General features: G+C 59.2%; 104 protein-coding genes, 4 tRNA genes and 2 pseudogenes (1 of these 110 only partly in view). 58 read left to right on the top strand and 52 right to left on the bottom strand.

The window, feature by feature from the left end; genetic code table 11:
- The 3 genes in view from katB to radA are tightly spaced (at most 60 nt apart) and all read left to right on the top strand, a layout consistent with a single transcriptional unit that may run on beyond the window.
- On the top strand, window positions 1–1,001 hold the 3' portion of the coding sequence (katB, locus tag KI231_RS25410; RefSeq protein ID WP_213026638.1) for a catalase KatB. 541 nt of this gene lie to the left of the window's left edge; the window shows 1,001 of its 1,542 coding nt (coding positions 542–1,542); the start codon falls outside the window, past its left edge; it ends in the stop codon at window positions 999–1,001.
- 60 nt (window positions 1,002–1,061) lie between these two features.
- On the top strand, window positions 1,062–1,607 hold the full coding sequence (locus KI231_RS25405) for an ankyrin repeat domain-containing protein (RefSeq protein ID WP_213026637.1): 546 nt from the start codon (window positions 1,062–1,064) through the stop codon (window positions 1,605–1,607).
- 45 nt (window positions 1,608–1,652) lie between these two features.
- Complete coding sequence (gene radA, locus KI231_RS25400) at window positions 1,653–3,020, top strand: DNA repair protein RadA (protein WP_003228407.1); 1,368 nt, start codon at window positions 1,653–1,655, stop codon at window positions 3,018–3,020.
- A 127-nt stretch (window positions 3,021–3,147) separates the two neighbouring features.
- Here the strand turns inward: radA and KI231_RS25395 are convergent, their stop codons facing one another.
- Window positions 3,148–3,516, bottom strand: coding sequence for a PilZ domain-containing protein (locus KI231_RS25395; RefSeq protein ID WP_213026636.1), 369 nt, complete (start codon window positions 3,514–3,516; stop codon window positions 3,148–3,150).
- A 159-nt stretch (window positions 3,517–3,675) separates the two neighbouring features.
- Here KI231_RS25395 and KI231_RS25390 point away from each other — a divergent pair, with 159 nt between their 5' ends.
- From KI231_RS25390 to yjiA, 3 genes are all read left to right on the top strand, one after another.
- Entirely contained in the window at window positions 3,676–5,742 is a 2,067-nt protein-coding gene (locus tag KI231_RS25390) for a carbon starvation CstA family protein (RefSeq protein WP_103303619.1), read from the top strand.
- A 15-nt stretch (window positions 5,743–5,757) separates the two neighbouring features.
- The gene (locus KI231_RS25385) at window positions 5,758–5,955 is read left to right on the top strand and encodes a YbdD/YjiX family protein (RefSeq protein ID WP_003228401.1); all 198 of its coding nucleotides are present in this window, start codon (window positions 5,758–5,760) and stop codon (window positions 5,953–5,955) included.
- A gap of 153 nt (window positions 5,956–6,108) precedes the next feature.
- On the top strand, window positions 6,109–7,080 hold the full coding sequence (yjiA, locus tag KI231_RS25380; protein WP_213026635.1) for a GTPase: 972 nt from the start codon (window positions 6,109–6,111) through the stop codon (window positions 7,078–7,080).
- Window positions 7,081–7,184: 104 nt separating this feature from the next.
- Here the strand turns inward: yjiA and KI231_RS25375 are convergent.
- The 5 genes and pseudogenes from KI231_RS25375 to morA form a co-directional block, all read right to left on the bottom strand.
- Window positions 7,185–7,894, bottom strand: a pseudogene (locus KI231_RS25375) (GntR family transcriptional regulator).
- A 24-nt stretch (window positions 7,895–7,918) separates the two neighbouring features.
- Entirely contained in the window at window positions 7,919–8,623 is a 705-nt protein-coding gene (locus KI231_RS25370) for a FadR/GntR family transcriptional regulator (protein ID WP_103303616.1), read from the bottom strand.
- Window positions 8,624–8,707: 84 nt separating this feature from the next.
- Entirely contained in the window at window positions 8,708–10,021 is a 1,314-nt protein-coding gene (locus KI231_RS25365; protein WP_103303615.1) for a C4-dicarboxylate transporter DctA, read from the bottom strand.
- 276 nt (window positions 10,022–10,297) lie between these two features.
- Window positions 10,298–11,551 carry a serine hydroxymethyltransferase gene (glyA, locus tag KI231_RS25360; protein ID WP_103303614.1) on the bottom strand — a complete coding sequence of 418 codons (1,254 nt, stop codon included), beginning with the start codon at window positions 11,549–11,551 and terminating at the stop codon, window positions 10,298–10,300.
- Window positions 11,552–11,790: 239 nt separating this feature from the next.
- Window positions 11,791–15,639, bottom strand: coding sequence for a cyclic di-GMP receptor MorA (gene morA / locus KI231_RS25355; protein WP_103303613.1), 3,849 nt, complete (start codon window positions 15,637–15,639; stop codon window positions 11,791–11,793).
- Between the two features lie 294 nt (window positions 15,640–15,933).
- Here morA and ettA point away from each other — a divergent pair, with 294 nt between their 5' ends.
- Together ettA and gdhA are read left to right on the top strand one after the other, a co-directional pair.
- Complete coding sequence (ettA, locus tag KI231_RS25350) at window positions 15,934–17,598, top strand: energy-dependent translational throttle protein EttA (protein WP_093434780.1); 1,665 nt, start codon at window positions 15,934–15,936, stop codon at window positions 17,596–17,598.
- Between the two features lie 372 nt (window positions 17,599–17,970).
- Window positions 17,971–19,308, top strand: a complete 1,338-nt coding sequence (gdhA, locus tag KI231_RS25345; protein WP_213026634.1) for an NADP-specific glutamate dehydrogenase — start codon at window positions 17,971–17,973, stop codon at window positions 19,306–19,308.
- Here the strand turns inward: gdhA and KI231_RS25340 are convergent.
- From KI231_RS25340 to KI231_RS25325, 4 genes are all read right to left on the bottom strand, one after another.
- Window positions 19,305–19,799 carry a GreA/GreB family elongation factor gene (locus KI231_RS25340; RefSeq protein ID WP_213026633.1) on the bottom strand — a complete coding sequence of 165 codons (495 nt, stop codon included), beginning with the start codon at window positions 19,797–19,799 and terminating at the stop codon, window positions 19,305–19,307. The two genes, gdhA and KI231_RS25340, sit on opposite strands and share 4 nt — an antisense overlap.
- A 70-nt stretch (window positions 19,800–19,869) precedes the next feature.
- Window positions 19,870–20,226 carry a hypothetical protein gene (locus tag KI231_RS25335; protein WP_103303610.1) on the bottom strand — a complete coding sequence of 119 codons (357 nt, stop codon included), beginning with the start codon at window positions 20,224–20,226 and terminating at the stop codon, window positions 19,870–19,872.
- Window positions 20,227–20,440: 214 nt separating this feature from the next.
- Window positions 20,441–22,294 carry an Lnb N-terminal periplasmic domain-containing protein gene (locus KI231_RS25330; protein ID WP_213026632.1) on the bottom strand — a complete coding sequence of 618 codons (1,854 nt, stop codon included), beginning with the start codon at window positions 22,292–22,294 and terminating at the stop codon, window positions 20,441–20,443.
- Between the two features lie 304 nt (window positions 22,295–22,598).
- Entirely contained in the window at window positions 22,599–23,087 is a 489-nt protein-coding gene (locus KI231_RS25325; RefSeq protein ID WP_007909797.1) for a DUF3015 domain-containing protein, read from the bottom strand.
- A 300-nt stretch (window positions 23,088–23,387) separates the two neighbouring features.
- Between KI231_RS25325 and KI231_RS25320 the strand changes: the two genes are divergently transcribed.
- Window positions 23,388–25,826 carry a Lon protease family protein gene (locus KI231_RS25320; protein WP_213026631.1) on the top strand — a complete coding sequence of 813 codons (2,439 nt, stop codon included), beginning with the start codon at window positions 23,388–23,390 and terminating at the stop codon, window positions 25,824–25,826.
- 323 nt (window positions 25,827–26,149) lie between these two features.
- Window positions 26,150–26,467: a PA4575 family protein gene (locus KI231_RS25315; protein WP_103303607.1), complete on the top strand. Its 318-nt coding sequence runs from the start codon at window positions 26,150–26,152 to the stop codon at window positions 26,465–26,467.
- Window positions 26,468–26,506: 39 nt separating this feature from the next.
- On the opposite strand, the gene KI231_RS25310 is transcribed toward KI231_RS25315, so the two are convergent.
- Window positions 26,507–28,336: a hypothetical protein gene (locus tag KI231_RS25310; RefSeq protein ID WP_213026630.1), complete on the bottom strand. Its 1,830-nt coding sequence runs from the start codon at window positions 28,334–28,336 to the stop codon at window positions 26,507–26,509.
- Between the two features lie 162 nt (window positions 28,337–28,498).
- On the opposite strand from KI231_RS25310, the gene KI231_RS25305 reads away from it, so the two are divergent.
- From KI231_RS25305 to bamJ, 3 genes are all read left to right on the top strand, one after another.
- On the top strand, window positions 28,499–28,987 hold the full coding sequence (locus KI231_RS25305; RefSeq protein WP_103303605.1) for a TIGR00645 family protein: 489 nt from the start codon (window positions 28,499–28,501) through the stop codon (window positions 28,985–28,987).
- 136 nt (window positions 28,988–29,123) lie between these two features.
- A complete protein-coding gene (locus KI231_RS25300) occupies window positions 29,124–29,429 on the top strand; it encodes a DUF6482 family protein (RefSeq protein WP_103303604.1) in 306 nt (101 codons plus the stop codon).
- A gap of 122 nt (window positions 29,430–29,551) precedes the next feature.
- Window positions 29,552–30,169 carry a BamJ family beta-barrel-assembly machinery protein gene (gene bamJ, locus KI231_RS25295; RefSeq protein WP_103303603.1) on the top strand — a complete coding sequence of 206 codons (618 nt, stop codon included), beginning with the start codon at window positions 29,552–29,554 and terminating at the stop codon, window positions 30,167–30,169.
- A 132-nt stretch (window positions 30,170–30,301) separates the two neighbouring features.
- Here the strand turns inward: bamJ and KI231_RS25290 are convergent, their stop codons facing one another.
- From KI231_RS25290 to KI231_RS25280, 3 genes are all read right to left on the bottom strand, one after another.
- Complete coding sequence (locus KI231_RS25290; protein ID WP_034153845.1) at window positions 30,302–30,559, bottom strand: PA4570 family protein; 258 nt, start codon at window positions 30,557–30,559, stop codon at window positions 30,302–30,304.
- Between the two features lie 205 nt (window positions 30,560–30,764).
- Window positions 30,765–31,106, bottom strand: a complete 342-nt coding sequence (locus KI231_RS25285) for a zinc ribbon domain-containing protein YjdM (protein ID WP_003228364.1) — start codon at window positions 31,104–31,106, stop codon at window positions 30,765–30,767.
- 124 nt (window positions 31,107–31,230) lie between these two features.
- Window positions 31,231–32,199: a polyprenyl synthetase family protein gene (locus tag KI231_RS25280; protein ID WP_213026629.1), complete on the bottom strand. Its 969-nt coding sequence runs from the start codon at window positions 32,197–32,199 to the stop codon at window positions 31,231–31,233.
- A 240-nt stretch (window positions 32,200–32,439) separates the two neighbouring features.
- On the opposite strand from KI231_RS25280, the gene rplU reads away from it, so the two are divergent.
- The 5 genes from rplU to KI231_RS25255 all read left to right on the top strand — a co-directional run bounded on the left by rplU (window position 32,440) and on the right by KI231_RS25255 (window position 36,184).
- Window positions 32,440–32,754, top strand: a complete 315-nt coding sequence (gene rplU, locus KI231_RS25275) for a 50S ribosomal protein L21 (RefSeq protein WP_007950961.1) — start codon at window positions 32,440–32,442, stop codon at window positions 32,752–32,754.
- Window positions 32,755–32,789: 35 nt separating this feature from the next.
- The gene (gene rpmA / locus KI231_RS25270; RefSeq protein WP_003176049.1) at window positions 32,790–33,047 is read left to right on the top strand and encodes a 50S ribosomal protein L27; all 258 of its coding nucleotides are present in this window, start codon (window positions 32,790–32,792) and stop codon (window positions 33,045–33,047) included.
- Between the two features lie 193 nt (window positions 33,048–33,240).
- Window positions 33,241–34,464, top strand: coding sequence for an Obg family GTPase CgtA (cgtA, locus tag KI231_RS25265; protein ID WP_103303602.1), 1,224 nt, complete (start codon window positions 33,241–33,243; stop codon window positions 34,462–34,464).
- Window positions 34,465–34,587: 123 nt separating this feature from the next.
- Window positions 34,588–35,706, top strand: a complete 1,119-nt coding sequence (gene proB / locus KI231_RS25260) for a glutamate 5-kinase (RefSeq protein ID WP_103303601.1) — start codon at window positions 34,588–34,590, stop codon at window positions 35,704–35,706.
- 10 nt (window positions 35,707–35,716) lie between these two features.
- Window positions 35,717–36,184, top strand: coding sequence for a CreA family protein (locus KI231_RS25255; protein WP_103303600.1), 468 nt, complete (start codon window positions 35,717–35,719; stop codon window positions 36,182–36,184).
- 124 nt (window positions 36,185–36,308) lie between these two features.
- Here KI231_RS25255 and rpsT read toward each other — a convergent pair whose 3' ends face one another.
- Window positions 36,309–36,581 (bottom strand): 30S ribosomal protein S20, encoded by a 273-nt coding sequence (gene rpsT, locus KI231_RS25250; protein WP_003228351.1) that lies wholly within the window; start codon window positions 36,579–36,581, stop codon window positions 36,309–36,311.
- A 252-nt stretch (window positions 36,582–36,833) separates the two neighbouring features.
- Between rpsT and murJ the strand changes: the two genes are divergently transcribed.
- The 6 genes from murJ to ispH all read left to right on the top strand — a co-directional run bounded on the left by murJ (window position 36,834) and on the right by ispH (window position 44,410).
- Entirely contained in the window at window positions 36,834–38,372 is a 1,539-nt protein-coding gene (murJ, locus tag KI231_RS25245) for a murein biosynthesis integral membrane protein MurJ (RefSeq protein ID WP_213026628.1), read from the top strand.
- Between the two features lie 129 nt (window positions 38,373–38,501).
- The gene (ribF, locus tag KI231_RS25240) at window positions 38,502–39,440 is read left to right on the top strand and encodes a bifunctional riboflavin kinase/FAD synthetase (RefSeq protein ID WP_042561145.1); all 939 of its coding nucleotides are present in this window, start codon (window positions 38,502–38,504) and stop codon (window positions 39,438–39,440) included.
- Window positions 39,441–39,453: 13 nt separating this feature from the next.
- Window positions 39,454–42,285 carry an isoleucine--tRNA ligase gene (gene ileS / locus KI231_RS25235; protein ID WP_103303597.1) on the top strand — a complete coding sequence of 944 codons (2,832 nt, stop codon included), beginning with the start codon at window positions 39,454–39,456 and terminating at the stop codon, window positions 42,283–42,285.
- The gene (lspA, locus tag KI231_RS25230) at window positions 42,278–42,790 is read left to right on the top strand and encodes a signal peptidase II (RefSeq protein WP_103303596.1); all 513 of its coding nucleotides are present in this window, start codon (window positions 42,278–42,280) and stop codon (window positions 42,788–42,790) included. Before ileS ends, lspA begins: the two co-directional genes overlap by 8 nt.
- Window positions 42,791–42,797: 7 nt before the next feature.
- Window positions 42,798–43,235, top strand: a complete 438-nt coding sequence (gene fkpB / locus KI231_RS25225) for an FKBP-type peptidyl-prolyl cis-trans isomerase (RefSeq protein WP_177431389.1) — start codon at window positions 42,798–42,800, stop codon at window positions 43,233–43,235.
- A 230-nt stretch (window positions 43,236–43,465) separates the two neighbouring features.
- Window positions 43,466–44,410, top strand: coding sequence for a 4-hydroxy-3-methylbut-2-enyl diphosphate reductase (ispH, locus tag KI231_RS25220; protein ID WP_103303594.1), 945 nt, complete (start codon window positions 43,466–43,468; stop codon window positions 44,408–44,410).
- On the opposite strand, the gene KI231_RS25215 is transcribed toward ispH, so the two are convergent.
- Window positions 44,382–44,936 (bottom strand): GspH/FimT family pseudopilin, encoded by a 555-nt coding sequence (locus KI231_RS25215; protein WP_213026627.1) that lies wholly within the window; start codon window positions 44,934–44,936, stop codon window positions 44,382–44,384. The genes ispH and KI231_RS25215 overlap by 29 nt on opposite strands.
- A gap of 130 nt (window positions 44,937–45,066) precedes the next feature.
- On the opposite strand from KI231_RS25215, the gene KI231_RS25210 reads away from it, so the two are divergent.
- From KI231_RS25210 to thiO, 7 genes are read left to right on the top strand one after another with little or no spacing between them, the layout of a single operon-like run.
- A complete protein-coding gene (locus KI231_RS25210; protein ID WP_103303592.1) occupies window positions 45,067–45,540 on the top strand; it encodes a GspH/FimT family pseudopilin in 474 nt (157 codons plus the stop codon).
- Window positions 45,537–45,986, top strand: a complete 450-nt coding sequence (gene pilV, locus KI231_RS25205) for a type IV pilus modification protein PilV (protein WP_103303591.1) — start codon at window positions 45,537–45,539, stop codon at window positions 45,984–45,986. Before KI231_RS25210 ends, pilV begins: the two co-directional genes overlap by 4 nt.
- Window positions 45,983–46,696 (top strand): PilW family protein, encoded by a 714-nt coding sequence (locus KI231_RS25200; RefSeq protein ID WP_103303590.1) that lies wholly within the window; start codon window positions 45,983–45,985, stop codon window positions 46,694–46,696. Before pilV ends, KI231_RS25200 begins: the two co-directional genes overlap by 4 nt.
- A gap of 11 nt (window positions 46,697–46,707) precedes the next feature.
- Entirely contained in the window at window positions 46,708–47,187 is a 480-nt protein-coding gene (locus tag KI231_RS25195; RefSeq protein WP_103303589.1) for a pilus assembly PilX family protein, read from the top strand.
- A complete protein-coding gene (locus KI231_RS25190; RefSeq protein WP_213026626.1) occupies window positions 47,174–50,257 on the top strand; it encodes a pilus assembly protein in 3,084 nt (1,027 codons plus the stop codon). Before KI231_RS25195 ends, KI231_RS25190 begins: the two co-directional genes overlap by 14 nt.
- A 15-nt stretch (window positions 50,258–50,272) precedes the next feature.
- On the top strand, window positions 50,273–50,674 hold the full coding sequence (locus KI231_RS25185) for a type IV pilin protein (RefSeq protein WP_103303587.1): 402 nt from the start codon (window positions 50,273–50,275) through the stop codon (window positions 50,672–50,674).
- 57 nt (window positions 50,675–50,731) lie between these two features.
- Complete coding sequence (gene thiO, locus KI231_RS25180) at window positions 50,732–51,832, top strand: glycine oxidase ThiO (RefSeq protein ID WP_213026625.1); 1,101 nt, start codon at window positions 50,732–50,734, stop codon at window positions 51,830–51,832.
- Window positions 51,833–51,959: 127 nt separating this feature from the next.
- On the opposite strand, the gene KI231_RS25175 is transcribed toward thiO, so the two are convergent.
- From KI231_RS25175 to KI231_RS25160, 4 genes are all read right to left on the bottom strand, one after another.
- Entirely contained in the window at window positions 51,960–53,303 is a 1,344-nt protein-coding gene (locus KI231_RS25175) for a sigma-54-dependent transcriptional regulator (protein ID WP_213026624.1), read from the bottom strand.
- Entirely contained in the window at window positions 53,300–54,889 is a 1,590-nt protein-coding gene (locus KI231_RS25170) for a sensor histidine kinase (protein ID WP_213026623.1), read from the bottom strand. The genes KI231_RS25175 and KI231_RS25170 overlap by 4 nt, the downstream gene beginning before the upstream one ends.
- Complete coding sequence (locus KI231_RS25165; protein WP_103303583.1) at window positions 54,879–55,112, bottom strand: PP0621 family protein; 234 nt, start codon at window positions 55,110–55,112, stop codon at window positions 54,879–54,881. Before KI231_RS25165 ends, KI231_RS25170 begins: the two co-directional genes overlap by 11 nt.
- Before the next feature lie 126 nt (window positions 55,113–55,238).
- Window positions 55,239–56,255, bottom strand: coding sequence for an outer membrane protein assembly factor BamD (locus tag KI231_RS25160; RefSeq protein ID WP_093434846.1), 1,017 nt, complete (start codon window positions 56,253–56,255; stop codon window positions 55,239–55,241).
- 151 nt (window positions 56,256–56,406) lie between these two features.
- On the opposite strand from KI231_RS25160, the gene rluD reads away from it, so the two are divergent.
- The 7 genes from rluD (at window position 56,407) to KI231_RS25125 (ending at window position 61,497) form a co-directional block, all read left to right on the top strand.
- Window positions 56,407–57,369 carry a 23S rRNA pseudouridine(1911/1915/1917) synthase RluD gene (gene rluD / locus KI231_RS25155; RefSeq protein ID WP_103303582.1) on the top strand — a complete coding sequence of 321 codons (963 nt, stop codon included), beginning with the start codon at window positions 56,407–56,409 and terminating at the stop codon, window positions 57,367–57,369.
- Window positions 57,366–58,088 (top strand): peptidoglycan editing factor PgeF, encoded by a 723-nt coding sequence (gene pgeF / locus KI231_RS25150; RefSeq protein ID WP_213026622.1) that lies wholly within the window; start codon window positions 57,366–57,368, stop codon window positions 58,086–58,088. Before rluD ends, pgeF begins: the two co-directional genes overlap by 4 nt.
- A 131-nt stretch (window positions 58,089–58,219) precedes the next feature.
- Complete coding sequence (gene clpB, locus KI231_RS25145; protein ID WP_213026621.1) at window positions 58,220–60,784, top strand: ATP-dependent chaperone ClpB; 2,565 nt, start codon at window positions 58,220–58,222, stop codon at window positions 60,782–60,784.
- A gap of 296 nt (window positions 60,785–61,080) precedes the next feature.
- Window positions 61,081–61,156: transfer RNA gene (locus tag KI231_RS25140), tRNA-Asn, on the top strand.
- 9 nt (window positions 61,157–61,165) lie between these two features.
- Window positions 61,166–61,242, top strand: a tRNA-Pro gene (locus tag KI231_RS25135).
- A 5-nt stretch (window positions 61,243–61,247) separates the two neighbouring features.
- A tRNA-Lys gene (locus tag KI231_RS25130) sits at window positions 61,248–61,323 on the top strand.
- Window positions 61,324–61,420: 97 nt separating this feature from the next.
- Window positions 61,421–61,497 (top strand) — tRNA-Pro (locus KI231_RS25125).
- Window positions 61,498–61,614: 117 nt separating this feature from the next.
- Here the strand turns inward: KI231_RS25125 and KI231_RS25120 are convergent.
- The 5 genes from KI231_RS25120 to KI231_RS25100 form a co-directional block, all read right to left on the bottom strand.
- Window positions 61,615–62,022, bottom strand: coding sequence for an HvfA family oxazolone/thioamide-modified RiPP metallophore (locus tag KI231_RS25120; RefSeq protein ID WP_103306526.1), 408 nt, complete (start codon window positions 62,020–62,022; stop codon window positions 61,615–61,617).
- Between the two features lie 280 nt (window positions 62,023–62,302).
- Window positions 62,303–63,601 (bottom strand): NAD(P)/FAD-dependent oxidoreductase, encoded by a 1,299-nt coding sequence (locus KI231_RS25115; protein WP_016986237.1) that lies wholly within the window; start codon window positions 63,599–63,601, stop codon window positions 62,303–62,305.
- Window positions 63,602–63,664: 63 nt separating this feature from the next.
- Window positions 63,665–63,838 (bottom strand): DUF3094 family protein, encoded by a 174-nt coding sequence (locus KI231_RS25110; protein WP_003228304.1) that lies wholly within the window; start codon window positions 63,836–63,838, stop codon window positions 63,665–63,667.
- Window positions 63,839–63,889: 51 nt separating this feature from the next.
- Window positions 63,890–64,417 (bottom strand): MOSC domain-containing protein, encoded by a 528-nt coding sequence (locus tag KI231_RS25105; RefSeq protein ID WP_103306528.1) that lies wholly within the window; start codon window positions 64,415–64,417, stop codon window positions 63,890–63,892.
- Window positions 64,414–65,040 carry a DUF1780 domain-containing protein gene (locus tag KI231_RS25100; protein WP_103306529.1) on the bottom strand — a complete coding sequence of 209 codons (627 nt, stop codon included), beginning with the start codon at window positions 65,038–65,040 and terminating at the stop codon, window positions 64,414–64,416. Before KI231_RS25100 ends, KI231_RS25105 begins: the two co-directional genes overlap by 4 nt.
- Window positions 65,041–65,170: 130 nt before the next feature.
- On the opposite strand from KI231_RS25100, the gene KI231_RS25095 reads away from it, so the two are divergent.
- From KI231_RS25095 to KI231_RS25085, 3 genes are all read left to right on the top strand, one after another.
- The gene (locus KI231_RS25095; RefSeq protein ID WP_103306530.1) at window positions 65,171–65,638 is read left to right on the top strand and encodes an FAD/FMN-containing dehydrogenase; all 468 of its coding nucleotides are present in this window, start codon (window positions 65,171–65,173) and stop codon (window positions 65,636–65,638) included.
- Window positions 65,635–66,324 (top strand): energy-coupling factor ABC transporter permease, encoded by a 690-nt coding sequence (locus tag KI231_RS25090; protein WP_213026620.1) that lies wholly within the window; start codon window positions 65,635–65,637, stop codon window positions 66,322–66,324. The genes KI231_RS25095 and KI231_RS25090 overlap by 4 nt, the downstream gene beginning before the upstream one ends.
- A 65-nt stretch (window positions 66,325–66,389) precedes the next feature.
- On the top strand, window positions 66,390–66,605 hold the full coding sequence (locus KI231_RS25085; protein WP_007959584.1) for a hypothetical protein: 216 nt from the start codon (window positions 66,390–66,392) through the stop codon (window positions 66,603–66,605).
- A gap of 6 nt (window positions 66,606–66,611) precedes the next feature.
- Here the strand turns inward: KI231_RS25085 and yacG are convergent, their stop codons facing one another.
- The 5 genes from yacG to pilB are packed head-to-tail and all read right to left on the bottom strand — an operon-like array spanning window position 66,612 to window position 71,223.
- Entirely contained in the window at window positions 66,612–66,812 is a 201-nt protein-coding gene (yacG, locus tag KI231_RS25080) for a DNA gyrase inhibitor YacG (protein ID WP_213026619.1), read from the bottom strand.
- A complete protein-coding gene (gene coaE, locus KI231_RS25075) occupies window positions 66,809–67,432 on the bottom strand; it encodes a dephospho-CoA kinase (protein ID WP_213026618.1) in 624 nt (207 codons plus the stop codon). Before coaE ends, yacG begins: the two co-directional genes overlap by 4 nt.
- Window positions 67,429–68,301 carry a prepilin peptidase gene (locus KI231_RS25070; protein ID WP_213026617.1) on the bottom strand — a complete coding sequence of 291 codons (873 nt, stop codon included), beginning with the start codon at window positions 68,299–68,301 and terminating at the stop codon, window positions 67,429–67,431. The genes coaE and KI231_RS25070 overlap by 4 nt, the downstream gene beginning before the upstream one ends.
- A gap of 1 nt (window position 68,302) precedes the next feature.
- Window positions 68,303–69,520 (bottom strand): type II secretion system F family protein, encoded by a 1,218-nt coding sequence (locus KI231_RS25065; protein ID WP_213026616.1) that lies wholly within the window; start codon window positions 69,518–69,520, stop codon window positions 68,303–68,305.
- Window positions 69,521–69,522: 2 nt separating this feature from the next.
- Window positions 69,523–71,223, bottom strand: coding sequence for a type IV-A pilus assembly ATPase PilB (pilB, locus tag KI231_RS25060; RefSeq protein WP_213026615.1), 1,701 nt, complete (start codon window positions 71,221–71,223; stop codon window positions 69,523–69,525).
- A 226-nt stretch (window positions 71,224–71,449) separates the two neighbouring features.
- Here pilB and KI231_RS25055 point away from each other — a divergent pair, with 226 nt between their 5' ends.
- Window positions 71,450–71,893 (top strand): pilin, encoded by a 444-nt coding sequence (locus KI231_RS25055; RefSeq protein WP_103306537.1) that lies wholly within the window; start codon window positions 71,450–71,452, stop codon window positions 71,891–71,893.
- A 298-nt stretch (window positions 71,894–72,191) separates the two neighbouring features.
- Entirely contained in the window at window positions 72,192–72,548 is a 357-nt protein-coding gene (locus KI231_RS25050; RefSeq protein ID WP_213026614.1) for a BON domain-containing protein, read from the top strand.
- A 266-nt stretch (window positions 72,549–72,814) separates the two neighbouring features.
- Here KI231_RS25050 and KI231_RS25045 read toward each other — a convergent pair whose 3' ends face one another.
- The 16 genes from KI231_RS25045 to dksA all read right to left on the bottom strand — a co-directional run bounded on the left by KI231_RS25045 (window position 72,815) and on the right by dksA (window position 93,842).
- A complete protein-coding gene (locus KI231_RS25045; RefSeq protein WP_213028839.1) occupies window positions 72,815–73,111 on the bottom strand; it encodes a DUF2845 domain-containing protein in 297 nt (98 codons plus the stop codon).
- Window positions 73,111–76,062: a DUF748 domain-containing protein gene (locus KI231_RS25040; RefSeq protein WP_213026613.1), complete on the bottom strand. Its 2,952-nt coding sequence runs from the start codon at window positions 76,060–76,062 to the stop codon at window positions 73,111–73,113. Before KI231_RS25040 ends, KI231_RS25045 begins: the two co-directional genes overlap by 1 nt.
- Before the next feature lie 219 nt (window positions 76,063–76,281).
- Window positions 76,282–77,298 carry a class I SAM-dependent rRNA methyltransferase gene (locus tag KI231_RS25035; RefSeq protein WP_103306541.1) on the bottom strand — a complete coding sequence of 339 codons (1,017 nt, stop codon included), beginning with the start codon at window positions 77,296–77,298 and terminating at the stop codon, window positions 76,282–76,284.
- A gap of 148 nt (window positions 77,299–77,446) precedes the next feature.
- Window positions 77,447–78,319: an oxygenase MpaB family protein gene (locus tag KI231_RS25030; protein WP_213026612.1), complete on the bottom strand. Its 873-nt coding sequence runs from the start codon at window positions 78,317–78,319 to the stop codon at window positions 77,447–77,449.
- Window positions 78,320–78,368: 49 nt separating this feature from the next.
- Complete coding sequence (gene acs, locus KI231_RS25025; RefSeq protein ID WP_213026611.1) at window positions 78,369–80,306, bottom strand: acetate--CoA ligase; 1,938 nt, start codon at window positions 80,304–80,306, stop codon at window positions 78,369–78,371.
- A 266-nt stretch (window positions 80,307–80,572) separates the two neighbouring features.
- Entirely contained in the window at window positions 80,573–82,237 is a 1,665-nt protein-coding gene (gene pgi / locus KI231_RS25020) for a glucose-6-phosphate isomerase (protein WP_103306545.1), read from the bottom strand.
- A 229-nt stretch (window positions 82,238–82,466) separates the two neighbouring features.
- Complete coding sequence (gene panD / locus KI231_RS25015) at window positions 82,467–82,847, bottom strand: aspartate 1-decarboxylase (protein ID WP_003228271.1); 381 nt, start codon at window positions 82,845–82,847, stop codon at window positions 82,467–82,469.
- A 210-nt stretch (window positions 82,848–83,057) separates the two neighbouring features.
- A complete protein-coding gene (panC, locus tag KI231_RS25010) occupies window positions 83,058–83,918 on the bottom strand; it encodes a pantoate--beta-alanine ligase (protein ID WP_213026610.1) in 861 nt (286 codons plus the stop codon).
- A complete protein-coding gene (panB, locus tag KI231_RS25005) occupies window positions 83,915–84,715 on the bottom strand; it encodes a 3-methyl-2-oxobutanoate hydroxymethyltransferase (protein ID WP_103306547.1) in 801 nt (266 codons plus the stop codon). The genes panC and panB overlap by 4 nt, the downstream gene beginning before the upstream one ends.
- A gap of 298 nt (window positions 84,716–85,013) precedes the next feature.
- On the bottom strand, window positions 85,014–85,499 hold the full coding sequence (gene folK / locus KI231_RS25000; RefSeq protein ID WP_213026609.1) for a 2-amino-4-hydroxy-6-hydroxymethyldihydropteridine diphosphokinase: 486 nt from the start codon (window positions 85,497–85,499) through the stop codon (window positions 85,014–85,016).
- 3 nt (window positions 85,500–85,502) lie between these two features.
- On the bottom strand, window positions 85,503–86,903 hold the full coding sequence (locus tag KI231_RS24995; RefSeq protein WP_103306550.1) for a polynucleotide adenylyltransferase PcnB: 1,401 nt from the start codon (window positions 86,901–86,903) through the stop codon (window positions 85,503–85,505).
- Between the two features lie 734 nt (window positions 86,904–87,637).
- The gene (locus KI231_RS24990; protein ID WP_103306552.1) at window positions 87,638–89,074 is read right to left on the bottom strand and encodes a sigma-54-dependent transcriptional regulator; all 1,437 of its coding nucleotides are present in this window, start codon (window positions 89,072–89,074) and stop codon (window positions 87,638–87,640) included.
- A gap of 22 nt (window positions 89,075–89,096) precedes the next feature.
- Entirely contained in the window at window positions 89,097–92,051 is a 2,955-nt protein-coding gene (locus tag KI231_RS24985; RefSeq protein ID WP_177431457.1) for a sensor histidine kinase, read from the bottom strand.
- Window positions 92,035–92,211: a hypothetical protein gene (locus KI231_RS24980; RefSeq protein ID WP_003176118.1), complete on the bottom strand. Its 177-nt coding sequence runs from the start codon at window positions 92,209–92,211 to the stop codon at window positions 92,035–92,037. The genes KI231_RS24985 and KI231_RS24980 overlap by 17 nt, the downstream gene beginning before the upstream one ends.
- Window positions 92,212–92,288: 77 nt before the next feature.
- Complete coding sequence (gene gluQRS, locus KI231_RS24975; protein ID WP_213026608.1) at window positions 92,289–93,185, bottom strand: tRNA glutamyl-Q(34) synthetase GluQRS; 897 nt, start codon at window positions 93,183–93,185, stop codon at window positions 92,289–92,291.
- Between the two features lie 213 nt (window positions 93,186–93,398).
- Window positions 93,399–93,842, bottom strand: a complete 444-nt coding sequence (gene dksA / locus KI231_RS24970; RefSeq protein ID WP_003228250.1) for an RNA polymerase-binding protein DksA — start codon at window positions 93,840–93,842, stop codon at window positions 93,399–93,401.
- Window positions 93,843–94,176: 334 nt separating this feature from the next.
- Here dksA and KI231_RS24965 point away from each other — a divergent pair, with 334 nt between their 5' ends.
- Both KI231_RS24965 and sfsA read left to right on the top strand, forming a co-directional pair.
- A complete protein-coding gene (locus tag KI231_RS24965; protein WP_103306555.1) occupies window positions 94,177–95,349 on the top strand; it encodes a pyridoxal phosphate-dependent aminotransferase in 1,173 nt (390 codons plus the stop codon).
- Window positions 95,349–96,062: a DNA/RNA nuclease SfsA gene (gene sfsA / locus KI231_RS24960; protein ID WP_213026607.1), complete on the top strand. Its 714-nt coding sequence runs from the start codon at window positions 95,349–95,351 to the stop codon at window positions 96,060–96,062. Before KI231_RS24965 ends, sfsA begins: the two co-directional genes overlap by 1 nt.
- On the opposite strand, the gene KI231_RS24955 is transcribed toward sfsA, so the two are convergent.
- On the bottom strand, window positions 96,059–96,376 hold the full coding sequence (locus KI231_RS24955) for a Rieske (2Fe-2S) protein (protein ID WP_103306557.1): 318 nt from the start codon (window positions 96,374–96,376) through the stop codon (window positions 96,059–96,061). The two genes, sfsA and KI231_RS24955, sit on opposite strands and share 4 nt — an antisense overlap.
- Window positions 96,377–96,539: 163 nt before the next feature.
- On the opposite strand from KI231_RS24955, the gene KI231_RS24950 reads away from it, so the two are divergent.
- The 4 genes from KI231_RS24950 to KI231_RS24935 are packed head-to-tail and all read left to right on the top strand — an operon-like array spanning window position 96,540 to window position 100,083.
- The gene (locus KI231_RS24950; RefSeq protein WP_213026606.1) at window positions 96,540–97,412 is read left to right on the top strand and encodes a heme/hemin ABC transporter substrate-binding protein; all 873 of its coding nucleotides are present in this window, start codon (window positions 96,540–96,542) and stop codon (window positions 97,410–97,412) included.
- A complete protein-coding gene (locus KI231_RS24945) occupies window positions 97,409–98,446 on the top strand; it encodes a FecCD family ABC transporter permease (protein ID WP_213026605.1) in 1,038 nt (345 codons plus the stop codon). The genes KI231_RS24950 and KI231_RS24945 overlap by 4 nt, the downstream gene beginning before the upstream one ends.
- A 2-nt stretch (window positions 98,447–98,448) precedes the next feature.
- Window positions 98,449–99,213, top strand: a complete 765-nt coding sequence (locus KI231_RS24940) for a heme ABC transporter ATP-binding protein (RefSeq protein ID WP_502937326.1) — start codon at window positions 98,449–98,451, stop codon at window positions 99,211–99,213.
- Between the two features lie 21 nt (window positions 99,214–99,234).
- Entirely contained in the window at window positions 99,235–100,083 is an 849-nt protein-coding gene (locus KI231_RS24935) for a ChaN family lipoprotein (protein ID WP_213026603.1), read from the top strand.
- Window positions 100,084–100,265: 182 nt separating this feature from the next.
- Here the strand turns inward: KI231_RS24935 and KI231_RS24930 are convergent, their stop codons facing one another.
- The 4 genes from KI231_RS24930 to KI231_RS24915 all read right to left on the bottom strand — a co-directional run bounded on the left by KI231_RS24930 (window position 100,266) and on the right by KI231_RS24915 (window position 103,657).
- Window positions 100,266–101,090, bottom strand: coding sequence for a Crp/Fnr family transcriptional regulator (locus KI231_RS24930; RefSeq protein ID WP_213026602.1), 825 nt, complete (start codon window positions 101,088–101,090; stop codon window positions 100,266–100,268).
- Window positions 101,091–101,106: 16 nt separating this feature from the next.
- Window positions 101,107–101,379, bottom strand: a complete 273-nt coding sequence (locus KI231_RS24925; protein ID WP_003228231.1) for a TfoX/Sxy family protein — start codon at window positions 101,377–101,379, stop codon at window positions 101,107–101,109.
- Window positions 101,380–101,665: 286 nt separating this feature from the next.
- A complete protein-coding gene (locus KI231_RS24920) occupies window positions 101,666–102,010 on the bottom strand; it encodes a pentapeptide repeat-containing protein (protein ID WP_007909940.1) in 345 nt (114 codons plus the stop codon).
- 90 nt (window positions 102,011–102,100) lie between these two features.
- On the bottom strand, window positions 102,101–103,657 hold the full coding sequence (locus KI231_RS24915; protein ID WP_213026601.1) for a bifunctional aminoglycoside phosphotransferase/ATP-binding protein: 1,557 nt from the start codon (window positions 103,655–103,657) through the stop codon (window positions 102,101–102,103).
- Window positions 103,658–103,775: 118 nt separating this feature from the next.
- Between KI231_RS24915 and mrcB the strand changes: the two are divergent.
- The 3 genes and pseudogenes from mrcB to KI231_RS24900 all read left to right on the top strand — a co-directional run bounded on the left by mrcB (window position 103,776) and on the right by KI231_RS24900 (window position 107,200).
- A pseudogene (mrcB, locus tag KI231_RS24910) lies at window positions 103,776–106,099 on the top strand (penicillin-binding protein 1B).
- Window positions 106,100–106,115: 16 nt separating this feature from the next.
- Window positions 106,116–106,865 (top strand): tetratricopeptide repeat protein, encoded by a 750-nt coding sequence (locus KI231_RS24905; protein WP_213026599.1) that lies wholly within the window; start codon window positions 106,116–106,118, stop codon window positions 106,863–106,865.
- On the top strand, window positions 106,865–107,200 hold the full coding sequence (locus tag KI231_RS24900; RefSeq protein WP_103306565.1) for a YqcC family protein: 336 nt from the start codon (window positions 106,865–106,867) through the stop codon (window positions 107,198–107,200). The genes KI231_RS24905 and KI231_RS24900 overlap by 1 nt, the downstream gene beginning before the upstream one ends.
- Before the next feature lie 18 nt (window positions 107,201–107,218).
- On the opposite strand, the gene KI231_RS24895 is transcribed toward KI231_RS24900, so the two are convergent.
- The gene (locus tag KI231_RS24895; protein ID WP_213026598.1) at window positions 107,219–107,635 is read right to left on the bottom strand and encodes a DUF4124 domain-containing protein; all 417 of its coding nucleotides are present in this window, start codon (window positions 107,633–107,635) and stop codon (window positions 107,219–107,221) included.
- 399 nt (window positions 107,636–108,034) lie between these two features.
- Here KI231_RS24895 and KI231_RS24890 point away from each other — a divergent pair, with 399 nt between their 5' ends.
- The 6 genes from KI231_RS24890 to msrQ all read left to right on the top strand — a co-directional run bounded on the left by KI231_RS24890 (window position 108,035) and on the right by msrQ (window position 114,022).
- Window positions 108,035–109,759 carry an acetolactate synthase 3 large subunit gene (locus KI231_RS24890; protein WP_213026597.1) on the top strand — a complete coding sequence of 575 codons (1,725 nt, stop codon included), beginning with the start codon at window positions 108,035–108,037 and terminating at the stop codon, window positions 109,757–109,759.
- 2 nt (window positions 109,760–109,761) lie between these two features.
- Complete coding sequence (gene ilvN / locus KI231_RS24885; RefSeq protein ID WP_003205610.1) at window positions 109,762–110,253, top strand: acetolactate synthase small subunit; 492 nt, start codon at window positions 109,762–109,764, stop codon at window positions 110,251–110,253.
- Between the two features lie 48 nt (window positions 110,254–110,301).
- On the top strand, window positions 110,302–111,318 hold the full coding sequence (ilvC, locus tag KI231_RS24880) for a ketol-acid reductoisomerase (protein ID WP_003228216.1): 1,017 nt from the start codon (window positions 110,302–110,304) through the stop codon (window positions 111,316–111,318).
- Between the two features lie 146 nt (window positions 111,319–111,464).
- Window positions 111,465–112,322: a CDP-diacylglycerol--serine O-phosphatidyltransferase gene (pssA, locus tag KI231_RS24875; RefSeq protein ID WP_103306567.1), complete on the top strand. Its 858-nt coding sequence runs from the start codon at window positions 111,465–111,467 to the stop codon at window positions 112,320–112,322.
- Between the two features lie 63 nt (window positions 112,323–112,385).
- Entirely contained in the window at window positions 112,386–113,399 is a 1,014-nt protein-coding gene (msrP, locus tag KI231_RS24870; RefSeq protein WP_213026596.1) for a protein-methionine-sulfoxide reductase catalytic subunit MsrP, read from the top strand.
- Window positions 113,399–114,022 carry a protein-methionine-sulfoxide reductase heme-binding subunit MsrQ gene (gene msrQ, locus KI231_RS24865; protein ID WP_103306569.1) on the top strand — a complete coding sequence of 208 codons (624 nt, stop codon included), beginning with the start codon at window positions 113,399–113,401 and terminating at the stop codon, window positions 114,020–114,022. The genes msrP and msrQ overlap by 1 nt, the downstream gene beginning before the upstream one ends.
- Window positions 114,023–114,097: the final 75 nt, after the last annotated feature.

Below are 114,097 nucleotides of genomic sequence, written 5' to 3'. Positions count from 1 at the left end.
TGGATGACGACTCGCGCCGCTTCGACTTCTTCTCTCACGTACCGGAAGCCACGCGTACGCTGACCGAGTTGTATTCCAATTCGGGAACTCCAGCCAGTTATCGAGAGATGGATGGCAATGGTGTACATGCTTACAAGTTGGTGAATGCCAAAGGCGAAATTCACTATGTGAAGTTTCACTGGAAGAGTTTGCAGGGAATTAACAACTTAACGCCAAAACAAGTCGTCAAGGTTCAAGGGCAAGATTACAGTCACATGACGACGGATTTGGTCACTAATATCAATAAGGGTAACTTCCCGAAATGGGACTTGTACGTTCAAGTGCTGAAGCCACAAGATTTGTCGAAGTTTGATTTCGATCCACTGGATGCGACAAAGATCTGGCCGGGTATTCCGGAACGAAAAGTTGGACAAATGGTATTGAACCGTAATCCGGCAAACGTCTTTCAGGAGACGGAGCAAGTTGCGATGGCACCTTCCAATGTTGTGCCAGGCATCGAGCCTTCGGAAGACCGTCTGTTGCAAGGTCGGGTGTTCTCTTACGCCGATACGCAAATGTATCGCCTGGGCGCCAACGCCCTGCAATTGCCGATCAATGCGCCGAAAGTTGCGGTGAACAATGGCAATCAGGATGGTGCGATGAACGTGGGCGCGAGCAGCTCCGGGGTGAACTATCAGCCGAGCCGTGTACAACCGCGTGAAGAAACGCAAACCGCTCGTTACAGCCAGTCGGCGCTGTCGGGTAGCACTCAGCAAGCGAAGATCCAGCGTGAACAGAACTTCAAGCAGGCCGGTGATCTGTATCGCTCGTTCAGCAAAAAGGAACGCCGCGATCTGATCGACAGCTTCGGTGGCTCGCTGGCCAGCACCGATGACGAGAGCAAGCACATCATCCTGTCCTTCCTTTATAAGGCCGATCCGGAATATGGCACCGGCGTGACCGAGGTGGCCAAGGGTGACCTCAGCCGAGTCAAGGCACTGGCGGCCAAACTGGTCGACTGATTCGAGGCTCATGCGATGCGGGGCCTGACTCAGGCCCCGTTTCACTCAAGGAGATCGCTGATGCGTATCTGTCTTTTAATGTTGGCCGGTTGTTTGTCATTCAACGCGTGGGCGGCACCTGATGCGCAGAGCCCCGACGCTATCAGACTTCAGTTGCAAAACTACTATTTCGACGCTGCCCGGCGTGGTGATGTGCCGATGCTCGAGAGCTTTATCGAATCGGGTTACTCCCTCGACACTCGCGATGACAAGGGTTACACCGCGCTGATTCTGGCGGCGTATCACGGGCAGGCACCCGCGGTGGAACGATTGCTCGCCGCCGGGGCCGACGCCTGTGCTCAGGATCAGCGCGGTAACACGGCGTTGATGGGCGCGATTTTCAAGGGTGAGTTACAGATTGCCCGACGCTTGATGGCCACCGATTGCAGCCCCGACCAACGTAACGCTGCCGGTCAGACGGCCGCTATGTATGCCGGTCTGTTCAAGCGACTGGAGTTGCTCGACGCCCTCAAGGCCAAAGGTGCCGACCTGGATGCGCAAGATCCGCTGGGCAACAGCGCCGCGCGTCTGGCCAACGGGGAAATCCGTACTGCTGCGCCGCGCTGATTGGCGGCACGTGCGTTATCATCGCGGTTTTTGTCGGGGGTTCTGATGGCCAAGGCCAAGCGCATGTACGGCTGCACCGAGTGCGGCGCAACCTTTCCCAAGTGGGCCGGCCAGTGTGGCGAGTGCGGTGCCTGGAACACCCTCACTGAAACCATGATCGAGAGCGGCGGCGCCACCGCGCCCACCGGCCGCACCGGTTGGGCTGGGCAACAGGCGCAGATCAAGACCCTGGCCGAAGTCAGCATCGAGGAGATTCCACGTTTTTCCACCGCGTCCGGTGAACTCGATCGCGTGCTCGGCGGTGGTCTGGTGGATGGTTCGGTGGTGCTGATCGGCGGTGATCCGGGGATCGGCAAGTCGACGATTCTGTTGCAGACCCTGTGCAATCTCGCCAAGAGCATGCCAGCGCTGTACGTCACCGGCGAGGAATCCCAACAGCAGGTGGCCATGCGCGCCCGTCGCCTCGGCTTGCCGCAGGACCAGTTGCGGGTGATGACCGAGACCTGTATCGAAACCATCATCGCCACCGCCCGTCAGGAAAAGCCCAAGGTGATGGTGATCGACTCGATCCAGACAATCTTCACTGAACAACTGCAATCGGCGCCGGGCGGCGTTTCCCAAGTGCGCGAAAGTGCGGCGTTGCTGGTGCGCTATGCCAAGCAAAGCGGCACAGCGATTTTCCTTGTTGGTCACGTCACCAAGGAAGGCGCGCTGGCGGGCCCGCGCGTGCTGGAACATATGGTCGATACCGTGCTGTATTTCGAAGGTGAATCCGACGGGCGTTTGCGTTTGCTGCGGGCGGTGAAAAACCGTTTCGGTGCGGTCAACGAGCTGGGTGTGTTCGGCATGACGGACAAAGGCCTGAAGGAAGTCTCCAATCCTTCGGCGATTTTCCTTACCCGTGCCCAGGAAGAAGTCCCGGGCAGTGTGGTGATGGCAACGTGGGAGGGCACGCGACCGATGCTGGTGGAGGTGCAGGCACTGGTCGATGACAGCCACTTGGCCAACCCGCGTCGGGTGACGCTGGGGCTTGATCAGAATCGTCTGGCAATGTTGCTCGCGGTTTTACACCGTCATGGTGGCATTCCGACCCACGATCAGGACGTGTTCCTCAATGTGGTCGGCGGGGTGAAGGTGCTGGAAACCGCATCCGACCTGGCGTTGATGGCGGCCGTGATGTCGAGCCTGCGCAATCGGCCATTGCCCCATGATCTGCTGGTGTTTGGCGAAGTCGGCTTGTCCGGCGAGGTGCGCCCGGTGCCGAGCGGTCAGGAGCGTTTGAAAGAAGCAGCCAAGCATGGCTTCAAACGGGCGATCGTACCCAAGGGCAATGCACCAAAAGAAGCACCTGCGGGCTTGCAGATCATCGCTGTCACCCGCCTCGAACAAGCCCTCGACGCGCTCTTCGAATAACTTGAACCCAACCCATAACCTGTGGGAGCTGGCTTGCCAGCGATTGCGTTCTGACTGTCGACATGTTCGTCGAGTCTGAAACCGCTATCGCTGGCAAGCCAGCTCCCACAGGGTTCAATGGTGGATTCTAGATTTCGATCAGGGCGCCAAGTTCGCGTTCCAGCTCGGCTTCGTCAGCCAGATTGAGTTCAATCAACCGCCGCAAGCGTTGAATCGAATCAAGAGAAATGTGCTGGCAGACGAAGCCGAGCTGTCCGTGATCATCGTGTTTAAGCAGCGCATCCATTTCGATATGGACGTCTTCGCTCAGATGGATGTCGACATGGAAAGTATTCTCGGCAATGCCCAGCCATGGCCCTGGCTTCTCGATCAATAGTCCCTTGAGTGACAGATCGATCAGCTTCACCTGCCAGATATATTCACCCTGGCGTAATTCGGTTCTGGCATCGAACGCAATTCGTTTGAAGCGGCGACGATTTGCAGGGTGCTCGCTCATGGCGCAATCCTCCTGAAGGTTTGCTGACTATAGACCCCGCAAGCGGGGGCGAGCCAACCAGTAAAGCGTCTAGACCAATGTCGGGGTATGGCCTTTGGCGCCGTAAGCGCTAAACTCGGGGTGGCTGTCTTTCTTGTCCACCCTGGCTGGAATAATAAAATGAAAAATAATAATAGCCTGCTACGCCACTTACCCTGGCTAGTGCTGGCAATCGTAGGAGCGTGCGCCCTGGGCGTAGTGGCATTGCGCCGAGGCGAGGCGATCAACGCCTTGTGGATTGTGGTCGCTGCCGTGGCCATCTATCTGGTTGCGTACCGTTACTACAGCCTGTTCATCGCAAACAATGTGATGCAACTCGATCCGCGTCGGGCCACCCCCGCCGTTCTCAACAACGACGGTCTGGACTACGTTCCGACCAACAAACACATTCTCTTCGGTCACCACTTCGCAGCGATTGCTGGCGCAGGACCTCTGGTCGGCCCGGTACTGGCGGCGCAGATGGGTTACTTGCCCGGCACGCTGTGGCTGATTGCCGGCGTGGTGCTGGCGGGCGCGGTGCAGGACTTCATGGTTCTGTTCATGTCTACCCGTCGCAACGGCCGTTCCCTGGGCGATATGGTGCGTGAAGAAATGGGCCGGGTCCCCGGCACCATTGCCCTGTTCGGCTGCTTCCTGATCATGATCATCATCCTCGCGGTGCTGGCGCTGATCGTGGTCAAGGCACTGGCCGAGAGCCCGTGGGGCATCTTCACCGTGATGGCGACCATCCCGATCGCGATGTTCATGGGCATATACATGCGCTACATCCGTCCGGGCCGCATTGGCGAGATCTCCGTGGTCGGCGTGTTGCTGCTGCTCGGTTCGATCTGGCTGGGTGGGCAGATTGCCGCTGATCCGGTGTGGGCCAAGGCCTTCACTTTCACCGGTGTGCAAATTACCTGGATGCTGGTCGGCTACGGTTTCGTGGCTGCGTCGCTACCGGTCTGGCTGATTCTGGCGCCGCGTGACTACCTCTCCACCTTCCTGAAAATCGGCACCATCATCGCTCTGGCAATCGGCATTCTGGTGACCATGCCCGAACTGAAAATGCCTGCGCTGACCCAGTTCGTCGACGGCACCGGTCCGGTGTGGAAGGGCGGCCTGTTCCCGTTCCTGTTCATCACCATCGCTTGCGGTGCGGTGTCCGGGTTCCACGCGCTGATTTCTTCGGGCACCACGCCGAAGCTGCTGGATAACGAAACCAACGCCCGTTACATCGGTTACGGCGGCATGCTGATGGAGTCGTTCGTCGCCATCATGGCCATGGTCGCTGCCTCGGTGATCGAGCCTGGCGTGTACTTCGCCATGAACAGCCCGGCCGCCGTCGTCGGCAGTGATGTGGTGTCTGTTGCGCAAGTGGTCTCCAGTTGGGGCTTTGCGATTACGCCGGAAGCGCTGCAAGCCGTGGCGCATGACATCGGTGAAACCACCATCCTGGCCCGTGCCGGTGGTGCGCCGACCCTGGCGGTCGGTATCGCGCAGATCCTGCACAGTGTCCTGCCGGGTGAAAACACCATGGCGTTCTGGTACCACTTCGCGATCCTGTTCGAAGCGCTGTTTATCCTGACTGCGGTAGACGCCGGCACCCGTGCCGGGCGTTTCATGCTGCAGGATCTGCTCGGCTCTTTCGTTCCGGCGCTGAAACGTACCGAATCGTGGACCGCCAACCTGATCGCCACCGCCGGTTGTGTGGCGATGTGGGGCTGGTTGCTGTACCAAGGCGTGATCGACCCACTGGGCGGTATCAACACCTTGTGGCCGCTGTTCGGTATCTCCAACCAGATGCTCGCCGGTATCGCGCTGATGCTCGGCACCGTTGTGCTGATCAAAATGAAGCGTCAGCGCTACATTTGGGTCACCTTGCTGCCAGCCACCTGGCTGCTGATCTGCACCACGACTGCAGGCTTCATCAAACTGTTCGACGCCAACCCGGCGATCGGCTTCCTGTCGCTGGCCAAGAAATACAGCGATGCGCTGGCCAATGGTCAGGTGCTGGCACCGGCAAAAAGCGTTGAACAGATGCAGCACGTGATCTTCAACGCTTACACCAACGCAACGCTGACCGCGCTGTTCCTGTTTGTGGTGTTCAGCATCCTGTTCTATGCACTCAAGGTCGGCATCGCCGCCTGGGGCAAAAAAGAGCGTACGGACAAAGAATCGCCATTCCAGGCTCTGCCGGATGCGTAACCAGAGGATTGCAGCATGTTCAATGACCTGAGTCGCCTCGGTAAATACCTCGGTCAGGCCGCGCGCCTGATGGTCGGCATGCCTGACTACGACACTTACGTCGAGCATATGCAAACCAAGCACCCGGACAAACCGGTAATGAGCTATGAGATGTTCTTTCGCGAACGTCAGGAAGCCCGTTATGGTGGCAAGGGTGGGCCGAAGTGCTGTTGAGCTGACAGCCTTCGGTTGATGCAATCCCCCTGTGGGAGCGGGCTTGCTCGCGAAAGCGGTGTGTCATCGAGCAATGATGTCGACTGACACGACCCCTTCGCGAGCAGGCTCGCTCCCACATTTGTTTTTGTGTTTCTTTCAGGAGATCGTGTTTTGTCTTCTCCCATACCTGTAACGGTACTCAGCGGTTTCCTCGGCGCCGGCAAGACCACCTTGCTGCGCCACCTGTTGAAAGCCGAGCACGGCCTGAAAATCGCCGTGATCGAAAACGAATTCAGCGACGCCGGTATCGACACCCAGTTGTTGGGCGACGAGCCGGTGCAAGTCATGACGTTGGCCAATGGCTGCGTCTGCTGCACCATCCACACTGATCTGACCAAAGCCCTGTACTTGCTGCTCGAAAGGCTGGACAGCGGCGAAATCGCCTTTGATCGCCTGGTGATCGAATGCACCGGGCTGGCCGATCCGGCGCCAGTGGCGCAGACCTTCTTTATCGACGAAGAACTGCGCGAGCGTTATCTGCTCGACGGCATCATCACGCTGGTCGATGCCGCGCACGCCGAGCATCATCTGACCCAGACCATTGCCCAGGCGCAGATCGGTTTCGCCGACCGCTTGCTGGTGAGCAAGACCGATCTGGTCGACGAAGCCGCATTCACGGCGTTGAGCGAGCGTCTGACCCGGATCAACCGCCGCGCGCCGATCCGCGTGGTCGAGCACGGCAACATCGATCTGGCCGAACTGCTCGACGTACGTGGCTTCAATCTCAATGCCGACCTTGGCGGCGGGTTGAGCCTGCGGCCGGTGAGCAAAGCACCGTCCATCGATCGCATCTCCAGTCTGGTGCTGCGCACCGATCAGCCGCTGGATATCGATCAGCTCAGCGAGTTCATGAATGAATTGCTGGAAGAGCACGGCAAGCAATTGCTGCGTTACAAGGGCGTGCTGAACATTGCCGGGGAAGATCGGCGGTTGGTATTCCAGGGCGTTCTGAAGTTGTACGGCTTCGACTGGGATACCGAGTGGGCCGAGGGTGAGGCGCGGGAAAGTGTGATTGTGTTTATTGCTGATGATCTGCCGGAGACGAAAATTCGGGCGGGGTTTGCGCGGGTAGCGGCGGGCTGAGGGCTGCTCGGTGCCCGTGATGACGCCATCGCGGGCAAGCCCGCTCCCACAGTTCTAGCGGTGGACTCGAACCCTGTGGGAGCTGGCTTGCCAGCGATAGCGATTTACCCGGCAACACAATGCCCAAGGGGTGAACTCAGCAGGGCTTGCTCCAGATGATCCAGATGCTGATTCATCAGCAACCCGGCCTTGGCAGCATCGCCACATTCCACCGCCTCGACAATCGCCTCATGTTCCTGCCACGCGCAACAGCTGTGCGTGTTCCGCGAACTCCTTGCAATTGCCAGCGACGTCAGCGGCACCAGACTTCGCAGAAAATGCGCCAACGGTGCATTTCCTGCCATCTGCGCCAATTGCAGATGAAACTCCCCGACAAGCGAATGGCCGCGCCACGCCGATCCTGCTCGACGGCCTGACGCTCACGTTCGATCAAGGCGCGCAGGCGCTTGAGCCCTTCAACCGACGGCCGCTGACAAGCCAGCCGCACCAGCGTGCTTTCGGCAAGTCGCCGGGCATGCAACGTCTGCCTTGTGTGCTCGGCATCCAGCTCGGCCACGCGTGGCCGATGATTGGCGCGCAGCACGATGATGTGCTCATGTGCCAACTGCGTCAGCGTCCGCCGCACATCTGCGCGGCTGACGCCGAACATCTGCTTGAGGCTCTCTTCGGTGAAGCGGCTGGCGGGTGCGATACGTTGTTCCAGAATTGCATCGAACAGCCGTGGATACAGATCCTCCACCGGCGCTCGCAGGCGGGAGAAGGGCAGGGCAGTCGACATCTGGCGGTTGTGCGACGGCGTGGCAAGACTGTTCATGGCCGGTCTCCAGTGTGAAGAAATTCAGTTGCTCAAGTTGTCTTCCGGAATGTTCAGCTCGATGCCCATGCGCTGACCTTCGCGCAGAATGTGCCGGCGCATTTCGGCGCTGGCCTGGGCGCTGTTCTTGCTGCGGATTGCACGCACTACGGCTTCGTTTTCTTCGAGGCGTTCGGCGAGGTGTTCCGGGGAGTTGCGCAGCACTTCGGCGCTCTGCTTGAGGGCATTGCTGGTCTGCTGCACCACGCTCTGGAAAATCGGGTTCGAGGTCAGGGTGAACAGTTCCTCATGGAACGCGATGTAGGCGCTGACCCCGGCTTCGCTGTCGCCCGCGTCGAGGGCTTCGCGCATGTCCATCAAGGTCAGGCGCAACTGGCCGACTTCCTTGCTGCTGATCGACTGTGCAACCAGGCCGACGATGAACGGTTCAAGGGTGTAACGCAGTTGCAGCACGTCTTCGAGGCTGGCGCCGGCCACTGCGCTGTCGTGGCTTTGGCTGTCGCTCAGTTGCGCGTCGAGCACCACCACGCCTTTGCCCGGCATCGAGCGGACGAGGCCGAGGGTTTCCAGGACGATCACCGCTTCGCGCAGGCTTGGGCGGCTGATGCCCAGTTGTTCGGCCAATTCGCGCTGACCCGGCAGCATGTCGCCGGAGCGCCACTGACCACGGGCCAATGCCGCGCGGAGTTTTTCTACGACTGAGTTGACGACGGTTGATGTGGTTATCACTGGTCTAGCTCCATGTGCCTGCGAGAGACGCCGCAAGCCAGATCAAAAGATCACAGCCAGCGGCCATCCCGGCAGGGTTGAAAATCAGAACTCTTGCTGGTGCGCCGGAGTTGCTGTTTTACGCGGCTGAAAGGTGTAGCCCTGCTGGCCGCTCAGTACTTTGTTGGCTCGTTGTACGTCGATGTCTTTTTCCCAACGGGCGATGGCCACGGTGGCGACGCAGTTGCCGATCAGGTTAGTCAGTGCCCGGCCGATGCCCATGAACCAGTCCACCGCCAGCACCAGCACCAGACCGACCACCGGAATCGCCGGGATCGCCGTCAGCGTCGCCGCGAGAATCACCAGCGCCGAACCGGGAATCCCGTGGGCGCCTTTGGAAGTGATCAGTGACACCAGCAGAATCGTCAGCAGGTCGGTCATGGCCAGCGGCGTGCCGGTGGCGTTGGCGATGAACACGATGGCCAGGGTGAGGTAGATCGAGAAACCGTCGAGGTTGAACGAGTAGCCCGTGGGGATCACCAGGCCGACGGTCGAGCTGCCGATACCCAAGTGTTCAAGTTTGCGCATGATCTGCGGCAGCACGGCATCGGAGGACGCGGTGCCCATGACGATCAGCAATTCTTCGCGCAGATATTTCAGCAGCGGCCACATGCGCAGGCCGGAGGCGCGCATCACCAGACCGAGAATCACGCTGACGAACGCGATGCAGGTCAGATAAAACAGGCCGACCAGACTGCCCAGATGTTGCAGCGAGTCGAGGCCATATTTGCTGGTGGTGAAGGCGATGGCGCCGAATACGCCGATTGGCGCCAGACGCACGATCATGCCCATGATCCGGAAGATCACGTGGCTCAGTTCGTTGATCAGTCGCGAGATGCCCGACGCCGCTTCACCGACCAGATTCAACGCGCTGCCGAACAGCACCGAAAACAGCAGCACTTGCAGAATGTTGTTGTCGGCAAATGCGCCGATCACCGAAGTCGGGATCAGATCCATCAGGAACTGTGTGGTGGTGTGCATGTGTTGACCGCGCTCGGCGATGTCGCCCATGTCGGCGGCGGACAGCTGCTCCAGATGGATATTCGCGCCGCTGCCGATGCCGGTACTGAAGGCGAATACCAGGCCGATCACCAGCGCGATGGTGGTCAACACTTCAAAATAGATCACCGATTTGAGACCGATCCGGCCAACCTTCTTCAGATCGCCCGCGCCACTGATGCCGCTGACCACCACGCAGAACACGATCAGGCCGATGAGCATCTTGATCAGTTTGATGAAACCGTCCCCGAGCGGTTTGAGCTGGGCCGAGTATTCAGGAAGGGTCAGCCCGCAGACGATGCCGAGCATCAGTCCGAGAACCACTTGGAGGAAGATTGAACGCGAGCACCATCTGAGCATGGGAGGAATCCTGGTCGGTGTCCTGGCTGCCGTGCGCTTGGCGCATCAGATTCAGGACTTAATTATTGTGGTCTTACCGGTATGTCCAGTGCGGGTGCAGTCTAGGCGCTGTTTTTTCGAGATCGCAAGTGAAAAATGACGAATTGGCATGACCGGTCTGACCAGTTGTGCGGTAAGTCCCATTCTTGAGCGGTTCAAGCGTTTGAAAAAATTCAGGCGAAAAAAAACCGGCCAATCACTTGGCCGGTTTTTCATGCTGCAGATTTAACGTCGCAATTACGCGCCGTATACCGGCAGTTTCTTGCAGATGGCTTTGACTTTCTCACGAACGGCGTCGATCACCGCTTCGTTGTTCAGGTCAGCCAGGATGTCGCAGATCCAGCCGGCCAGCTCTTTGCACTCGGCTTGCTTGAAGCCGCGAGTGGTCACAGCCGGGGTACCGAAACGCAGGCCGGAAGTAACGAACGGCGAGCGTGGATCGTTTGGCACGGAGTTTTTGTTCACGGTGATGAACGCTTTGCCCAGAGCGGCGTCGGCGTCTTTACCGGAGATGTCCTGCTTGATCAGCGACAGCAGGAACAGGTGGTTTTTGGTACCGCCCGAAACCACGTCGAAACCGCGCTCGATGAACACTTCGGCCATGGCCTGGGCGTTCAGCACCACTTGTTCCTGGTAGGCCTTGAACTCAGGCTGCAGCGCTTCCTTGAAGCAGATCGCTTTAGCGGCGATCACGTGCTCCAGCGGACCACCCTGGGCGCCCGGGAATACTGCGGAGTTCAGCTTTTTCTCGATCTCGGCGTTAGCGCGCGCCAGGATCAGGCCGCCACGTGGACCGCGCAGGGTCTTGTGCGTGGTGGTGGTCACGACGTCAGCGAAAGGCACCGGGTTCGGGTAGACGCCAGCGGCGACCAGACCGGCTACGTGAGCCATGTCGACGAACAGGTAGGCACCGACTTTGTCAGCTATGGCGCGGAAACGCGGGAAGTCCAGGATCTGCGAGTAGGCAGAGAAACCGGCCACGATCATTTTCGGCTTGTGCTCAACCGCCAGACGCTCGACTTCGTCGTAGTCGATCAGGCCGTTGGCGTCGATGCCGTACTGCACGGCGTTGTACAGCTTGCCGGAGGAGGAAACGCTGGCGCCGTGGGTCAGGTGACCACCGTGGGCCAGGCTCATGCCCAGGATGGTGTCGCCACCTTGCAGCAGGGCCAGGTAAACAGCGGCGTTGGCTTGCGAACCGGCGTGCGGCTGAACGTTGGCGTAATCGGCGCCGAACAGCTCTTTGGCGCGGTCGATGGCCAGTTGCTCAACAACGTCGACGAACTCGCAACCACCGTAGTAACGCTTGCCCGGGTAGCCTTCGGCGTACTTGTTGGTCAGAACCGAGCCTTGAGCCTCCATCACCGCTGGGCTGGTGTAGTTTTCCGAAGCGATCAGCTCGATGTGTTCTTCCTGGCGCTGAGCTTCTTGCTCCATGGCGGCAAAAAGATCGGCGTCGTACTTGGCAATAGTCAAATCACGGCTGAACATGGCGGTCCTCAAGGATCGGGGGCAGAAAAGGGGGGCATTCTAACCCAATGGGTTTTGGATGGCATATGAAACGACATCATGTCGCAGACAAGTGGCGTTCATGACAGATGTGCGGTGCTTTTGCTGGCCCCATCGCTGGCAAGCCAGCTCCCACAGTAATCGAGGCAGGCCTGCGATTTTGTGATCGACATCAATTCCTGTGGGAGCGAGCCTGCTCGCGAAGGCCGCACCGCAGATGTTCAGTCGAACATGAAGAGCGCGTCATTGCTGAACTGCGCCTCGAACCGGCTCGCCGGCATCGGCCGTCCGAACAGATACCCCTGAACCTCATCGCAACCATGCTCACGCAGGAAGTCCAGTTGCTCATGGGTTTCCACGCCTTCAGCGATTACCGCCAGATTCAGGCTGTGGGCCATGGCGATGATTGCCCGGGCGATCTGCGCGTCCTGCTCACCGGACGGCAGGCCGTCGACGAAGGTGCGGTCGATCTTCAGCACGTCGATCGGGAACTGCTTGAGGTAGTTCAGCGATGAGTAACCGGTGCCAAAGTCGTCGACCGCAATGCTCAGGCCAAGGTTTTTCAGGCCGGCGAGAATCTGCATCGCTTCGCTGACTTCACGCATCAAAATACTTTCAGTCAGTTCCAGCTCCAGGCACGCCGGCGGCAGGCCGGTTTCGCGCAGGATCGTGGCGATTCGCGTGCCGAGCTGGCCGTCGGAGAACTGCCTGGCGGAAATGTTTACCGACACCTTCGGCACGCGCACTCGGTTCTGGTGCCAGGTCTTGAGCTGACGGCAAGCCTCGCTGATCACCCAGTCGCCGACGTCCACCACCAGCCCGAGCTCTTCCAGCACCGGAATGAAATCCCCCGGCGGCACCAGCCCTCGACGCGGATGGCGCCAGCGCAGCAAGGCTTCGGCGCCGGTCAGGCGTTTGCCGTCGCCGCTGAACTGTGGCTGGTAATACAGGACGAATTCGTTCTGCTCCAGGGCGTGGCGCAGGTCGCTTTCGAGTTCCAGGCGTTCGAGCGCACTGGCGTTCATGTCGGCCTGATAGAACTGGAAGTTGTTCTTGCCGCGCTCCTTGGCGTGGTACATCGCGGTGTCGGCGTTCTTCATCAACTGGCTGAGTTCGTTGCCATCTTGCGGGCTCAGAGCGATGCCGATGCTCGCGGTGACGAAGAACTCGCGACTTTCCAGTACGAATGGACGCACGAGGCTGGCGAGAATCTGCTCGGCGACATGAATCGCCCGGTTCAGCGCCATCTCGCGGCTGGAGCGGTGTTGCAGGAGCAAGGTGAACTCATCGCCGCCCATGCGCGCCACGGTGTCGTCATCATCGACGCAGGCCAGCAGGCGCGTGGCCATGTCTTTCAACATGCGGTCGCCGGCGGCATGGCCGAGGGAATCGTTGATCGGTTTGAAGCGGTCGAGGTCAAGGAACATCAGCACCACCCACGACTTCTGCCGTTCGGCCGATTGCAGCGCGGTGTGCAGGCGATCCTGGAACAGCGTGCGGTTGGGCAGGTGGGTCAGGGCGTCGTAGTAGGCGAGGCGATGGATGCGCTGCTCGCTGGCCTTGCGCTCGCTGATGTCGCTGAAGAAACACACGTAACTGGCCAGGTCGCCTTCGTCGTCGAGCACGGCGGTGATGCCGACCCACGCCGGATAATGCTCGCCGTTACGGCGCTTGAGCCAGACTTCACCTTCCCAGGTGTTGTGCAAGTGCAATTGCTTGAGCACGTAGCGCAGGTGCGCGTCCTGCTGTTCGTCGACGGTGAGCATGTTCGGCAACTGGTCGAGCACCTCGCTCACCGCGTAACCGCTGACCCTGCTGAACGCTTCGTTGGCCTGGACGATATAACCGGCCGGGTCGGTGATCAGAATCGCCGAGGTCGAGTGCTCGAACACCGTGGCGGCCATGCGCAGGTCTTTCTCGGCGCGGCGTTGCTGGCTGATGTCGCGACCGACACCGAGCACGCCTTCAAACGCACCGTGTTCATCCCAAACCAACACCAGACGCAGTTCGATCGGGATCTTGCGGCCGTCGGCGCGCAGGCAGTCGAACAGGAACAGTTGCGTCTGCACTTGATTGCGCAACAGCGCCAGTTGCTCGGGTTTGTCCAGCGCCTTGCTGACCCGATCCATCAAGCTGTAGATGCCACTCAGTTGCTGCGGATTGGCGATGGTCGATTGCCAGCCGTTCTGGAAAATCCACTCGGCGTCGTAGCCCAGCACCGCCTGCACCGAGGGGCTGACGTAGTTCAGCGAGAGTTTGCTGTCGGTGGAGAAAATCACGTCACTGATGCTTTCGGCGAGCATGCGGTAGCGCTGCTCGCTGTCGCGCAGCGATTCGCTGGCCTCGATCTGTTCGGTGATGTCCTTGGCCACGCCGATGATGCGCGTGACCTGATCGTGCTTGTCGCGCGCCAGTGCCTGTTCACGGATGTCGAAGCGCCGCCACTCGCCATCGCGATGACGGAAACGTAACTGACATTGCAGCAACTGACTGTAACCGGCGTGGCGCTGCATCTGCCGCGAGCGATGGTAGTAATCGGCGTCTTCCGGGTGCAGGAGAATTTCCCAGAAGTATTCGCCCATCTGATGCAATTCGGAGCGGTTGTAACCGAGGGTCTGGCCGAGGTGGTGGTTGCTGAAAATCATCCGCTGGCTGATCACGTCTTGCACGTACAGGTGATCCGGCACGGTACGCACCACGTCCGACCAGAAGCCTTCGCGCTCCAGCAGCGACAACTCGACCAGCTTGCGGCTGGTGATGTCGTTGATGCTGAGGATTACCGCTTTGTAGTCATGCTGTTCGGTCGGCAGGCGCAGGACCATCCACAGGTGCTGGTCGCGACCGTTGATGTCCGGCAGTTTGATTTCCAGTTCCAGCTGCTTTTGCTGCTGTAGCACGGCGTCGAGCACCTGGTTGCCAATCGCGCAGTGACGGTGCGGATGACCGTCGATCAACAGTTGCCAGGCGTGCTCGCAGGAATTGACGTTGAGCAGTTGCAGCGCCACCTGATTGACCTCGGTGACGCGCAGCTCCTGAAGTAATTGCTGGCGCTGCTGCGGTTGGTCGAGCCAGGCCTTGAGCTGATCGCTGGTCTGGATCTGCGCACGTTCGAAAACCTGTTTCAGCCCGGACAAATCAAGTACGCAAAGGGCAACACCGGTGCCCTCGAAAATGTCCTGATAACGTCGACGCCCTTCATGCACTTGGCGCTGACGGCGGCGCATGTTCAGCAAGGCGATCACCGGCAGCATCGAGAAGGCCAGGCCCAGCAGGCATTTGCCGATGAACGCCGGCAGCAGTTCTTCGAGCACACGCTGGCGGTCGAACAGCCCGCGCAATTGCCAATCGCTGCTGCTCAGCGGCACGGTGAGCACGGTGTTGGCCAGATCGTCCGGGCTGAGGACGCCGGGTTTGGCCGACGGCAGGGCTTCGTCGCGACTGATGATCTGGTGGTTGATGCGGTTTTCCACCAGCCACAACGGGCGCAGTCCGGTTTCACTCTGTTTGGTCAGTGAATCAAAGAACGTCGGGGTCAGGCGCAAGGCCCAATAACCACGGGTGCTGCCACTGGCCTGGTGGAGTAACAGATGCACCGTCGAACCGTCGTCGGCGTTACTGAAGTAATGCGCCTGGGCATGGCTGCGCCGCACCAGTTCGGTGAGGTAGACGGCGTCGGAGCTGTCGGCGGCGCTGTCGCTGATGATTTTGCCGGAGGGGCTGAGTAACGCCAGACTGCGCAAGTCCGGTAACGATTGCTGGAGCTTGCGTAGCAATTGCTGCTGTTCGTCGGCCGATTGCGGTTGTTCGACGATCGGTAGCAGATTGAGGGCGATTTGCGCGTTCAGCGCCATGTTGAGGCTGACCTGCGAGGCGAGGTCGGCGGTGTAGTCGATGGTGTACTGGCGCTGGTTTTTCTGGGTTTCGCGCAGTTGGTCAAGCAGTTGCCAGAACAGCAACGCCAATAGCAAAAGCACGAGCGTCGCCAGCGCACCCTTTAATGTGCCGCGCAGGGGCGATCCGGTCCCCGGATTGGACGCGCTCACAGAAGCTGGCGGGGTAACGTTGGACAAGCTGTAATCCTGCGGTTTGGCTGGACTGGCGCGACGTGCACTATAAGCCGGACGCCCGAAGGGCGGCTAGCATGCCTTGAGTTGTGGCGAAGTGCCAGCCCCTCGCGGCTGGACTGCCTTCCGTCATTAAGGTAGCTTTGCCGGTTACGCGGGAGCGTTCCAGCTCCTAGACTCAGGTTTTTTTAGCGCGCACGCCTTGATGGCCAACAAGTGATCAAGTGAACGACGCGCATCGGCCTGGCCGGGCATCGCCTGCGCTCCAATCATTCATCTGTCACTGACCCAAGGTTCTCCATGGCTCAATACGTCTTCACCATGCATCGGCTGGGCAAAGTTGTTCCGCCGAAGCGGGAAATCCTCAAAAACATTTCGCTGTCCTTCTTCCCCGGCGCCAAGATCGGCGTACTCGGCCTCAACGGTTCGGGTAAGTCCACGCTGCTGAAAATCATGGCCGGCGTCGACACCGAGTTCGAGGGCGAAGCCCGTCCGATGCCGGACCTGAACATCGGTTATCTGCCGCAAGAGCCACAACTTGATCCGACCAAGACCGTGCGTGAAGTGGTCGAGGAAGCGGTCAGCGTGATCAAGGATGCGCAAGCGCGTCTGGACGAGGTCTACGCGGCTTACGCCGATCCGGATGCCGACTTCGACAAACTCGCCGCCGAGCAGGCCAAACTCGAAGCGATCCTGCAGGCCAGCGACGGTCACAACCTTGAGCGCCAACTGGAAGTCGCCGCCGATGCGCTGCGTCTGCCGGCCTGGGACGCCAAAGTAGAACACCTGTCGGGTGGTGAGAAGCGTCGTGTGGCCCTGTGCCGCCTGCTGCTGTCCGCCCCGGACATGCTGCTGCTCGACGAACCGACCAACCACTTGGACGCCGATTCCGTTGCGTGGCTGGAGCACTTCCTGCACGACTTCCCGGGCACCGTGGTAGCGATCACGCACGACCGTTACTTCCTCGACAACGTTGCTGGCTGGATTCTCGAACTCGACCGCGGCGCGGGCATTCCATACGAAGGCAACTACTCGGGTTGGCTTGAAGCCAAGTCCGATCGTCTGGCCGCTGAATCCAAGCAGCAGTCGGCGCACGAAAAAGCCATGAAGGAAGAACTGGAGTGGGTGCGCAAAGGCGCCAAAGCCCGCCAGTCGAAATCCAAGGCACGTCTGCAACGCTTCGAAGAAATGCAATCGCAGGAATTCCAGAAGCGTTCGGAAACCAACGAGATCTACATCCCGGCCGGTCCACGCCTGGGCGACAAGGTCATCGAATTCAAGAACGTCACCAAGGGCTACGGCGATCGCGTGTTGATCGACAACCTGTCGTTCTCCATGCCTAAAGGCGCCATCGTCGGCGTGATCGGCGGTAACGGTGCCGGTAAGTCGACCCTGTTCCGCATGCTGATGGGCAAGGAACAACCGGATTCGGGCAGCATCGAAGTCGGCGAAACCGTGCAACTGGCCTGCGTCGATCAGAGCCGCGATGACCTGGATGGCAGCAAGACTGTGTTCCAGCAGATCTCCGACGGTTCCGACCAGATTCGCATCGGCAACTACGAGATCCCGTCGCGTACCTATGTCGGTCGCTTCAACTTCAAGGGCGGCGACCAGCAGAAGTTCGTCAAGGACCTGTCCGGTGGTGAGCGCGGTCGTCTGCACCTGGCGCTGACCCTGAAGGAGGGCGGCAACGTCCTGCTGCTCGACGAACCGTCCAACGACCTCGACGTTGAAACCCTGCGTTCCCTGGAAGAAGCCCTGCTGGACTTCCCGGGCGCCGCCATTGTGATCTCTCACGATCGGTGGTTCCTTGACCGCGTGGCGACACACATCCTGGCGTACGAAGACGACTCGCAAGCGATCTTCTTCGAAGGTAACTACACCGAGTACGAAGCCGATCGCAAAAAGCGTCTCGGCGAAGCAGCTGCTCAGCCACACCGGGTACGTCACAAGAAACTGGCCTGATTCGGGTTGGTTGCATGAAAAGCGGAGCCTTCGGGCTCCGTTTTTTTTGCCTGGGTTTTCAGGTTGACCGAGTGGGATTCATCGCTGGCAAGCCAGCTCCCACAGGATTTTTGTCATGCCCTGATTTTTGTGAACGCCGCTGGACACGGTGGGAGCTGGCTTGCCAGCGATGGCGGTGTAACTGTTGGTGCATGACTTGAATTTGGTCTCCCTATTCAGGTGCGAAATCAGGGCAAAAAACGAACCGATTTATATCCTGTGCACCATTTAATTTCATAACTGCGACATTTTGCTCTGTTCCTGTGCGCAATTCGTTTGTTACAGTCCGGCTCAATCTCTTCCAACGACAATAAATTTGCCGAGACTTTTCCCATGATCGAATCCGTCGAATCCTTCCTCGCCCGGCTGAAAAAACGTGACCCGGATCAGCCTGAATTCCACCAGGCCGTCGAAGAAGTCCTGCGCAGTCTGTGGCCGTTTCTCGAAGCCAATCCGCATTACCTGACCTCGGGGATTCTGGAACGCATTTGCGAGCCGGAGCGAGCGGTGGTGTTTCGCGTGTCGTGGGTCGACGATCAAGGCAAGGTTCAGGTCAATCGCGGTTTCCGCATTCAGATGAACAGCGCCATCGGCCCGTACAAGGGCGGCTTGCGTTTCCACCCATCAGTGAACATGGGCGTGTTGAAGTTTCTCGCCTTTGAACAGACCTTCAAGAATTCCCTGACTTCGCTGCCCATGGGCGGCGGCAAGGGTGGTTCGGACTTCGATCCGAAGGGCAAGAGCGATGCCGAAGTCATGCGTTTCTGTCAGGCGTTCATGAGTGAGCTGTACCGTCACATCGGTTCGGACGTCGATGTGCCGGCCGGTGACATCGGCGTCGGCGCGCGGGAGATTGGTTTCCTGTTCGGCCAGTACAAGCGCCTGAGCAACCAGTTCACCAGCGTGCTGACCGGCAAAGGCATGACGTATGGCGGCAGCCTGATTCGCCCGGAAGCCACCGGTTTCGGTTGCGTGTATTTCGCGGAAGAGATGCTTAAGCGTCGTGAGCAAACCGTCGAAGGCAAACGCGTGGCGATCTCCGGTTCCGGCAACGTTGCGCAGTACGCGGCGCGCAAGGTCATGGATCTGGGCGGCAAGGTGATTTCGCTGTCCGACTCCGAAGGCACGCTGTACTGCGAGGCAGGCCTGAGCGAAGAGCAATGGCTGGCGCTGCTGGAACTGAAAAACGTCAAGCGCGGCCGCATCAGCGAATTGGCCACGGCATTCGGTCTGGAGTTCCGCGCCGGTCAGCACCCGTGGTCGCTGCAATGCGACATCGCGCTGCCATGCGCCACTCAGAATGAACTCGACGCCGAAGCCGCTCGCACCTTGCTGCGCAACGGTTGCGTGTGCGTGGCCGAAGGCGCGAACATGCCGACCACGCTGGAGGCTGTGGATATCTTTATCGAGGCCGGGATTCTGTTCGCGCCTGGCAAGGCATCGAATGCCGGCGGCGTGGCGGTGAGCGGTCTGGAGATGTCGCAGAACGCCATGCGCCTGTTGTGGACGGCCGGAGAGGTCGACAGCAAACTCCACGCGATCATGCAGTCGATCCATCACGCCTGCGTGCATTACGGCGAAGAGAACGGGCGGATCAACTACGTCAAAGGCGCAAACATCGCCGGCTTCGTCAAAGTCGCCGATGCGATGCTGGCCCAAGGCGTGGTTTAAGCCGGTTCGATGCGGATCACTTCAATCACTTGATCGCCAGCGGGGCGCTGCCACAGCACCTCATCGTTGAGCCGGGCGCCAAGCAATGCCCGGCCCAACGGAGAGCCCCAATTGATCAGGCCTTTGCTGGCGTCGGCCTGATCTTCACCGACCAGTTGCACCCGGCGTTCGGTGTCGTGTTCGTCGGCGTAGGTCACCCAACTGCCAATCTGCACCTTGTCGGTGGAGGTGGCGGCGACAGCCACCTGCGCGCTGCTCAGGCGTTGATTGAAATAGCGCAGATCCCGTTCCAGATCGGCCTGGCGTTGTTTGTCGGCCTGGTCTCCCTTGGCCGATTGTTCGGCGTGCAGCGCTTGCAGCTCGGCGACTTTGGCCTGCAACTGCGCCAGACCTTGTGGGGTGACGTAATTGGGCTGTTCGCTGACGTGGCGTTCGACCGGTTGATCGGCTTGCGCGGCGGCGTTGTCTTCGTTGACGAAAGCGCGGCTCATGGTGTCCTCCTCTTTATAGAGTCTGGCCATGGTCGCAGGCATTTGGTTTCACTGGATGTCTGCAAGCGACCTATTGCGAACGATAGGCCCGCCCGGCGTCCTGATCTTTCTGCTGCTGCCAGGCGCGCTCGCGTTGGTCCCAGTGTTCGTTGCGGTAGTCTTCGCGATCCTTGTTTTCCAGCATTGCCTGACACTGGCGGAAGCCATCGGTCCAGCCGTCGGCGTACTGCTTATCCTTCAGATAGCGCGGCACGTTCTTGCGAAACTCGCCGCTGATCGAACCGGCAGCCTGCCGGCCACTGACACAACCGTCATCGAAACCGTCGGCGAAGGCCGGTGGATAACCTTTGGCGATCAGATCTTCATGGGTGGATTGGCAACCACCCAGCAACAGCAAAACTCCCAGCAAACCCGCACACCGCCACATCGCACTCTCCCGCGCCGTCACACGGCTGATGGGGAAAGTCTAGAAGCGGATTCGTCGGACGTTGGTGAAAGACATGTAAGTTTTTCGTTGAACACCGGAGAACCCTGTGGGAGCGGGCTTGCCCGCGATGAGGCCATCAGACTCAACATCTTTGTCGGCTGACAGTCCGCTATCGCGGGCAAGCCCGCTCACACAGGTTCTGCGATGTGCCTGATCAGTAGTGATACCACTTCACTTCGAGCATGACTTCCGTCTCTGGCGTCGCGACGTGGCTGAACTCACGCTGCGCACTCAGGCGCAAACCAAGGTTGCGCGACAATTCCCACTGCTGATTAAGGCTCAGGCTGCGGCGCACTTCGCCGTTGGTGAAGTAATCACCCTTGGCCTCCACACTCAGATTGCCCAGCGGGTTTTTCCACAACACGCCACTGTTGAAGCCGGCCGCCGGGGCGATGAAACCGGCGAAGTCATTGTTGTGTTCAACCCGCACCGTACCGAGGGCGAAACCCAGCACGTCTTCGCCCAATTGCCAGGTGCCACCCCCGCCACCATTGACGTGGCTGACCAGCGTTTCGTCGTCATGCTTGCCCGGCACACGCTCCAGCCCGCCAGTGACTTGCCACGACAGGGGCTGAAGCAGCTCGTTACGCGGCGTCAGTGAACGAATGGTCGCGAGATCGAGTTGCTGGAATTGCCAGTGATTGCCTTCGTACTGGCGCAGTTTCATCTGCAGGATTTCGATCTGCGCACCCAGCGGGAAACTTTCGGCGTTGTCGTTCAGGTCGTGGTAAGCCATGCGCAAGCCATACTCGCCGAACGCACGATCACCACGTGTGCCGACACCGGCCTGCCAGGTGCGTGATTCGTGGCCGTCTTCGGGCAGACCGGGTTGTGGGATCTCCAGATCCGGTGCCGGGTTTTTATTGATCGCCCGCAGCAGTTCGAAACTGCGTTGCGCCCGCTGCGGATCGCGTTCCTGACCGTTGGCGCGATAGCGTTCCAAGCGGTAAGCCGCGTCGATGATCAAGGCTTGGCGGGCGCGGGGCAGGGCTTTGAAGGCCGGGTCTTGCAGCTGCTGTTGATCGGCGCTGACCTTCAATACCCATTGCTGTTCTTCGCCACTCAGCGGCTCGGCACGGCTGAGCAATTCACGCTCGCGGGAAGGACGGTATTCGATGCTTTCCACCAGCCCGGCCTCTTTCACCGCTTTGACCGTGTCGGTGGGGATCGCGGTCAGCGGGAATTGCTCGGTCAGGCGCAGGCTCGGGCGCGCCACTTGCAGCAGTTCAAGCAGACGATACGAGCAGTTTTCGTCGAAGAAGAAATAGTCGAACTGGATCTGCTTCAACTCCCACACATGCTCGACCATGCGTGCGGTTTCTTCTTGCGTCAGGTTCAGCCGGTATTCCCACAGGTCGCGGTTTTCCAGGCTGCGGTATTCGGAGAGTTTTTCCTGGTACGGCACCAGCGCGAACAGGCCGGGATAGCCGCCCATCAAGCCTTTCCAAGCGTAGAGAATGCTGTTGTCGGAACCTTCGATATAGGCGCCGAAGTTGATCGCGTAACTGAGCAGCGAGGTCTTGTCGCTTTGCACGTCAGCCTGATCGATGCGCAGCAGGGTGTGGCCGAACATCGATGACGGGCTGTTGAGATACGCAGCCGGGAAGATCATCACCGCGCTGTGCGGGGAGACATCCTTGAACCACTTTTTGTACTCGGCGCACGCGGGCGTCGGCAGATCGGTGAGGTTTAGTTGCGCCTTCAGCCAACGGGTACGGGCGGGATAAACGCATTGTGCATGTTGCTCGCCGAGGCTGGCCGGGGCGTACAGCGCCTGCACCGTAGCGGCCAGTTCGTGATCGGGGTGCTCATTGCCATCAGGGGCGAGAAAGAATTTCCTGTCGCTGACATAGCTGCGCCAGCCGCCGAGTTTGGCGGTTTCGTAGTGACCGAGGGAAATCCAGAAACGGTCGTTGGCCAGTTGCTGCAAACGTTGAGGGTCGATGTTTGGCGCGGCGGACAGCGGGGCGCAGACACAGAGCGCCAGCCAGGCAAGGCGTTTGAGCATAGTTGGCAACTTAAACAAGAAAGAAACAAAAGCCCGAATGGCGGGAATACCGAGCAGTCAGCGGGGAAACTCATACCCCGTGGCGGGGGATTTATCCCCGATGGGCTACGCAGTAGCTCCCATCCCTGCAACTCCATTGCATCAGATACACCGCATGCAAAGGTTTCACGACTGCTTCGCAGCCGATCGGGGATAAATCCCCTCGCCACAGGTCACCGTCAAGCATGACTTTTCTGGTATTGCCCGGGAAGGGCACGTTCAAAAAACAAAACCCGCTTCCCGAAGGAAGCGGGTGAGGCCGAGCTTAAGCCTGAGTCGCGTACTTGGCCAGACGTGGGTCTGATTTCAGAACGGCCAGGGTGTTGGTATGCACGTCTTCAGCGGTCACGTCAGCCTTGCTGAAGATCTGCTGGAAGTGCTCGTGAGTGACGGCAGCAAAGTGCGCACGGTCTTCCGGCGCCACGCCCAGTACCACGGCGTAGGTCGTCAGCGCTTCGCCGTTGCCCTTGGCCATGTCTTCGGACAGCTCGTTCATCATGCCATTCATGGCAAACCAGGATTTGCCGCCGTAGGTCAGCGATGCGTTGGTCGAGCAGCCGTTGGTGCCGGAAGTCATGCCGAAGGTGGCGTTACCGGAAGTGCCGTTGGTGGTGGAAGCGAGGAAGTGCGCCGGGGTGCCACGCTGACCTTCGAACAGCATGTTGCCCCAACCGCAATCCGGGCCGCCCGGGGCTTGCGCCATTGCGTTGATGGATACAGCGGTGAAGAGAGTACCGAGAAGAATCCGTTTCATAGCTTTGTTCTCTTTGTGTGCATACCAATGGACAGGGTTCTGGCCCCCAAGCTCTGTACGAAACAGACCCAAACGAAGCCAGTGGGCCGGTATTAGTTCCAGCCGCGCAGTTTGGAGTTTAGGCACGTTCCCGCAGTTCCGTGATTTTTTACAAAAGATTTGGTCATAAGCCCGTTTTCCGGGGGCCTGCTGCGCAGAGGGCGAGTTGTCTATGCTTTGTCACATGGCGCGCCTTGCCAGTGGGGCACGGGCAGCGCCAGAATGCCGCTATCTGCCCCGCCTGATTGTTAAGGAAGCCCGATGCCTGATCCTGTTGCTGCCAGCTTGCGTCTAGCGCCCGAAGCGCTGACCCGTCCGTTTTCCGCTGAACAGTTCAGCTTCACTACCACCAATGATCTGGAGCCCTTTCGCGGTGTGCTCGGCCAGGAACGCGCGGTCGAAGCCTTGCAGTTCGGTGTGGCCATGCCACGCCCCGGTTACAACGTCTTTGTCATGGGCGAGCCCGGTACCGGTCGCTTCTCGTTCGTCAAACGCTACCTGAAGGCCGAAGGCAAGCGCCTGCAGACCCCGGCCGACTGGGTCTACGTCAACAACTTCGATGAACCGCGCGAGCCCCGCGCCCTGGAACTGCCATCGGGCACGGCCGGCGCATTCATCGGTGACATCAACGGTTTGATCGACAACCTGCTGGCGACTTTTCCGGCGGTGTTCGAGCACCCGTCCTACCAGCAAAAGAAAAGCGCCATCGACCGCGCTTTCAACCAGCGCTACGACAAGGCCCTCGACATCATCGAGCGTCTGGCCCTGGAAAAAGACGTCGCCCTGTACCGCGACAGCAGCAACATCGCGTTCACGCCGATGCTTGATGGCAAGGCGCTGGATGAAGCCGAGTTTTCGCAATTGCCGGAGGCTGATCGCGAGCGTTTCCACGATGACATCTCCGGCCTCGAAGAGCGCCTGAACGAAGAACTCGCCAGCCTGCCGCAGTGGAAGCGCGAGTCGAACAACCAACTGCGTTCGCTCAACGAAGAAACCATCACGCTGGCCTTGCAGCCGTTGCTGTCGCCACTGTCGGAGAAGTACGCAGAAAATGCTGCTGTCTGCGGTTATCTGCAAGCGATGCAGGTGTATCTGCTGAAAACCGTTGTCGAGCAACTGGTCGACGACAGCAAGACCGACGCCGTCGCGCGCAAGCTGCTGGAAGAGCAATACGCACCAAGCCTGGTGGTCGGTCATCCGGCCAGCGGCGGTGCGCCGGTGGTGTTCGAGCCGCATCCGACCTATGAAAATCTGTTCGGCCGCATCGAATACACCACTGATCAGGGCGCGCTCTACACCACCTATCGTCAGTTGCGTCCGGGGGCCTTGCACCGCGCCAATGGGGGTTTCCTGATCCTTGAAGCGGAAAAAATGCTCAGCGAGCCGTTCGTGTGGGACGCGCTCAAGCGCGCCCTGCAATCGCGCAAGCTGAAAATGGAATCGCCACTGGGCGAGATGGGCCGCTTCGCCACCGTGACGCTCAACCCGCAGCACATTCCGTTGCAGGTCAAAGTCATCATCATCGGTGCGCGGTCGCTGTATTACACGTTGCAAGACCTTGATCCGGACTTCCAGGAGATGTTCCGCGTTCTGGTCGATTTCGACGAAGACATCCCGATGGTCGACGAGAGCCTGGAGCAGTTCGCCCAGCTGTTGAAAACCCGGACTTCGGAAGAAGGCATGGCGCCGTTGACTGCTGATGCAGTGGCGCGCCTGGCCACTTACAGCGCGCGTCTGGCCGAACATCAGGGGCGTTTGTCGGCGCGTATCGGCGATCTGTTCCAGCTGGTCAGCGAAGCGGATTTCATTCGTCATCTGGCTGGCGATGAAATGACTGATGCCGGGCACATCGAGCGAGCCCTGAAAGCCAAGGCCACCCGCACCGGGCGTGTCTCGGCGCGGATTCTCGACGACATGCTCGCCGGGATCATTCTGATCGACACCGATGGCGCGGCGGTCGGCAAGTGCAACGGTCTGACGGTGCTTGAGGTCGGCGACTCGGCGTTCGGTGTGCCGGCGCGGATTTCCGCCACGGTGTACCCGGGCGGCAGCGGCATCGTCGACATCGAGCGCGAGGTCAATCTCGGTCAACCGATCCACTCCAAAGGCGTGATGATCCTCACCGGTTATCTGGGTAGCCGTTACGCCCAGGAATTCCCATTGGCGATTTCCGCGAGCATCGCGCTGGAGCAATCCTACGGTTACGTCGATGGCGACAGTGCGTCGCTGGGCGAGGCGTGCACGCTGATTTCGGCGCTGTCGAAAACCCCGCTCAAGCAGTGTTTCGCGATCACCGGTTCGATCAACCAGTTCGGTGAGGTGCAGGCGGTCGGCGGGGTCAACGAGAAGATCGAAGGCTTCTTCCGTCTCTGCGAAGCACGCGGTCTGACGGGCGAGCAGGGCGCGATCATTCCGCAGGCCAACGTGGCGACACTGATGTTGGATGAGAAAGTGCTGGCGGCGGTGCGCGCCGGGCAATTCCACGTTTACGCGGTGCGTCAGGCTGATGAGGCGTTGAGTCTGCTGGCCGGCGAGCCGGCGGGTACGCCGAACGAGGAGGGCGAATTCCCTGAAGGCAGCATCAACGCGCGGGTGGTCGAGCGCTTGCGCGACATCGCCGAAATGATCAGCGAAGAAGACCTCAAGGAAGCCGAGAAGGAATTGGCGCAGGAAGCATTGGCCGAAGCCAAACCCGCTTAAGCCTGGCGCGGTCAAACTGCAGGAGTGAGCCTGCTCGCAATGGCGGTGTGTCAGTCGGCAAAAATGTTGCCTGACACGTTGCCATCGAGAGCAGGCTCACTCCTGCATTTGTTTTCCAAATTGGTTTTTGCAGTGATCTTCGGGAAATGTGCCATCACTCTGGCGCCAATATTCACACAATGACCATTCGGCGCCTTTTGGTTCTATCCGGCTTGCGCGGCGGACTTTTCTTCTATTCTCAGCTCAAGGATATCGACAGTATCACTGGATCGAGCCAGTCCTCCCGTGAGGGCTGAATACCGGCTTCACCGAGGGTCGCCGCCATGTCGCGCAACCTCTGCCTCACCCGTCAATGCCTGGGTCTTGTGACCCGCATCGAATGCGCCATCAAACCGTTGGCCGGCGATAACGGCATGTGGACGCTGCTCTTCGCTGCCGGCATGGCCGGCGAACAACCTTCCGCCATCAAAGCTCAGGGCCCGTTTCACGGACCGATCGCCGCCGAGTCAATCCTCGACACCATCGTTGAAAGTCTGACGATGCACGGCTATCAGTTGGCCGACGATCCACAGATCTGGAGCCTGCACCTGCAAGCCCAGCTGCGGCAGATCAACGGTGGCCGAGGCCGCAGCCTCAATTGACGCAGATCTGCGCAGGGACTGCTGCAGGTTGCGATCTTTTCAGGGTGCCGAATCAGGCATCTGCGCCTTGTCGAGTTTGACCTCAAAACCGTATTGCACGGTGGCGAGGTCGGTTCGCTGATAGGTCTCCACGTGAGTTGGACGGCCATAAAAATAATGCACGCCAAACAGCGCCGGGCCTTCTGCGCTCGCGTCGTGGCTGACCGAAAGAATCTGCTTCAGGTAATTGCCACTGTCGTCCTTGACGAAGAAGCGCCACTCGTTGGCGGGGAACAGTTTCAGGTCCACCACCAGCGTGTTGTTCTTGATCTCCAGGCCTTTGGGCAGAGACTTGCCGTCGTAGGATTTCTTGTCGACCGTTGCCAGAAACAGCGGCATCGAGCCAACGGCGATCGCCGGGGTTTCCGGGAACAGATTCAAATCGTAGGTGATCGTCGCTCGCAGCGGATCAACCTGATAAGCCTCGGGCGGCAGTTCGATGGGTTCATCGAGTTTGCCGCTGCGTTTTTCGGTGAAGAATGTCACCGGGCTTTCACCGGGGTTGAAGTCATCGCCGAGCAGTTCATCGTTGAAGGTGCGGCGATGGGAAAACTCGATGCGCGCGGCGCTTGGGTCTTCAACCGATTGATGGACACGGATGCCAGCCTTCAACTGCTCTTCAGTGAGGCTTGCGCCTTTGAGCCAGTTCACGGCCAGATCGTCATACACCACCACCGGCAGATCCAGCGGCTGGATGGCTTTTTCCGTGGTGTGCTGATGGAACGCGCGAATGGGCAGATCCAGCGTTTTGCGGGTCACGGTGACTGCCGAGAAGTCGAGCACACTGACTTCCAGGGTTTCGATCGGGCCGTTGAAGTAGACCTTGTTGTAACGGCGCGGGTGCTGTTGATCGAAGGCTTGCTGTTCGTCGCCGAGCTGTTTTTCCAGCGTGTCGCTCCAGGTCTTCTGCTGTTGCAGGTGTGCCAGTTGTTTTTCGTAGAAGGACACCTGCTCCGGGCTTTCGTTGATCGAGCCGGCACGCACCAGATATTGCCCGGTGGCGTCGCGGGCCTGAACGATCAGCGGATTGAGCTGGGCGTCGGCGACTTCCGGAGCCAATGGCAGGTTGTTGCTGAATTCGACCTCGGCGTAGTTCTTTTCCAGTTTCAGCACTTTGACGCTGAGGTTGTCATCGGTACGCGCCTGACCGACATCCTTTTTACTCAGATCGAAACTGAACAGACGTCGCGGCGCGATCACTTCCACTTTGCCTTGCAGGCTCACCGGTTGTGGCTGGGTTTTCTTGTCCACGTCGAGACCGTCGATGAACGGGTAGGTCACGGTCAGGTCATCGGGATTGGTGACGTTGGAGCTTGAGGGGCTTAACTGAATGCCCGGATCGGTTTCCGACCACTCCGGCTGGTAAGCAATGACGCGCTTGTTGCTCAGGGTGACCGATTGCCATTCCACGCCATGGGGAAACAGGAAGCCGCCGGGAATGTTGAGGTTGAACGGGAAGACTGGTTGCAGATCCGTGAGGTAATCGGAACTGGCGTCCTTGTGCAGCACGAACAAACCATTGATGAAGGTATCGACCAGCGCCTGCGGGGCAGGGTAGTGCTTGAGGATGCCGAGGGCGTCTTCACCGTATTCGGTTTTTGCCACCATGCTGTCGAGTTTGAGCTGGGCGCGTTCAAGCAACAGCAGCGAGCCGCCGAGTTCGGTGACGGCGTCCTTGAGCTTCGGATCGCTGATGGCATCGAGTGACTGTTCGAATTTTGCGGTTTTTTCTTCCAGGCTGAGCGCATGCTTCTCGTCACCGGGCGAGCAACCGCCGAGGAGCAGGGTCAAGCAAATTCCGGCAGTCGTTATCGGCAATCGCACATCCATTTCCACTCGTCCTGTCCGCTGTCGCTGAGCTGTCATTGGCTTGGACACTAGCAGAAAAAAATGCCACACACGCGCAGGTGACGGATTTTCGGGCAGTTTCTGGGTGTCACAGGTGGCTGGTATACTCGCCGCCGATTACCACCACCCCATGTGTGAGATTCAATGGAACGCTTTATCGAAAACGCAATGTACACCTCGCGCTGGCTGTTGGCGCCGATCTACTTCGGGCTCTCCCTCGGGTTGCTGGCGCTGGCGCTGAAGTTCTTCCAGGAAGTTTTCCACGTCATTCCCAATGTGTTCTCGATGGCTGAATCGGATCTGATTCTGGTGTTGCTGTCGCTGATCGATATGGCTCTGGTGGGCGGCTTGCTGGTCATGGTGATGATTTCCGGCTACGAGAACTTCGTCTCGCAACTGGACATCGATGAAGGCAAGGAAAAGCTCAACTGGCTGGGCACCATGGATTCTTCGTCGTTGAAGATGAAAGTGGCGGCCTCGATCGTGGCGATCTCCTCGATCCACCTGTTGCGGATCTTCATGGATGCCAAGAACGTCGATCCCGAGCACCTGAAGTGGTACGTGATCATTCACATGACCTTCGTGCTCTCGGCTTGCGCGATGGGTTATCTGGACAAGGTCACCAAGCACTGATCACGCTTTGATCGCTGCAAAAAACACCGCCCGTCTGTTGCGAAACAGACGGGCGGTGTCGTTTGTGGCTTGTGCTTTGTTGCGCGCGGGCATATCCCTGTAGACGTCTTGGCTCGCCACTGCGTGAGGTGTGTTCATGAACCTGCAAGAGTTGAATGCGTTTGCCATCGCCAAAAAGGTTGATGAGCTGAACCTGATCTCCATGGAAGGCGGGATTTACCTGCTCGAAGCGCGGATGCATGGCGCGGCGTACCCGTTGAGTGATCTCAAGGGCAACATGCTGACGCTGCGTTCGGTCGAGCACGCACGGGATCTTTTGCACAGTTTCCCGGTGTTGCCGTTCAACCTCGTACACACCTCGGTACACGATGAAATGTGTGGCCTCGGCGCCAGTGGCGAGGAAAGCCTGAAAGTACCGCTTGCCTGGCGCTCGGCCCTGTAGGCCCTGCGCGCCACAGGTCTGGCATCTGTGCTAGTCTGCTCGCCCTTTTGGTTCCGGGCGCGCCGGGACGCGCTGTGCACGCACGGCAAGTCTTGTGGCCGTCCGCACAGCGGAGCAGTGTCATGTCCGAAGTAAATCTGTCCACCGACGAAACCCGCGTCAGCTACGGCATCGGCCGTCAGTTGGGTGACCAGCTGCGCGACAACCCGCCACCGGGTGTCAGCCTGGACGCGATCCTGGCCGGTCTGACCGACGCTTTCGCCGGTAAGGAAAGCCGTGTGGGTCAGGAAGAAATGTCCGCCAGCTTCAAGGTTATCCGCGAGATCATGCAAGCCGAAGCCGCTGCCAAGGCTGAAGCCGCTGCTGGCGAAGGCCTGGCCTTCCTGGCTGAAAACGCCAAGCGTGACGGCATCACCACTCTGGCTTCCGGCCTGCAATTCGAAGTGCTGACTCAAGGTGAAGGCGCCAAGCCGACCCGTGAAGACCAGGTGCGTACTCACTACCACGGCACGCTGATCGACGGCACCGTGTTCGACAGCTCCTACGAGCGCGGCCAGCCTGCAGAATTCCCGGTTGGCGGCGTGATCCCTGGCTGGACCGAAGCCCTGCAACTGATGAATGCCGGCAGCAAATGGCGTCTGTACGTGCCGAGCGAGCTGGCTTACGGCGCGCAAGGCGTTGGCAGCATCCCGCCGCACAGCGTTCTGGTGTTTGACGTCGAGCTGCTCGACGTTCTGTAAGACCTGGCCTGCCTTGATGGCGGGCTGATGTAGGAGTGAGCCTGCTCGCTATGGCGTGTTTTCAGTCGACTGATGTGTTGTCTGACACACCGCTTTCGCGAGCAGGCTCACTCCTACAGTTTTTACCGCGTTTCATAGTTCTATCTTGTGATGCAGTTCGCTGGTCGGGCGCAACGCCCGGGCGTAGCAGAACAGGAACAGATTGCGCACCAACTCCTTGAGCACCAGCGGCTCACTGGAATTCAGGCTGCTGACGTCCAGATCCCCCTGATCCTGCAGTTCATGCAAGGCTTCTTCTTCAAGCACCGCACAGACTTCACCGGTCTCCCGATGGAGGATTCTGAGGTAAGGGTGTGGGCGATCCAGCCACGCGTCGATCAAATAAGTCATGGTTCTAATCTCCTTGAAAGGTTTCAATGAGAATAATTCTTATTCATCAAATAGCAAGTGCCTATTGGCAGATTGTGAATTTTTCCGGGTAAAGATTGCGTAAGGTCAAAACGGCTGGCGTTTGGCTATTGCGTGAATTGGCTAGGGGAAAGCGGGGAGGGTGAAGCTCCATCCCACGTCTGGCGCGGGATGGATCACAACAGGTTCAGACTTTTCTGACGAACTCGGATTTGAGTTTCATTGGGCCGATACCGTCGATCTTGCAGTCGATGTCATGGTCGCCATCGCACAGGCGGATGTTCTTGACCTTGGTGCCGACCTTGACCACCAGCGAGGTGCCCTTGACCTTCAAGTCCTTGATCACGGTGATGGTGTCGCCGTCTTGCAGGACATTGCCGACCGAGTCTTTCTTCACTGCATCGTCAGAGGCCACTTCGGCTTCGCCATTGGCCGACCACTCGTGGGCGCACTCCGGGCAGATCAGTTGCGCGCCGTCTTCATAGGTGTATTCGGAATTGCATTTCGGGCAGGGTGGCAACGTGCTCACTAAGGCTCCTTGGGATGTGGATCGCTAAAAGTCGCACATTGTATAAGGTTTTAGCGGCAAGCGGGCAGGCAACAAAAAGCCGCAGGCTTCGGAGAAGGCTGCGGCCCTTGATTGCTCGGGATGATCAGTGTGTGCGGGCGACCGCAAACTCACTCAGCTCAACCAGTGCATCGCGATACTCGCTGGCCGGCAGCGCGTCGAGGCACTTGATCGCACGGGCCACGTAATCACGGGCCAGTTGCGCGGTGTATTCCAAAGAACCGGAAGCTTCCACGGCGATGCGGATGCTTTCCAGATCTTCGATCCCGCCTTTCTGGATCGCCTGACGCACCAGGGCTGCCTGTTCAGGCGTGCCTTCGCGCATGGTGTAGATCAGCGGCAGGGTCGGTTTGCCTTCGGCCAGATCGTCACCGACGTTCTTGCCCAGGGTTTCGGCGTCGCCTTTGTAGTCGAGCAGGTCGTCGACCAGTTGGAACGCCACGCCCAGGTGATCACCGAAGTTACGCAGGGCTTCGCTCTGCTCGGCGGTGGCGCCGGCCAGCGCGGCGGCGCTGTGGGTCGAGGCTTCGAAAAGCATCGCGGTCTTGCCGCGGATGACTTCCATGTAGGTTTCTTCGGTGGTGCTGGCGTCACGAACCTTGGACAGCTGCAACACTTCGCCTTCAGCGATAATGCGCGTGGCCTGGGACAGGATCTTCATGACCGGCATCGAGCCCAGTTCGACCATCATCTCGAACGAGCGTGAGTACAGGAAATCGCCGACCAGCACGCTCGGGGCATTGCCCCACATGGCGTTGGCGGTCGAGCGGCCACGGCGCATGCCGGACATGTCGACGACGTCGTCATGCAGCAGGGTCGCGGTGTGCAGGAATTCGATGGTGGCGGCGAGCAGGCGCATGTCGTCGCCTTCGCGACCCAGGGCCTTGCCACACAGCAGCACTAATAAAGGACGCAGACGTTTGCCGCCGGCCGAGGTGATGTAATCGCCGATTTTCGATACCAGCGGCACTCGGGAAGTCAGCTGCTTCTTGATGATGCCGTCGACGGCGCTAAAATCGTCCGCCACCGCGCGGTAGAAAGCTTGGGGTTGCATCAGCGAGAGTCGCTCCAGAAGGGTTGCGCGGCATGCTAGGACCCCCATCCAGACCTGTCAAGGCGCGATGGACGGCTACTTGCAAGCCTGCGGCGCCTTGCGTACAATCGCGCACCCTGAACTTCCTGGGCAGCACCTGCCTTACGCAATTGCAAGCGGGCCTTCCAGCCCCATGCAGCCATGCCAGCCAATACCTCTTCTTATAAAGAGCTGGGTGAGCAGGATTATCGGAGAAATACCATGTCTTATGCAGTAATCGTTACTGGCGGCAAGCAGTACAAAGTCGCCCCAGGTGAATACCTGAAGATCGAAAAACTGGAAGTCGCTACCGGCGAATCCGTTACCTTTGATCGCGTTCTGTTGGTTGCCAATGGCGACGACGTGAACATCGGCGCTCCAGTTGTTGCTGGCGCTACTGTTGTGGCTGAAGTGATCTCCCAAGGTCGTCACGATAAAGTCCGCATCATCAAGTTCCGTCGTCGTAAGCACCACATGAAGCGTATGGGCCACCGCCAGTGGTACACCGAGATCAAAATCACCGGTATTCAGGCTTAATTTCAGCCTAATTCCTCACTAGGAGAATTGAACTCATGGCACACAAAAAAGCTGGTGGTAGTACCCGTAACGGTCGCGACTCAGAAGCCAAACGCCTTGGCGTCAAGATGTATGGCGGCCAGAAAATCATTCCGGGCAACATCATCGTGCGTCAGCGCGGTACCCAATTCCACGCCGGTTACGGTGTAGGCATGGGTAAGGATCACACCCTCTTCGCTAAAATCGAAGGCGTGATCAAGTTTGAAGTAAAAGGCGCGTTCAACCGCCGTTACGTGAGCGTTGTCGCGGCTTAATCGCGAGATCGCTGGAAGAGCCCTGTCTTGCGACGGGGCTTTTTCGTTTGTGGGGTGAGTCTCTTGCAAAACTGTTTGTATGGGCTGTCGGCGTGCGATGCAGGTCGTGTTTTGGGGTCGCTGCGCTCATTTTTGCAAGAGTCTTATGTCTTGATTGTTTTTCGGCTCGTCCGTATGGCGAGAGGCGTTGGTTATGAAGTTTGTTGATGAAGTATCGATTCGCGTAAAGGCTGGTGATGGCGGCAATGGCGCCATGAGTTTCCGTCGGGAAAAGTTCATCGAAAACGGTGGTCCGAACGGTGGTGATGGTGGTGATGGCGGCTCTATCTACATGATGGCTGACGAAAACCTCAACACCCTGGTCGACTACCGTTACACCCGGCACTTCGATGCCGAGCGTGGTTCCAACGGCGGCAGCACCGATTGCACCGGCAAGAAAGGTGAGGACCTGATCCTGCGCGTTCCGGTCGGCACAACCGTGATCGACTCGGCGACTCAGGAAGTCATCGGCGACCTGACCAAGGCCGGTCAGAAGTTGATGGTCGTACAGGGCGGTTGGCACGGTCTGGGTAACACTCGTTTCAAATCCAGTACCAACCGTGCGCCACGCCAGACCACGCCGGGTAAGCCGGGTGAGCAGCGTGACCTGAAACTGGAAATGAAAGTACTGGCTGACGTGGGGCTGCTGGGCTTGCCGAACGCCGGTAAAAGTACCTTCATTCGCTCGGTCTCTGCCGCCAAGCCGAAAGTTGCCGACTACCCGTTCACCACGTTGGTGCCAAACCTCGGTGTGGTCAGCGTCGATCGCTGGAAGAGCTTCGTCGTGGCCGACATTCCGGGTCTGATCGAAGGTGCTTCCGACGGTGCTGGCCTGGGTATCCGCTTCCTCAAGCACTTGGCGCGTACGCGTCTGTTGCTGCACCTCGTCGACATGGCGCCGCTGGATGACACCAGTGCACCGGATGCCGCGGAAGTGATCGTCAACGAACTGATCAAGTTCAGTCCGTCTCTGGCTGAGCGTGATCGCTGGCTGGTGCTGAACAAGTGCGACCAGATCCTTGAAGAAGAGCACGAAGAGCGCGTCAAGGAAATCGTTGATCGCCTGGAATGGACTGGTCCGGTTTACGTGATCTCGGCGATCGCCAAGATCGGTACCGAGCGTCTGTGTCATGACATCATGCGTTACATGGAAGATCGTGCTGATCGTCTGGCCAATGACCCGGCTTACAAAGAAGAGCTGGCCGATCTCGATCAGCGCATCGAAGACGAAGCTCGCGCGCAATTGCAGGCGCTGGATGACAAGCGTGCCCTGCGTCGTAGCGGCGTGAAGTCGGTCCATGACATCGGTGACGATGATTGGGACGAAGAAGATGTGGATGACGAAGACGGTCCGGAAATCATTTACGTGCGCGACTGATTCGTTGCAGTAAACTTAAGCGCCGCTCAATCGAGCGGCGTTTTAGTATCTGGAAATCGCAAGTCACAAATAACGTCATGGGTGGCGCTGGGTCGCGCTGCCCTCAAGCTAAGGTTGAAGATGATGCGGAGCAAGGTGACAGGTGCGCAGCGTTGGGTCGTGAAGATCGGCAGCGCTTTGCTGACAGCTGATGGCAAAGGGCTGGATCGTGCGGCAATGAGTGTTTGGGTCGAGCAGATGGTGGCCTTGCATGAGGCCGGCGTCGAGTTGGTGCTGGTGTCCTCCGGGGCAGTGGCGGCCGGCATGAGCCGTTTGGGCTGGACCGCACGACCCAGTGCGATGCACGAGCTCCAGGCGGCCGCGGCAATTGGCCAGATGGGGCTGGTGCAGGCTTGGGAGTCGAGCTTCGCCGAGCATGGTCGGCACACTGCGCAGATTCTCCTGACTCACGACGACCTCTCCGATCGCAAGCGCTACCTGAACGCCCGCAGCACCTTGCGTGCGCTGGTCGAGCTGAAAGTCATTCCGGTGATCAATGAAAACGACACCGTGGTCACCGATGAAATCCGTTTTGGTGACAACGACACGCTGGCAGCGCTGGTGGCCAACCTGGTTGAAGCCGATTTGCTGGTGATTCTCACGGATCGCGATGGCATGTTCGACGCTGATCCGCGTAACAATCCCGAGGCTCAGCTGATTTATGAGGCTCGCGCCGATGATCCGGCTCTGGATGCGGTTGCGGGTGGAACTGGCGGTGCGCTGGGGCGGGGCGGCATGCAGACCAAGTTGCGTGCGGCGCGTCTGGCTGCGCGTTCCGGTGCGCATACCATCATTGTCGGTGGGCGTCTTGAGCGTGTACTTGATCGCCTGAAGGCGGGTGAGCGTATCGGCACCTTGCTGTCGCCTGAGCGTGGCATGCTCGCGGCGCGCAAGCAGTGGCTGGCTGGGCATCTGCAGACTCGCGGCACGCTGGTGTTGGATGATGGGGCGGTGTCGGCGTTATCCCAAGGCAACAAGAGCTTGCTGCCAGTGGGTGTGAAGTTGGTGCAGGGCAGTTTCCGTCGCGGTGAGATGGTGGTCTGTGTGGCGCCGGATGGTCGTGAAATCGCCCGTGGTCTCGCCAATTACAGTGCGCTGGAAGCGCAAAAAATTATCGGTCAGTCGTCAGAGGCGATTGTCGGTTTGCTGGGTTACATGGCTGAGCCGGAATTGGTTCATCGTGACAACCTGATTCTGGTTTAAGGAAAACTTGATGCGTATAGCAAAAGGATTGTTGGGTCTGTTGATGGCGTTGCCGTTGCTGGCCTCGGCCGAAGAGATCGGTCAGGTATCGACAGTGTTCAAGCTTGTCGGTCCAAATGATCGGATCGTGGTCGAGGCGTTTGATGATCCGAAGGTCGAGGGTGTGACCTGCTATCTATCGCGCGCCAAGACTGGGGGCGTGAAAGGTGGCTTGGGTCTGGCTGAGGATCGCGCCGAAGCCTCGATCGCCTGCCGTCAGGTGGGTCCGATCAAGTTCAAAGGCGAGCTGAAGGATGGTGACGAGGTGTTCAAGGAGCGCACGTCGCTGGTGTTCAAGACCATGCAGGTGGTGCGCTTCCTCGACAAGAAGCGCAACACGCTGGTGTATCTGGTCTACAGCGATCGCGTGATCGAGGGTAGTCCGCAGAATGCGGTGACCGCCATCCCTATTCTGCCGTGGGTGCCGGTTCAGCAATAACGCGCAAATCAGATGTGCAATGTGGGAGGGGATGAGTCCCCTCCCATTTTTTATGAGCGGGATTTACCAAATCGCAGGCAATAAAAAACCGACCCTGAGGTCGGTTTTTTAATGACTACGTCGATTAAGCAGCTTCTTTCAGCGCTTTAACGTGGCCATTCAGGCGGCTCTTATGGCGAGCAGCCTTGTTCTTGTGGATGATGCCTTTATCGGCCATACGGTCGATAACTGGCACAGCCAGAACGTATGCAGCTTGAGCTTTTTCAGCGTCTTTTGCGTCGATGGCTTTAACTACATTCTTGATGTAGGTGCGAACCATGGAACGCAGGCTGGCGTTGTGGCTGCGACGCTTCTCAGCCTGTTTTGCACGTTTTTTGGCGGAAGGTGAGTTGGCCACCGTCGAGCTCCTCGAAAGACTTTTTAGGAAATAGCAAACAAAATAGGCCGCGAATCATGCCGATGAGTTGAAGTCTTGTCAAGGGCACTTGAAACGTTCCGCTAAGTGGTAGGTATAAAGAGGCGGGATATTTATTTCCGGCGCTTGACCTGTAAACTCGCGAGCTTTGGCTCTGTGCTGCTGCGGCGCGGAGTATCGCACAAGTAGGCGCTTTGTTCGCCTGCTGTTTATCGACAGGCACAAATTCCCTCAATGAATCTGCTCAAATCGTTGGCCGCCGTCAGCTCTATCACGATGCTTTCCCGTGTTTTGGGGTTTGTTCGTGACACGCTGATTGCTCGCACATTCGGCGCCGGGATGGCGACGGATGCCTTCTTTATTGCCTTCAAATTGCCCAATCTGCTGCGGCGGATCTTCGCCGAGGGCGCTTTCTCGCAGGCATTTGTGCCGATTCTGGCCGAATACAAAAGCCAACAGGGCGAGGAGGCGACACGCACATTCATTGCCTACGTTTCGGGGTTGCTGACCTTGGTGTTGGCCGTGGTCACTGCGCTGGGCATGATCGCGGCGCCCTGGGTGATCTGGGCCACGGCGCCCGGTTTCACCGACACACCGGAAAAATTCCAGCTCACCTCCGATCTGTTGCGGGTGACGTTCCCTTATATATTGCTGATCTCGCTGTCGTCGCTGGCCGGTGCGATTCTCAATACCTGGAACCGCTTTTCGGTGCCGGCGTTTGTGCCGACCCTGCTTAACGTCAGCATGATCGTGTTTTCGCTGTTCCTGACGCCGTACTTCGATCCGCCGGTCATGGCCTTGGGCTGGGCCGTGCTGGTGGGCGGTCTGGCGCAACTGCTTTATCAACTGCCGCACCTGAAAAAGATCGGCATGCTGGTGTTGCCGCGCCTGAACCTGCGCGATAGCGGTGTCTGGCGGGTAATGAAGCAGATGTTGCCGGCGATCCTCGGCGTGTCGGTCAGTCAGATTTCGCTGATTATCAACACCATCTTCGCCTCGTTTCTGGTCGCGGGCTCGGTGTCGTGGATGTATTACGCCGACCGCTTGATGGAATTGCCATCCGGCGTGCTCGGCGTGGCGCTGGGCACCATTCTGCTGCCGACGCTGGCGAAAACCTACGCCAGCAAGGATCGCCATGAGTATTCGCGAATCCTCGATTGGGGTCTGCGTCTGTGCTTTGTGCTGGTGCTGCCGTGTGCACTGGCGCTGGGGATTCTCGCTGAACCGTTGACCGTATCGCTGTTCCAGTACGGTCAGTTCAGTGGCTTCGATGCCGAAATGACCCAGCGGGCGCTGATTGCCTATTCTGTCGGTCTGCTCGGGATTATCGTGATCAAAGTGCTGGCGCCGGGCTTTTATGCGCAACAGAACATTCGTACCCCGGTGAAAATCGCGATCTTCACCCTGGTGGTCACTCAATTATTCAACCTGGTATTGATTGGTCCGTTGGCGCACGCCGGCCTGGCGCTCGCGATCAGTGCCGGCGCGTGCCTGAATGCCGGGCTGCTGTTCTATCAATTGCGCAAACAAAAGATGTATCAACCGCAACCGGGTTGGTACATGTTCGGCTTCAAACTGGTAGTGGCTGTGGTGGTAATGTCCGCAGTATTGCTGATCGGCATGCATTTCATGCCCGCGTGGGATCAAGGCCACATGCTTGAGCGCTTCCTGCGTCTTGGCGCTTTGGTGGTTGCCGGTGTGGTCGCTTATTTCGGTATGTTGCTGCTGCTCGGTTTCCGTCTGCGTGACTTCAATCGCAAGGCCTTGAGCTGAGGTTTCACCCTTTATGAACGGGCGCGGGCCGGCAGTTTTGTCGGCTCGATCACTTTGCGTTACGGTGTTGCCTGTCGTCGACCGTCGGGTGTGGTTATAATCGACCACTTTATGAGCAAGAAGCGCGTTATGCAGCTGGTTCGAGGCCTCCACAACTTGCGCCCCCAGCATCGGGGCTGCGTCGCCACTATTGGCAACTTTGACGGTGTTCACCGTGGTCACCAGGCTATCCTGGCCCGACTGCGTGAGCGTGCGCTCGAGTTGGGCGTACCCAGCTGCGTGGTGATTTTCGAGCCGCAGCCACGGGAATTCTTTGCGCCAGAGACCGCGCCGGCGCGTCTGGCACGGTTGCGCGACAAGCTGCAACTGCTGGCGGCCGAAGGCGTTGACCGGGTTCTGTGCCTGGCATTCAACCAGCGCTTGAGCAAGCTCAGCGCCAGTGAGTTCGTCGATACCATTCTGGTGGACGGCCTCGGCGTACAACATCTGGAAGTGGGTGACGACTTCCGCTTCGGCTGCGATCGCCTCGGCGATTTCGATTTTTTGTTGCAGGCCGGGCAAGTTCACGGCTTCACCGTTGAAGCTGCGCAAACCGTCGAGCTGGACGGCATTCGCGTCAGCAGCACCCAGGTGCGCAACGCGTTGGCCGCCGCAGATTTCGCGCTGGCCGAACGTTTGCTCGGCCGTCCGTACCGCATCGCCGGTCGCGTGCTGCATGGCCAGAAACTGGCCCGGCAACTGGGTACGCCCACGGCCAACATTCAACTCAAGCGTCGTCGCGTGCCGTTCACCGGGGTGTATCTGGTGGATGTCGATATTGACGGCAAAACCTGGCCCGGCGTCGCCAATATCGGCGTGCGGCCCACGGTGCAAGGTGATGGCAAGGCCCACCTTGAGGTTCATCTTTTAGATTTTGCCGGCGATCTGTATGACCGGCGTTTGACGGTGGTTTTCCACCAAAAGCTGCGTGAAGAGCAGCGATTCGCCTCCCTGGAGGCATTGAAAACGGCGATCAATGCGGATGTCGCCACCGCCCGTGCACTAGCCGCACCTAGCGCCCATCGCTAATGAAGAGCCTTAAATGACCGACTATAAAGCCACGCTTAACCTTCCGGACACCGCCTTCCCAATGAAGGCCGGCCTGCCACAGCGCGAACCGCAGATCCTGCAGCGCTGGGACAGTATTGGCCTGTACGGAAAGTTGCGCGAGATTGGCAAGGATCGTCCGAAGTTCGTCCTGCACGACGGCCCTCCGTATGCCAACGGCACGATCCACATCGGTCACGCACTGAACAAGATTCTCAAGGACATGATCATCCGCTCGAAAACCCTTTCGGGTTTCGACGCGCCGTATGTTCCGGGTTGGGACTGCCACGGCCTGCCGATCGAGCACAAGGTTGAAGTGACCCACGGCAAGAACCTGGGCGCGGACAAGACCCGCGAACTGTGCCGTGCCTACGCCACCGAGCAGATCGAAGGTCAGAAGACCGAGTTCATCCGCCTCGGCGTGCTGGGCGACTTCGCCAATCCGTACAAGACCATGGACTTCAAGAACGAGGCCGGTGAAATCCGTGCCCTCGCCGAAATCGTCAAGGGCGGCTTCGTGTTCAAGGGCCTCAAGCCAGTGAACTGGTGCTTCGACTGCGGTTCGGCCCTGGCCGAAGCCGAAGTCGAGTACGAGAACAAGAAGTCCTCGACCATCGACGTGGCGTTCCCGATCGCTGACGAGGCCAAACTGGCCGCCGCGTTCGGTCTGCCGTCGCTGAGCAAGCCTGCCTCGATCGTGATCTGGACCACCACCCCGTGGACCATCCCGGCCAACCAGGCACTGAACGTTCACCCGGAATTCAACTACGCGCTGGTTGATATCGGCGACAAGCTGCTGGTGCTGGCAGAAGAGCTGGTTGAGGCCTGCCTGGCGCGCTATGGCGTCGAAGGCTCGGTCATCGCGACCACCACCGGTAAAGAACTGGAACTGATCAACTTCCGTCACCCGTTCTACGACCGTCTGTCGCCAGTGTATCTGGCTGACTACGTCGAACTGGGCGCCGGCACCGGCGTGGTTCATTCCGCTCCGGCCTACGGTGTGGACGACTTCGTGACCTGCAAGAAGTACGGCATGGTCAACGACGACATCCTCAATCCGGTGCAGAGCAACGGCGTTTACGTGCCGTCGCTGGAATTCTTCGGTGGTCAGTTCATCTGGAAGGCCAACCCGGCCATCGTCGACAAGCTGACCGAAGTCGGTGCGCTGATGCACACCACCGTCATCGAGCACAGCTACATGCACTGCTGGCGCCACAAGACCCCGCTGATCTACCGCGCCACCGCGCAGTGGTTCATCGGCATGGACAAAGAGCCGGTCAGCGGCGACACCCTGCGTGTGCGCTCGCTCAAAGCCATCGAAGACACCAAGTTCGTTCCGGCCTGGGGCCAGGCGCGTCTGCACTCGATGATCGCCAACCGTCCGGACTGGTGCATCTCCCGTCAGCGCAACTGGGGCGTGCCGATCCCGTTCTTCCTCAACAAGGAAAGCGGCGAACTGCACCCGCGCACTGTCGAGCTGATGGAAGAAGTCGCCAAGCGCGTTGAAGTCGAAGGCATCGAAGCCTGGTTCAAGCTCGACGCCGCCGAACTGCTGGGTGATGAAGCACCGCAGTACGACAAGATCAGCGACACCCTCGACGTCTGGTTCGATTCGGGTACCACGCACTGGCACGTCCTGCGCGGTTCGCATCCGATGGGTCACGAGACCGGCCCGCGTGCCGACCTGTACCTGGAAGGTTCCGACCAGCACCGTGGCTGGTTCCACTCGTCGCTGCTGACCGGTTGCGCCATCGACAACCACGCGCCGTACCGCGAGCTGCTGACCCACGGTTTCACCGTCGACGAGTCTGGTCGCAAGATGTCCAAGTCGCTGGGCAACGTGATCGCGCCGCAGAAAGTCAACGACACTCTGGGCGCCGACATCATGCGTCTGTGGGTGGCTTCGACCGACTACTCCGGTGAAATGGCGGTTTCCGAACAGATCCTGCAACGCAGCGCGGACGCCTATCGTCGTATCCGTAACACCGCGCGCTTCCTGCTCTCGAACCTGACCGGCTTCAACCCGGCCACTGACATCCTGCCGGCTGAAGAAATGCTCGCGCTGGATCGTTGGGCGGTAGACCGCACCCTGCTGCTGCAACGCGAGTTGCAAGAGCATTACGGCGAATATCGTTTCTGGAACGTCTACTCGAAGATCCACAACTTCTGCGTGCAGGAGCTGGGTGGTTTCTACCTCGACATCATCAAGGACCGTCAGTACACCACTGGCGCCGACAGCAAGGCTCGTCGTTCGTGCCAGACCGCGCTGTTCCATATCTCCGAAGCGCTGGTGCGCTGGATCGCACCGATCCTGGCGTTCACCGCCGATGAGCTGTGGCAGTACCTGCCGGGCGAGCGCAATGAATCCGTCATGCTCAACACCTGGTATGAGGGTCTGACCGAGCTGCCGGAAGGCTTCGAGCTGGGTCGCGCCTACTGGGATCGCATCATGGAAGTGAAGGTTGCGGTCAACAAAGAGATGGAAATCCAGCGCGCGGCCAAGGCCGTCGGTGGCAACCTGCAGGCCGAAGTGACGCTGTTCGCCGAAGAGGCGCTGAGCGCCGATCTGGCCAAGCTGAGCAACGAACTGCGCTTCGTTCTGATCACTTCGACCGCCAGCGTCGCGCCGTTTGTACAGGCTCCGGCTGACGCGGTGGTCACCGAAGTCAGCGGCCTGAAGCTGCAGATCGTCAAATCGGCCTTCCCGAAATGCGCCCGTTGCTGGCACTGCCGTGAAGACGTCGGCGTGAACCCGGAGCATCCGGAGATCTGCGGTCGTTGCGTCGACAACATCAGCGGCGCAGGCGAGGTTCGTCACTATGCCTGATTCCCTTGGCCGTTTCGGACGGTTGAGCTGGCTCTGGTTGAGTTTGCTGGTTCTGGTCATCGACCAGGCCAGCAAGTTCTACTTCGAAGGCAAGCTCGAAATGTTCCAGCAGATCGTGATCATTCCCGATTACTTCAGCTGGACCCTGGCCTACAACACCGGCGCTGCGTTCAGCTTCCTGGCTGACAGCTCCGGCTGGCAGCGCTGGTTGTTCGCCCTGATCGCGATTGTGGTCAGTGCGGTGCTGGTGGTCTGGCTCAAACGTCTTGGCCGTAACGAAACCTGGCTGGCCATCGCTTTGGCGCTGGTGCTGGGCGGGGCGCTGGGCAATCTGTATGACCGCATTGCCCTGGGCCATGTGATCGATTTCATTCTGGTGCACTGGCAGAATCGCTGGTACTTCCCGGCGTTCAACTTCGCCGACAGCGCCATCACCGTGGGTGCGGTGATGCTGGCACTGGATATGTTCAAAAGTAAAAAGACCGGAGAAGCCGTTCATGACTGAACAGGTATTGGCTGAGCAACGCATCGGCCAGAACACGGAAGTCACTTTGCACTTTGCATTGCGCCTGGAGAACGGCGACACCGTCGACAGTACGTTCGACAAGGCCCCGGCGACCTTCAAGGTCGGCGACGGCAACCTGCTGCCGGGTTTCGAAGCGGCGCTGTTCGGTTTCAAGGCCGGTGACAAGCGTACGCTGACCGTCGAGCCGGAAAACGCCTTCGGCCAGCCGAACCCGCAGAACGTGCAGGTTATTCCGCGTTCGCAGTTTGCCGACATGGAACTGTCGCCGGGTTTGCTGGTGATCTTCAACGATGCGGCCAATACTGAGCTGCCGGGCGTGGTGAAAGAATTCGATGACGCGCAAGTGACCGTCGACTTCAACCATCCGCTGGCGGGGAAGACGCTGACCTTTGACGTCGAGATCATCAACGTCAAAGCGCTGTAAGCAACAACGCATAACCACTGTGGAAGTGGACTTGTTGTGATGAGGGGATTCATCCTCGATGGGGGGCGAAGCTTCCCAAAATCAGGCACCGAGATCTTTAACGGGAAAGCGCTGTCGGGTTTTACGATTGCTTCGTAATCGATCGGGGATAAATCCCCTCGCCACAACAAGCCCGCTCCCACAGGGACTGCAATGATCTATTTTCTTGCGCGCAAGACACGAGGCACAGCATGCAAATCAAACTCGCCAACCCCCGTGGCTTCTGCGCCGGCGTGGACCGGGCGATCGAAATCGTCAACCGCGCCCTGGAAGTTTTCGGGCCGCCGATCTACGTGCGTCATGAAGTGGTGCACAACAAGTTCGTCGTCGAAGACCTGCGCAGTCGTGGCGCGGTTTTCGTCGAAGAACTGGATCAGGTGCCGGACGATGTCATCGTGATTTTCAGTGCTCACGGCGTATCGCAAGCCGTGCGCACCGAAGCCGCCGGCCGTGGCCTGAAGGTGTTTGACGCCACTTGCCCACTGGTGACCAAGGTGCACATCGAAGTGGCGAAATACAGCCGCGACGGTCGTGAATGCATCCTGATCGGCCACGCCGGTCATCCGGAAGTCGAAGGCACCATGGGTCAGTACGACGCCAGCAACGGTGGCGCGATCTATCTCGTCGAAGACGAAAAAGACGTCGCCGAACTGCAAGTGCATAACCCGGAAAAACTGGCCTTTGTCACCCAGACCACCCTGTCGATGGATGACACCAGCCGGGTCATCGATGCCTTGCGCACGCGCTTCCCGGCTATCGGCGGCCCACGCAAGGACGACATTTGCTACGCCACGCAAAACCGTCAGGACGCGGTCAAGCAACTGGCCGATGAATGCGACGTGGTGCTGGTGGTCGGCAGCCCGAACAGTTCCAACTCCAACCGCTTGCGTGAGCTCGCTGAACGCATGGCCACACCGGCCTACCTGATCGACGGCGCCGAAGACCTGCAAAAGAGCTGGTTCGATGGCGTCGAGCGCATCGGCATCACCGCCGGTGCCTCTGCTCCGGAAGTCCTGGTGCGTGGTGTGATTCAGCAGTTGCAGGCCTGGGGCGCTACCGGTGCCGATGAGCTGGCCGGTCGCGAAGAGAACATCACGTTCTCGATGCCTAAAGAGCTGCGCGTCCGTTCGATCTGACGTTTTTGGTTTTCTGACACAGCGCCTGTTCAGTCTTGTCACTGCCCAGGCGCACCCGACCGGTCGCCGCCAGTACGATCTGATGCTGGCTGACCGGCTCGCGAATCGAACAGACATGTAAAGTCCCTGCCTGAAAGGCCCGCCCGGGCATCAGCGGTTGGCCCAGATTGCTGAACCGCACATAACGACTCACCGACCAGTTGCCGACAATGGGCACCTTCGCGTCAATCGCACGCTCTACCAGCAGCGGATTGCTGCTGTCTCCCGGCCCCTTGCCGCTGATATCCAGAACGATCCGCCAGCCCTGACCCCAGTCGCCGTTGATGGCATGAATCACCACACTCTGATTGTGGGTGAGCGCCAGCGTTCGGGCATGGCGAATACCGTAGAGCAGGGATTGCGCGGCCTCATCCCGATGGTTCGACTCCGTGAGTGTGGCAAACGCCGGACTGACCAGCAGCAGAACAATTGCGCCAATCGCCAGTCCCATAAGCAGTTCGATCAGGCTGGATCCCTGTTGCGACATGAAAACTCCCTCCATGGAGTGCGGTGGTTGACGCGATCCGTGCGCCGGGCAGGGCAAATCAACCGACACAGGTCGGTTGAATGTTCTAGCGTGTAGAAGCAGGTATAGCCGACGGCAACGGAGGGCACCGATGGATCATCGTACAAAAGGTTTCACGCTGATCGAGTTGCTGGTCGCGATTGCCATCTTCGTGATCATGATCACTCTGGCGGTGCCGGCATTTACCCGCTCGATACAAGGCAGCAAAGCCGATACGGAAATGGGCGACCTGCAGCGGGCAATCAATTTCGCAAGACTTGAGGCCATTGATCGAGGCGTGACCACCCGCCTGCGTCCAACCGCCGGGGGCAGCGTCTGGACCGGCGAATTGTCGGTCTACGACAGTACTGGCACTCCGGCCAATGTGTTGCGGGTTGTTCCGGCAATGAGCAGTGGTGCGACTCTGACGCTAACCTCTGGAGTGACCGCGCTGGATTTCAACAATCTGGGAGGTCTGGCGGCGCCGTCCACGGCGGTGGCCATCAGTTACACGTTGGGCACGCAAAGCAGGACGCTGAACGTGTGTTTGAACGGACGAATTCAACTGGGTGGAAGTTGCGGATGAGGGCAGGGAGCAAGGGCGTACAGCAAGGCATGACGCTGATTGAAGTGTTGGTCGCGTTGCTGATTCTGACGGTCGGACTGCTGGGGGCGGCGGCGGTGCAATTGAATGCACTGAAGTACACCGACAGTTCACGCATGACCAGTCAGGCCAGTTTCATCGCCTACGACATGATGGACCGCATCCGCGCCAACTCCGGCGCCGATTACACGGTCACGCCACCGACCTCCGGTAACCTCGGCGTGACACGTGATCAGGATCTCTACGACTTCACCACCAACATCGTCAATTTCGGCGGGCCGACGGCCACCGGCAGCATCACTCTTAACCAACGGGTCTACACGATCACCATCACCTGGAGTGACGCCCGGGCAGCGAATACCGCCAGTGCCCAGCGCAGTTTTGTGCTGAGCAGCCGCGCTGCGGTGGATCCGGTGGCCACACCATGAAGCGCCAAAACCAGGGTTTCGGTCTGATTGAATTGCTGATCGCTCTGGCACTGGGGCTGATCGTGGTATTAGGCGTGGTGCAGACGTTCATCGCGGCAAAAAACACCTATGTCAGTCAGAACAGCGCCGCCGCCATGCAGGAGGACGCACGTTTTGTGTTGAGCAAGATGATTCAGGAAATACGCATGGTGGGCATGTTCGGATGCCTAGGCACTATCACCGACTCGAGCACGGCCGGTGATTTCAATGCGGCGCAGATCACACCGATCAGTTGGGACAATGCCAATCTCAAACTGACCCTGGTGACCTCGGATGTCGGCAGTGGCGGTGGCACGCCTACCTGGACGGTGCTGTCCGATTGCCGTAACAGCGCGACGGCCTATACCGGCTTGCGTAGTCCGGCGACCGGGCAGATCGCTTTCCCGATCCGGCGTCTGATCTACAACTTCAGTAACAACCAGATCCTGATGGGGACCGGCAGCGGCACGCCAACCCAGCAGGTGCTGGTCAACAACGTCAGTGCGTTCAACGTGACGTTTGGTCTGGCCAGTTCTGCGACGGATGTCGCGGCATCGACTTACAGCGCCAATCCCAGCGATCCGGCACGTATTCGCAGTGTGCGTCTGAGCCTGACCCTCACCGATCCGAATAACCGGGTGAGCAATCAAACCTTCAACGTGGTTGCCGCCTTGCGCAACCGCTTGCAATGAGGGCCTGAGCGATGATGATTTCTTTGCATCAGCGACAGGCACAGCGCGGCATGGTGCTTCTGGTCAGTCTGGTGTTTCTGCTGCTGCTGACGCTGATCGGGCTGTCGTCGATGCAGAGTGCCAACCTGCAGGAAAAAATGGCCGGTAGCGTGAGCCTGCGCAATCAGTCGTTCCAGACCGCCGAAGCAGCGTTGCGCGTGGGCGAGAGCGCAGTGCAACTGGACAGTTATTCGTTGGCGGTGTGCAGCGGCACGACGCAATGTGCGCCTCCGGCAGAGTCATCAGTGGTCAGTGCGGCGGGGCTCAATTCGACCTCGGGGGTGACCTGGATCGCAGCGGGCAATGGCTTTTATGGTGTGCAGAACATCGGGACGACACTCACCGCCGTCAATGTACCGAGCAACACTTCGGCAACGCTGTATCGGGTGACCGCTGTCGGCATTGCCGGCACTTCGCGTAGCGTGGTGGAGAGTGTCTATGCGAAGTATTGAACGCTGCGGATCGCTGCTGATTGGCATACTGATGAGTTTGTATCTGGCCGCACCGGCCTGGGCGTTCACGCCGTCCGACTCGCCGCTGCTGAGTGCGGCGGCGGTGCCACCCAACGTCATGCTGCTGATCGACGACTCGGGGAGTATGAACAGCATCATTTACGCGGCGGGGTTCGATCCGACTGTCGATCGCACACCGGCCCGGCAATGTAACGCCTTGCTCGGCTTGTGCCTGAGTTCGACGGCGATCACCGGTGATCCGATATTTCTATCGAGCTTGCCGACTTCGGGATGTTCCGGCGGGGCATACGCGTTCTACAACAACAGCCTGGCGCCGCTATGCCTGAAACTGCCGGATCCTGTGGGCAGCGGCAACACCCGCTATTCAGGGGATTACATTTCTTACGTGGTCGGGCTGGCCATCAATAACGGCACCCGGGATTTCACCAACGGGGCAATCCCCAACGACTACCGCATCAACGTTGCGCGCAACGTTTCCACGGCGCTGGTTACCAGTAACCGGACCCTGCGCATGGGCCTGTCGACTTTCAATCCGGCCACCAGCAACAACTCCGGCAATGGCGGCTACATTGCCCGCTCCATCGCCGATCTGTCGCCAGTCTCCGGTAGCGTCACCCAGGCCCAGGCGGACACCAACTACAACGCGCTCATTTCAGCGATCAATAACTTGAGTGCCGTGGCCAACACGCCATTGGCCGAAACCTATTACGAAATCACCCGCTACATGCGCGGCATGGCGCCGTATTACAACTCCACGCCAGCCACCTATACCAGCCCGATTCAGTACCGCTGCCAGAGAAACTACGGCGTGGTGATTACTGACGGCTTGCCGACCTATGACCGAACCTTTCCAACTAACGATCCGCTCGGCGGTACCCGATTGCCGAACTGGGACGGCGTCAACAATGACGGCAATAACCTCAATGGCGATAACGAAGGCGACACGCTGTATCTGGATGACATCGCCAAATTCGCCTTCGATATCGACATGCGCTCGACCGGCACCGACGCGGCAGGCAAGAGCTGGAACGCGGTGGATTTTCCCAAGCAGAACATGAACACCTACACCGTGGGTTTCACCGCTGATAACGACATGCTCTCGGATGCGGCGAGTTACGGGCAGGGCCGCTACTATCAGGCGACCGACAGCACCGGTCTCAATGCCGCATTGTCGTCGGCACTCAGCGACATCACCTCCAAGGCGGGTTCCGGCGGTAGCGGTGTTACCAGCGGCACCACACTGGCCAGCGGCACCAGTTATTTCCAGACCAGTTACGACCCCAAGGACTGGCGTGGCACGATCAAGTCCTTCGGCTTTAACTCGGCGGGCGCGGTCAATACATCTGCGACCCTCTGGACCACCGACACCACCATCGTTCCGAGCGCTACCGCGCCGGCTTACCAGTCGTGGAATACCACCAGTAACGCGGCGGTGACGCTGGCTTACGGCAATTTTTCCGCGACACAACAGACCACGCTGGGCCAAGGTCTGCCCACCGGCATCACCGGCAATGATCTGGTGGAATGGAGCAAAGGCACCAACAAGACCGGGCTCAAGGTGCGCAGTGTGTTGCTGGGCGACATCATCAACTCGCCACTGGTGCTGGCTTCACCTACGGATAAAACCGCCTCCGACCTGTCTGGCGATACCACTTACACCAGTTACCTGACCACTAAGGCGGCGAACATGAGTGCCAGTCTGGTGGTGAACGCCAACGACGGTTTCGTCAACGTGATCAACTCGGCCAACGGCACCCGGCGTTACGCCTACATGCCGTCCAGCGTGTTGCCGTCTCTGCGCCTGATTGCCGATCCGACCTACATCAACGGCGTCAGCCACAAGTTTCTGGTGGACGGTCAGGTTGGCGTGTTTGACGCGCAACTCAACAGTGCCTGGAAAACCCTCGCCATCGGCGGCACCGGTGCTGGCGGCAAGACATTCTATGCATTGCAACTGTTCGACGCTTCGGCAGGCAACGTCCTTCGCGCACTTTGGGAAGTCAGTGCACCGGCCACCGCCAGCACCGCCAACGCTTTTAATGATCTGGGTTACGCCTATGCGCGGCCGGAAGTGGCACGCTTGGCCGACGGGCGTTGGGCAGCCTTTATCGCCAACGGTTACGGCAGCAACTCGGGCGTGGCGGCGCTGTACGTGCTGGATGTGCGGGATGGGTCACTGATCAAGAAAATCGTCATCGACAGTACGGAAACCACCAACGGCCTGTCCTCGGTGAAGCTCAAGGTCAATTCGCAAAATGTCGTGCAGGCTGCCTATGGCGGTGACTTGAAAGGGCGACTGTGGAAGTTCGACCTGAGCGCGACATCGACCGACAGTTGGGGCGTGGCGTTTTCCGGCAAGCCGTTATTCACAACGGCGGGTGGGGCGACTCAGCCAATTACTGCGCAACCGTTGCTGGCTGACAATTCTCTGGGCGGCAAACAGATTTTCGTCGGCACCGGCAAGTTCAACGAAACCGCCGACAAGACCAACAAGGATTTGCAGGCGTTCTACTCGGTGTGGGATGCCGATGGTGGCTCGGGGCAGCTCACCGTCAGCAGTTTGCAGGCACAGGCAGTGACGGGCGTGTTCTCTGGCAGTACCGGGCAATTCATCACCACGACCCAGAACGACACGACGTACCCGGGCGAGAAGGGTTGGTACCTGCCGTTGGTGTATAACAACGCGCTGACTGGCGAGCGGGTAATCAATCAGGCCAGTCTGGTGCTTGGGCGGATCATCTTCACCACGGCGAGCGTTGATACCACCGATCCATGTTCCAGTTTTGGCACCGGCAAACTGGTCGAACTCGATGCGTTCAGCGGTAAGATGCTCAACTACGCGGTGCTCGATACCAACAACGATGGTGTGGTCGACAGCAATGACACGATTTCCAGTGGCGTGATATTCACCGGCGGCATTCCGACCCTGAACGCCATCGTCAACGGCGCAACGCGCAAGATTGTGAACGACTCCAGTGGCGGCATTACTACCCTGGTGGAAAAATCCGGCGGCGGCAGCCGTCGTATCATGTGGCGACAAATACAGTAAGCGAGAGTTTGAGGCATGCGCAGATCCAACCGAGGCTTTACCCTGATCGAAATCATGATTGTGATTGCGATCATCGGGATCATGCTCACCATCGGCATTCCAAGCTACACCGAATACGTGAAGAAGGGCCGTCGCGCCGAAGTGGTATCGCTGCTGTCGGAACAGGCGCAGAGCCTCGAACGTTTCTACACCAAGAACAATATCTACACCGGCATCACCGGTCTGAGTGCAGGCAACGATTTTTATACGATCACGCCGACCATCACCGACCAGACCTTCCTGCTGACCGCTACCCGCAAGACGGGCACGGCCATGGCGACTGACAAGTGCGGGGATTTCACCCTGACCAACACGGGTGTCAGAAGCATGAACAACGCGACTACCGGGCTGACCACCAAGGATTGCTGGGGCCGCTGAGGCGCTTTCTTTCGGGCGCCTTTTGCGCCCACTGTCTTTTTTACGGTTGGATCAAACATGACCAGGCAACAGCAAGTGGTGATTGTCGGTGGCGGGGTGATTGGCCTGCTGACCGCCTACAATCTTGCTTCCGAAGTGCGCAGCGTGGTGCTGCTGGATCGTTCGAGCGTCGGCCAGGAATCGTCCTGGGCCGGTGGCGGCATCGTTTCTCCGCTGTATCCGTGGCGCTACAGCCCGGCAGTCACCGCGCTGGCGCATTGGTCGCAGGATTTTTATCCACAGCTCGGCGAGCGCCTGTTGGCTGATACCGGGGTTGATCCTGAGGTTCACACCACCGGCCTGTATTGGCTGGATCTGGATGACGAAGCTGAAGCCCTGGCTTGGGCCGAGCGCGAGAATCGCCCGTTGCGGGCTGTGGATATCTCGGCGGCGCACCAAGCGGTGCCGGTGCTTGGCAGTGGATTTTCGCGGGCGATCTACATGGCTGATGTGGCCAATGTCAGAAATCCGCGATTGGTCAAATCACTGAAAGCCGCGCTGTTGGCGCTGCCGAACGTGACCATCCACGAGCAGTGCGAAGTCAGCGGGTTTGTTCGCGAGGATGAGCGGGTGGTTGGCGTACAGACGTCCACGGGCGTGATCTCTGGCGATCAGGTGGTGCTGACCGCGGGTGCGTGGAGCGGTGATCTGCTCAAGACGTTGAACCTGTCGTTGCCGGTCGAGCCGGTCAAGGGCCAGATGATCCTTTACAAATGTGCGGCGGATTTCCTGCCGAGCATGGTGCTGGCCAAGGGGCGTTATGCGATTCCGCGTCGTGATGGGCACATCCTGATCGGCAGTACGCTGGAGCACGAAGGCTACGACAAGACGCCGACCGATGTGGCGCTGCAAAGCCTCAAGGCTTCGGCCGAGGAGCTGATACCTGCTTTGGCGGATGCCGAAGTGGTCGGGCATTGGGCTGGATTGCGGCCAGGATCACCGGAAGGGATTCCGTACATTGGCCGTGTGCCGGGGCATGAGGGCTTGTGGCTGAACTGCGGTCATTATCGCAACGGCTTGGTGCTGGCGCCGGCGTCGTGTCAGTTGTTTGCCGATGTGATGCTGGGGCGCACGCCGATTATTGATCCGGCGCCGTATGCGCCGACCGGGCGCATCTAGTCTGATGTTTATGGGTTTCTGTAAGGCCGCCATCGCGGGCAAGCCCGCTCCCACAGGCTTTTCAGCTTACGCAATTTAGCGGAAGCCTCGGACCACTGTGGGAGCGGGCTTGCCCGCGATGAGGTCTTCAGTCCAGACCGAGTTTTTTCAGGCGATAACGCATCGACCTGAACGACAGGCTCAACCGCTGCGCCGCCGCCGTCCGGTTCCAGCGGGTTTCCTCCAGTGCCTGCAAGATCAGTTTGCGTTCGACGTTCTCCAGATAATCTTCCAGATTGTCGATCTGCGTCAGATCGGCAATCGCGCCATCCGCCGCGCAGTTACCCTCGCTCAATCGTAGATCTTCAGTCTCGATCACGCGGTTCTCGCACAAGGTATGTGCCCGCTCGAGGACGTTTTCCAGTTCCCGCACATTGCCTGGAAAGCGGTAACTCTTCAGTGCCTCCAGGGCCTGCGGATGCAGGCGTGCCGCCGGTTGGCCGGTATCCTTGGCCAAGCGCTTGAGCATGTGCGCCGCCAGCACTTCAATGTCATCGCGGCGTTCGCGCAGGGACGGCACACGCAGTTCGATCACGTTGAGACGGTAATAGAGGTCCTGGCGAAAGCGCTCGGCGGTGACCTCCGCATCGAGGTCCTTGTGGGTTGCGCAGAGAATTCGCACATCAACCACGGTTTCCTGCTGACCGCCCACACTGCGCACGGCTTTCTCCTGAATTGCTCGCAGCAGTTTCACCTGCATCGACAGTGGCAAGTCCGCCACCTCATCAAGAAACAGTGTGCCGCCCTGCGCGGCCTGAAACAGCCCCGGTTTGTCCTCGACAGCCCCGGTGAAGCTGCCTTTGCGATGGCCGAAAAACTCGCTTTCCATCAGCTCCGACGGAATCGCCCCGCAGTTCACCGGCACGAATGGCTGACCGGCACGCGGGCCTTGTTCGTGGATCAGTCGCGCCACCAACTCTTTGCCACTGCCGGATTCGCCGCTGATGTACACCGGTGCCTGGCTGCGAGCGAGCTTGTCGATTTGCTTGCGCAGATTACGCATTGGCAATGAATCACCCAGCAGCCGTCGATCAATCGTGGTCGAAACCCCTCCCGCCGCCATGCGCAGGGCCGTTGCGACCAGTTCGCGCAGCCGGGTCAGGTCCACCGGTTTGGTGAGGAAGTCGAACGCCCCGGCCTTTAACGCGTTGATTGCCGTTTCGAGGCTGCCATAGGCGGTGATCATCGCCACCGGCAATTGTGGATAACGTTGCTGGATGTGCTGTACCAACTCCAGACCCGTGCCGTCGGGCAGGCGCATGTCGGTCAGGCACAGGTCGAACGTTTCGCGGTGCAACAGCGCCTGGGCTTCCGTCAGATTGCGTGCGCTGAAGGTGTCGAGTTTCATCCGTCCCAGGGTGATTTCCAGGAGTTCGCGGATATCCGGTTCGTCGTCGACGATGAGGATTTTTTGCCGTGGGCTCGTGTTCAACTTTGTTTCCGTCCGTGAGCAAAGGTGATGCGAAAGCAGCCGCCGCCTTGGCGTGGTTTGAAGTCTAGGCGCGCCTGGTTGCTTTCGCACAGCTCACGGGACAGATAAAGCCCAAGGCCGGTGCCCTGGCTGCTGGTGGTGAAGAACGGTTCGAATAGATGGGCCTGTTCATCAAGCGCCACGCCAGGGCCGTTGTCCTGCACTTCGAGCACCGCCAACTGGCTGTCGGGGTCAATGAACAGGGCCAGCCAGACTTCGGCTTGCTCGTGCAGAAGTCCGCTGTGACGCCAGCCATTACGTAACAGATTGTCGAGAATTTGTGTGAGCTGATTCGGGTCCATCAGGGTGGTGAAGTCGCCCGAGTGGATCCGCAAATGAATCTGCTGGCGCTCGGTGGCCTGTTCGCGGCTTTCGGCGACGAAGTTTTCCAGCCATGGTTTGAGATCCAGGCGTTGCGGGGCGCTCTGCTGGCGACGAGACAGTTGCAGGACGTTTTCGATGACTCGATTCATGCGTTTGGAGTGATCTTGAATAATCTGCGTCAGACGCCGATCTGCGCCATCGAGTTCCTCGGATTCGCCCAGCAACTGCGCGGCGTGACTGATGGCGCCCAGTGGATTGCGAATTTCGTGAGAAATACCGGCGGTCAAACGCCCCAGCGCAGCGAGTTTCAGTTGCTGAGCCTGTTGGGCGATTTGCGCGAGGTCTTCGAGAAACACCAGGGTTTGCTGGTTGGGGCTCTGTTCGAGGGCGATAAAGCTCGGCTGCAGTTCCAGGCCGTTACCGGGGATTTTCAGGCTTTGCGGACGCAGGGTCGGGTTGTTCATCCACAGTTGCAGGCGATCAACCAGCGCGGTGGAGTAATCGTCGATCAAATGGCCTTGAAGATGCGACTGCGCGAGCAAGGTCTGCGCGCTCTGGTTGGCCAGTTGCACCCGACGTTGCGCGTCGAGTACCAGAATCCCGGTGCGCATGCGTTGCAGGATCAGCGCGTTGAGGGCTTCCAGTCCGACCACTTCACTGGCTTTCTGCTCGGCCAGGGTTTCGCTGACTTCCAGTCGCCGGATCAGCCCCTGCACCAGCAACGACGCGGCAAAACACAATGCGCCAAGGGTGCCGGCCTGCAAATATTCATTGGCGCTCAGGGGATGGCTGAAACTCAGCAGAAAGCTCAAGGCGACAATGCCGAGGGCGCCAATGGCCGCGATCAGCAGGCCGATGCGTCGGCGCAGCAGGGTGTTGCTGATCGCCACCGAGACCACCAGCAAATTGCCGAGGGCACTCGCCACGCCACCCGCCGCATAGAACAGGCCACACAACAGCAGCACATCCACCAGCGCCAGACTGAATAGCTGGGCCGGGCGCCGGGTGTTCTCAAGGAACACCACCAGCAGGATGTTCAGCACCAGATACAGCCAACTGCCGCCGCGCAGCAGATCGTCGTTGGCCGACGTCAGCAGGCGATTGTCCATATTGCTGGAGATCAGCAGCACCAGCGTGATGCCGACACTCAAGCGGTAAAGATGATAAAGGCGCAGCAGACGCTGAGCCTGTTTCTGATCGGCGTTGGCGGCCTCAGCGATCACTGGCACCCGGGCCTTGCTCGAGGTGAGCCTGGCTGCAATACCACTGTTGTTGAAGGCTCAGCGCACGGTCGCGGGGCAGGTGTACGCCACAATGGGCGCAGCGCACCATCGGCGAAGCGTCTTGCTGGCGAGGGGAGGGCGCGGACGATGCAGGGGCCTTGAATTTGCGCCACAGCCATACCGCAGCAAAAATCAGGGCGATCCAGAATAATAAACGAAGCATGATGAGCAGCTTTTCGATTGATGATCCGGCAGTTTAGCCAAGGACCTGATCAGCGCACAGCGGATTAAAGCGCGGAAATGAAAAAGGGAGATCCGCAGATCTCCCTTTTCCGTACATCCGGTGTGATCAGTCGAACACGCCGAAAGTCATGTAGCTGAACCACGAGCGGTCGGTGTTGCTCGATTCCGGCTCCGGCTCTTCGATCACGTCGCCGTTCTCGTCTTTAGGCTTGAGCTCGTTCGGGATCGCATCTTTCGCGTCCTGGAACTGCTTCTGCACGTCCTGGTTGGCGCGGGTTTCACCCGGCGGCAGCGGTGGACGCGACTCGATCAGACCCAAAGTCGCCTTGCTCAGGAACGAACGGTTGTCGGCCTCGGCAACCCGTGGCACGAACTGGCCGTCTTGCAGGCTCGGGTGGTTCGGGTAGTTGAGCTTCAGGGTTTCCAGGCTGGTGGCCGCCAGATCGTCCAGGTGCAGACGCTGGTAGGCTTCAGTCATGACCGCCAGGCCGTCGCCGACCGATGGGGTTTCCTGGAAGTTTTCCACTACGTAACGGCCACGGTTGGCGGCGGCGACGTAAGCCTGACGGGTCAGGTAGTAGTCGGCCACGTGGATCTCGTAGGCCGCCAGCAGGTTGCGCAGGTAAATCATGCGCTGCTTGGCGTCCGGCGCGTAGCGGCTGTTCGGGTAACGACTGGTCAGCTGGGCGAACTCGTTGTAGGAGTCGCGGGCGGCGCCCGGGTCACGCTTGGTCATGTCCAGCGGCAGGAAGCGCGCCAGCAGGCCGACGTCCTGGTCGAAAGAAGTCAGACCTTTGAGGTAGTACGCGTAATCCACGTTCGGGTGCTGCGGATGCAAACGAATGAAACGCTCGGCGGCGGACTTTGCAGCTTCCGGCTCGGCGTTCTTGTAGTTGGCGTAGATCAGTTCCAGCTGCGCCTGATCGGCGTAGCGACCGAACGGATAACGCGACTCCAGAGCCTTCAGCTTGGCTGTGGCGCTGGTGTAGCTGTTGTTGTCCAGGTCAGTCTGAGCCTGCTGATACAGCTCGGCTTCGCTGAGGTTTTCGTCTACGACTTCCTTCGATGAGCAAGCAGCGGTCAATGCGAGGATGGCGATCAGCAGCAGGTGTTTCACTTGCATGGCGGCTTGCGTCCCTATGACGGCCGCTGTCTTGGGCGGGGCCGTCCTGTTATGATGAGCGCCCCGTTGAAAAGCCTCGGGGCAAAAGACGCCGTATTTAACCACAAGCGCGCAGCCGAAACCAAAAGCTGTGCCGACGCACAGTCAGAGCATGTCCGATAAAATTGAACTTCGCGCAGAGGTGCCGTCCGAATTGGGCGGCCAACGCCTCGATCAAGTCGCTGCCCAACTCTTCGCTGAGCACTCTCGCTCGCGCCTTTCCGCCTGGATCAAAGAAGGTCGCCTGACTGTGGACGGGGCGGTCATCCGCCCTCGCGACATTGTGCATGGCGGTGCCATCCTTGAGCTGACTGCCGAGCAGGAAGCCCAGGGCGAGTGGATCGCCCAGGACATCGAGCTCGACATCGTCTATGAAGATGACGACATCCTGGTAATCAACAAGCCTGCGGGCCTGGTGGTGCACCCGGCTGCCGGTCACGCCGATGGCACCTTGCTCAACGCCTTGCTGCACCATGTGCCGGACATCATCAATGTCCCGCGCGCCGGTATCGTGCATCGTCTGGACAAGGACACCACCGGTCTGATGGTGGTGGCCAAGACCATTCAGGCGCAGACAAAACTGGTTGCGCAGTTGCAGAGCCGCAGTGTCAGCCGGATCTACGAATGCATCGTGATTGGCGTGGTGACTGCCGGCGGCAAGATCAACGCGCCGATCGGTCGTCACGGCCAGCAGCGCCAGCGCATGGCGGTGATGGAGGGCGGCAAGCCTGCCGTCAGCCACTATCGCGTGCTGGAGCGTTTCCGTTCCCACACCCACGTACGGGTGAAACTGGAAACCGGCCGAACTCACCAGATCCGCGTACACATGGCGCACATCAACTTCCCGTTGGTGGGCGACCCGGCGTACGGCGGTCGTTTCCGCATTCCGCCGGCGGCGAACCTGAACATGGTCGAAACCCTCAAGAACTTCCCGCGGCAGGCTCTGCACGCGCGATTCCTTGAACTCGATCACCCGACGAGCGGTCAGCGCATGAGCTGGGAATCGCCGTTGCCGGAAGACTTCGTCTGGCTGTTGACCCTGCTCAAGCAGGATCGCGAGGCTTTCGTCGGATGAACTGGCTGACGCCGGACTGGCCCGCGCCGGCCAGCGTCAGGGCCTGTGTCACCACCCGCGAGGGGGGTGTCAGCGAGGCGCCGTTCGACAGTCTCAATCTGGGCGATCATGTTGATGACCGCCCGCAGGACGTTGCCGAGAACCGTCGGCGTCTGACTGAGCACTTCTCTATAAAGCCTGCCTGGTTGCAGCAAGTGCACGGAATCACCGTGGCCCATGCTGATCCAGGCGTGGTGGCGACCGCCGACGCCAGTTGGACGGCCACCCCCGGAATTGCCTGTGCGGCGATGACGGCTGATTGCCTGCCGGCGTTGTTCTGCGACCGCGCGGGTACTCGCGTAGCCGCTGCGCACGCCGGTTGGCGTGGTCTGGCGGCGGGCGTGCTGGAAGCGACGCTCGACACGTTGGATGTACCGGCAGAAGACGTGCTGGTCTGGCTCGGTCCAGCCATCGGTCCGCAAGCATTTGAAGTTGGCCCGGAAGTTCGGGAAGTCTTCATCAATCAATTATCTGAAGCAGCCGATGCCTTTGTCCCGAGCAGCAATGCCGGCAAGTTCATGGCTGACATCTATCTGCTGGCGCGCCTGCGTCTGGCTGAGCGAGGTGTCACTGCGGTTTATGGCGGCGGTTTCTGCACCGTGAACGATCCGCGCTTCTTTTCTTACCGCCGTGCGTCGCGCACCGGTCGCTTTGCCTCCCTCGTTTGGCTCACCCGCTAGACTTGCCTGACCTGAATCAACTCTCTGATGCTTGAATCTCCCAGAATCGACCGCATCTACAGTGGTATCTGGCAGGTTTCTTTATTCAGGATGGTTTCTTAGGTCCGGCCTGCTCAAAAGGAAGGTGACCCATGCGTATAGACCGTTTAACCAGCAAATTACAGTTGGCGTTATCCGACGCCCAATCCCTGGCCGTTGGCCACGATCATCCGGCCATCGAGCCGGCGCACTTGATGCAAGCCATGCTTGAACAGCAGGGTGGTTCGATCAAACCTCTGCTGATGCAGGTGGGCTTCGACGTCAACAGCTTGCGCAAAGAGCTGACCAAAGAGCTCGACCAATTACCGAAAATCCAGAATCCGACCGGCGACGTCAACATGTCGCAGGATCTGGCGCGCCTGCTCAATCAGGCCGATCGCCTGGCCCAGCAGAAGGGCGACCAGTTCATTTCCAGCGAACTGGTGCTGCTCGCCGCGATGGACGAGAACAGCAAGCTCGGCAAGTTGCTGCTCGGCCAGGGCGTGAGCAAGAAAGCCCTGGAAAACGCGATCAACAACCTGCGCGGCGGTGAAGCTGTCAATGACGCCAACCACGAAGAGTCGCGTCAGGCGTTGGACAAGTACACCGTTGACCTGACCAAGCGTGCCGAAGACGGCAAGCTTGACCCGGTGATCGGCCGTGACGACGAAATTCGTCGCACCATTCAGGTTCTGCAACGCCGCACCAAAAACAACCCGGTGCTGATCGGTGAGCCTGGTGTGGGTAAAACCGCCATCGCCGAAGGTCTGGCCCAGCGCATCATCAACGGCGAAGTGCCGGATGGCCTCAAAGGCAAGCGTCTGCTGTCGCTGGACATGGGCGCGCTGATTGCCGGTGCGAAGTATCGCGGTGAGTTCGAAGAACGCCTGAAATCGCTGCTCAACGAGCTATCGAAGCAGGAAGGGCAGATCATTCTGTTCATCGACGAACTGCACACCATGGTCGGCGCCGGTAAGGGCGAAGGTTCGATGGACGCCGGCAACATGCTCAAGCCTGCACTGGCTCGCGGCGAGTTGCATTGCGTCGGCGCGACCACGCTCAACGAGTATCGCCAATATATAGAGAAGGACGCAGCGCTCGAGCGACGCTTCCAGAAAGTTCTGGTGGATGAGCCAAGCGAAGAAGACACCATCGCCATCCTGCGGGGCCTCAAGGAGCGTTACGAGGTTCACCACAAGGTGGCGATCACCGACGGCGCGATCATCGCGGCAGCGAAGCTCAGCCATCGTTACATCACTGATCGGCAACTGCCGGACAAGGCCATCGACCTGATCGACGAGGCCGCCAGCCGCATCCGCATGGAAATCGACTCCAAGCCGGAAGTGCTCGATCGTCTGGAACGTCGCCTGATTCAGTTGAAGGTGGAATCCCAGGCGCTGAAGAAAGAAAGCGACGACGCGGCGAAGAAACGCCTGGAAAAACTTCAGGAAGAAATCGAGCGTCACGAGCGTGAGTACTCGGATCTGGAAGAAATCTGGAACTCGGAAAAGGCCGAGGTGCAGGGTTCTGCGCAGATTCAGCAGAAGATCGAACAGTCGCGTCAGGAACTGGAAGCTGCACGCCGCAAAGGCGACCTGAACCGCATGGCCGAGTTGCAGTACGGGGTGATCCCGGATCTGGAGCGCAGTCTGCAAATGGTCGATCAGCACGGCAAGAGCGAAAACCAGCTGCTGCGCAGCAAGGTGACTGAGGAAGAAATCGCTGAAGTCGTCTCGAAGTGGACCGGCATCCCCGTGTCGAAAATGCTCGAAGGCGAGCGCGACAAGCTGATGAAGATGGAAAGCCTGTTGCACCAACGTGTGATCGGTCAGGACGAAGCCGTGGTGGCGGTGGCCAACGCAGTGCGGCGTTCGCGTGCCGGGTTGTCCGACCCGAATCGCCCGAGCGGCTCGTTCATGTTCCTCGGCCCGACCGGTGTCGGTAAAACCGAGCTGTGCAAGGCGCTGGCCGAATTCCTCTTTGATACCGAAGAGGCGATGGTGCGGATCGACATGTCCGAGTTCATGGAGAAACATTCCGTGGCTCGCTTGATCGGTGCGCCACCGGGATACGTCGGTTACGAAGAGGGTGGTTATCTGACCGAAGCGGTACGCCGCAAGCCTTACTCGGTGATCCTGCTGGACGAAGTCGAGAAGGCGCACCCGGATGTGTTCAACATTCTCCTGCAGGTGCTTGAGGATGGTCGCCTGACTGACAGCCATGGCCGCACGGTGGACTTCCGCAATACCGTGATCGTCATGACCTCTAACCTCGGTTCGGTGCAGATCCAGGAACTGGTCGGTGATCGTGAGGCGCAACGTGCTGCAGTAATGGATGCGCTGACGTCGCACTTCCGTCCGGAGTTCATCAACCGGGTCGACGAGGTGGTGATCTTCGAGCCACTGGCGCGGGATCAGATCGCGGGCATTACCGAGATCCAGTTGGGTCGTCTGCGTACGCGTCTGGCCGAGCGTGAATTGAGGCTGGAGCTGAGTCCGGAAGCAATGGACAAGCTGATTGCTGTCGGTTACGACCCGGTCTATGGCGCGCGTCCTTTGAAACGGGCGATTCAACGCTGGATCGAAAACCCGCTGGCGCAGTTGATCCTTTCGGGTCACTTCATGCCAGGCGACACGGCGACCGGCACTGTCGAGAACGACGAAATCGTTTTCAACTGAGCCCAAGCGTCAATGAAAATTGGAAGGCCCCACATCGTGGGGCCTTTTTTTTCGTTAGGCTGTTGAACTCAAAGGAAAAGGCTTGTAAAGTGCGCCCCGCAGTCAGTCACCCACAGGGTTTCAGCTCACTGAGCAGAAATCTGAAATAAGTTGCAAATCATTAACTTGAAAGCAATTTAGGGGGTTGACAGAGGTGATCTAGGTTGTAGAATAGCGCGCCTCAGACACACGAACGCAGCGATGCGAACGAAGTCTAAGAGCTGTAAGTTTCACCGTTGTAAATTGAAATATGTAGTTCCGTGATAGCTCAGTCGGTAGAGCAAATGACTGTTAATCATTGGGTCCCAGGTTCGAGTCCTGGTCACGGAGCCAATTTCAAGCCGGGGTATAGCGCAGTCCGGTAGCGCGCCTGCTTTGGGAGCAGGATGTCAGGAGTTCGAATCCCCTTACCCCGACCATTTTTGGGTCGTTAGCTCAGTTGGTAGAGCAGTTGGCTTTTAACCAATTGGTCGTAGGTTCGAATCCCACACGACCCACCATTTTTGAAACCAGTTTGCGCTGGGATCGAATCTTAAGATCAGAGGCCAAAAGCGCTGATCGAAGAAGGCGATCTTTGAAAGGTCGCCTTTTTTTTACCGGGGTATAGCGCAGTCCGGTAGCGCGCCTGCTTTGGGAGCAGGATGTCAGGAGTTCGAATCCCCTTACCCCGACCATATTAAAAATCCTCGTATCGAAAGATACGGGGATTTTTTTTGCCTGAAATTCATGAACAGGCAGACACAAAAAAGCCGCGCTTCCCGAAAGAGAGCGCGGCTTGGTTTTTCCGGCAATCAGGCGCCGTCTTGGTCTTTGAGGTGTTCGAACAGACCTTTGGGCATTTTCTTGCCATTGGCTTCAAAGTTGGCCTTCACGTTGTTGTAGGCCTCTTGCTCGTCGATGAAGCCATCGTGGTTGGTATCGATTTTGTCGAAGTCGGACTTTGGCGCAACTTTCAGAAATTCGGCACGGGAGACCTTGCCGTCGCCATCACTGTCGGTCTTGGCCATCGAAGCGTCGCCGCATTTGCCTTCGCCACATTTGCCTTCAGGTGCTTTCACCGAGGTTTCTGCCGAAGCGACCATGTAGCCCTGAGCCAGCGGCTGTGCAGCGAATACCGAGCCGGACAGCATCAGACCGCCAGCCAATGCAGCGCCGAGCAGGCCAATGGATTTTTTGCCGAGAGTCGAAGTGCGGGACATTTACATTCTCCTGGGCTGCACAGCGCAACCACACGTTATGGACGTTCGCCTGAGCAGGTGTTGCTCGGGTGTGGCCATTAAGCGGTGGCGGTGTATCGCGTCTGTGTCGCGGAGCGGGGGAGTTTGTAAGCGAAGTCGGGATATAGAGGGCGCAGATACACTACGAGACAGAATTGCGAAGCAAATGTAGGAGTGAGCCTGCTCGCGATAGCGGTGTGTCAGAGGACATATTTGTCATTTGACACACCGCTATCGCGAGCAGGCTCACTCCTACAGGTTTTTAGTGCAGCTTCAGGCGCGGCTCGGTGCCACGACCAATCTTGCTGCCCAGCATCAGCATCGCCGTGCGGAACGGCCCGTACAACGCCATCTGGTGCATGCGATACAGCGACACGTAAAACATCCGCGCCAGCCAGCCCTCAAGCATCACGCTGCCAGTCAGGTTGCCCATCAAGTTACCCACAGCCGAAAAACGCGACAGCGAAATCAGCGAGCCGTAGTCGGTGTACTTGTACTCCGGCAGGGTCTTGCCTTCGATGCGCAGCTTCAGCGATTTGGCCAGCAACGAAGCCTGCTGGTGCGCCGCTTGCGCCCGTGGCGGTACGTTGCGGTCGGTTCCCGGTTGCGGGCAGGCTGCGCAGTCACCGAAAGCGAAGATGTTCTCGTCGCGGGTGGTTTGCAGTGTCGGTAGCACTTGCAGCTGGTTGATGCGATTGGTTTCCAGGCCGTCGATGTCCTTGAGGAAACCCGGTGCGCGAATACCGGCTGCCCAGACCTTCAGGCTGGCCTTGATCTCGTTGCCGTCGGCGGTGATCAGGCTGTCGGCCGTCACTTCGCTGACCGAGGCATTGGTCATCACATTGACCCCGAGTTTCTCCAGGGTCTTGTGTACCGGTCCGCTGATGCGCTCCGGCAGGGCAGGCAGCACACGTGGCCCGGCTTCGATCAGGGTGATGTGCATGTTTTCCGGTTTGATCCGGTCCAGGCCATAAGCCGCCAGTTCATGGGCGGCGTTGTGCAGTTCTGCCGCCAGTTCGACACCGGTGGCGCCGGCGCCGACGATGGCCACGCTGATCTGCTCGACCACATCGGTCTGCCCGGCGTGCGCCCGCAGATAGTGGTTGAGCAGTTGCTGGTGGAAACGCTCGGCCTGTTTGCGCGTGTCGAGGAACAGACAGTGCTGCGCCGCGCCCTGAGTACCGAAATCGTTGGTGGTGCTGCCGACGCTGATCACCAGTGAGTCGTACTGCACTTCACGTGCTGGGACGAGCTCAACGCCATTTTCGTCGTAGGTCGCGGCCAGCTGGATTTTCTTCTGTGCGCGATCGAGCCCGCTCATGCGCCCCAGTTGGAACTCGAAGTGGTTCCATTTGGCCTGGGCAACATAGTTGAGTTCGTCTTCGGAAGAGTTCAGCGATCCGGCGGCCACTTCATGCAGCAGCGGTTTCCAGATATGCGTCAGGTTCGCGTCGACCAGCATCACACTGGCCGTGCCACGCTTGCCCAGAGTCTTACCCAGACGGGTAGCCAACTCCAGACCGCCGGCGCCGCCGCCGACAATAACAATACGATGGGACATGGGGATAACTCGCAAGGTTTTTAAAGGAAATCGGTGCAGTCAACCGAGCGAGCGCGAGGCAGCTCATAGCGTCAGGTAACTGATAAGCCGGCTCAACAGGCCCAGACCAATGGTCACTGCCAGCACCAGCACCAGGAGCATCCACGGCCGGAAAGGCCGGCGCTCGACACGGTGTTGGGACAGTTGCAGGTACTCTTCGACATGCTTTTGGTCTTCGGGGTTCAGGCGGCTGGTCATATTGGCCTCGTCAGGTAGACGTTGCTGAATGTGCAGAAGCTACAGCGGTTTTCAACCGGGGTTGAACGCAGCATAGCCGCTGTCCGGAACAGGCTCGACGGACACGCCATCATCAAGGCGAATGATCCCGCTTTGTAACACTCGCGCAGTAATTCCGCCATGCCCGCGCACTGCTTGAAAAGTGCCGGGGCCGAGGTTGTTTTGCAGGCGTGCGCAGGGCTGACACCAGCCGGTGGTTTCGAATATTGCCTGACCGATGCGAAAGCGCCGACCCTTGAGACTAAACAGATTGATACCGCTGATAACGAGATTGCGCCGCAGATCTTCAGGCTTCACCGGTTGATCGGCCGGGCGCCCCATCAATGCGCTGATCACCGCCAGATGTTCCCACTGAATCAGCGTCACCTGCCGCGCGTTGCGCACACCGGGGCGCGCATGATCACCGGTCAGCCCAGCCTCCAGCCGGGCTTCTACGGCATCGAGTTCGATCATCGGCCCCCGGGATTCAGGACGCACACCAATCCAGCGCACCGTGCCGGTTTGCGGAACATCGGCGATCAACTGCTGAAGTGGCGTCACAGGCTGATCCCGACATCAAAAACAATGCTGCGGCCCAGGTTGCTGCGCAGGAAATCCGGTGCATCCGGGTGGGCGAAGAGCACGCGGGCGAAAGTCGGGCCGACGAGTGACAGCGAACGCCAGCCCTGACGCAAATATTCGGTGGGCGGCGGGAAATGACTGTTCAGGTCGAGCACCTCACGCTTGAGGCTGGCGAAGGCAATGATGTCCAGTTCGCCCAGATCCATCCCGCGCTCCTTGTAGTTGTGCGCTTTTTTGCGCAGGGTCGGCGCCAGCCTCATCAGAAATTCGTTGGCCGGGATCCGTCGCGGCTTGGCTTCACGGCGCACCAGTTGACTGAGGGAGAAGGCACTACGGCGACGCTGCAATTCATCGCGCCATTCGTCGTTGAGGCGTCGGCCTTCATCAAGGACGAAGAACACCTCGAAATTGGCATCACGAAACAGCACATCCGGCGGCTCGCCGGCGGGCGCGAATTCGTCGGCGCGGTAGGGAATGTTCAGGCCTTGCAACAGGCGCTGACAGACCCAACGCTCACGCTCCCATTTGCGGGCATTGGACAGGAACGCGTTGGCCTGCTCGGCCGCGATGGTCAGCAGGCGTAAATAATCTGAGTCATCCATAGGCCCAAGCTTAGCGTTCAAATGCGACAAGCAGAAAGCCTTGCGTGGCAAAGTGCGTCAGTGGGCAATCCGAAGAGGCGGTATAGACTGGTGGAAAGCGTCCATTGATACCAAATCGAGGAGATTGAACGTGAATTCACGCTGGCTACTGTTGTTTGCTTTAGTTCCGCTGTTTGCCCATGCACTCGATACCGGCGAACGACTCGCACCCTGGACATTGCTGGATCAGTACGATAAGGCCTACACACTCGATAACGGCGCCACAACGCTGTTGGTGGCGCGGGACATGGATGCCGCCAAACTGATCAAGGAAGCCTTGAAAGATCAGCCCAAGGGCTATCTGGAGGCGCGCCACGCGGTATTCGTTGCAGATATCCAGCGCATGCCGGCGCTGATCGCCAAGATGTTTGCCGTGCCCGCCATGCGTGACTACAACTATCGGGTCATGCTCGACCGAGAGGGCCGGGTCGCATCGCGCTATCCCGGCGTAGAAGGCCAGGTGTTGTGGCTGCAACTGAAGGACGGCCGACTGCTCGAACAACATCAGTACGCCAACGCGATCCAACTGCGCGAGGCTTTGGAGAAGGCGCGGCCATGATCGGTGCCGAGGTGCTGTCGACTGCAAGCCTGGTGCTGGGCTGGCTGATTTATGTGCCAGTGCTGCTCTGGGCGATCTTTCGCGCACCGTGGGTCGAGTTGTTCAGTGACAGCCGCCGTCAGCATTTACTGTTCGGCACGGTGTTCGCGTTGTTTCTGTTGTGGCTGGTGCGCAGGGATTTCGACACCGGTGTGTCGTATCACTTCATCGGCATGACTGCCGTGACGCTGCTGCTCGACTGGCCGCTGGCGATTGTCGGCGGAGTGGTGGCGCAAGTTGGTTTGTTGCTGCTTGGGCGTCAGGATCTCGCGGCGCTCGGGGTCAATGGCGCGTTGTTTATCCTGCTGCCGGCGCTGATCACCGAGTGCGTGGCGATTCTCGTCGAGCGCGCTCAGCCCCGTAATCCGTTCGTGTACATTTTCTGTTCAGGATTCTTCGCTGCGGCGCTTTCAGCCCTGTTGTGCTTGATCCTGAGCCTGACACTGTTGTGGTACGACGGTCTTTTTGCCATGCCGGAGTGGCTGGAAGATTTCATCGGGTATCTGTGGTTGCTGCTGTTTCCCGAAGCGTTCATCAACGGCATGGTGATCAGCGCACTGGTGGTGTTCTGCCCGGAATGGCTGGAGACCTTCAACCGCACGCGCTACCTTTCGGCGCCGTGGAAGGACGACGATCCGAAGTCTTGATCCACATCAAACCCGCCACGCGCCGGAAATTTCATGCTCGCGCAAATCCCTTCAGGAGCAGCGGCATGAGTGTTTACGAGTGGGCGAGGCAGGAAACCCGGCAGAGTCTGGAGATGGCGCAGGAGGTGGGGTTCGATCCGGGCTTGAGCTTGCGCGCCTTGCTCAGTGCGGTGGTGCAACAGAGCAAGGCGGTGCGTAATGCCGAGGACTTGGCCGACGAGTTGCGCTTTCTCGCGGAAAACCTCGACGATGATCAGGACTACGGCTTCATGCGCCCCTGATCGGAATCAGTGACGCGGATCGAAATCGCCGGAAAACATTTCATCTTCGGCATCCGGTGCGACCGGGATCTTGTGCTCTTCCGACGCCCAGGCGCCGAGGTCGATCAGTTTGCAGCGATCGGAGCAGAACGGGCGGAATTTGTTCTCGGGGGTGAACTCCACGGGAGCGCCGCAGGTCGGGCATTCAACGGTTGGGATCGGGCTCATGATTGGCCTCCATTTAAAGTCAGGTAAAAATCGTGCAGACGTTCGACCTCGCTGTGCAGCCAGGCGAGGTCGCGGTCGTTGACCACCACGTCGTCGGCACGGCTCACACGGTCTTCACGGCTCGACTGGGCCGCGAGGATCGCCTGAACCTGCTGTTCGCTGGTCTGGTCACGCTGCAAGGTGCGTTCGATCTGCAGTTGTTGCGGGGCGTCGATCACCAGGATGCGCTGGGTCATTGCGTATTGCCCGGACTCGATCAATAGCGGCGAAACCAGAATCGCGTAGGGCGATTTTGCCTGTGCCAGATGATCAGCGATTTCCTCGGCGATCAGCGGATGCAGCAGGGCTTCGAGCCAGCGGCGTTCCTCCGGGACCTCAAAGATCAGCTTGCGCAGGGCGGCGCGATCCAGCGTGCCGTCAGCCTGCAATACGCAAGCACCAAAGTGCTCGGCAATCTTCGCCAAGGCTGGGCGCCCCGGCTCGACCACCCAGCGCGCCGCGTGATCGGCGTCGACCACATGGATGCCAAGGTCGATGAAGTGCTGGGCCGCAGCGCTTTTGCCGCTGCCGATGCCGCCGGTCAGGCCGAGAATCCAGGGTTTTTCCACAGGGGTATTCATTGCAAACCGACAAACTGCCAATAGAAGTCGGTTATTTGACCACCCCAGAGCAAGGCAATCCAGCCGGCAATTGCCAGAAATGGGCCAAAGGGGATTGGCACCGAGGTTTTCTGCTCACGCACACGCAGCAGAATCACCCCGATGATCGCCCCCACCAACGATGAGAGCAGGATCGTCAGTGGCAGAATCTGCCAGCCTCCCCAGGCGCCGAGCAGCGCCAGCAGCTTGAAATCACCGTGACCGATGCCGTCCTTGCCGGTCAGCAGCTTGAACAGCCAGAACACCGACCACAGCGCCAGATACCCGGCCACCGCACCCCACAATGCCTCGTGTAACGACACGAACATGCCGAAACTGTTGACGATCAGCCCCAGCCACAACAAGGGCAGCACCAGCACATCGGGCAGCAGTTGATGCTCGGTGTCGATCAGGCTCATCGCCAACAAGCCCCAGGTGAGAAAAATCAACAGACAGGCCGGCCAGCCAAATCCGACATGCCAGGCGATGAATGCCGAGAGCAGTCCACAGGCCAGTTCGGTCAGTGGATAGCGTTTGCTGATGGGCGTGGCGCAGGCCGAGCAGCGTCCACGCAGCCACAGATAACTGAGCAGCGGAATGTTCTCCCAGGCACGGATTCGATGTGCGCAATGCGGGCACTCGGAGTGGGGCAGCATCAGATTGTAGGTGGGCAACGGTGTTTCGCTGGGCAGACCGAGCACGTCCTGGGCCTGCTGGCGCCAATCGCGCTCGAGCATTTTCGGCAGGCGCCAGATCAGTACATTGAGAAAACTGCCGACCACCAGGCCGAGCAGTAACGCCGTGCAGACAAAAGCCAACGGATAGAGGGCAAACAGTTCGTCGATAGGCATGTCAGATCGCTGAGCCGAGTTGGAAAATCGGCAGGTACATGGCGACTACCAGACCGCCGACGATCACCCCCAGGACCACCATGATGAACGGCTCCATGAGGCTGGTGAGGTTGTCGACCATGTTATCCACTTCGTCCTCGTAAAACCCGGCGACCTTGTCGAGCATCTCGTCCAGTGCGCCAGACTCTTCGCCGATCGCCGTCATTTGCACGGCCATATTGGGAAAGACGCCGGTGGTGCGCATCGAAAAATTCAACTGCATACCGGTGGAAACATCCTGGCGGATACGCAACACCGCGCGCTTGAACACCACGTTGCCGGTTGCCCCGGCCACCGAGTCGAGGGCTTCCACCAGCGGCACGCCAGCAGCAAAAGTCGTCGACAGCGTGCGAGCAAATCGGGCGACGGCCGACTTGTACATCAGTGTGCCCACCAACGGCAAATTCAGCAGCCAGGTGTCTTTGCGGTCGCGCAAGGCCTGAGACTTTTTCAGGGCGTGGCGGGTGCCGAAAATCGCCGCCGCCAATACACCGAGAATCGCCCACCACCATTGCTGCATGAATTCGGAGAGGCTGATCACCATCAGGGTGAACGCCGGCAGCTCGGCACCGAATCCGGAAAACACCGACTGGAACTGTGGCACCACTTTCACCAGCAAAATTCCGGTCACCACCGCCGCGACCAGCACGACGGCGGTAGGGTAGGTCATGGCTTTCTTGATCTTGGCCTTGAGCGCTTCGCTTTTTTCCTTATAGGTCGCGACACGCTCCAGCAACGTATCGAGGGCACCGGACTGTTCGCCGGCATCCACCAGGTTGCAGTACAACTCGTCGAAATACTGCGGTTTCTTGCGCAGGGCGTTGGCGAAACTGTTACCCGCAGCGACTTCCTGTTTCACCTCGTCGACCAGTTTGCGCATCGCCGGGTTTTCGAAACCTTCGCCGATGATGTCGAATGACTGCAACAACGGTACGCCAGCCTTCATCATGGTCGCCATCTGCCGCGTGAACAGGGCGATGTCCTGAGCCTTGATGCGTTTACCGAAGCTCAGTATCGAGGCGGATTTCTTGCGCACCTTGCCAGGGTTGATCCCCTGTTTGCGCAACTGCGCCTTGATCAGCGCCGGGTTCAGCCCGCTCAGCTCACCGGTCATTTTGCTGCCTTTCTTGTCCGTGCCTTCCCAGGCATAAACACTGATTTTCGCTGCCTTGACCGCCATGTTCAGTCCTTGGTGACCCGGTTGATTTCTTCCAGGCTGGTGATGCCTTGCATGGCTTTATGCAGGCCGGAAGTGCGCAGGTCATCGAAACCGTCGCGGCGCATCTGGATGTCGATTTCCAGCGAGTTGCCCTCGGCCATGATCAGTCGCTGCAGGTCTGCTGTGTTTTTCACCACTTCATAAATCCCCACGCGCCCCTTGTAGCCGCCGTTGCAGTGATCGCAACCGACCGGTTCGTAGATCGTGAAACTGCCGATGCGTTCCTCGGGGAAACCTTCCTTGATCAGGGTTTCGCGGGGGATCTCGATGGCTTTCTTGCAATGGCTGCACAGCTTGCGCGCCAGTCGCTGGGCAATGATCAGGCTGACCGAGGTGGCGATATTGAAGCCGGGGATGCCCATGTTGTGCAGGCGGGTCAGGGTTTCGGCTGCGCTGTTGGTATGCAGGGTAGAGAGTACGAGGTGGCCGGTTTGCGCGGCCTTGATGGCGATCTCGGCGGTTTCGAGGTCACGGATCTCACCGACCATGATCACGTCCGGGTCCTGCCGCAGAAACGAACGCAGGGCCTGGGCGAAATCCAGGCCCTGTTTGGGATTGACGTTGACCTGGTTGATGCCTTCCATGTTGATCTCCACAGGGTCTTCGGCGGTGGAGATGTTGATGTCGACGGTATTGAGAATGTTAAGCCCGGTGTACAGCGACACGGTCTTGCCTGAGCCGGTGGGGCCGGTGACCAGAATCATGCCTTGTGGCTGCTTGAGCGCGGCCATGTACAGGTCTTTCTGCGCCGGCTCGTAGCCGAGCGCATCGATGCCGATCTGTGCACTGGACGGGTCGAGGATCCGGATCACCACTTTTTCGCCCCACAGGGTCGGCAGGGTGTTGACCCGGAAGTCGATCGACTTGCTCTTCGACAGGCGCATCTTGATCCGCCCGTCCTGGGGTTTGCGCCGTTCCGAGATGTCGAGGCTGGCCATGACTTTCAACCGTGCGGCGATTCTCCCGGCCAGTTGAATCGGCGGCTTGGCCACTTCGCGCAGAATGCCGTCGGTGCGTACGCGCACCCGGTAGTTCTTTTCGTAGGGCTCGAAGTGCAGGTCGGAGGAGCCGCTCTTGATCGCGTCCAGCAGCATCTTGTGAACGAAGCGCACCACCGGCGCGTCGTCGGCGTCGAGTCCGCCGATGGCGTCCTGCTTGCTGTCGTCGATGGATTCGACATCAACGCCATCGAGGTCGACGTCGGCCATGTCTTCGAGGCCGCTGGCGTGGGTGTCGAAGAACTTTTCGATGGCATCGGTGAGTTTGTCGTCCTCCACCAGAATGGCTTCGGTACTCAGCCCGGTGCTGAACTGAATGTCATTGATTGCCTGATGATTGCTCGGGTCGGAGATGCCCACGAACAGTTTGTTGCCGCGGCGCCACAGGGGCAGGGCGTGGTGCTGGCGCACCAGTTTTTCGCTGACCAGGCCTTTGGGCTGGGTTTCCTTGTCCAGGCAATTAAGATCCATGAAGGCCATGCCGAAATGCTCCGAAGCGATCTCGGCCACCTGCCAGCTCTTCACCAGTTTGTTCTGCACCAGATAACTGACCAGCGACAGGCGATTGCGCTGGGCCTGTTGCCAGGCTTGCTGGGCGCTTTTTTCCGTAAGCAGTTCGGCCTGCACCAATTGCTTGGCCAGACCGCTCAGAGCGATGTCATTCATGGGGATTCCGCACGCTTGCAGTTCATGACTTATAGCCTAGTCAAGTGACAGCGCCAAACACCCTCGGTGCAGGTGACAAAAAGTGTCAGATAGTGCGGTTGCAGGTTGTAGGAAATGGCGTCGAGCGCGCTTGGCGCCCAATGGGCGGGGCCCGGGAGGCATTGGCATGGCCTATGCTGCATCACTTTCAGATCATGAGATTTCGACTCATGCATGGAGCGTGTCTATGAAAAAACAACAAGGTTTCACTCTGATCGAACTGCTGATCGTGGTGGCGATCATCGGGATTCTGGCGACCATCGCCTTGCCGCAGTACACCAAGTACCAGGCACGGTCGAAGGTGACGGCGGGGCTGGCGGAAATCAGCGCGCTGAAAGTGCCGTTCGAGGACACTATCAATCAAGGGACTGACCCGACGCTGACGCTGGTAACCGGTAGTGCAACTTATGTGACGACCAACTGCGGTACGGTGACTGCTTCGGGTACTGCGTCTTCGGGCGCAGGCACCATCGTTTGCACTTTGGCCAATGCGCCCGCTCCCGTGTTGGGCAAAACCATTACGCTGACTCGCTCTGGCGGTGCGACGGGTAACACGGCCGGCGTCTGGAGCTGTGCATCGACGGTAAACGCCGACTACGCGCCTAAAGGTTGCCCTGGCAGTGGTACCTGATCATCCGGGTTCGTGTCGTGAAATGCCCCGCCTTGCGGGGCATTTTTCATTGCGTAGCACTTCACAAAAGCTTCAATAATTTCAGCGCCTTAGGAACTTTCCAAAAAGCCGCAACTTGCATGTGAATTTTGCACATGTCATGCAATTTGCATGAATCCGGAAATTGGCGTTATTTGTAATTTATTGATTTATAAGGAATTTATACGTTTCGAAAAGTTGGCACGGCGCTCGCAATATCTCCAGTAACCCTGCTGACAAGACATCCAGCAGACTTTCCAGAAAAACAGGAGTTACTCGTATGAAGAAGTTCGCTATCACTGCCGCTGCTGCTACCGCGCTGACCCTGACCATGGCTTCCGGTGCATTTGCACAATCCACCCAGGCTAACCAGGCTCCTATGACCCTGGCCGCCGGCGAAGTCACCAAGGCTAAAGAAGCTACTTCCGATACCTGGATCACTACCAAAGTGAAAAGCGACCTGGTCACCGAAAAAGGCATCCCAGGCACCGACATCAAAGTAGAAACCAACAAAGGCGTCGTTTCCCTGTCGTCGACTGTTGCTGTAACTGACGCTCAGAAAGCCACCGCAGTAGCGATCACCAAGAAAATCAAAGGCGTCAAAGCGGTCTCCGCTGATGGCCTGAAAGCCGAGTAAGACATGACTTCTCGCCTGGACCGGGAGAAGGCGCGACAGACGGGCCGAGCAATACGTCTGCCGCAACTTTAGAGTTCATGCGAACGGTCACACGGACGTGACCATTACAGGCCCCGGCACTTGTGTCGGGGCCTGTTTTATTTGGCAAGTAACAGACAATGTGGGAGCGAGCCTGCTCGCGAAAGCGCTCTGTCAGCCGACGAAGATGTTGACTGACGCAACGCATTCGCGAGCAGGCTCGCTCCCACATGGGTTTGGGTGTCGGGTCAGTTACCGCGTTTGCTGTTGATTTGGCGCAGTCGGTTGCCTTCAAAGCGCAGGTATTGGTACATGCCGTTGTTCGGGCCGTAGGTCCATTCCTCGACCTGAAACTCTTCTCGACGATTGGCGCTTCTCTTGTAGCCCAGTGCATCGCGGCTGACCGGTTCACCGCACTTCTGCATTACCTCGCTTGCGCGGTCGCCGAGGCTGACCAATTGACTGCCGCAGCGCAGGGTATCGGACGCTGAGGCCTGCCCGGCAACCAGCGTCAATGACATCGCAAACAGCCATTTACCCTTCATCATTCGGCATCCAGGTGCATTTGCGTCACCACCCGACCATCGCTTTCGGCTTCGCCAAGGTTGGCGTCGATGAAGTACACGCGATCGTCAGCCAGTTGGCCCTTGTCTACCAGATAATCCTTGATGCTGCTGGCGCGGTCCTGGCCCAACTGCCGCAGCAACACATCGCTGGAACTCCAGAACTGGATCACGCCTGCGCGCATTTTCGCCGTGCGTTCTTCCTTGCCCAGGTCCTTCCATTCGGCCGGTGGCTGGGTTTTCAGACGCGTGCGGTAGATGCCTTCCAGCAGTGGACCCTTTTCGCTGTCCGGTACCTGTAGCAAGGAGGCCTGGGCGGGAACCTTGTCGCCGCGACGCTGGAGCATCTTGTAGTAGTTGTACTGGTATTCACGTTCCAGACGCTGTTCGGCGAGCAATGGGCCGTCGCTGCTTTTCGCGGCGGTGCCTTCGATTTCCAGGCGCAGGGCCGGGCGCTCCTTGAGTGCCTGTGACAGTTTCACCAGCGCGGCTTCGGCATCCTTGTTCAATTCGCTGGAACCCGGTGCAAACGAGACGGTGCCGAGGTCTTCGGAACCGCCGCCATTGATCAGGCCGCCTATCATCTTGAATGGGGCGGCGGCGGCTTTGACGATCAGGTTGCGCAGGGTCTGCCAGACAATTGGCATCACGCTGAACTGCGGGTTGTTCAGGTCACCGGTCACCGGCAGTTCGATGGAGATCTTGCCGTCGACGTCCTTGAGCAAGGCAATTGCCAGTTTCAGCGGCAGGCTCACGGCATCCGGGCTGTCGACCTTTTCACCGAGTTGCAGTTGCTCGACCACCACTTTGTTCTCGGCTTTCAACTGGCCCTTGGTGATCAGGTAATGCAGGTCGAGGTTGAGTCGGCCCTTGCGGATGCGGTAACCGGCGAATTTGCCGGAGTAAGGCGTCAGCGTGGTCAGTTCGACACGCTTGAAGCTGGTGGCGATGTCGAGGCTGGCCATCGGGTCGAACGGATTGACCGCGCCTTTGATGGTCACCGGCGCATAGCGGTCGACCTTGCCTTTGACGTCGACGCTGGCAGGTTTCGCCTGACGGCTGTCGATGGTGCCGATCTGGCCGTTCAGTTGCTGCACGGCGGTGGCGAAGTTCGGCGTCAGGCTGAAGTCGGCGAAGTTGGCCGAACCATCGTTGATGGCAATGCCGCCGATGTGGATGCCCAGCGGTCTGTCTTTGCTGGCCGGTTTGGCCGAGGCGGTTTTTGTGCCGCTGTCAGCTGGTTGCGGAATCAGCAGGTCGTCGATATTGGTGGTGCGATCATCGTTGATCATGAAGCGCACATACGGCTGGAACAGGTTGACCTTGTCGATCGACAGGCTGTCACCGTGCTGATAATTCAGGCCTTCCACGACCACTTGCTGCCACTTGAGGAAGTCGCGGGTCTTCAGGGTGTCGAGAGTATGCAGTTGATCGACCTGAGCGCGGCCGGTCACGCTGAGCGCCAGTGGATTGGTGCTCTTGAGATTGACCTTGAGATCACTGCCGAGCATGCCGCTGCGCAGTTCCAGGCGAATGAACGGATTGATGTAGGACTGCGCGACACGCAGGTCGATGTCCTGGGTTTTCACGTTGAGCTGGGCGGTGACGGGGGCGAGATTGACCACGCCGTCGGCCATGACCTTGCCTTGCTTGCCCAGTCCGGTGTCGAGCTTGACCTTGAAAGGCGAGCCGTTGAGGCTGTCGAAATCCTGCAGGTCGGCGTTCAGCGGGCCGACATCCAGCGCTACCGGTGGATTGGCCGAGCGGTCGGCCACATGCACGGTGTAGTCGCGCAGTTGCACATCTTTAAGCAGCACTTGCCACGGCTTGCTCGGCGCGGTCGGTTCAGCTTTCGGCGAGTCGGCGGCGGCCGGTGTGCTTGCCGGCTCGGCGGCGGCTTTGGCGGCGGGTTTCGACGGTTGGCTGGCGAAGAGTTTCTGCCAGTCCAGTTGACCATCGGCTTCCAGAGCGGCCCAGGTTTCCAGTTTGTGGCTGCGAATCTTGCCGACCACCACTTGCTGTTTGGCCAGATCGACCGTGGTTTCACTGATATCGAGGCGTTCGAGCTTCGCCAGTGGGCGCCCGTCCGGTGCCTTGATCGCAAACGGCGCGATGCTCACCGCGACATTGTTCAGCAGCAGTTCGGTTTCTTTCGACAGATTGAGTTTGTACTCGGTACTGAGGCTGACCACGCCGTTCTCCAGCACCAGCGGCACGGCGTCGCGCACATAAGGCCAGAAGGACTTCATCTGCCCGTCGGTGATTTTCAGGGTGCCTTCGGAAGATATAGGGATCAGGCTGAAGTTGCCTTTCCAGTCGATCTGCCCGCCGGCCGGGCCAGCGGCGACCAACGTCATGTCGGCGCTGTCTTCGGGCAGGGTGCTGAGGTTTTTCAGTTCGAAGTCGAGTTTGTCGTAAAGGAATTCGATCGGTTCGCTGGGCCGCTCATCCTGAAAGTGCAGAGCGCCGCCAGCCAGTTTGATGCGGTCGATACGCAGCGGGAACGGTTTGGCGTCAGGGGCGGCCGGGGTCGGTTCGCTGGCCGGCAGCTTGAACAGACCCAGCAGGTTGAGCTGGCCGTTTTTGGCAAAGAGAATTTCGGTCTTGGATTTTTCCAGCTCGATATCGGACAGGTGAAGCGCTTTTGTCCACAGGCTGTCGAGTTGCAGGTTGGCGTACAGGCGTTCGAAACCGATCTGCTCCTTGCCCGGCTCGCCGATGACCAGGCCCCATAAGGTGACTTCAAGGCTGAACGGATTGAGTTCGATGCGCTGCAAATGCGCAGGCACCGTGGCGTAATTGGCCAGTTGCTGGTTGGCGATGCGCAGGGCGATGCCCGGCAAAATCAGAAACCCCAGCAGGCTGTAGAGGGCCAGAGCAGTCAACAGGGCGCCAATCGCGCGAATCAATCCTTTGGGCATGTGCGGCTTCATCTGTCTGAATCGGAGTGCCTTGGAGTATGGCACGCGATTCTGGTTCCGAAGTACCTGGCGTGGCACAGGATTGTTCAGATTCTTCTCCGATAGTGCAAAACACTGTGGGAGCTGGCTTGCCAGCGATGTGGGCATTTCATTCGACAGGGATGTCGTCTGATCCACCGCAATCGCTGGCAAGCCAGCTCCCACAGGTTGTGCGCCGTTGCCAGCTTTTGGTCAGAGCTGGAGGATGAGGGTTTTCAGTGGCGGTTGTTGATCCATGGACGGGAAATCCGCGCCCGGGGTCATCACGCTCCATTCGCGCACCGGGCGCCCGGCCTTCTCCGCGCAGCGCAGCACCTGCTCACGCCAGTCATCCATGCTGACTTTTGCCAAGTTGTTGCAGCAGATCAGCACGCCGTTGTCAGCGGTGGTCAACAAGGCCGGTTTCAGCAGGCTCTGATAATCGCGCAGCAGATCTACGGTGCCGAACGCACTCTTGGCCCAGGCCGGCGGATCGAGCAACACCAGATCATATTGCCGCTGTTCGAGGCGTAGATAGCTCGGCAGTTTCTGCCCGCGTCGCTGACTGATCGGCAGGCCGGCAAGCTGGCGGATTGCCGGGAAGTAGTCGGACTGGATGAATTGCATCTCCGGCAGTTGCGGGTTGAGCTGACCGTTTTCGCGACCGACCGCCAGATTGCCTTCGGCAAAATCCAGGTTGCACACCTCGCGTGCGCCACCGGCCGCCGCACTGAGGCCAACGCCACAGGTGTAGGCAAACAGGTTGAGGACGGATTTGCCCTTGGCGTGCTCCTTGACCCAGCCGCGGGTGTTTCGCAGGTCAAGGAACAGCAGCGGATCCTGCCCGGCATGGCGCCCGCGTACGCGGTAGTTGAGGCCCCATTCGTGACCGACCAGATCGGCCAGCGCCGCGTCGTCGGCGCGGTAGACGGTGTCTTCACGGTCAATACGCGAGTTGCCACGGGAACGATCGTTGTAGACCAGCAGGGTTTCGAAACCCAGAGTCTGGTTGACGATGGCATGCAATTGCAGCAGATCGTCACGCTCCAGCGTCTGGTGAAAGCTTTGCACCAGCAGTTGCGGACCATAGCGGTCGATGGTCAGACCACCAGCGCCTTCCTGACTGCCGTGGAACAGTCGATAGCAGTCGGTGCCCTGGCTGTGCAGTTCGGCAAGCAAGTCCTGGCGTTGATCGAGGGCGGCGCGCAGCGCCTGATTCAAGGAAGACATGCGGGCGCCTTGCTGGTGAGAATTGGGGCGCGGGAGTTTAGCAGCTTGGCGGGCAATCGAGTGGCTACCATCGCGAGCAGGCTCACTCCTGCAAGGGATATATGTTGCATACGAATCTCCTGTAGGAGTGAGCCTGCTCGCGATGCTTTCAGGTGATCAAGCCCATTCGGCGTTTGGCCCGCTGCACCGAACCATTGCGCATCGCCCAACGCAGCATCGGCGCGCTGCGTTTGACGCTGGCGCGGATCAGTTGGCGTTGCAGCGAACTCTGGCGGACCTCGAGCATGTCGCTGGCCCAGTCCGGCAGCAGATCAATGCCAGCCTTCATCATCAAATCGCCAAACGGTCGCGCCAGAACGCTCGGTGCCGGCGCGTCGAGCAACAAGCGCAGGACTTCCCGGCTGCGTTCATCGCACAGCAACTGCGGGCGCATGCGTTGCAGATAATCCGCCACGGCTAGCCGAGACTTCGGCACATCGCGTGCGCCCAGACGCTCGGCGACCACGGCGATTTCCGCGTAGTACCGATCCTGGTCCGCCCCTGACAACTGCGGATTGCGATAACGCAAATGCGCGGCAAGGAAGTTGCTGACTTCCGCCACATGCACCCATGTCAGCAGATCCGGATCGCTGGCCGCGTAGGGCCGACCATCGGGCGCGGTGCCGACCACTTGCAGGTGAATGGTGCGAACCTTCTCGATCAGCCAGTCGGCGTCGCGGCGCGAGCCGAAAGTGGTGCCGGAAACAAACTGGCTGGTACGGCGCAGGCGCCCGAGCATGTCCTGACGAAAATTCGAATGGTCCCAGACCCCGGCCAGCGCCAGCGGATGCAGGGCTTGCAGCAACAATGCGCTGATGCCGCCGATCAGCATGCTGCTGAAATCGCCGTGCACCTGCCAACTGATCGAGTCAGGGCCGAACAGGCCGGGATCGCCCTTGGGGTTTTCCAGATCGAGCTGACCGAGGGACAGACCGGTCAGGCTCATGAGCTGGTTTTCGATACGGCTGCGGATAAATTCCATGGCACTCATTAATGAGGGGCGGGCGCGGCTATTTGGCCGCACCCGGATGTTACTGATTGAGGCGCGTGTCGATCAGGCCCTGCACCACGCTCGGATCGGCCAGGGTCGAGGTATCGCCAAGGCTGTCGAGCTCATTGCAGGCAATCTTGCGCAAGATGCGGCGCATGATCTTGCCTGAACGGGTTTTCGGCAAGGCCGGGGCCCACTGGATCAGGTCCGGTTTGGCGAAGCTGCCGATTTCCTTGCTGACGTGGGCGAGCAATTCTTTCTTCAATTCGTCATTCGGTTCGGCACCGTTCATTGGTGTGACAAAGGCGTAGATGCCCTGGCCTTTGACGTCGTGTGGATAACCGACCACGGCGGCTTCGGCGATGCTGTCGTGCAGCACCAGCGCGCTTTCCACCTCGGCCGTGCCGATGCGATGCCCGGAAACGTTGATCACGTCGTCGATACGCCCGGTGATCCAGTAATCGCCGTCCTCATCGCGCCGCGCGCCATCACCGGTGAAGTAGTAGCCGGGATAAGGTTTGAAATAGGTGTCGACCATTCGTTGCGGGTCGCCGTACACACTGCGAATCTGTGCCGGCCAGCTGGATTTGATCGCTAGCACGCCGCTGCCGGCACCTTTGATTTCCTTGCCGTGTTCATCAAGCAGCACAGGCTGCACGCCAAACATCGGTTGGGTGGCGCAACCCGGTTTGATCCTTTGTGCGCTGACCAGCGGGCTGAGCATGATGCCGCCGGTCTCGGTCTGCCACCAGGTATCGACGATGGGGCAGCGCTGTTCGCCGACCACGTTGAAATACCATTCCCACGCTTCCGGGTTGATCGGCTCACCGACGCTGCCGAGTAATCTGAGGCTGGCGCGCGACGTTTCCTTCAACGGTTCGGCACCTTCACGCATCAACGCACGCAGGGCAGTGGGGGCGGTGTAGAAAATGTTGACCTTGTGTTTGTCGATCACCTGCCAGAATCGCGAGCTGCTCGGATAGCTCGGCACGCCTTCGAACATCAATGTGGTCGCGCCATTGGCCAGCGGGCCATAGACGATGTAGCTGTGGCCGGTGACCCAGCCGACATCGGCGGTACACCAGAACACTTCGCCGTCGCGGTAATCGAGCACGTATTTGAAGGTCATCGCTGCTTGCAGCAGGTAGCCGCCGGTGGTGTGCAACACCCCTTTGGGTTTGCCGGTGCTGCCAGAGGTGTAGAGGATGAACAGCGGGTCTTCGGCGTCCATCGGCTCTGGTGGGCAATCATCGCTGACATCGCGCACGGCCTGGTGATACCAGAGGTCGCGGCCTTCGACCCAGTCGACTTTGCCTTGACTGCGCTCGACCACCACCACGGTGCTGACGTCCGGGCAACTTTGCAGGGCTTTGTCGACATTGCTTTTCAGCGGTACGAACTTGCCGCCGCGCACGCCTTCGTCGGCGGTGATCACGGTGCGGCAGTCGGCATCGAGGATGCGGTCACGCAGTGAATCCGGGGAGAAACCACCGAACACCACCGAATGGATCGCGCCGATCCGCGCGCAGGCGAGCATGGCGTAAGCGGCCTCGGGGATCATCGGCATGTAGATGCACACCCGGTCGCCTTTCTTCACGCCACGGCTTTTCAGCACGTTGGCCAGTCGGCAGACGTGATGGTGGAGTTTTCGGTAGGTGATTTGCGCCGATTCGGCCGGGTCATCGCCCTCCCAGAGCAGGGCGGTCTGATCGCCGCGTTGTTCGAGGTGGCGGTCGATGCAGTTGTAACTGACGTTGAGCTGGCCGCCGGCAAACCAGACCGCTTCACCGGTTTTCAGGTCGTAGCGCTGGACGGTCTGCCATGGCGTGCTCCAGTCGAGGAAGCGCGTGGCCTGTTCGGCCCAGAAAGTGCTGGGGTGTTCAATGGATTCGCGGTACAGGCGTCGGTAATCGTCCTGACTCAACTGAGCAGCCCGGCGGACGGCATCGGCTTTGGGGAACGTGCTGATATCGAACATGACGGTTCCTTATTCTTGTTGTGCGAAGAATAAAGATGCGCCGAGCGGTCGACAGGTTCAAGCCGGATTCGGAATCCGATGACTGAAGCTGATTTCGAATGCACCCCAAAACAACTGTAGGAGTGAGCCTGCTCGCGATAGCGGTGTGTCATTCAACATCAATGCTGACTGATACACCGCGATCGCTAGCAGGCTCACTCCTACAAGGGATTTTGATTGCCCACAGGATTTGGGTTGGGCCAAATCCTGTGGGCAGAGACATCCAATTACCCGCGGTGACGACCGCGGAAGTAGTTGATCAGGCCTTGGGTGGACGGATCATCAGCAGTGGTTTCATCGCTGCCGACCAGACGGTTGTAAACGCCTTTGCCCAGCTCTTTGCCCAACTCCACGCCCCATTGGTCGAAGGCATTGATGCCCCAGACCACGCTTTGCACGAACACTTTGTGTTCATACATGGCCACCAGCGCGCCAAGACGGCGTGGGCTGATGCGCTCAACCACAAGGGTGTTGCTCGGACGGTTGCCCGGGATCACCTTGTGCGGTGCGAGTTTGTGCACCTGCTCTTCGCTCATGCCTTTGTCGCGCAGTTCCTGCTCGGCTTCCGGCAGGGTCTTGCCGAGCATCAGCGCCTGACTCTGCGACAGGCAGTTGGCGTACAACCACTGATGGTGGTCGGACACCGGGTTGAAGCTGACGATCGGCACAATGAAGTCGGCCGGGATCAGTTGGGTGCCTTGGTGCAGCAACTGGTGGTAAGCGTGCTGACCATTGCAGCCGACACCGCCCCAGATCACCGGACCGGTATCGGTCGACACCGAGGTGCCGTCCTGACGCACGCTCTTGCCGTTGGATTCCATGTCCAGCTGCTGCAAGTGCTTGGTGATGTTGCGCAGGTAGTGGTCGTACGGCAGGATCGCGTGGCTTTGCGCACCCCAGAAATTGCCGTACCAGACACCGAGCAGCGCCAGCAGCACCGGCATGTTCTGTTCGAACGGCGCGGTCTGGAAATGCTGGTCCATGGTGTAGGCACCGGACAGCAGTTCCTTGAAGTTGGACATGCCGATGGCCAGAGCAATTGGCAGACCGATGGCCGACCACAGCGAGTAACGGCCGCCTACCCAGTCCCACATCGGGAAGATGTTTTCTTCGCGGATACCGAACGCGATGGCTGCCGCATTGTTGCTCGACACGGCGATGAAGTGACGATACAGCTCGGCTTCCGAGCCGCCCTGAGCCAGGTACCAGGCGCGTGCGGCTTGAGCGTTCTTCAGGGTTTCGAGGGTATTGAACGACTTCGACGAAACGATGAACAGCGTGGTTTCGGCGCGCAGTTTTTGCGTCAGCTCGTGGAACTCGCTGCCGTCGATGTTCGCCAGATAGTGGCAACGTACGCCTTTCTGCGCGTACGACAGCAGTGCTTCGGACACCAGCTCAGGGCCGAGGAACGAGCCACCGATGCCGATGTTGACCACGTCAGTGATCGGCTTCTCGGTGTAACCACGCCACAGACCGTCGTGGATGCGGCCGACCAGATCGGTGATCTGGTTCAACACTTTATGCACTTCCGGCATCACGTTGACGCCGTTGACCGAAAGCTTGTCGCCGACCGGGCGGCGCAGGGCGGTGTGCAGCGCCGGGCGACCTTCGGAGGCGTTGACGATTTCGCCGTCGAACAGCGCTTTGATCGCGCCTTTCAAATCAACTTCGTTAGCCAGACCCACCAGCAGATTGCGGGTCTCGGCGTTGATCAAATTCTTCGAATAATCGAGAAACAGCCCGCAGCTGCTGAGGGTGAACTGATTGAAGCGCTGCGGATCGGCGTTGAAGGCTTCGCGCATGCTGAAATCCTGCATGGCTTGGCGGTGATCTTTCAACGCTTGCCAGGCAGGCAGAGCGGTAACGTCGTGAGGAGTGCGGTAGTACGCCATCGCTGCGGTTTTCCTTTTTACTTGAACGGCCTTTTGAACACGGTACAGACCAGCACGCCATGATTGGGCATGGGCCAACTGTGTCGCCTCGGTTTCTGGACACAGGGCGAATACAGTAAACCTCGCGCTGCGTTCTGTCTTGACTTTGTCTGACCCGTTCCCTGTACTTTTTTAACATTGATACCGGGAACGGGCCGACCAACGGAAGGTGAGCTGGATGCTCAGCGGCTCAGGCGACCTGAACCGGGATGGCGTTGCTGGTATGGCTCAGCTCATTGCCAGGTGCCATGTAGAGCATGCGCGGCTTGAAATTCAGCAGTTCCGCTTCGCTGTAATGGGCGTAAGCGCAAATGATCACCCGGTCGCCGACCTTGGCCTTGTGCGCGGCGGCACCATTGACCGAGATCATGCGTGAACCTTCTTCGCCACGGATGGCGTAAGTGGTAAAGCGCTCGCCATTGTCGACGTTATAAATCTGGATCTGTTCGTACTCACGGATGCCGGACAGGTCCAGCCACTCCCCATCAATGGCGCACGAACCTTCGTAATCGAGCACGGCGTGAGTGACTTCGGCGCGGTGCAGTTTGGCCTTGAGCATGATGGCGTGCATGAGGGTTTCCCGGGTTGGAATCGAACGGCGGGCAGTGTGCCCGAAGGCTTTGAGGGCGGCAATATGGCTTGAAATGCAATTTTCAGGACGCTGAAAAGCACTGTAGGAGTGAGTCCGCTCGCGATAGCGGACTGTCATTCAACGTTGATGTCGAAAGTCAGGCCCTCATCGCGAGCAGGCTCACTCCTACAGGGGGTATTGCGGTGTTTTTTAGACAGCGCTATCGAGATTCAGGTGCAGGTTATCGATCAACCGCGTGGTGCCCAGGAACGCTGCCACCAGAATCACCAGATCACGATCTTCAGCCACAGCCGGCCGCAAGGTCAGCGCATGGCGAATTTCCAGATAGTCCGGACGCAGGCCCGCGGCTTCCAGCGCTTGCAACTGTGCACTGATCAACGCCGGGAAATCGCGTTCCCCGTGTTTGATCGACTCGGCAATCGCGTTCAGGCTGCGGTAAACCACCGGGGCCACGGCACGTTGTTCTTCGCTGAGGAAGCCGTTACGCGACGACAGCGCGAGGCCATCGGCGGCACGCACGGTCGGCTCGCCGATGATCTGGATCGGCATATTCAGGTCATGCACCAGCGCGCGGATCACGGCCAGTTGCTGGAAGTCCTTCTGGCCGAAAATCGCCAGATCCGGCTGAACCATGTTGAACAGTTTGCTGACCACCGTCGCAACACCTTCAAAGTGTCCCGGACGACTGGCGCCGCACAGACCTTCGGAGAGTTGCGGCACGCTGACCCGGGTCTGCCCGGTCATGCCGTCGGGATACATCTCTTCAACTGTCGGCGCGAACAACAGGTCGCAACCAGCTTCCAGCAGTTTTTCCTGATCCGCTGCAAGGGTGCGCGGGTATTTGTCGAGGTCTTCGCCGGCACCGAATTGCAGCGGGTTGACGAAAATGCTCGCCACCACGAAGTCCACGCGTTGCGAGGCTTTGGTGATCAGCGCGACATGGCCGCTGTGCAGGTTGCCCATGGTCGGCACGAAGCCGATGCGCTTGCCTTCGCTACGGGCGCGGGCTACGGCGGCGCGCAGTTCGCGTACGGTTTTGACGGTGTTCATGCAGAGAATCCGTGTTCGATGCCTGGGAACGTGGTGGCTTTGACTTCGCTGACGTATGCCTTAAGCGCGGACTGGATGCTGTCCTGGCCATTCATGAAGTTCTTCACGAACTTCGGCACGCGGCCGGTGATCGACAGGCCGAGCATGTCGTGCAGTACCAGGACTTGACCGTCGGTGGCGTTGCCGGCGCCGATACCGATGACCGGGATTTTCACGGCCTGACTGATTTCAGCGGCCAGTTCACTCGGCACGCATTCGAGCAGCAGCATTGCCGCGCCAGCCTGCTCCAGCGAAATCGCGTCAGCACGCATCTGCCGCGCCTGATTTTCGTTGCGGCCCTGCACTTTATAGCCACCGAGAATGTTCACTGCTTGCGGGGTCAGGCCCATGTGCGCGCAGACCGGGATACCGCGTTCGGCGAGCAGACGGATCGACTCGGCCAGCCACAACGCGCCTTCAACCTTGATCATGTGCGCGCCGGCCTGCATCAGCATGGCGCTGTTGGTCATGGTTTGTTCAAGGGTGGCATTGGCCATGAACGGCAGATCGGCGAGGATCAGGGCGTCGCTGTTGCCACGTTTGACGCAGGCGACGTGGTAGGCCGTTTCTGCGGTGGTCACCGGCAAAGTACTGTCGTGACCTTGCAGGACCATGCCGAGGGAGTCGCCCACCAGCAGCACTTCGACACCGGCCTCGTTGCAGGCGTGGGCGAAGGTCGCGTCATAGCAGGTCAGCATGGTGATCTTTTCACCTTTCTGCTTGAGGCTCTGGAGCGTGGTCAGGGTGATGGCTGGCATGTAAAAAATCCTCGTTCAGGCGCTTTGGAAACTACTGCGAGTAACGCGCGTGATTCGTCATCTATTCAGGCGCACGCTCTTTTGTCGTGCTTATAAGGCCTGGATTGCGCCCGTATGTGCCGGGTTGGCGGCAGCGGGACGCCTATAGTCGTGATGAGCCAACAGGAAGTCAATTGCGTGTGTTACCGCATTGTTACGCAGGGAGTGTTACCGGCGTTACTGATGCGATTCAGCGGCGCGGCTGGCCTGATTCAAGGCTTTTTGTCCGACAAAATCCTGCACCCAAGGGAAATGGGTGTCAGGGGTGGGGGAGGCGTTCGAGGCCGACGAACGGGCAGGCTGCCAGCAGATCGGTGAGGGTCCGGTCATCGGCAAGACGCAGATCTTGCGGCGCCAGTTCGGCAAGGGGATAGAGCACGAAGGCGCGTTCCTGAATCTGATAGTGCGGGACTTTCAGTCGCGGCTCATCGATCAATCGATCACCGAACAGCAGAATGTCCAGATCCAGTGTGCGCGGGCCCCAGCGCTCCAGGCGCTCGCGGCCTTGATCATTCTCGATGGCTTGCAAGGCATCGAGCAGATCCAGCGGCGCAAGATCGCTGTCGAGCGCTGCAACGGCGTTGGTATAACGCGGCTGGCCCGGCAGCAACGAGTCGCTTTGATAAAAGGCGGAAACGCCGGCAAGGGTGGTCTGCGGCAATTGCTCCAGCGCGTCGAGCGCGCTGCGCAATTGTTCGGCCGGGTCAGCGAGGTTGCTGCCCATGCCGATGTAGATGCGTTCCATGCCTTACTCGCCCGTAGCGCTCGGTGCACCGGCGCGTTTGCGCTTGGAACCGCTGCTGCGTCGACGCTTGCGTGGCGCGCCACTGGCATCATCACCCTTGCCGCTGAGGTCGCGGATCATGTCGCGGCGTTCGCTGTCGTTGCCGTCCTGATAATCCGTCCACCATTCGCCCAGACCATCGGTCTGCTCGCCGGCGCTTTCACGCAACAGCAGGAAGTCGTAACCGGCGCGGAAACGCGGATTGTCCAGCAACAGGTCGGCGCGTTTGCCGCTGCGGCGTGGCAGGCGTTCCTGCATGTCCCAGATTTCGCGGATCGGCATGGTGAAGCGTTTTGGAATCGCGATGCGCTGGCACTGTTCGGCGATCAGCTCGTGCGCCGCTTCCTGCATGGCAGGAATAGGGGGCATGCCACGTTCTTGCAGACGCAACACCCGGGCCGGCAGGGCAGGCCACAGCAAGGCGGCAAACAGGAACGCCGGGGTCACCGGTTTGTTCTGCTTGATGCGCAGGTCGGTGTTGGTCAGCGCTTCGCTGATCAGCGTGTGGGTGTACTCCGGGTTGTGTTCCAGTGCGTCGGCACTGGCCGGGAACAACGGGGCGAAAAGTTGCAGATCGACCAGCATCTCGAAAGTGATTGCGCCGTGTCCGGAGAGGAACAGTTTCAGCACTTCTTCGAACAGGCGTGCTGACGGGATCTCGCGCAGCATCGGCGCCAGTTCGCGAATTGGCTGCACGGTGTGTTTTTCGATGCCGAAGTTGAGCTTGGCAGCGAAACGCACGGCCCGCAGCATGCGTACCGGGTCTTCCTGATAGCGTTGCTTGGGATCGCCGATCAGGCGGATCAAATGATTGCGGATGTCGTGCACGCCGTTGGCGTAGTCGAGAATGCGCTCGCTGACCGGATCGTAATACAAGGCGTTGATGGTGAAGTCGCGGCGTTGCGCGTCTTCTTCCAGGGTGCCGTAAACGTTGTCGCGCAGAATCCGCCCGCTCTCGTTACGCGAAGACTGGTTGCTGTCTTCGTCGTCTTCGTTGACTGGGTGATTGGCGCGGAAGGTCGCGACTTCGATGATTTCGCGACCGAAATGGATGTGCACCAGTTTGAAGCGGCGACCGATGATCCGCGCATTGCGGAATTCGGCACGGACCTGCTCGGGGGTGGCGCTGGTGGCGACGTCGAAATCTTTGGGCGTGATGCCCAGGAGCATGTCACGCACGCAACCGCCGACCAGATAAGCCTGGTAACCGGCACCTTGCAGGCGTTCGACGATATTCACCGCGTAGCGGCTGAATTGCGTTTTCTGCAGCGAATGTTGGCCGCTGTTGAGCACTTCAGGGGTGCTGCGGATGTGTTGCGTACGACGCACGGGAGTTCGGAATGACTGGAACAGCTTCTTCAGCATGGGATGCACTGTTTGAAGGAATGTTCGGCCATACCAAAGAATGACCGCATGATGGGCGCAGATTCTAGCATTTAGTCGGGGGATGGTGTAGGACACGGCCGATTTGAGCTGCAAGCCGCAGGCTACAGGCATCGCGCGCGATAAAAATGGGGGATTTTGCTGCGGAGGAGAAACTACAAGGGGAGCCGAAGCTCCCCAAGAAGTAGTTGCGTGCTCTTTTTATTATTGATTCGGGCTTCTTGTTTTTGTTGAGTGCCCTCGTCATGAGGCTTTCGCTTCATGACCCTCCCAATCGGGAGCCAAGAGCAAACGGATTGCTTTGGTCGCTGAATTGCAGTGATCTCTCGATCCAACCAGTACAGGCTCTGTCTTAGGACAGTTTTTGTTGTTCTCGGCCTGGTCGTGGGGCAAGCCCCAAATACAACGCCTCTCCAAAAGAATCAGTTAGCTGCGCCTCTCGCCGTCTTGTTTTTATTGTGCGTGAGTCGATTCGTCTTATTTTTATTGTCTTGTGCATTGCTTGTTATTGTTCTTGTACTAAACATATAGCAGGTGCCGTGCCAACTTTTGCGAAACCCAATAAAACAAGGGGTTAGGTCGATATAACCGTTTTCGAGGGGCGAAAAAAAGCCGGGGTTACGTTACCGATAACCCCGGCTTTTGTTACGTGACAAGACTGAGGTAACAGTTTTTTCACATCTTCAAGCGTTACCCGCACACTCGACAGGTAACGTTCAGCTTTCGCTGGCGACCCCGGTCTTGCGCCGTGGAATGCCCAGACGCTGACGGCGTTCCCACAGGCATTTGCGGCTGACGCCCAGTTTGCGCGCCAGTTCGGTCTCGGTCATGTGGTCCTGATGTTCGAGGACGAAGTGCTGGAAGTAGTCTTCCAGCGACAGGTCTTCGGTCGGCTCGTGGCTGCTGTTGCTGGCATTGCCGGCGGTTTGCGGCGGCAGACCGATGAACTCGTCATCTTCCAGATCGCTCAGCTCGATGTCGATGCCCAGCAGGTCGGCGGAGATTTCCGGGCTTTCGCTCAGGATCACCGCGCGCTCGACCGCGTTTTCCAGCTCACGCACGTTACCCGGCCAGGAATAGTGCCGAATCGCCTGTTCGGCATCGGCAGCAAACTTCAGGTCGGTACGGTTGATGCGTGCGCTCTGACGAGCAAGGAAGGCATTGGCGATCTCGTTGACGTCGGCGCCGCGCTCGCGCAGGGCCGGCAATTTCAGCGCAATCACGTGCAGACGGTAATAAAGGTCTTCACGGAACTGGCCGATTTTCGCCAGACTCTTCAGATCCCGGTGAGTCGCCGCGATCAGGCGTACATCAACCTTCTGCGACTGCACCGAACCGACGCGGCGAATTTCGCCTTCCTGCAATACGCGCAGCAGACGGGCCTGGGCCTCCAGCGGCAGTTCGCCGATTTCATCGAGGAACAGCGTGCCACCGTCCGCCGCTTCGACCAGACCGGCTCGACCGGCGCTAGCGCCGGTGAACGCACCTTTCTCGTGACCGAACAGTTCGGACTCGATCAGGCTTTCCGGAATGGCCGCGCAGTTCACCGAGATCATCGGTGCCTTGGCGCGCTTCGACAGGTTGTGCAGGGCGCGGGCCACCAGTTCTTTACCGGTGCCGGACTCACCCTGAATCAATACATTGGAATCGGTTGGCGCGACCTTGCGGATCTTGCTGTACAGATCCTGCATCGGCGGGCAGGAGCCGATGATGCCGATTTCGCCGTTACTGTTGTCAACGGCGGATTTGCCGCTGCCATTGGTCGGTTTGCTGGCAACCACTTCGCCGGCAGCCGGTGCCGATTGGCGATCACGCAGGATCCGCGCGACGGCCTGAAGCATTTCGTCATGGTCGAAAGGCTTGGCGATGTAGTCCACCGCGCCCATCTTCATCGAGTCGACCGCCGAACGCAGGCTGGCGTAGCTGGTCATGATCAGCACCGGCGTCCCTTGGCCGAGCTTGATCAGCTCGGTGCCCGGGGCGCCCGGCAAGCGCAGATCGCTGACGATCAGATCGAACGTAGGAATGGTGAAGCGTTCTTGTGCTTCCTGCACTGAACCGGCTTCGCTGACCTGGTACTGATTGCGTTCCAGCAGGCGGCGCAAGGCGGAGCGGATAATTGTTTCGTCTTCGACGATCAAAATGTGCGGCATTGATTCGATACTCTCGACGGTCTCAGTTCACAGCGGACGTCGCTTCGACATGACGCGGTAAGGTCACCCGGATACGGGTGCCGCGTTGGCTTTGTACATCAGCCGGGCTGTCGATGGTGATTTGTCCATAATGCTCTTCAACGATGGAATAGACCAGTGCAAGGCCCAGACCGGTGCCTTCGCCAGGATCCTTGGTGGTGAAGAAAGGTTCGAACAATCTATCCATGATGTTCTTCGGAATACCGCTGCCTTCGTCCTCGACGATCAGATCGACCGTGTGTTCGCCGGCTTCGCTCTTGACCCGTACCGCACTGTGCGGCGGCGAGGCGTCGCGGGCGTTGGAGAGCAGATTGATCAAAACCTGTGCGAGCCGCTGCGGGTCGCCTTCGACCCAGTGATCCGGGTCGCACAGATTGTAGAACTGCACTTCGAAATTGCGCCGGTTCAAGGCCAGCAGACCGATGGCGTCCTGCGCCACTTCCGCCAGACAAACGGGCTCGTCGCTGTGCTGATGGCTGCCGGCATGGGCAAAACTCATCAGTGACTGAACGATGCGTGACACGCGTTTGGTCTGTTCAAGAATCTGTCCGCTGATCTCGGTCAACTCGCCGTCGTCTTCGCGTTCTTCGCGCAGGTTCTGCGCCAGACAGGCGATGCCGGTGATCGGGTTGCCGATTTCGTGGGCGACGCCGGCCGCGAGACGACCGATGCTGGCCAGCCGCTCGGAATGCACCAGTTTGTCTTCGAGCATCTGCGTTTCGGTCAAATCTTCCACCAGCAGTACCAGACCGCTGTTGCCCGGCGCCAACGGTTCATCAATCGCTGCTTTGTGCAGGTTCAGCCAGCGAGTCTGTCCGTCGAGGGCCAGGTGCTGTTTGTGCAAGTGTTCGTCAGGCAGATTGATGAAACCTTGCAGCAATTCTTTCCACGGATTGCCGATGGTGCTCAGGCGCGAGCCGACCACCCGTTGCGCGGCGATGCCGGTCAGCTCTTCCATAGCCTTGTTCCACATCAGGATCTCTTGATCCTTGGCCAGCGAGCAGACGCCCATCGGCAATTCCTGCAAGGTCTGGCGGTGGTAGCGGCGCAGGGCATCGAGTTCGGCGGCCAGACCTGTCAGGCGCGAGTGGTAATCCTCGAGGCGGCTTTCGATGAAGTGAATGTCTTCGGTGACGTAGTTTTCACCGCCGGCCTTGTACGGCAGGAAGGTTTCGACCATGTCCTGCGCCACACTCGGGCCCATCAGGCCGGAAAGGTTAGCTTCGATACGATCGCGCAGACGGCGCAAGGCATAGGGGCGACGTTCGTCGAACGGCAGATAAAGGTCGCGCAGCGCCTGCTCGACTTCTTTCTGCGCAGCCTTGGCGCCCAGCGGTTTGGCCAACTGCGTGGCGAATTCCTGCGGCGAAGCGGCGTGCAGTTCCCGGCGTTGCGGGCGACGGACGTTATCCACTGCGCAGGCTTCGGCTGCGGAAGCCTCTTCCGGGCTGGCGTTGGTGAATAGCGAGATCAGCGTGAACATCAAGACGTTGGCCGCCAGCGACGCGATGGCCGCCATGTGCCAGCTGGTGTCATCCAGCACGTAAATCATGTTCAGCAGCGGGATGTAGAAACCCTGCAGATTACCGACCAGCGGCAACAGCATGGTGATCACCCAGACCAGAATCCCCGCCAGCAGACCGGCAATGAAGCCGCGACGGTTGGCGGTCGGCCAGTACAGCACTGACAACACGCCCGGCAAGAATTGCAACGTGGCGACGAAGGCCACGATGCCGAGGTTGGCCAGGTCCTGCCCGGCGCCGAGCATCAGGTAGAAGCAGAAGCCGGCCATGATGATCGCGACGATCAGTGCGCGGCGGGTCCACTTCAGCCAGCGGTAGATGTTGCCTTCGGCCGGCGGCTGATAGAGCGGCAGCACCAGGTGGTTCAGCGCCATGCCCGACAGCGCCAGGGTGGTGACGATGATCAGGCCACTGGCGGCCGACAATCCGCCGACATAGGCCAGCAGGGCCAGCGGCTTGCTGTTGGCGGCAATGCCGATGCCGAGGGTGAAGTATTCCGGGTCGGTGGTGGCGCCCAGCTTCAGGCCGGCCCAAAGGATCAGCGGCACCGCCAGACTCATCAACAGCAGGAACAGCGGCAAGCCCCAGCTCGCGCTGACCAGTGAGCGCGGGTTGAGATTCTCGGTGAAGGTCATGTGATACATATGCGGCATCACGATCGCCGAGGCGAAGAACACCAGTAGTAGTGTGCGCCACGGGCCTTCCTGCAATGGCGTGTGCAGCGCGGCGAGGGCGGTTTGGTTTTGCAGCAGCCACAGCTCAAGCTGTTGCGGGCCATCGAATACGCCGTACAACGCGTAGAGGCCAACGCCGCCGAGGGCGATCAGCTTGATCACCGATTCGAAGGCAATCGCGAACACCAGCCCTTCGTGCTTCTCGCGGGTGGCGATATGCCGGGAGCCGAAGAAAATCGTGAACAGAATGATCAGTGCACAGAACGCCAGCGCTACGCGGCTCTGAATCGGCTCGCCGGTGAGAATGCCGATAGAGTCGGCCACCGCCTGAATCTGCAACGCCAGCAGCGGCAGTACGCCGATCAGCATGAATATCGTCGTCAGTGCGCCGGCCCAGGTGCTGCGAAAACGGAAGGCAAACAGATCCGCCAGCGACGACAGTTGATAAGTGCGGGTGATTTTCAGGATCGGATAGAGCAACACCGGCGCCAGCAGAAACGCGCCGGAGACCCCGAGATAGCTGGAGAGAAAACCGTAGCCGTACTGATAGGCCAGGCCGACCGTGCCGTAGAACGCCCACGCACTGGCGTAAACCCCCAGCGACAAGGTGTAGGTCAGTGGGTGGCGAATGATCGCCCGCGGGATCATGCCCCGTTCGCTGATCCAGGCAACGCCGAACAGCACCGCCAGGTACGCAGCGCTGATCAGGATCATCTGGGTCAGGCTAAAGCTCATCGGCATCTTTTTGGCTCTGCAGGATGAAGGTCACGACAATCAGGATCAGCCAGAGCAGATAAGGGCGATACCAGGCGCCCGTAGCGTCGATCCACCAATCCATGATGGCGGGAGAAAACAGATAGATCCCCACGACCAAAAGCAGGACCAAGCGATAGATGTACATCCCGGCCTCTCTTTTTTATGCGCGTGCCCGAAAACGTGCGGCGATGGTAACGGATGGCGGCGCGACTGCAAGTGTCGTCATGACAGTTGCGCTTCGGGGAGGGTCAGTGTGCGCGGGATCTTGCTTGCGTCCCAGTGGGTGCTGCCCCAAGTGAGCAGTTCCTGCGGCGAGGCATGGACCAGCTCGGGGCCAGGGTTTTGCCCCAATGCGCGCAGGGCTCGCAGCAGTAACGGTGTGGCTTGATCCGCTTCGAGCGGCGGCGAACGGTAGGATTTGCCGAGCTTGTTGCCGTCCGGTTGAGTGATCAGCGGCAGGTGCAGATAGCGTGGCTGACGCAGGCCCAGCAGTTCTTGCAGGTAAAGCTGGCGCGGCGTCGAGTCGAGCAGATCGGCACCACGGACGATATCGGTGATGCCTTGCCAGGCATCGTCGAGGACCACGGCCAATTGATAGGCGTAGAGGCCGTCGCGGCGACGGATGACGAAATCGCCGACATCGCGGCCCAGATGCTGACGGTATTCGCCCTGCACACGGTCGATGAAGTGGTATTCCAGCTCCGGCACGCGCAGGCGGATGGCGGCGTCTTGCTGGTCATGCCCGGCATTGCGGCACAGTCCCGGATAAATGCCGTGATAAGGCTCCAGTTGCTTGCGCGAACAGGTGCAGGCGTAAGCGAGACCGTGATTGAACAGGCTGTTGAGGACTTCGGCGTAGGCGTCGTGCCGATCGCTCTGGCGCACCATCTCGCCATCCCATTCGAAGCCGTAGCTTTCCAGCGCCTTGAGAATCGCCGCTTGTGCGCCGGGTTCTTCGCGCGGCGGATCGAGATCCTCCATGCGCACCAGCCAGCGACCGCCGACCGAACGCGCATCGAGGTAAGAGGCGAGGGCAGCAACCAGCGAGCCGAAGTGCAAGTGGCCACTGGGCGTGGGGGCGAAACGGCCGATGTAGGCGGGAGAGGTTTTGGCAGTCATGGGAGCGATAGTACTTTTTCAGGGCTTGTGCGCACTACCTTGTGGGAGGGGGCTTGCTCCCGAATGCGGTTAATCAGTCAACAACTGTGTTTATGACACACCGCATTCGGGAGCAAGCCCCCTCCCACAAAGGCAGAGAAGACAGAGAAGGCAGGTAAAAGGCAGAAACAAAAACGGAGCGTTCGCACGCTCCGTTTTTCGTTCAGGTCGAGATTACTTGCCGACCTGCTTTTCCTTGATTTCCGCCAGGGTCTTGCAGTCGATGCACAGATCCGCAGTCGGACGGGCTTCGAGGCGCTTGACGCCGATCTCGATGCCGCAGGACTCGCACCAGCCGTATTCTTCGTCCTGAATCAGCTCCAGCGTCTTGTCGATCTTCTTGATCAACTTGCGCTCGCGGTCGCGGGCGCGCAGCTCGAGGGCGAATTCTTCTTCCTGACTGGCACGGTCGGCCGGGTCAGGAAAGTTGGCCGCTTCGTCTTTCATGTGATCAACAGTACGGTCGACTTCCTGCATCAAGTCCTGTTTCCACTTGTTCAGGATCTTGGTGAAGTGCGCGCGCATGGGGGCGCCCATGTACTCTTCGCCTGCCTTCGGAACGTAAGGTTCGAAGCCGCTGATCGTCGCTTGCTGCTGTTGCTTTGCTTGGGTGGGCATGAAATGGACCGCCTCTACTCTTGTAATCCATTGCGCAGGATTGCTCCATCACCGACACCTGCCGGCCCTGCGGCTGCAAGCGGGCGAACTTACCAGATCAATTCGGCCTGCGCTACTCCCGGATGTCGAGCCCCCGGCGGGTGGCGCTTGCAAATGTTTGGCAAGCCGTGTCTGGCGGTGTGGGAGACCTGTTCAATCACTGATTTTAGTCAATCCTGGAGCGTACGCTCATATCGTTACAGTCCAGCGTTCTTGAGGCTGTGACCGCGGTGGGTTCTCGCTCGTTCCGGGAGATGAGTAGAATCGTCTCTTTTTCCCCGTCGAAGGAAATCCAATGGCTCAGCCCTACAGTGCGCGCAGTCGTGCGATCGAACCGTTCCATGTGATGGCGCTGCTGGCGCGGGCCAATGAATTGCAGGCTGAAGGGCATGACGTTATCCATCTGGAAATTGGCGAACCGGACTTCACCACGGCCGAGCCGATCATCCGCGCAGGGCAAGCGGCGCTGACGGCGGGCAAGACGCGTTACACCGCTGCGCGCGGCATTCCTGAGCTGCGCGAGGCGATTTCCGGTTTTTATCAGTCGCGTTACGGGCTGAACATTGATCCGCGGCGAATTCTGATCACGCCCGGCGGTTCCGGCGCCTTGTTGCTGGCCAGCGCGTTGCTGGTCGATCCCGGCAAGCACTGGCTGTTGGCCGATCCAGGGTATCCGTGTAACCGGCACTTTCTGCGTCTGGTCGAAGGTGCGGCGCAGCTCGTGCCGGTAGGCCCGGATGTGCGCTACCAACTGACGCCGGACCTGGTTGCGCGGCATTGGGATCACGACAGCGTCGGTGCATTGGTGGCCTCGCCGGCCAACCCGACGGGGACGATCCTGACCCGCGATGAGCTGGCCGGGTTATCCACAGCCATCAAGGCGCGACACGGGCATCTGGTCGTCGACGAGATCTACCACGGCCTGACTTATGGCACCGATGCGGCGAGCGTGCTGGAAGTCGATGACAGCGCCTTCGTCCTCAACAGTTTCTCCAAGTACTTCGGCATGACCGGCTGGCGCCTGGGCTGGCTGGTCGCACCGGATGCGGCGGTCAGCGAGCTGGAGAAACTGGCGCAAAACCTCTACATCAGCGCGCCGAGCATGGCGCAGTACGCGGCACTGGCCTGTTTCGAGCCAGACACCATTGCCATTCTCGAAGAGCGCCGGGCTGAATTTGGTCGGCGTCGGGACTTCCTCCTGCCCGCGTTGCGCGAATTGGGTTTCAACATCGCCGTCGAGCCGGAAGGTGCTTTTTACTTGTATGCCGATATCAGCAAGTTCGGCGGCGATGCCTTCGCGTTCTGCCGCCATTTCCTTGAAACCGAGCATGTGGCGTTTACCCCGGGACTGGATTTCGGCCGCTATCAGGCCAGCCACCATGTGCGTTTTGCCTACACGCAAAACCTCCCTCGCTTACAGGAAGCGGTGGAACGGATCGCCCGTGGCTTGAAGAGCTGGCAAGGCTGATGCGCTTTTATCCTCCTCTGGAAGAGGCGCGGCTGATCCGTCGTTACAAGCGCTTTCTCGCCGACGTCGAAACGGTTGGTGGCGAATTGTTGACCATTCACTGTCCGAACACAGGCTCAATGCTTAATTGTCAGGTCGAAGGCGGGCAGGTCTGGTTCAGTCGCTCCAATGACCCTAAACGCAAATTGCCCGGCACCTGGGAGATCGGCGAAACCCCGCAGGGGCGGTTGTTTTGTGTGAACACCGGACGCGCCAACGGGCTGGTCGAAGAAGCCTTGCAGGCCGGCGTCATCAGCGAGCTGAACGGGTTTACCGCGTTGAAGCGCGAAGTGGCGTACGGGCAGGAAAAGAGCCGCATCGATTTTCGTCTCGAATACCCGAGCGGCCCCGCTTATGTAGAAGTGAAAAGCGTCACCCTGGGCTTTGATGGCACCAATGTGGCGGCGTTTCCCGATGCCGTCACGCAACGCGGCGCCAAGCATTTGCGCGAGCTGGCGCATCTGGCGCGGGACGGGATTCGTGCGGTGCAGTTGTATTGCGTAAATCTCACCGGGATTGAGGCGGTGCGTCCTGCGGTGGAGATCGATTCGGCCTACGCCGATGCGTTACGCGAAGCGGTCGCCGATGGGGTCGAGGTCTTGGCTTATGGGGTGCGGCTGAATCATCAAGAGATGGTGATCGACCGGCGACTCGACGTGCTGCTCAACGGTTAAACATCGATCCACAGGCCCTGCGCATCCTCGCGACAAGGGATGGCCGTCAGCGATTGCCCGGCGCAAGGCCCGGCAACACATTCACCGTCCTCGATCAGAAACAGTGCGCCGTGAGTGGCGCACTGGATCAGGCTGTTGCTCGGGTCGAGAAACTGGTCGGGATGCCATTCGAGTCCCACGCCCCGGTGCGGGCAGCGATTCAGGTAGACATACGCCTGGCCATTGCGGCGCACGGCGAACAGCTTTTTGCCGGCGATATCGAAACCGCGGCTGCCGGCCTCGGCCAGCTCGACACCCGCGCAGAGAAACTTCATGGCTATCCTCTAATGTCCGCTCGTGTCCGGATATGTCCGAGCTTGACGTTTAAATGCAAACAATTATCAAATGGCGGCCATCGCCCAAAGGCGTCTGCCAGATGCCGAGGATACTTGGCCTGTCATCCTGATGCCCGGGAAAACCTTGTTCAAGGAAGCTGTTATGCGCCTGAGTACCCGCGTTGCTGTGCTGTGTGCCGGACTTTTCGTCAGTCTTCAGGCCGCATCGGCTGAATTGCCGCAACGTTGGGTCAGTGCCGGTGGTGCGCTGTCGGAGTGGGTCAGTGCGTTGGGCGGCGAGTCGAAACTGGTGGGCGTCGACACCACCAGCCAGCATCCCGAATCGTTGAAGTCGCTGCCGAGCATCGGTTATCAGCGCAGTCTTTCTGCCGAGGGCATTCTCAGTCTGCGCCCGGATATTCTCATCGGCACCGAAGAAATGGGTCCGCCACCGGTGCTGTCGCAGGTGAGGGCAGCCAAGGTGCAGGTGGAATTGTTCTCGGCTCAGCCGGATCTGCCGACACTGCAAAAGAACGTCACTCATCTGGGCCAATTGCTCGGCGCCGAGTCTCAGGCTGCGCAGTTGCTGCAACGTTATCAACAGCAACTCGATGCGCAGAAAGCGCGGGTTGCACAAGCACAGTCCAAGCAGAAGGCGCCGGGCGTGCTGTTGTTGCTCGGCCATGCCGGCGGCAAACCGTTGATCGCCGGCAAGGACACCGCCGCCGACTGGCTGCTGCAACAGGCGGGCGGGCATAACCTCGCGACACATACGGGCTACAAGCCATTCTCCGTGGAGTCCCTCGCCAGCCTTGATCCTGAAGTGCTGGTGTTCGCCGACCGGGCGTTGACAGGTGCTGCGGCGAAAGCCGCGTTGTTCAAGGAAAACCCCATCCTCAATTCCAGTCGCGCGGCCAAGGCCGGGCGTGTGCTTGAGCTCGATCCGACGTTGCTGGTTGGTGGGCTCGGGCCGCGATTGCCGGCGGCGTTGAAAACCCTGTCTGACGGTTTTTACCCGGCCAAGAGCGGCCAATGACCACACTGGTAAAGCCCCGTGGCCTGTTCGTTGGCCTGACGCTCCTGTGTTTATTGGCGATCTGGCTGTCGCTCGCGCTGGGGCCGGTCAGCCTGCCGCTGTTCGATACCCTGCGCGCGGCGTTGCGTCTGGTCGGCGTGCCGCTGGCGCCGGACGGCCTGGAGCAGGCTGAGCTGATTCTCGGGCAGATTCGTTTGCCGCGAACCCTGCTCGGGCTGGCGGTTGGCGGAGTGTTGGCGTTGTCGGGTGTGGCGATGCAGGGGCTTTTCCGTAATCCGCTGGCGGACCCGGGGCTGGTCGGGGTGTCCAGTGGCGCCGCGTTGGGTGCGGCGATCGCGATTGTCGGCGGCTCGTTTTTCGGTGGCTTGCCGGAGTGGTTCGGGCCTTATCTGCTGTCGGTGTGTGCATTTCTGGGCGGGCTCGGGGTGACCGCGCTGGTGTATCGGCTCGGTCGGCGCAACGGGCAAACCAATGTCGCGACCATGTTGCTGGCGGGGATTGCGTTGACGGCGCTGGCCAGTTCGGCAGTCGGCCTGTTCACCTATCTGGCGGATGACGCAACGTTGCGCACGCTGACGTTCTGGAACCTCGGCAGCCTCAATGGCGCCAGTTATGCGCGGCTGTGGCCCTTGCTGATCATCAGTGCTGGCGTTGCGCTGTGGTTGCCGCGTCGGGCGAAAGCGCTGAATGCCTTGCTGTTGGGTGAGTCCGAGGCCGGGCATCTGGGCATTGATGTCGAACGGCTCAAGCGCGAACTGGTGTTCTGTACGGCGCTGGGCGTCGGCGCGGCGGTGGCGGCGGCGGGGATGATCGGTTTTGTCGGGCTGGTGGTGCCGCATCTGGTGCGCTTGCTCGCGGGGCCTGATCATCGTGTGTTACTGCCGGCCTCGGTGCTGGCCGGGGCGAGCCTGTTGTTGCTGGCCGACCTGGTGGCGCGGCTGGCGCTGGCCCCGGCGGAGTTGCCGATCGGTATTGTCACGGCGTTTATCGGCGCGCCGTTCTTCCTTTATCTGCTGCTGCGAGGGCGTGCCTGATGTTGCGTGCGCACAATCTGCACATCCTGCGTGGCCGCAAGGCTGTGCTCAGCGGCGTCACCCTGCAACTCGAACCGGGCGAAGTGCTCGGTGTGCTGGGGCCGAACGGCGCCGGTAAGAGCACCTTGCTCGGTGCCTTGTGTGGTGAGTTGGCGGCGAGTGAGGGTGAAGTCTCGCTCGATGGTGAAACATTGGCGCACTGGACGGGCACACAGCGCGCTCAGCGATTGGCTGTGTTACCGCAGGTGTCGACACTGGATTTTGCCTTTCGTGTTGAAGAAGTGGTCGGCATGGGGCGCTTGCCTTATCAGAGTGGTCGAGTACGCGATGACGAGATTGTTGCCGCAGCACTGACAGCGGCAGATGCTGGGCATTTGAGCGGACGCAGTTATCTGGCGTTGTCGGGTGGCGAGCGTCAGCGCGTGCATCTGGCGCGGGTGTTGGCGCAACTCTGGCCGGGGCAGGTCGGGCAAACGCTGCTGCTGGATGAGCCGACGTCGATGCTTGATCCGCTGCATCAACACACCACATTACAGGCGGTGCGCGAGTTTGCCGACCGTGGGGCGGCAGTGATGGTGATCCTGCATGATCTGAATCTGGCGGCGCGTTATTGTGATCGCGTGTTGCTGCTTGAGGGCGGACAACCGGTCGCACTGGATACGCCGCAGCAAGTGCTGCGACCGGATACCCTTAAAGACGTGTTTGGTCTCGAAGTGCTGGTGCAGCCGCACCCGGAGCGTGGGCATCCGCTGATCATCGCCCGCTGAATGTTTCGTCGAGGTGAGTGCATGCGTGGGATGTGGCTGTTGGCGATGTTGTGGCTTGCGGGATGTCAGCATGTAGCAGCGCCGCCGCCAATCGGTGGCGAGATTCGCGATCTGCACAGTGGCGAGGTGCTGACGGCGCAGCAATTACTCAAACGTCTGGCCAAGCCTGGGCGAGTAATCATCGGCGAGCAGCATGACAACGCCGATCACCACGCCGCCGAGTTGTGGCTGCTGCAGTCGCTCGGCGAGCAGCGTTCTCAGGGAAGTCTGCTTTTGGAAATGCTCACGCCGGATCAGCAGCCGAAGGTGGATGCGGTGCGGCAACCCGCGCAGTTGCCCAACGATCTTCCGGGCGCGCTGGCCTGGCAGGACGGTTGGGACTGGAATCTTTATGGGCCAATGGTCCGCTTCGCTCTCACACAACCTTACCCGTTGCTGGCGGCCAATCTGGATAACCCTGAAATCCGCGCGTTCTATCGCAATCCGCCAGTCTTGAACGGTCAGCGCAGCAATGCTGAAGACGTGAAGACGACTCTGCTGGGGCAGATCAGCGAGTCACACTGTGGCTTGCTGCCTGAGTCGCAGATGCCAGCGATGCTGGCGGTTCAGCAACAACGTGACCGACGCATGGCCGAGCGTCTATTGGCAGCGCCGATACCTTCCTTGTTGCTGGCCGGTGCGTGGCATGCGCGCAAGGATGTCGGGGTGCCGCTGCATGTTGTGGACTTGGGCGCGCAGGCGCCCACGGTGCTGATGCTGGCGGAGCAGGGCGCCGACGTTACCGCGAAGATGGCCGATTACGTCTGGTACACACCGGCGACGCCCAAGCGCGATTACTGTGAAGAGATGCGCAAACAGTTCGGCAAATGACTTTTCCACAGGCAAAAAAAAGACCCGGTAAAAACCGGGTCAAATAACCGTGATTAGCCTGATGAGGAGATAATCTGAGAGTCCGAACCAAGGGCTTTTCAGAATATCGACTGATCTCGCGACCAGTTGTGATAATCATAGCGATTCTCATTACCAAGTCAACCGCTGTTTCTGCATTTATTTTATCTGGTCTCTGGAATGGCCTGATTGCCCTGTAAATGAAGGGCGCTCAGCTGAATGATCTGACGGTTGAGTTGGTCGATACGCCGGGCCATGCTCTCGATCAGGCTGTGGGCGATCTTCGGATTGCTGCGGGTCATGCTCAAAAACTGATCAGCGGGAATCAACATCACCGTACTGCGTTCGCGGGCAATCACGGTCGCGTTACGCGGTTCTCCAGTGAACACAGCCATGGCACCGAAGATCTCGTCCTTGGGCACTTCGCCAACCTTCTGCCCGTCGACAAAAGCTTCGGCATGCCCGTCGATGATCACAAATACATGATCGGCGGCGGCGCCCTGGTGAATCAGGATTTCACCGGCCTCGACCCGTTTGAAGCCGTTGGTGCTGCGAAACTCCCGCGGTTTCAGCTCGGCCACTGCGTGGGCGAGCAAAGCCATTTGCCCCAGTATGTATTGGAGAAATTGTTCCGCCCGGTTGGCGTCGGCAAACAAATGCTGCAACACATCACTGCGTCGATAGGGCGTCAAACGCAACGGCCCGTCACTGCACAGGCGCGAATCGCCCCAGTCATCACCGCGCAGAAGGCCGATGAAGTCACCCTCCTGCCAATAAAACAGTGCGCGTGAGCCGATGTATCCGGTGATCACACCTTCAGTCAGCAAAAACAACTGATCGCCGGGCAACTGCGTCATCAAGTCCTCAGTCGCCTCCAGCTCAAGCGCCGGCCCGCACGGTTCGAGGTCTTGCAGCCACTGTGCAGGCAAACTCTGCAAGCGGTTGATTAATGCGTCGGCAAGCGCCGATTGTTCCCCAAGCAGGTACATGACGGTCAGCGCCCGTTCAATTCTTGTGACGCGAGGAAATGGCTTCGAGTTGCTTGTTCAAGGCGTCCTTGCGTTCGGCCGGGATGTCGTTCCAATGCACATCCATCAGCGCGCCCTCGATCGCATACAGCAACACCTTCGATGCACGAAACCCGCGGGTACGCACGGCCCGGTAGGCATCGACCGCGCCCAGGCGCCGCAAGTCCGAAGCGCTGTGGATGCCCACGGCATGCAGCCATTGCGCTGACGTCTTGCCAAGATTCTTCAGGTGTTGCAGTTCATCATTCATCAAGCCTCCTTGCGACGGCCGAATGGTGCGTGGGCGAGCTTCTCAGGAGTGTAGCCATCAGTAGGAAAAGCGTGGTTGTTTGGTCGTATTCAACTCAAACGCTTCTAAGAAAGTGCGCCGCAGAGGCGCCGAAGACCTGCGAACGCAGAAAGGCGGGAAGAAATACATATCAATGTAGGTGCGAGCCTGCTCGCGATGGCGGACAGACAGGCAACACATTAGTTGAATGTTGAGCCGCCATCGCGAGCAGGCTCACTCCTACAGGGGGAGGAACTGGATGGTTATCTCAACGAGTGCGATAACGCAGGCGCGTACCGAAATTCATCGACATCAGAATCTCGTCAGCACTCAGCTCCGGCGGGAAGTACGCACCGGAAATCTGCGCGTGAGCCAGACTTGCGCCCTCCAGCGATGCGTTACGGAAGTCGATGCCACGCAAATCGGCAGAACGGAAATATGCGTCCCTGAAATCCACGCCATCGGCGTTCAGTTCGCGCAGATCGAGGCCACGGAAGTCGCCGCCGACCATGTCGATTGGTCCGTCTTGCGGGCGCTCTTTGTTGAAACCTGTGATGTCATCTTTGTGCAGCAAGGCATACAGCGGGGTGTCGAGAAGTTTCGGCTGGCTCATGTCATATCACCGTTGGTTTTATGACGCCAGTATAGTGCCACTATTTGACGGCCGTGAAGCAAGCGAGGGCTTCACGGCCGAAATAGTTTTTTACAGGCCTGGAAGGCGCTGACGGATCTGCGCGACTACGGTGTCCAGCGTGCCGGATTCATTGGTCTGCACGCGTTTGCTGCGCAGAATCTCTTCCGGCGTCAGTGCTTCGCGGTTGGCCTGCTGGGCTTCGATCACGGCCAGTGTGGCGTCGGACGGATCCTTTTGGTCAGCCTGACGAATCGCCAGCCAGCTCTCGATCACCGCTTGCGGCGCGTTGCAGTCGAGGATCAGGAATGGTGTACCGGTGGCTTCGGCGATTTTTGCGGCGCTGTCGCGCTGCTCACGCTTGAGGTAAGTCGCATCGATGACCACCGGGAAACCGGCGTGCAGGATGACTTCAGCGATCTCATGCAGGCGCGCGTAAGTCTTGGCGCTGGCGTCGGCGCTATAAATGCCCGCCTGCACATCATTGGCCACGGTTTGCTCGCCGAACAGGCGCTTGCGCTCAACATCGGAACGCAGACGGATCGCGCCCAGCGCTTCGACCAGACGCATGGCCACGTGGCTTTTGCCGACAGCGGAAACACCGTGGGTGATAGCCATGAAACGCGAAGGAATGGTGCTGTAGCTTTCCGCCAGGTTGGCGTAGTTGCGGTACTGGCGCAGGGTAGTGGCGCGCTGCACCGGGGTCGCGTCCGCCGGCATGCTGAACAGCGCAACCTTGGCGCGAACCAGTGCGCGATAGGCTTTATAGAAGTTCAGCACTTCCAGGCCCTGATAGTCGCCGGTCAGCTCCAGGTATTGGCTGATGAAGCGGCGCGCCAACGATTTCAGGCCACGGTCTTCCAGGTCCATCGCGAGGAAACCGGTGTCGGCCCAGACGTCGGTGAAGCGGAACGGTTCGTTGAATTCGATGCAGTCGAAGATCACCACTTTGCCGTCGATGACGGTGGCGTTGCCCAAGTGGATATCACCGTGGCATTCACGGGTGAAACCCTCGGTTTTACGCTGGGCGAACAGCGGCTTGAGGCGTTCGAAGCTGCTTTCGGCCCAGGCTTTGAGTGCTTCGAGTTGCAGCAGATCGTTCTTGTCGCTGAGGAACGGCAGGATCTGCTCGAAGTTTTGCGACACCGGCGCCATCACGCTGGCCGGGGTGCCGGCGTCGTGTTCGGCCGGGACTTTGGGGGCGGTGAGATGGAATTTGGCGATCTGTTCGGCCATTTCATCGATGTGTTGGGTGGTCAGCTCGCCATTGGCCTGCAGGGTGCTGAGCAAACCGGTCTGCGGGAACTGGCGCATTTTCAGTACGTATTCGATGGCCGGACCGTCGCCGCCCAGTTGCGGGGCTTCGATGCTGCCGGTGACCGGCAACACTTCCAGATACAAATCGTCGGTCAGACGCTGGTTCAGGCGCAGCTCTTCAGCGCAGAAATGTGCGCGCGATTCGAGGTTAGTGAAGTCGAGGAAGCCGAAATTCACGGGCTTCTTCACTTTATAAGCGAAGGGACCGGTGAGGATCACCCACGAGATATGGGTTTCGATGACCTGGAACCCTTCGACGGGGTGCGGGTAAAGGGCCGGGTTTTGCAGGGCAGCGATCAGTGATTGGCTCACGGGCGATCCTTCAGAGACTGGGGGAAATTCGAGGTCGCCATTATGGCCGCTCGCCAGCCCGACGCAAACCTCGGAGCGCTCCTGTTGAGGATGAATAAAGTGCGTATAATCCGCCGCCATGACTCGAACTCGATCCCCCGTACCAAGAAAAAACCACCATCCAAGGGCCTGCGCCCATGGCTGAGCTGGGCCATTAAACTCAGTCTGGTCGGCCTTGTGGTGCTGGCCGGCTTCGCCGTTTACCTCGATGCCGTGGTGCAGGAGAAGTTCTCCGGCAAGCGCTGGACCATCCCGGCCAAGGTGTACGCGCGCCCGCTCGAGCTGTTCGTCGGACAAAAGCTCAGCAAGGACGATTTCCTCACCGAACTCGATGCCCTCGGCTATCGCCGTGAAGCCGTCAGCAATGGCCCGGGCGCCGCAGCGGTTTCCGGCAACACCGTCGATTTGAATACCCGTGGCTTCCAGTTCTATGAAGGACTGGAAAAAGCGCAGCCGGTGCGCGTGCGTTTCTCGGGTGATTACGTCGCCGAGCTGTCGGCGACCAATGGCTCCAAGCTGTCGGTGGTGCGACTGGAACCGCTGATGATCGGCGGGATTTATCCGAAGAATCTCGAAGACCGCATTCTGATCAAGCTCGATCAGGTGCCGCCGTACCTGCTGGAAACCCTGGTCGCCGTCGAAGACCGCGACTTCTACAGCCACTGGGGCGTGTCACCGAAATCGATTGCACGTGCGATCTGGGTCAACACCTCCGGCGGCAAGATGACTCAGGGCGGCAGTACGCTGACGCAGCAGTTGGTGAAAAACTTCTACCTGACTGGCGAACGCAGCCTCAGCCGCAAGCTCACCGAAGCCATGATGGCGATGCTGCTGGAAGTGCATTACGACAAGAAGGAAATCCTTGAGGCCTACCTCAATGAGGTCTTTGTCGGTCAGGACGGCCAGCGTGCGGTGCACGGCTTCGGTCTGGCCAGCCAGTTCTTCTTCGGTCAGCCATTGTCCGAGCTGAAACTGCATCAGGTTGCGTTGCTGGTCGGCATGGTCAAGGGCCCGTCCTACTACAACCCGCGTCGCAACCCGGAGCGTGCGCTTGAGCGCCGCAATCTGGTACTCGACGTACTTGAGCAGCAAGGTGTGGCAACGGCCGAGCAGGTTGAAGCGGCGAAGAAAATGCCGCTGGGTGTGACCACTCGCGGCAAACTCGCCGACAGCTCCTTCCCGGGCTTTATCGATCTGGTCAAACGTCAGTTGCGCGAAGATTATCGCGACGAAGACTTGACCGAAGAAGGCCTGCGGATCTTCACCAGTTTCGACCCGATCCTGCAGATGAAGGCCGAGGCGTCGGTCAACGACACCTTTAAACGTCTGGCCGGGCGCAAAGGCTCCGATGACGTTGAAGCGGCGATGGTCGTAACCAATCCGGAAACTGGCGAAGTCCAGGCGATGATCGGCAGCCGACAGGCGAGTTATGCCGGCTTCAACCGGGCGCTGGATGCGGTGCGGCCGATCGGCTCGTTGATCAAGCCGGCGGTGTATCTGACCGCGCTGGAGAAACCGAGCCATTACACGCTGACCAGTTGGCTGTCAGATGATCCGCTGTCAGTCAAAGGCGCGGACGGTCAGGTGTGGAAGCCGCAGAACTATGATCGCCGTTCCCACGGCACCGTATTCCTCTATCAAGGTTTGGCCCACTCCTACAACCTTTCGACCTCGCGCCTCGGACTCGAAGTCGGTGTGCCAAATGTGCTGAAGACTTTGGCGCGTCTGGGCGTGACACGCGAATTCCCGGCCTATCCATCGATGTTGCTGGGTGCCGGTGGCATGACCCCGATCGAAGTGGCGACCATGTATCAGACCCTGGCCAACGGTGGTTTCAATACGCCGATGCGCGGGATTCGCAGCGTACTGACCGCCGAAGGTGAGCCGCTCAAGCGTTATCCGTTCCAGATTCAGCAGCGTTTCGATCCCGCTTCCATCTACCTGATCCAGAACGCCATGCAGCGGGTCATGCGCGAAGGTACCGGCAGTTCGGTTTATAACGTGCTGCCGAAAACCCTCAACCTGGCCGGCAAGACCGGGACCAGTAACGACTCGCGTGACAGCTGGTTCGCCGGGTTCAGTCAGGATCTGCTGGCGGTGGTGTGGCTGGGGCGTGACGACAACGGCAAGACGCCGTTCACCGGTGCCACCGGTGCGTTGCAGGTCTGGACCAGTTTCATGCGCAAGGCCGATCCGCTGCCGCTGGACATGCCGCAGCCAGACAATGTCGTACAGGCGTGGGTCGATTCGCGTACCGGGCAAGGCTCCGATGCCAACTGCCCGGGGGCGGTGCAGATGCCGTATATTCGCGGCAGCGAACCGCCACCCGGCGCCGCATGTGCAGGTGAAACACCTGCCAGCGGCGAATCGGTGATGGATTGGGTCAAGGGCTGGATGAATTAAGCAAAGAGGATTTCAAGTGAACAAGTGGTTGATTCCAGCGGTGACCGCCGTGGCTTTGCTCAGCGGCTGCTCTACCGTACAGCGTGGTTCGATCCCAGTGGTCGATTCGGGTACGGCGGTGTCCAACAGCGAGCGCATTTCGGCCAATGGTGGCTTCCGTCAAACGACGGTCAAGCGTCCTGCGCAGGCTCAGACTCAAGCCATTCCGCAAGGTGATACCGGTGTGGTGGTGATGGTGCCGGGGGGCGGTGCGACGACATCCGCACCGATCAGTGCTTCGCCGATCGTGCCGGGTCCGGCGTCGGGCGGTATCACGCCGGGGCCTTACAATCCTTCGCCGGTCGAGTCGGCGCCGATCAACACTGGCAGCTACAGCATGCCTTCGACACCGAGTGGTATTCCTTCCGCTAGCAGTGGCGGCGGTCTGTCGGCGGACGAGCAACTGGACGGCCCGGTGCTTGCCCTGCTGACCACCGCTCAACAGCAACAGGCCGGTGGCGACCTGAACGGTGCGTCTTCCAGTCTGGAGCGCGCGCAGCGTGTCGCGCCGCGTGAGCCGCAAGTGCTCTATCGTCTGGCGCAGGTGCGCATGGCTCAAGGCGATGCGCCGCAAGCCGAGCAATTCGCTCGCCGTGCGCTGACCATGGCCAACGGCCGTCCGGACTTGCAGGCCAATCTGTGGGAGATCATCGCTCAGTCCCGGGAGAAACAAGGTGACTCCGCTGGCGCAGCACAGGCCCGTCAGAAGGCCAAGGTCTCGCTGTGATGGATGCCCGTTTCCCGAAAATCGCCGATCAGTTGCTGTTGATCGAGCGTGAACTGCGCACACAGGGATGGTGGGATGAAGTTCAGCCATCGGTCGAAGCCTTGAGCAGTGTCGAGCCGTTTTCGGTCGACACGCTTGATTTCGAGCAGTGGCTGCAATGGATCTTCCTGCCGCGGATGAAGATGATCCTCGAGCAGGATCTGCCGTTGCCGAATGCCTCGGGCATTCAGGAGATGGCCGAAATGGTCTTCGCCCAGCGCAACGTGCAGGGCAAGGATCGACAGCTGCAGGTGCTGCTCAAAGAGTTCGACCTGCTGATCACCGCCTCGCGCTAACCCGGAAGCTGCCAGTCATCACTGGCAGTTTTCTGCTATCTGCTTCTGCGCTTCTACGATGCGCTCCTGACGCTGTGCATCATCCAACCTGCGCAATTGCCCCTCCACTTCCTCCCTCAAACGCGGATTGTTCTGCAACTGCGCAAGATTGGTGCGTGCCTGCTCGCAAAACTGTTTGAGCTGCGCCTGTTGGTCTGCGACCTGCTTCTTCACTTTGTCATCGATTGCCTTCTGATCACCGAGCGCGCCGCTACCCGGCATCGCCGCATGTTTCGGCACAGGCGAGGAGGGTGTCTGCACGGTGGTGGAAGGCTGACCCCGTGGCGGCTGCGCATCGAAGTGCGTGACACCTTGGGTGTCGACCCATTTGTAGATTTGAGCGGCCATGCACCACGGGCTGAGGCCGATCAGCAGAGTGAGGAGGAGCGTTCGCATGCTGATTCCTTGGCAAAATTGCGCAATTGACACTAACAGAGTAGCGGTTTTCAGGTTTTTTCTTGCGTTCTCATGTGCTTACCCACAATTAAGCACATAGACGGCTTGACTTGGAGAGGGCGAAACAGAAGAATCCAAAGTCCGCTGTAGAGGGACTGCCAGAAGCAGACCCACTCGGTAGATCATGAGGCGCACATCCGCGCCGACCTGTTACACCCGCAACGCGTTACCTCGCGCTGGGTGGGAAAGGCCCGCAACACTTGGGACGATCCCAATACTTGCTCAGTCAGTGCTGACGTAGTCGGCGACCACCGTCGCTCATGCTCTGCCGAGAAGTAAACCTATTAAGACCCGCCCCTTTTTTGTGGACGGTATTCTGGCGTTTTAGAGGTGAACAACGTGGAGCTTTTATCTGGCGGTGAGATGCTCGTCCGCTTCTTGCGTGACGAAGGCGTCAAATATATCTACGGGTACCCGGGTGGTGCTCTCCTGCATGTTTACGATGCCCTGTTCAAAGAACCGGAAGTGACTCACATCCTGGTTCGTCACGAACAAGCGGCGACCCATATGGCTGACGGCTACGCCCGTGCCACCGGTAAAGCCGGCGTGGTATTGGTGACTTCCGGTCCAGGCGCCACAAACGCCATCACCGGTATCGCCACGGCCTATATGGATTCGATTCCGATGGTGATCATTTCCGGTCAGGTGCCAAGCACCATGGTCGGCACCGACGCGTTCCAGGAAACCGACATGATCGGTATCTCCCGGCCGATCGTGAAGCACAGCTTCATGATCAAGCACGCTTCGGAAATCCCGGAAGTCATGAAGAAGGCCTTCTACCTGGCGCAATCCGGTCGTCCGGGCCCGGTCGTGGTCGATATTCCGAAAGACATGACCAACCCGGCCGAGAAGTTCGAATACATCTTCCCGAAGAAAGCCAAGCTGCGTTCCTACAGCCCGGCCGTTCGCGGTCACTCCGGGCAAATCCGCAAGGCGGCAGAAATGCTTCTGGCGGCCAAGCGCCCAGTGCTGTACTCCGGCGGCGGCGTAATCCTCGGCAACGGTTCCGCACCGCTGACCGAGCTGGCAAAAATGCTCAACCTGCCCGTGACCAACACGTTGATGGGCCTGGGTGGTTTCCCGGGTACTGATCGTCAGTTCATCGGCATGCTCGGCATGCATGGCAGCTACACCGCCAACCTGGCGATGCACCACGCTGACGTGATCCTCGCTGTCGGCGCGCGTTTCGACGATCGCGTGATCAACGGCGCATCGAAGTTCTGCCCGAACGCCAAGATCATCCACATCGACATCGACCCGGCTTCGATTTCCAAGACCATCAAGGCCGACGTGCCAATCGTTGGTCCGGTCGAGAGCGTGCTGACCGAAATGGTCGCGATCCTCAAGGAAATCGGCGAGACCCCGAACAAGGAGTCCGTGGCCAGTTGGTGGAAGCAGGTGGATGAATGGCGCGGTGATCGCGGCCTGTTCCCTTACGACAAGGGCGACGGCAGCAAGATCAAGCCGCAGACCGTGATCGAAACCCTGTGCGAAGTGACCAAGGGCGATGCCTTTATCACTTCCGATGTGGGCCAGCACCAGATGTTCGCTGCGCAGTACTACACGTTCAACAAGCCGAACCGCTGGATCAACTCCGGTGGTCTGGGCACCATGGGCTTCGGTTTCCCGGCGGCCATGGGCATCAAGTTGAGCTTCCCGGAAGACGACGTTGCCTGCGTCACCGGCGAAGGCAGCATCCAGATGAACATCCAGGAGCTGTCGACCTGCCTGCAATATGGCTTGCCAGTGAAAATCGTCATCCTGAACAACGGTGTTCTGGGGATGGTTCGTCAGTGGCAGGACATGAGCTACGGCAGCCGTCACTCGCACTCGTACATGGAATCGCTGCCTGACTTCGTCAAACTGGCTGAAGCTTATGGTCACGTTGGCATGCGCATCACCGACTCGAAAGACTTGAAGTCGCAGATGGCAGAGGCGTTCGCCATGAAGGATCGTCTGGTCGTGCTGGATATTTCGGTCGACACCAGCGAGCACGTCTACCCGATGCAGATCAAAGACGGCTCCATGCGCGATATGTGGCTGAGCAAGACGGAGCGTACTTAATCATGCGGCACATTATTTCCCTGCTTCTGGAAAACGAACCCGGCGCTTTGTCTCGCGTAGTCGGCCTGTTCTCGCAGCGCAACTACAACATCGAAAGCCTGACCGTGGCCCCGACCGAAGACCCGACCCTGTCGCGTCTGACGCTGACCACCGTTGGTCACGATGAAATCATCGAGCAGATCACCAAAAACCTGAACAAGCTGATCGAAGTGGTCAAGCTGGTGGACCTGTCGGAAAGTGCTCACATCGAGCGCGAACTGATGCTGGTCAAGGTCAAGGCCACTGGCGCCCAGCGCGCCGAGATCAAACGCACTACCGATATTTACCGTGGACAGATCGTCGATGTCAGTGCCAGCGTGTATACCGTTCAATTGACCGGTACCAGCGACAAGCTCGACAGCTTCATTCAGTCCATCGGCACCGCATCGATTCTGGAAACCGTCCGTAGCGGCGTGACTGGCATTGCCCGCGGCGACAAAGTACTCAGCATCTAAACCAAATTAGCGAATGGCCTGAACGGCCTGGATATAAAGGGGAAATTCATGAAAGTTTTCTACGATAAAGACTGCGACCTGTCGATCATCCAGGGCAAGAAAGTTGCCATCATCGGTTACGGTTCCCAAGGTCACGCCCAAGCGTGCAACCTGAAAGACTCCGGTGTCGACGTTACCGTTGGTCTGCGTAAAGGTTCGGCCACCGTTGCCAAAGCTGAAGCTCACGGCCTGAAAGTGACCGACGTTGCTTCTGCCGTTGCTGCTGCCGACCTGGTCATGATCCTGACCCCGGACGAGTTCCAGTCCTCGCTGTACAAGAACGAAATCGAGCCGAACATCAAGAAAGGCGCCACCCTGGCCTTCTCCCATGGCTTCGCGATCCACTACAATCAGGTTGTTCCGCGTGCCGACCTCGACGTGATCATGATCGCGCCGAAAGCCCCGGGCCACACCGTACGTTCCGAGTTCGTGAAGGGCGGCGGTATCCCTGACCTGATCGCGATCTACCAGGACGCCTCGGGCAACGCCAAAAACGTTGCACTGTCCTACGCTGCCGGCGTTGGTGGCGGTCGTACCGGCATCATCGAAACCACCTTCAAGGACGAGACTGAAACCGACCTGTTCGGCGAACAAGCCGTACTGTGCGGCGGTACCGTTGAACTGGTTAAAGCTGGTTTCGAAACCCTGGTTGAAGCTGGCTACGCGCCGGAAATGGCCTACTTCGAGTGCCTGCACGAACTGAAGCTGATCGTTGACCTCATGTACGAAGGCGGTATCGCCAACATGAACTACTCGATCTCCAACAACGCTGAATACGGCGAGTACGTGACCGGTCCGGAAGTGATCAACGCCGAATCTCGTCAGGCCATGCGCAACGCCCTGAAACGTATTCAGGACGGCGAATACGCCAAAATGTTCATCAGCGAAGGCGCAACCGGCTACCCTTCGATGACCGCCAAGCGTCGTAACAACGCCGCTCACGGTATCGAAATCATCGGCGAGCAACTGCGCTCCATGATGCCGTGGATCGGTGCCAACAAGATCGTCGACAAAGCCAAAAACTAAGTCGTCGTCCCTTGTACGAAAAACGCGGCCTCGGCCGCGTTTTTTCGTTTGCGCCGGTGGTTCTGGTATAAAGCTGCATCGTTTGTGGCCGAACCGTCGTCCCAGACACCTGTCGAATTTTTCCAAACCGTTGCAAGGTAATGTCCATGAGCGAACGTCCCGAAGAGCCGAACAAGGCTTCTGACGCCGAAAGCCTGCTGCCCATCGATGAACACATCGAAGAAGGGCACGACGCAGAAGGTCGTAAAGTCCGGCATCGTGGTATCTATCTGCTGCCGAATCTGTTCACCACTGCCAACCTGTTCGCAGGCTTCTATTCCATCATCAACTCGATGAGTGCCCAGGCTGCCTTGAGCGCCGGGGACTCCGCCAACGCGAGCAAGTACTTCGCGTTTGCTGCGATCGCGATTTTCGTCGCCATGGTGCTCGACGGTCTCGACGGCCGCGTGGCGCGCATGACCAATACGCAAAGTGCGTTCGGCGCCGAGTATGACTCGCTGTCGGATATGGTTGCTTTTGGGGTTGCGCCGGCGTTGCTGGCGTTTGGCTGGGCATTGGGTGACATGGGCAAAGTCGGCTGGATGGTTGCCTTCATCTATGTAGCCGGTGCAGCCTTGCGCCTGGCGCGCTTCAACACTCAGGTTGGTACCGCGGACAAGCGTTACTTCATCGGTCTGGCCAGCCCCGCAGCGGCCGGAGTGGTGGCGGGCATCGTCTGGGCGTTCAGCGATTACGGCATTCAGGGTTCGAAGATGTCCTTCCTGGTCGCGCTGATGGTGGCGGCGGCCGGCATGCTGATGGTCAGCAACATCAAGTACAACAGCTTCAAGGAGCTGGACCTGAAAGGGCGCGTACCTTTCGTTGCGATTCTCGCAGTCGTGTTGGTGTTCGCCGTGGTCTTCAGCGATCCGCCGCGCATTCTACTGCTGGTGTTCCTCGCCTATGCGGCTTCGGGACCGATTCAGTACCTTTTACATCTTCGTCGGCACAAAAACGTCGAGTGATGTAATTTCCCTCATACTCCGCAGTCTATGGGTGCATCAGTCCTCCAAAGCTGCGGAGTTGTCATGTTGATCAAAATCCCTAAAGCGTCTGACTGCCACGAGTCGGATGTCACGCCTGAATCCATTTATCTGTCTCGCCGCCAATTGCTTGGGGCCACGGCTGCCGGTATCGCCGTCAGTAGTCTGCCTCGCTGGGCCAATGCCGACGACGCGGCGCGGTATGCCGATGTCGAGCCGGGCAAAGCGCCTGCATGGTTTGCCGAGAAACTGCCCTCTACTAAGTGGGGCGCAGTCAGCGTCAAGGATGAGGCGGTCACGCCTTATAAAGATGCAACCCATTACAACAACTTCTATGAGTTCGGCACCGACAAGGGAGATCCGGCGGCGAATGCTGGCTCGCTGAAAACCGAACCGTGGAGTGTGGTGGTTGACGGGGAGGTAGGTAAACCAGGGCGTTATGCGCTGGAAGACTTCATGAAACCGTATCAATTGGAGGAGCGTATCTATCGCCTGCGCTGTGTCGAGGCTTGGTCGATGGTCATTCCGTGGATCGGTTTTCCGATTTCGGCGTTGCTCAAGCAAGTCGAACCGACCTCCAATGCCAAATACATCCGTTTTGAAACCTTGCAGGATCCCAAGAGCATGCCGGGCCAGCGTTCCGGTTTTGCTTTGATCGACTGGCCTTATGTAGAGGGCTTGCGATTGGATGAGGCGATGCATCCTTTGGCGATTCTGGCGGTGGGCATGTATGGCCGCGAGCTGCCGAATCAAAATGGCGCGCCACTGCGTTTGGTGGTGCCATGGAAGTACGGCTTCAAAAGCGTGAAATCCATCGTGCGTATCAGTCTGGTCAGCGAGCAGCCGAAGACAACCTGGCAAAGTATTGCGGCCGATGAATACGGCTTCTACGCAAATGTGAACCCGACTGTTGATCACCCGCGTTGGACGCAGGCGCGTGAGCGCCGGCTACCAAACAGTCTGTTCAAGCCGAATGTGCGTGATACGCAAATGTTCAACGGCTACGCGGATGAAGTTGCTTCTTTATATACAGGGCTCGATCTGCGGAAGAACTACTGATGCGATATCCGTTATGGCGTGTAGGCGTTTTCATTGCGGCGGCGGTCTGGCCATTGCTGTGGTTCTATCAGGCTTTTGCGGATTTGCTTGGGCCTGACCCTGGCAAGGTGCTGGTTGATCGCTTGGGGCTTGGGACATTGGTGCTGTTATTGATCACCTTGAGCATGACGCCTTTGCAGAAAATGACCGGTTGGGCGGGGTGGATCGCTGTTCGCCGGCAGTTGGGGCTTTGGTGTTTTGCCTATGTGGTTTTGCACTTGTGCAGCTATTTGGCATTTATCCTGGGATTTGATTGGTCACAACTGGGTGTTGAGCTGCGGAAGCGGCCGTACATTATTGTCGGGACGCTGGGTTTCCTTGGGCTGTTAGCTCTGGCGGTGACTTCCAATCGCTACAGTCAGCGCCGGTTAGGTGCTCGCTGGAAGAAGTTACATCGGCTGGTTTACGTGATTCTGGGGCTGGGATTGCTGCACATGCTGTGGATCGTTCGGGCTGATCTCAAGGAATGGGCAATTTATGCCTTTATCGGCGGACTGCTTCTTTTGCTGCGCCTTCCTCCTGTTGCACGTCGAATCCCGCGTTTATTGGCTAAAAAACAGATTCTGCAAGAAAAGCGAAATTAACGGTTGACGGCAGATTCTGGAGGTCTATAATTCGCCCCACTTCCGGGGCAGTCGAAACGGAAAACTCCTTGAGAT

The organism is Pseudomonas sp. Seg1 (assembly GCF_018326005.1).
GTDB lineage: Bacteria > Pseudomonadota > Gammaproteobacteria > Pseudomonadales > Pseudomonadaceae > Aquipseudomonas.
Note: the sequence above shows the minus strand (reverse complement) of the source record. Positions and strands in the feature narration are given on the sequence as shown.

Bases quoted from the DNA above. Each gene is read 5' to 3' on its own strand.
- KI231_RS25405 (WP_213026637.1), top strand. From the start codon at position 1,062: ATGCGTATCTGTCTTTTAATGTTGGCCGGTTGTTTGTCATTCAACGCG.
- radA (WP_003228407.1), top strand. From the start codon at position 1,653: ATGGCCAAGGCCAAGCGCATGTACGGCTGCACCGAGTGCGGCGCAACC.
- KI231_RS25395 (WP_213026636.1), bottom strand. From the start codon at position 3,516: ATGAGCGAGCACCCTGCAAATCGTCGCCGCTTCAAACGAATTGCGTTC.
- KI231_RS25390 (WP_103303619.1), top strand. From the start codon at position 3,676: ATGAAAAATAATAATAGCCTGCTACGCCACTTACCCTGGCTAGTGCTG.
- KI231_RS25385 (WP_003228401.1), top strand. From the start codon at position 5,758: ATGTTCAATGACCTGAGTCGCCTCGGTAAATACCTCGGTCAGGCCGCG.
- KI231_RS25365 (WP_103303615.1), bottom strand. From the start codon at position 10,021: ATGCTCAGATGGTGCTCGCGTTCAATCTTCCTCCAAGTGGTTCTCGGA.
- glyA (WP_103303614.1), bottom strand. From the start codon at position 11,551: ATGTTCAGCCGTGATTTGACTATTGCCAAGTACGACGCCGATCTTTTT.
- ettA (WP_093434780.1), top strand. From the start codon at position 15,934: ATGGCTCAATACGTCTTCACCATGCATCGGCTGGGCAAAGTTGTTCCG.
- gdhA (WP_213026634.1), top strand. From the start codon at position 17,971: ATGATCGAATCCGTCGAATCCTTCCTCGCCCGGCTGAAAAAACGTGAC.
- KI231_RS25340 (WP_213026633.1), bottom strand. From the start codon at position 19,799: ATGAGCCGCGCTTTCGTCAACGAAGACAACGCCGCCGCGCAAGCCGAT.
- KI231_RS25335 (WP_103303610.1), bottom strand. From the start codon at position 20,226: ATGTGGCGGTGTGCGGGTTTGCTGGGAGTTTTGCTGTTGCTGGGTGGT.
- KI231_RS25330 (WP_213026632.1), bottom strand. From the start codon at position 22,294: ATGCTCAAACGCCTTGCCTGGCTGGCGCTCTGTGTCTGCGCCCCGCTG.
- KI231_RS25325 (WP_007909797.1), bottom strand. From the start codon at position 23,087: ATGAAACGGATTCTTCTCGGTACTCTCTTCACCGCTGTATCCATCAAC.
- KI231_RS25320 (WP_213026631.1), top strand. From the start codon at position 23,388: ATGCCTGATCCTGTTGCTGCCAGCTTGCGTCTAGCGCCCGAAGCGCTG.
- KI231_RS25315 (WP_103303607.1), top strand. From the start codon at position 26,150: ATGTCGCGCAACCTCTGCCTCACCCGTCAATGCCTGGGTCTTGTGACC.
- KI231_RS25310 (WP_213026630.1), bottom strand. From the start codon at position 28,336: ATGGATGTGCGATTGCCGATAACGACTGCCGGAATTTGCTTGACCCTG.
- KI231_RS25305 (WP_103303605.1), top strand. From the start codon at position 28,499: ATGGAACGCTTTATCGAAAACGCAATGTACACCTCGCGCTGGCTGTTG.
- KI231_RS25300 (WP_103303604.1), top strand. From the start codon at position 29,124: ATGAACCTGCAAGAGTTGAATGCGTTTGCCATCGCCAAAAAGGTTGAT.
- bamJ (WP_103303603.1), top strand. From the start codon at position 29,552: ATGTCCGAAGTAAATCTGTCCACCGACGAAACCCGCGTCAGCTACGGC.
- KI231_RS25290 (WP_034153845.1), bottom strand. From the start codon at position 30,559: ATGACTTATTTGATCGACGCGTGGCTGGATCGCCCACACCCTTACCTC.
- KI231_RS25280 (WP_213026629.1), bottom strand. From the start codon at position 32,199: ATGCAACCCCAAGCTTTCTACCGCGCGGTGGCGGACGATTTTAGCGCC.
- rplU (WP_007950961.1), top strand. From the start codon at position 32,440: ATGTCTTATGCAGTAATCGTTACTGGCGGCAAGCAGTACAAAGTCGCC.
- rpmA (WP_003176049.1), top strand. From the start codon at position 32,790: ATGGCACACAAAAAAGCTGGTGGTAGTACCCGTAACGGTCGCGACTCA.
- cgtA (WP_103303602.1), top strand. From the start codon at position 33,241: ATGAAGTTTGTTGATGAAGTATCGATTCGCGTAAAGGCTGGTGATGGC.
- proB (WP_103303601.1), top strand. From the start codon at position 34,588: ATGCGGAGCAAGGTGACAGGTGCGCAGCGTTGGGTCGTGAAGATCGGC.
- KI231_RS25255 (WP_103303600.1), top strand. From the start codon at position 35,717: ATGCGTATAGCAAAAGGATTGTTGGGTCTGTTGATGGCGTTGCCGTTG.
- murJ (WP_213026628.1), top strand. From the start codon at position 36,834: ATGAATCTGCTCAAATCGTTGGCCGCCGTCAGCTCTATCACGATGCTT.
- ribF (WP_042561145.1), top strand. From the start codon at position 38,502: ATGCAGCTGGTTCGAGGCCTCCACAACTTGCGCCCCCAGCATCGGGGC.
- ileS (WP_103303597.1), top strand. From the start codon at position 39,454: ATGACCGACTATAAAGCCACGCTTAACCTTCCGGACACCGCCTTCCCA.
- lspA (WP_103303596.1), top strand. From the start codon at position 42,278: ATGCCTGATTCCCTTGGCCGTTTCGGACGGTTGAGCTGGCTCTGGTTG.
- ispH (WP_103303594.1), top strand. From the start codon at position 43,466: ATGCAAATCAAACTCGCCAACCCCCGTGGCTTCTGCGCCGGCGTGGAC.
- KI231_RS25215 (WP_213026627.1), bottom strand. From the start codon at position 44,936: ATGTCGCAACAGGGATCCAGCCTGATCGAACTGCTTATGGGACTGGCG.
- KI231_RS25210 (WP_103303592.1), top strand. From the start codon at position 45,067: ATGGATCATCGTACAAAAGGTTTCACGCTGATCGAGTTGCTGGTCGCG.
- pilV (WP_103303591.1), top strand. From the start codon at position 45,537: ATGAGGGCAGGGAGCAAGGGCGTACAGCAAGGCATGACGCTGATTGAA.
- KI231_RS25200 (WP_103303590.1), top strand. From the start codon at position 45,983: ATGAAGCGCCAAAACCAGGGTTTCGGTCTGATTGAATTGCTGATCGCT.
- KI231_RS25195 (WP_103303589.1), top strand. From the start codon at position 46,708: ATGATGATTTCTTTGCATCAGCGACAGGCACAGCGCGGCATGGTGCTT.
- KI231_RS25190 (WP_213026626.1), top strand. From the start codon at position 47,174: ATGCGAAGTATTGAACGCTGCGGATCGCTGCTGATTGGCATACTGATG.
- KI231_RS25185 (WP_103303587.1), top strand. From the start codon at position 50,273: ATGCGCAGATCCAACCGAGGCTTTACCCTGATCGAAATCATGATTGTG.
- thiO (WP_213026625.1), top strand. From the start codon at position 50,732: ATGACCAGGCAACAGCAAGTGGTGATTGTCGGTGGCGGGGTGATTGGC.
- KI231_RS25165 (WP_103303583.1), bottom strand. From the start codon at position 55,112: ATGCTTCGTTTATTATTCTGGATCGCCCTGATTTTTGCTGCGGTATGG.
- KI231_RS25160 (WP_093434846.1), bottom strand. From the start codon at position 56,255: ATGCAAGTGAAACACCTGCTGCTGATCGCCATCCTCGCATTGACCGCT.
- rluD (WP_103303582.1), top strand. From the start codon at position 56,407: ATGTCCGATAAAATTGAACTTCGCGCAGAGGTGCCGTCCGAATTGGGC.
- pgeF (WP_213026622.1), top strand. From the start codon at position 57,366: ATGAACTGGCTGACGCCGGACTGGCCCGCGCCGGCCAGCGTCAGGGCC.
- clpB (WP_213026621.1), top strand. From the start codon at position 58,220: ATGCGTATAGACCGTTTAACCAGCAAATTACAGTTGGCGTTATCCGAC.
- KI231_RS25120 (WP_103306526.1), bottom strand. From the start codon at position 62,022: ATGTCCCGCACTTCGACTCTCGGCAAAAAATCCATTGGCCTGCTCGGC.
- KI231_RS25115 (WP_016986237.1), bottom strand. From the start codon at position 63,601: ATGTCCCATCGTATTGTTATTGTCGGCGGCGGCGCCGGCGGTCTGGAG.
- KI231_RS25110 (WP_003228304.1), bottom strand. From the start codon at position 63,838: ATGACCAGCCGCCTGAACCCCGAAGACCAAAAGCATGTCGAAGAGTAC.
- KI231_RS25100 (WP_103306529.1), bottom strand. From the start codon at position 65,040: ATGGATGACTCAGATTATTTACGCCTGCTGACCATCGCGGCCGAGCAG.
- KI231_RS25090 (WP_213026620.1), top strand. From the start codon at position 65,635: ATGATCGGTGCCGAGGTGCTGTCGACTGCAAGCCTGGTGCTGGGCTGG.
- KI231_RS25085 (WP_007959584.1), top strand. From the start codon at position 66,390: ATGAGTGTTTACGAGTGGGCGAGGCAGGAAACCCGGCAGAGTCTGGAG.
- yacG (WP_213026619.1), bottom strand. From the start codon at position 66,812: ATGAGCCCGATCCCAACCGTTGAATGCCCGACCTGCGGCGCTCCCGTG.
- coaE (WP_213026618.1), bottom strand. From the start codon at position 67,432: ATGAATACCCCTGTGGAAAAACCCTGGATTCTCGGCCTGACCGGCGGC.
- KI231_RS25070 (WP_213026617.1), bottom strand. From the start codon at position 68,301: ATGCCTATCGACGAACTGTTTGCCCTCTATCCGTTGGCTTTTGTCTGC.
- KI231_RS25065 (WP_213026616.1), bottom strand. From the start codon at position 69,520: ATGGCGGTCAAGGCAGCGAAAATCAGTGTTTATGCCTGGGAAGGCACG.
- pilB (WP_213026615.1), bottom strand. From the start codon at position 71,223: ATGAATGACATCGCTCTGAGCGGTCTGGCCAAGCAATTGGTGCAGGCC.
- KI231_RS25055 (WP_103306537.1), top strand. From the start codon at position 71,450: ATGAAAAAACAACAAGGTTTCACTCTGATCGAACTGCTGATCGTGGTG.
- KI231_RS25050 (WP_213026614.1), top strand. From the start codon at position 72,192: ATGAAGAAGTTCGCTATCACTGCCGCTGCTGCTACCGCGCTGACCCTG.
- KI231_RS25045 (WP_213028839.1), bottom strand. From the start codon at position 73,111: ATGAAGGGTAAATGGCTGTTTGCGATGTCATTGACGCTGGTTGCCGGG.
- KI231_RS25040 (WP_213026613.1), bottom strand. From the start codon at position 76,062: ATGAAGCCGCACATGCCCAAAGGATTGATTCGCGCGATTGGCGCCCTG.
- KI231_RS25035 (WP_103306541.1), bottom strand. From the start codon at position 77,298: ATGTCTTCCTTGAATCAGGCGCTGCGCGCCGCCCTCGATCAACGCCAG.
- KI231_RS25030 (WP_213026612.1), bottom strand. From the start codon at position 78,319: ATGGAATTTATCCGCAGCCGTATCGAAAACCAGCTCATGAGCCTGACC.
- acs (WP_213026611.1), bottom strand. From the start codon at position 80,306: ATGTTCGATATCAGCACGTTCCCCAAAGCCGATGCCGTCCGCCGGGCT.
- pgi (WP_103306545.1), bottom strand. From the start codon at position 82,237: ATGGCGTACTACCGCACTCCTCACGACGTTACCGCTCTGCCTGCCTGG.
- panD (WP_003228271.1), bottom strand. From the start codon at position 82,847: ATGCACGCCATCATGCTCAAGGCCAAACTGCACCGCGCCGAAGTCACT.
- panC (WP_213026610.1), bottom strand. From the start codon at position 83,918: ATGAACACCGTCAAAACCGTACGCGAACTGCGCGCCGCCGTAGCCCGC.
- panB (WP_103306547.1), bottom strand. From the start codon at position 84,715: ATGCCAGCCATCACCCTGACCACGCTCCAGAGCCTCAAGCAGAAAGGT.
- folK (WP_213026609.1), bottom strand. From the start codon at position 85,499: ATGGAACGCATCTACATCGGCATGGGCAGCAACCTCGCTGACCCGGCC.
- KI231_RS24995 (WP_103306550.1), bottom strand. From the start codon at position 86,903: ATGCTGAAGAAGCTGTTCCAGTCATTCCGAACTCCCGTGCGTCGTACG.
- KI231_RS24990 (WP_103306552.1), bottom strand. From the start codon at position 89,074: ATGCCGCACATTTTGATCGTCGAAGACGAAACAATTATCCGCTCCGCC.
- KI231_RS24985 (WP_177431457.1), bottom strand. From the start codon at position 92,051: ATGCCGATGAGCTTTAGCCTGACCCAGATGATCCTGATCAGCGCTGCG.
- KI231_RS24980 (WP_003176118.1), bottom strand. From the start codon at position 92,211: ATGTACATCTATCGCTTGGTCCTGCTTTTGGTCGTGGGGATCTATCTG.
- gluQRS (WP_213026608.1), bottom strand. From the start codon at position 93,185: ATGACTGCCAAAACCTCTCCCGCCTACATCGGCCGTTTCGCCCCCACG.
- dksA (WP_003228250.1), bottom strand. From the start codon at position 93,842: ATGCCCACCCAAGCAAAGCAACAGCAGCAAGCGACGATCAGCGGCTTC.
- KI231_RS24965 (WP_103306555.1), top strand. From the start codon at position 94,177: ATGGCTCAGCCCTACAGTGCGCGCAGTCGTGCGATCGAACCGTTCCAT.
- sfsA (WP_213026607.1), top strand. From the start codon at position 95,349: ATGCGCTTTTATCCTCCTCTGGAAGAGGCGCGGCTGATCCGTCGTTAC.
- KI231_RS24955 (WP_103306557.1), bottom strand. From the start codon at position 96,376: ATGAAGTTTCTCTGCGCGGGTGTCGAGCTGGCCGAGGCCGGCAGCCGC.
- KI231_RS24950 (WP_213026606.1), top strand. From the start codon at position 96,540: ATGCGCCTGAGTACCCGCGTTGCTGTGCTGTGTGCCGGACTTTTCGTC.
- KI231_RS24945 (WP_213026605.1), top strand. From the start codon at position 97,409: ATGACCACACTGGTAAAGCCCCGTGGCCTGTTCGTTGGCCTGACGCTC.
- KI231_RS24935 (WP_213026603.1), top strand. From the start codon at position 99,235: ATGCGTGGGATGTGGCTGTTGGCGATGTTGTGGCTTGCGGGATGTCAG.
- KI231_RS24930 (WP_213026602.1), bottom strand. From the start codon at position 101,090: ATGTACCTGCTTGGGGAACAATCGGCGCTTGCCGACGCATTAATCAAC.
- KI231_RS24925 (WP_003228231.1), bottom strand. From the start codon at position 101,379: ATGAATGATGAACTGCAACACCTGAAGAATCTTGGCAAGACGTCAGCG.
- KI231_RS24920 (WP_007909940.1), bottom strand. From the start codon at position 102,010: ATGAGCCAGCCGAAACTTCTCGACACCCCGCTGTATGCCTTGCTGCAC.
- KI231_RS24900 (WP_103306565.1), top strand. From the start codon at position 106,865: ATGGATGCCCGTTTCCCGAAAATCGCCGATCAGTTGCTGTTGATCGAG.
- KI231_RS24895 (WP_213026598.1), bottom strand. From the start codon at position 107,635: ATGCGAACGCTCCTCCTCACTCTGCTGATCGGCCTCAGCCCGTGGTGC.
- ilvN (WP_003205610.1), top strand. From the start codon at position 109,762: ATGCGGCACATTATTTCCCTGCTTCTGGAAAACGAACCCGGCGCTTTG.
- ilvC (WP_003228216.1), top strand. From the start codon at position 110,302: ATGAAAGTTTTCTACGATAAAGACTGCGACCTGTCGATCATCCAGGGC.
- pssA (WP_103306567.1), top strand. From the start codon at position 111,465: ATGAGCGAACGTCCCGAAGAGCCGAACAAGGCTTCTGACGCCGAAAGC.
- msrP (WP_213026596.1), top strand. From the start codon at position 112,386: ATGTTGATCAAAATCCCTAAAGCGTCTGACTGCCACGAGTCGGATGTC.
- msrQ (WP_103306569.1), top strand. From the start codon at position 113,399: ATGCGATATCCGTTATGGCGTGTAGGCGTTTTCATTGCGGCGGCGGTC.